The organism is Comamonas terrae (assembly GCF_001544075.1).
Lineage (GTDB): Bacteria > Pseudomonadota > Gammaproteobacteria > Burkholderiales > Burkholderiaceae_C > Comamonas > Comamonas terrae.
In genome coordinates, this window is the sequence record NZ_BCNT01000001.1 from 227,773 (window position 1) to 343,115 (window position 115,343).

Genomic DNA, 115,343 nt, shown 5'->3' on the forward strand with positions numbered 1-115,343 from the left:
AGCAACCGCGACGTGGCATGGCAGCGCCTGCGCTCGCGCCTGTATGACTTCGAGATGCGCAAGCGCATGGAAGAGCAGCAGAAGCTGGAGGACACCAAGACCGACGTGGGCTGGGGCCACCAGATCCGCTCCTATGTGCTGGACAGCAGCCGCATCAAGGACCTGCGCACCAACGTGGAAGTCTCTGCCACCCAGAAGGTGCTGGACGGCGATCTGGACGTGTTCATCGAAGCCTCGCTCAAGCAAGGCCTCTGATCCCTTCGAAAGGAATCGATATGCTGCAACTGCGTGACGGGCAAGCCCCTGCCACCGCCATCCATCGCGCCGACTACCAGGCCCCCTCCTGGTGGATCGACACGGTGGACCTGACCTTTGACCTGGACCCCGCCAAGACCCGCGTGCTCAACAAGATGCGCGTGCGCCGCAACCCCGACGTGGCGGCCCAGCCGCTGCGCCTGGACGGCGACGAGCTGAACCTGGCGCGCGTGCTGGTCAACGGCGCGGGCACCTCGTTCAAGATGGACGGCGACCAGCTGGTGCTGGAGAACCTGCCCGAAGGCGGCGAGCCCGTGGAGCTGGAGATCTTCACCACCTGCGCGCCCATCAAGAACACCAAGCTCATGGGCCTGTACGTGAGCGAGGACACGTTCTTCACGCAGTGCGAGGCCGAGGGCTTTCGCCGCATCACCTACTTCCTGGACCGCCCCGACGTCATGGCCATGTACACCGTGACCCTGCGCGCCAGCAAGGCCCAGTACCCGGTGCTGCTGTCCAACGGCAACCTGGTGGAGTCCGGCGAGCTGGAGGACGGCCGCCACTTCGCCAGGTGGGTGGACCCGCACAAGAAGCCCAGCTACCTGTTCGCCCTGGTGGCGGGCAAGCTGGTCGCACGCGAGCAGCAGATCAGGAGCCGCGCCGGCAACGAGCACCTGCTGCAGGTCTTCGTACGCCCTGGCGATCTGGAAAAGACCGAACACGCGATGCATTCGCTCATGCACGCGATTGCATGGGACGAGGCCCGATTCGGCCTGTCGCTGGACCTGGACCGTTTCATGATCGTCGCCACCAGCGACTTCAACATGGGCGCCATGGAAAACAAGGGCCTGAACATCTTCAACACGAAATATGTTCTGGCCAGCCAGGCCACGGCCACCGACGTGGACTACGCCAACATCGAGTCCGTCGTCGGCCACGAGTACTTCCACAACTGGACCGGCAACCGCGTCACCTGCCGCGACTGGTTCCAGCTGTCGCTCAAGGAGGGGCTGACCGTCTTCCGCGACCAGGAATTCTCGATGGACATGGCCGGCACGCCTTCGGCGCGCGCCGTCAAGCGCATCGACGACGTGCGCGTGCTGCGCACCGTGCAGTTCCCCGAGGATGCCGGCCCCATGGCCCATCCCGTGCGCCCGGACAGCTATATCGAGATCAACAACTTCTACACGGTCACGATCTACGAAAAAGGCGCCGAAGTCGTGCGCATGCAGCACAACCTGGTGGGCCGCGAAGGCTTTGCCAGGGGCATGAAGCTGTATTTCGAGCGCCACGACGGCCAGGCCGTGACCTGCGACGATTTCTCCCAGGCCATTGCCGACGCCAATCCCGGCTCCCCCCTGGCCGGCAACCTGCAGCAGTTCCGCCGCTGGTACAGCCAGGCCGGCACGCCGCACCTGAAGGCCGCGGGCCAGTACGATGCCGACGCCCGCACCTATACGCTGACGCTGACACAAAGCTGCGCCCCCACGGCGGGCCAGAGCGAGAAGCTGCCCTTCGTCATTCCCGTGCAGATGGGCCTGCTCACGGCCGGCGGCCGGGAAATCGCGCTGCAGCTGGAGGGCGAGGATGCCGGTCAGGCCGCCCACAGCCGCATGCTGGTAGTGACCGAGCCCGAGCAGCGCTTCGTCTTCACCAACGTGCCCGAAGCCCCCGTGCCCTCGCTGCTGCGCGCCTTCAGCGCCCCCGTGGTGCTGGAGCACGACTTCAGCGATGCCGACCTGCTCACGCTGCTGGCCAACGACACCGACCCGTTCAACCAATGGGAAGCCAGCCAGCGCCTCGGACTGCGCATTGCGCTGAATGCTCTCAATTCCGCAGCTGCCAGCGCAGACACATCAAGCACCGAAGGCCAATTCGGCACCGATCTGCTGCCGCCTGCCTTCGTGCAGGCCATGCGCAGCGTGCTGGGCGACGACAGGCTGGATCCGGCATTCAAGGACCTGGTGCTCACGCTGCCGTCCGAAAGCTATATCGCCGAACAGCTGGCCGAAGTCGATCCGCAGCGCGTGCATGCGGTGCGCGAAGCCATGCAGCTGCAGCTGGCCAGCGCGCTGCAGCCCGAATGGGAGGCCGCCTGGGAAGCCCACCGCGACACCGGCGCCTACCAGCCCGACCATGTGAGCGCCGGCCGCCGCGCGCTGGCCGGCCGCGCCCTGTCCATGCTGTGCCTGAATGCCGCCCGCACCGGCGACACGGTCTGGCCCGGCAAGGCCTACCAGCGCTGCAAGGACGCGGGCAACATGACGGACCGCATGGCCGCCCTCGCCGCGCTGATCCATAGCGCCAGCCCGCTGGCCGAGCAGGCGCTCAAGCGCTTCCACTCCATGTTCCAGCACGACGCGCTGGTGCTGGACAAATGGTTCGCCCTGCAAGGCGGTGCCTGCGACCGCGGCGGCAATGTGCTGCCGGCCGTCAAGGCGCTGATGAAGCATCCGGACTTCCAGCTCAAGAACCCCAACCGCGCGCGCAGCCTGATCTTCAGCTACTGCAGCAACCCGGGCGCCTTCCACCGCGCCGATGCGGCCGGCTACGTGTTCTGGAGCGACCGCGTGATCGAGATCGACGGCTTCAACCCGCAGGTCGCGGCCCGCCTGGCCCGCGTGCTGGACCGCTGGAAGAAGCTGGCCGAACCCTACCGCACCGCCGCCCGCGAAGCCATTGCGCGCGTGGCCGCCAAGCCCGATCTGTCCAACGACGTGCGCGAAGTCGTGACGCGCGCGCTGGCCGACTGACCGCATGCCGCTGCCGGATCTGCTGCGCCGCTATGCCGGCCTGGGCCTGAAGGCTCTGGCCGGTGCGGGCATCGGCGCCTCCAGCCTCGCGCTGGCCGCGCCGTCCGCCGGCCCGGCCAAGGCCTTCGAGGCGCGCTTTGCACCGCTCTACACCACCGTCTTCACCGAGGGCGGCACGTTCAGCGGAAGCGCCATGAGCGCCGACCTCCAGGCGCTGGAGCCACTGCTGCGCCAGCCAGGCACCGCCGCGCGCGACATCTTCCGGCTCTACTACACCGAAGCCAGCGTCTACGCGCGCCGCGGCATGCCTGAGGAGGCGGCCGCAGCCGCACGCAGGGCCCTGGCCGCCCTGCCCGAGCCCGGCTCCGCGGAACTGGCCTATCCGCACTTTTTCCTGCGCCACTCCAGCATCCGCTGGCTGGCAGACAGCGGCCAGCACGATGCCGCGCTGAAGCTGGTGCACAGCATCCAGGCCCGCTATCCGCTGCAGCGCATCGCCAGCCTGCCCCCTGAAATGCGCTGGGACTCCAGTGGTGCCGAGCCGCGGGCCCGCGACTTTCCTTCGCAGCTGCAGATCCTCGGCGTATATGAGGACGAAGCTTATGTGCTGCACGAACAAGGCCGATACCGCGAAGCCAAGCAGGCCAATATGCGCCTGCTGGCCGTCGCACGCGAGCGCCTCAAGGCGCTGGGCATGCCGCAGCAACTGCGCGGCGTGCTGACCAATATCGCGCAGAACTGCTATGAACTGGGCGAACTGGACGAAGCCCGTGCGTATCTGCAGGAGCGCCTGCAGATCGCCCTGGCGGCGCAGGACGATGCCACCGTCTACGATTGCTATTTCCAGCTCATGGTGCTGGCCCATGAACAGGGCCAGCCGCAGCAGGCCCGCCAGTGGCTGTCCCGGTACGGGCAGCATGCGCAGATGCGCCGCGATGGCGAGCAGCTGGCGCGGGCCAGGGAGCTGCAAGCCGAGCTCGAAAGCCGGCAGCCCCGGCGCCAGCCCTCCGTGGAAGACCGCCGGACTGCCCCATGATTTTTTCGATCCCGAGCGGATCAGCCGCGAATTTTTAAGGAGTTGAACCATGAAGAAAAACATCAGCCTGACCCGCTATCTGGTCGAGCAGCAACGCGTGGACGGCCTGATCCCCGGCCAGCTGCGCCTGCTGCTGGAAGTGGTGGCCCGCGCCTGCAAGCGCATCAGCTTTGCCGTGAACAAGGGCGAACTGGGCGAAGTCATGGGCACGGCCGGCAGCGAGAACGTGCAGGGCGAAGTGCAGAAGAAGCTGGACATCATCGCCAACGAAACCCTGATCGAAGCCAATGAATGGGGCGGCCACCTGGCGGCCATGGCCTCGGAGGAAATGGAAGGCATCTACGTGGTGCCCAACCGCTACCCCCAGGGCGAATACCTGCTGATGTTCGACCCCCTGGACGGCTCGTCCAACATCGACATCAACATGTCCATCGGCACCATCTTCAGCGTGCTCAAGAAACCCGAAGGCCATCCCGGCGTGACCGAGGAGGACTTCATGCAGCCCGGCACCCAGCAGGTGGCGGCAGGCTACTGCATCTACGGCCCCCAGACCACGCTGGTGCTGACCGTGGGCGACGGCGTGTCCATGTTCACGCTGGACCGCGAGCAAGGTTCCTTCATCCTGATCGAGGAAAACGTCAAGATTCCCGAGGACACCAAGGAATTCGCGATCAACATGTCCAACATGCGCCACTGGGACGAGCCGGTGAAGCGCTACGTTCAGGAGTGCCTGGCCGGCGAAGAAGGCCCGCGCGGCAAGAACTTCAACATGCGCTGGGTCGCAGCCATGGTGGCCGATGTACACCGCATTCTGTGCCGCGGCGGCATCTTCATGTACCCCTGGGACAAGCGCGAGCCCCAGAAGGCCGGCAAGCTGCGCCTGATGTACGAAGCCAATCCCATGAGCTGGCTGGTCGAACAGGCCGGCGGCGCCGCCACCAACGGCAGGCAGCGCATCCTGGAAATCCAGCCCACACAGCTGCACGAGCGCGTCAGCGTGATTCTCGGCTCCAAGAACGAAGTGGAGCGAGTGACCCGTTATCACTCCGAGGCCTGATTTTCACGCTATAATCTTGTTCTATCGCCGGTGTAGCTCAGTCGGTAGAGCAGCTCATTCGTAATGAGAAGGTCGCGTGTTCGATTCATGTCTCCGGCACCAAGGTAAGTAAAAAACCCCGCTATCTAAAAGTAGCGGGGTTTTTCTTTTGGCAGTCACAGATCCACGGGCAATAGAGGACTGGACCTGCGGCAAGGCACAGGCCGAAGAGATTCACCAGCAGACCTTGTTGTTGATAGGCGCTGCAGTCAGCGCAGCAGGCCTTGGGGTAGCCGGCGAATTGGTCCGGTGCTGCAGCTTCGTCGGCTGGCTTGGCGGCTTCTGGCGGAGATAGCCTGGCGGCCGGAGGTGCCGCCATGGCCGGTGGCACTGCGGTGGTTACAGCCGTTGGAGCTGCTGCCGGTAGCGCTGCTTCTGCTGGCATCGCAAAAAGTTTGGAATCGGCAAATCACTGAGCCCAACCCACGCCTCCCACACTGCCCCGTAGGGAGGTAAAGCCTGCATGGCGGCATCAGCCCTCCTGTTCTTGTCCCGCCCCCTCTGAAAAGCTCCCGGAACCAGGCATCGCGTGCCATGGATTCAACGGGGCTGTGCTCTCAGGCTCTCAACCCGAAAGCCGGCAATAAAAAAGGCAACGTATCTGCATACGTTGCCTTTTGCCAAGCAGGCCGGCGCCTATCAGGCTTCACGGGCCGCGCGCTTGCGGTCATGCTCCTTCAGGAAGCGCTTGCGCACACGCAGGCTGGTGGGCGTGATTTCCAGCAGCTCGTCGTCCTCGATGAACTCGACGCCGTATTCCAGCGACAGCTCGATCGGGGGCGTGATCTTGATCGCATCTTCCTTGCCCGAAACGCGGAAGTTGGTCAGCTGCTTGGTACGGGTGGCATTCACCACCAGGTCGTTGTCGCGGCTGTGGATGCCGATGATCATGCCTTCGTACACCGGGTCGCCGGCCTTCACGAACATGCGGCCGCGGTCATCCAGCTTGCCCAGGGCGTAGGTGAAGATTTCGCCGTCGTCCATGGAGATCAGCACGCCGTTCTTGCGGCCGCCGATTTCGCCCTTGTGGGGTTCGTAGCTGTCGAAGATGTTGGAGATCAGGCCGGAACCGCGGGTCAGGTTCAGGAACTCGTTGGTGAAACCGATCAGGCCACGGGCCGGGATGCGGTATTCCAGGCGCACGCGGCCGCGGCCGTCGGGTTCCATGTTTACCAGTTCACCCTTGCGCTCGCCCAGTGCCTGCATCACGCCACCCTGGTGGCCTTCCTCGATGTCGGCCGTCACCAGCTCGATAGGCTCGCAGCGCACGCCGTCGATTTCGCGGAACACCACGCGCGGCTTGGACACGGCCAGCTCGTAGCCTTCGCGGCGCATTTCTTCCAGCAGGATGGTCAGGTGCAGTTCGCCGCGGCCGGACACTTCGAAAATGCCGTCCTCGTCGGTTTCCTTGACGCGCAGGGCCACGTTGGAACGCAGTTCCTTCTGCAGGCGGTCCCAGATCTGGCGGCTGGTCACGAACTTGCCTTCACGGCCTGCCAGCGGCGAGGTGTTCACGCAGAAGTTCATGGTCAGCGTGGGCTCGTCGATCTTGAGCATGGGCAGCGGCGCGGGATTCGCAGGATCGGTGATGGTCTCGCCGATGCCCACGTTCTCGATGCCGTTGACCAGCACGATCTCGGAGGGGCCGGCCTCGTTCACCTGCACGCGGTCCAGGCCCTGGAACATATGGATCTGGTTGATGCGGCCGCTGTAGCTCTTGCCGTCGGGACCCGCCATGACCAGCACGTTCTGGCCGGCCTTGAGCGTGCCCTGGGTGATGCGGCCCACGCCGATACGGCCCACAAAGGTGGAGTAGTCCAGCGCCGAGATCTGCATCTGCAGAGGTGCGGAGGCATCGCCCTTCACGGAAGGCACGTGGTCCAGGATGGTGTCGAACAGGGCCGACATGTCCTCGCCCCACTTGGCGCCGGGTTCGCCCTCTTCCTTGGACGACCAGCCGTTGATGCCCGAAGCGTAGACCACGGGGAAGTCCAGCTGCTCGTCGGTGGCACCCAGCTTGTCGAACAGGTCGAACGCGGCATTGATCACCTTGTCGGGATTCGCACCGGGCTTGTCCACTTTGTTGACCACCACGATGGGCTTGAGGCCCAGGGCCAGCGCCTTCTTGGTCACGAAGCGCGTCTGGGGCATGGGGCCTTCCTGCGCGTCGATCAGCAGCACCACGCCGTCCACCATGGACAGGGCGCGCTCCACTTCGCCGCCGAAGTCCGCGTGGCCGGGTGTGTCCAGGATGTTGATGTGCGTGCCCTTCCAGCTCACGGCGCAGTTCTTGGCCAGGATGGTGATGCCGCGCTCGCGCTCGATGGCATGGTTGTCCATCACCGTGTCCACGACTTTCTCGTGTTCGGCGAAGGTACCCGACTGGCGCAGCAGCTGGTCCACCATGGTGGTCTTGCCGTGGTCAACGTGCGCAATGATCGCAATGTTGCGGATTTGTTTGCTCATAATGTTTTCCCAATGCCGCGGCTCATGCGCGCGGCGTGCCTTCCAAAATCTGTTGAATTTCGAGCGGGCTGAGCAGGCGCTCGGGGATCAGCTCCCCGCGCACCACACGACCAACCCCCAATAGGGCATGCGGACGCTCACCATATACGGCGACCGCCGACGCGTCAGCCCAAGACCCTCTGCGACGCAGGCCCGATAGAAAACGCCCTGCATCCTGTTCGCCCAGAGTGACGACGGCATGACGGTGCAGCAATGCATCCACGGGCTGCACCTGGGCTAGGCGCTCCTCTTCGCTCATCGCCTCCAGCGCTTCCAATGTGACGCAGCGCGCCACATCGATGCCGCCGGTTTCCACGCGCCGCAGAAAACGCAGGTGGGCACCGAAGCCCAGGGCCTCTCCCACGTCCTCGCCCAGCGTACGGATATAGGTGCCCTTGCTGCAGGTCACTCTCATCCTGATAGCAGGTTGCGCTTGCTCATCCTGCGTCAGCGCCAGATCCAGTGCATGGATCGTGACATCGCGCGCGGGACGCTCCACCTCCAGGCCGGCGCGCGCATATTCGTAAAGCGCCTTGCCATCCTTCTTGAGCGCGCTGTGCATGGGCGGCACCTGCCGGATGTCGCCGGTGAACTGCGCCTGCACGGCGGCCAGCCGCTCGGGCGTGATGGCGGCCACGTCCACGGCACGCTCGCGCACGACCTCGCCCTCGGCATCGGCCGTGGTCGTGGTCTGGCCCAGGCGGGCAATGGCTTCGTAGGTTTTTTCGGCTTCCAGCTGGAGCTGGCTGAATTTGGTGGCAGCGCCGAAGCACAGCGGCAGCACGCCGCTGGCCAGCGGATCAAGCGTACCGGTGTGCCCGGCCTTTTCCGCGCGCAGCAGCCACTTGACCTTCTGCAAGATATCGTTGCTGGACCATCCCAGCGGCTTGTCGAGCAGCAACACCCCATGCACAGGGCGCCGCTGCACCCTTGTGCGTGTGGCGTTCATGTGCTCAGCTTTCTTCGGGGCCGCGCGACGCCACTGCCTTGGCGATCAAGGCGTTCATGTCGGCCGCGCGCTCGGTGGTGCGGTCGTAGACAAAGTGCAGCGTGGGCACGGTATGGATGTGCAGGCGCTTGAACAGGCCGTTGCGCAGGAAGCCTGCGGCCTGGTTGAGCGCTTCCTGCGTCGCTTCGGGGTCGCCCACGAGCACGCTGAAGAACACCTTGGCGTGGGCATAGTCCGGAGTCACCTCCACGCCTTGCAGCGTGACCATGCCCACGCGCGGGTCCTTGAGCTCGCGCGCGATCAGTTCCGCCAGATCGCGCTGGATCTGGTCGGAAACCTTGAAGCTGCGGTTGGGCGCAGCGGACTTCTTTCGAGTAGCCATGGATTACAGCGTACGCGCGATTTCCTTGATCTCGAACACTTCGAGCATATCGCCTTCGCGGATGTCGTTGTAGTTCTTGAGCTTGATACCGCACTCGAAGCCTTCCTTGACCTCGCGGACGTCGTCCTTCATGCGGCGCAGCGACTCGATCTCGCCCGTGTAGATGACCACGTTGTCGCGCAGCAGGCGGAAATGCGCGTTGCGGGTGACATGGCCCTGCGTGACGTAGGAGCCGGCCACCGTGCCGATCTTGGAGGCCACGAACACGGTGCGGATCTCGGCCATGCCGATGATCTCCTCGCGCTTCTCGGGCGCCAGCATGCCGGACATGGCCGCCTTCACCTCATCCACGGCGTCGTAGATGATGTTGTAGTAGCGGATGTCCACGTCGTTGCCTTCGGCCGTCTTGCGGGCCTGCGCGTCTGCACGCACGTTGAAGCCGATGATGATGGCCTTGGAAGCCAGCGCCAGGTTGACGTCCGATTCCGAGATGCCGCCCACGCCGGAGTACACCAGCTGGACCTTGATCTCGTCGGTGGACAGCTTGAGCAGCGAGGCGGCCAGCGCTTCCTGCGAACCCTGCATGTCGGCCTTGATGATGATGGGCAGCGTCTGCACATCGCCAGCGGACATCTCGGCAAACATGTTCTCCAGCTTGGCAGCCTGCTGCTTGGCCAGCTTGGTGTTGCGGAACTTGCCGGCGCGGTAGGTCGCGATTTCGCGGGCACGGCGTTCGTCGCTCAGCACCATGAAGTCGTCACCGGCCTGAGGCACTTCGGACAGGCCCTGGATTTCCACGGGGATCGACGGACCGGCTTCCTTGGTCTGCTTGCCGTCTTCGTCCAGCATGGCGCGCACGCGGCCATAGGTCTGGCCGGCCAGCACCACGTCGCCCACCTTCAGCGTACCGGACTGCACCAGCACCGTGGCCACGGTACCGCGGCCCTTGTCCAGCTGGGCTTCGATCACGATACCCTTGGCGGCGGCATCCACCGGCGCCTTGAGTTCCAGCACTTCGGCCTGCAGCAGCACCTGCTCGAGCAGTTCGTCGATGCCCTGGCCGGTCTTGGAGGACACGGCCACGAACGGCGAGTCGCCGCCGTATTCCTCGGGCACCACCTCTTCCACGACCAGCTCCTGCTTGACACGCTCGGGGTTGGCTTCAGGCTTGTCGGCCTTGGTGATGGCCACCACGATGGGAACGCCGGCCGCCTTGGCGTGCTTGATGGCTTCCTTGGTCTGGGGCATCACGCCGTCGTCGGCAGCGGCCACCAGGATCACGATGTCGGTGGACTGGGCACCGCGGGCACGCATGGCCGTGAAAGCCTCGTGGCCGGGGGTGTCCAGGAAGGTGATGATGCCGCGCGGCGTTTCCACGTGGTAGGCACCGATGTGCTGCGTGATGCCGCCGGCTTCGCCCGACGCCACCTTGGTGCGGCGGATGTAGTCCAGCAGCGAGGTCTTGCCGTGGTCCACGTGGCCCATCACGGTCACCACGGGAGCGCGCGGCAGTTGCTCGGCTTCGGCGCTGGAGACTTCCTCGGCCGTGAAGGCCTCGGGATCGTCCAGTGCCGCGACCTTGGCGGTGTGCCCCATTTCCTCGACCACGATCATGGCCGTGTCCTGGTCCAGCGGCTGGTTGATGGTGACCATCTGGCCCATCTTCATCAGCACCTTGATGACCTCGGATGCCTTGATGGACATCTTGTGGGCCAGTTCGGCCACGGTAATGGTCTCGGGCACATGCACTTCGATGGCACGGAATTCGGCCGGTGCGTGCTGCTGGTTCTGCTGGTCGTCGCCACGGCCGCGTCGGCCGCTCTTGGGGCCGCCGCGCCAGTTGGTGCGGCCACCCAGACCACCGGAGCTGTCGCCACGGGTCTTGATTTCCTTCTTCTTGCCTTCGCCAGCCCAGCTGGACGACAGCTTGGCCGACTTGACTTCCTTGCCGGCGGCGGCACCGGCGCCGCCGCCAGTGCGGGCACCCGCGCCCGCAGTGGCGCCACCGGCCGTACCGGCAGCCTTGGGGGCATTCTTCTTGGCATCGGCGGCCGCAGGCGCCGCGGCAGCCTTCTTGGGCTCCTCGGGCTTCTTGGCGACCAGCACCTTCTTGGGCGCGGCCATCATGGCGCGGATGGCTTCAGCCTCCGCCAGGGCCTTGCGGCGGCGCTCGTCCAGATCCTTGGCGCGCGAAGCTTCCTCCTCGGCGCGAGCCTTGGATTCGGCTTCCGCCTTGGCGCGGGCCTCGGCCTGTGCAGCCTGGCGGGCAGCCGTTTCGGCAGCATGCTCGCGCTGGGCTTCTTCCTTGACGCGATTGGCTTCTGCAGCCTTGGCAGCCTCGGCGGCTGCATAGGCTGCAGCCCGTTCCTCGGCTTCGCGCTCGCGGCGCTCGCGCTCTTCGCGCTCTTGACGTTCCTTGGCCAATTCTTCTTCCTGATGGCGCAACTGCTCGACCTGCTGGCGAGCCTGTTCTTCACGACGGGCCAGCTCCTGGGCCGCCGCGCGTTCCTGCACTGCCTTGGCCATGCTTTCGGCATTGGCCTGGGCTTCTGCGGGCGTGTCTTCCCGCTTCACGAAAGTGCGCTTCTTGCGCACTTCCACCTGGATGGTGCGTGCACGGCCCGAGGCGTCGGCCTGCTTGATCTCGCTCGTGGACTTCTTGGTCAGCGTGATCTTCTTGCCGCCGCCATGGCTGGCCTGCAGATGGCTGAGCAGGCGCTGCTTGTCGCTGTCCGTCAGCGTGTCGCCGGCACCACCCTTGTCCACCCCGGCCGCCTTGAGCTGCTGCAGCAAGGTATCAGGGGTCGTGTTGCGCTCTTTCGCAAACTCTGCAACCGTATTACTCGACATATATGCTCTGAACCTCCCTGACCTTACTCTTGCCCATCGGCAAACCAGTGCTCGCGTGCCTTCATGATCAGCGCCTTGGCCTCATCGGCGGTCTGTCCGGTGATATCGGTCAGCTCGTCGATGGCCAGGTCGGCCAGATCGTCACGGGTATGCACACCTGCCTGCGCCAGCTTGTCCACCAGTTCAGGCGTGATGCCTTCCAGTGCCAGCAGATCCTGGGATGCCTTGCTCACATTTTCCTCGCGTGCGATTTCCTGTGTCAGCAATGCATCCTTGGCCCGGCTACGCAGTTCGTTCACCGTCTCTTCGTCGAATGCTTCGATCTCGAGCATTTCCTGCAGCGGCACATAGGCCACTTCTTCCAGGGTCTCGAAACCTTCATCGATCAGGATGTTGGCGATTTCCTCGTCCACATCCAGATTCTTCATGAACAGCTCACGGGCCACTGCGGACTCGTCAGCCTGTTTCTGTGCCGACTCGGCGGCATCCATGATGTTGATCTTCCAGCCGGTCAGCTCGGACGCCAGGCGCACGTTCTGGCCGCCGCGGCCAATGGCGATGGCAAGGTTCTCTTCATCCACCACCACGTCCATGGCGTGCTTTTCCTCGTCCACCACGATGGACGAGACATTGGCCGGAGCCAGCGCACCGATGACGAACTGGGCCGGATCCTCGGACCACAGCACGATGTCCACGCGCTCGCCGGCCAGCTCGTTGGTCACGGCATTCACACGCGTGCCGCGCACGCCCACGCAGGTGCCGATCGGGTCCACGCGCTTGTCGTGGGAGAGCACGGCGATCTTGGCGCGCGAACCGGCATCGCGGGCGCAGCTCTTGATCTCCAGCAGGCCCTGCTCGATCTCGGGCACTTCGTTGCGAAACAGCTCCACCATGAATTCGGGCGCCGAGCGCGACAGGATGATGGGGGCGCCGCGCAGCGTGGCGTCCACCTCCATGATCATGGCGCGCACGCGGTCGCCGTTGCGCAGATTTTCCTTGGGGATCATCTCGCTGCGGCGCAGGCGGCCTTCCACACGGCCGGACTCGACGATGATGTCGCCCTTGTCCATGCGCTTGACCGTGCCGGTGAAGATTTTTTCGCCACGGGCCAGGAATTCGTTGAGCAGCATCTCGCGCTCGGCATCGCGGATCTTCTGCAGGATGACCTGCTTGGCAGCCATGGCGCCGATGCGGCCGATGGGCAACGACTCGACTTGCTCCTCGATGAACTCGCCCACCTGGATGCCGGGCACGCGCTCTTCGGCGTCCATCAGCATTTCTTCGGCATCCGGGTTCTGCAGGCCGGCATCGTCGGGCACCACCACCCAGCGACGGAAGGTGTCGTATTCACCGCTGTCGCGATCAATGGCCACGCGGATGTCTACCTCACCCTGGTACAGCTTCTTCGTGGCCTGGGCCAGTGCGGATTCCACGGCACCGAACACCACATCGCGTTCCACGTTCTTTTCACGCGAAATGGCTTCTACCAACATCAACAGTTCGCGATTCATGCGACGACTCTCCTATTTCAATCACACAAAGAGGTCTCTGGTTCCAGCCTCTTTGCCCCTACGATCCGACACAAAGGCCCTGCCTCAAACCGGCTTGGCCGCGCGCCCTTTGAAATTCACAATCGGAGCCAGACGTGCTTCCTTGAGCTCGTCCAGCGTAAAACCCAGTGCCTGCAATGGCGCCGGCTCGCGCTTCTTGCTCACGCGCTGGCCCGGCTTGACCGGCGGCTCGTCGCTCCAGACGATCTGCCAGCCGCCCTCTTCGGTGCGCTCCAGCGTGCCGCGGAATTTCTTGCGATTGGCGCTGATCTTGTCGCCGCCGGCAGCGCCGATGGGCTCCTTGAGCGTCAGGTCCACCACCTCGCCTTCGAAGCGTATGAAATCCTGTTCATGGCGCAGCAGGCGGTCGATGCCCGGGGACGAGACTTCCAGGCGGGCATAGTCCACGCCATCGACCTCCAGCGCGAACTGCAACTGGCGCGTCACCTTCTCGCAGTCCTCCACGGTCACGAACTGTTCGGGAGCCATCCCCTCGGGCTGCACGGGCGCGCCTTCCACCGGCGCCTGCCAAGGCAAATCAATTGTGATGCGCAGTAGACCGCCCGCAGAGCGCTCTATCTCTACCAGGTCATAGCCCAGACCTGTTACGGTTTGTTCAACGATTTGCTGTAGTGCCACGTGTAATCAGTTCAGTCCCGAAATGCCCGGCCATCGATTCCAGTGCCCAGGCCTGCGCCTCATGCGCAAGGCCTGCCTGGCGATCACCAAACAATTGCCCAAAAAAAACGGGCGGTGTGTACCCGCCCGTTTGGTCGTGAAGTCGCAATTGTATCCTCAAACGGCCGTTTTCGCAAAAATGCTTTGCACAAAACGGGGCTCAGCGCAAGACTTCATCCAGGTCCTGCGCCGCCTGCACGCGCGCCAGCAATTGCTGGGCCTCGGCCGCGTCGGCAGGACGCGCCGCCGGGTCGTCGGGCAGCGCCTGCAGCATGCGCGCCAGCACCTGCGCCTGGGGCAGGACGGGGCCGAGAAAGCGCGCCTTGCTGCCCTGCGCCACCAGCACGGAGGGAAAAGTCTCGATATCCAGATCGCCGGCCACGTCCTCGCGGTCTTCCACATCCAGCCAGACAAAGCGCATCTGCGGGAACTGGGATGCCAGCGCCTCGAAAGGCTGCTGGTATTGCTTGCAGGTGCCGCACCATGCGGCGCAAAGGCACACCACCAGCCATTCGCCCGATTGCGGCGCCTGCTGCTTCATCTGTTGCTCCGGCATGGCGTCGCCGCCCTTTTCCTGCATGGAATCTCCTGTAGAACCTGTACAGCCAGGAAAGCCGCCGCCTGCGGCGAAAAAGCGCCTCGCTCCTGCCGGGCCGGGCCGGCCGTTTCCTGTTCACGCCGTGCGACGGCTTCGCATGGCAAGCCAGGATGGTAGCCGCTAATCAATACATGGCGCGCCCATCCGGCATTGGCGTTGCACCCATTGCGGGGCGCAATGCTTGAACCCTGGCTCTTATGCCCCATTCTTTCTCTATAGTGAAAGGCGCGGCCGCAAAACCGGACACCGCCCATGCGGTGGCCGGCTGCGGTGCGTCGAGATTTCTTGGGCTCAAAGATTGGTGACTCCATGGATTACAAGGACTACTATCGGATACTTGGCGTGGACAAGAAAGCCTCCGCCGAGGACATCAAGAAGGCCTACCGCAAGCTGGCCCGCAAATACCATCCCGACATCAGCAAGGAGGCCGACGCGGCCGCGCGCATGGCCGAGGTCAACGAGGCCAACGCCGTGCTGTCCGACCCCGAAAAGCGCGCCGCCTACGATGCGCTGGGCGAAGCACCCCGGCATGCGGGCGCAGGTGCCGGCAACGGCGCGGGCTTTCAGCCGCCGCCGGGCTGGGACCAGCAGGGCTTTCATTTCCACAGCGAAGGCACGGGTCCTAGCGGGGATGCGGACTTCAGCGACTTCTTCTCGCAGATGTTCGGCCAGGCCGCGCGCGCGCGGCGCAGCCAGGGCGGCCATGCCGCACCGGATATGCGCGGCCAGGACCAGCATGCAAGCATCGAGCTGGACCTGGCGGACAGCTACAGCGGTGCCTTGCGCTCGCTGCACCTGCGCACCACGGTGCTCGACGAGCAGGGTCTGCCCACCTACAAGGACAAGGAATTGCAGGTCAGCATTCCCAAGGGCGTGCGCGAAGGCCAGATGATCCGCCTGGCCGGCCAGGGCAACCCCGGTCTGGGCAAGGGCGGGCCGGGCGATCTGCTGCTGGAGGTGCACTTCCGCAGCGATCCGCGCTGGTGGAGCGAAGGCAAGGACGTCTACCAGCGCGTACCGCTGGCACCCTGGGAGGCGGAGCTGGGCGGGCCCATTCCGTTCAAGACGCTGGCGGGCGAGCTGGAAGTCACCGTGCCCGCGGGCTACCGCTCGGGGCGCAAGCTGCGCATCAAGGGCAAGGGCCTGCCCTCGGTCACGCCGGGCGATATGTATCTGGTTCTGGACGTGGTGTTTCCGCCCGCCACGAACGCCGCGCAGAAACAGGCATACGCCGACTTCGCCAAGGCCTTCCCCGGCTTTGATGCCCGCAGTCTGAGCTGAAAGGCAAACCGATGAGCTCCACCAACCACTACCCCTTCTATGAACCCGCAGAACTGCTGGACCTCGCGGCCCTGAGCCTGCAGGATCTGGCCCGCCATTGCCGCACCAGCCCGCAATGGGTGATCGAGCATGTGCAGACCGGCGTCATCCGCTACGACAACGAGGATGCAGACAGCCCCGCGCAGATCACCGCCGAGCAGTGGCGCTTCAGCAGCCAGACGCTGGTACGGGCACGCCGCATTGCCCAGTTGGAGCACAGCTTCGACGCCGACCCGCAACTGGCCGCGCTGACCACGGACCTGATCGAGGAAGTGCACCAGCTGCGCCGGCAGCTCAAGGCCCTGAAGCGCTGAGGCGAAACACCGCCCGAGCCGCTTCGCTCCTTCCCGAGCCGCTCGCCCGGACCTCCATGCGCTGCGCGCCATGGGAGGGAACATGCGGGCGGCCGGCACAGGCTCCTGCCAGCCGCCACGGCCTGGCGAGCGCCGGCTTCATGGGCCGCAGGCGGTAGCGCCATGAACCAGCGATTCCGGCCGGCCCAACAAAAAGCCCCGGGAGCCTGGCTCCAGGGGCTTTTGCGTCGATGGCTACCCGGCGAGGCCGGGCGCACCGCCGATCAACCGTGGCGCTTGCCAGGGTTCTTCTTGGTGTGGGTGTGCGCGCCGCGGGCACGGCTCACGCGCTGGCCACGGCCGGGCGTGGGCAGGGTCACGCCATTGGGTGCCTGGGGACGGGGAGTGGCTTTGCGGTCAGCTTCGGTAACGATCTTGTTGCCCATGTCGAATTCTCTACTTGGAAGTTGCGGAAGGTTGGAAACCTTCGATTAGGCCATATCCAGAGCAAGCGCGCCGGAAAAACACTGACTTTCCCATGTGGATTCCTGTGCATCGCATGCAAAACTCCTGAAAATATAGCTGCTTGCGCATTTATTTCCTGGATTTCAGATCTATTTCACCCTGTATTTATTGATTGACAAGCGAAAGCAGCTATCAATTTAAAGATTCCGGCGCCAGTCCTTCTTGCGGCAAGCCCGCTGCCTGCACCAGCTTGCGCGTGTAGGCCTCGCGCGGCGCACCCAGCACCTGCTGCACGCTGCCCGCTTCCACCACCGCGCCCTCCTTCATCACCATCACGTCGTGGGCCATGGCGCGGATCACGTCCACATCGTGGGTGATGAGCAGATAGGCCAGTCCTCTTTGCCTTTGCAGCTGCTGCAGCAGGCGCAGCACCTGCTGCTGGATGGTGACGTCGAGCGCGCTGGTCGGCTCGTCCAGCACCAGCAGCTCGGGCTCCACGATCAGGGCCCGCGCAATGGCCAGGCGCTGGCGCTGGCCGCCCGAGAATTCATGCGGATAGCGCGACAGCAGCCCCGGGAACTGGCTGTCCGTCAGGCCCACGGCGCGCAGCATGGCCACGACCTTGGCACGGCGCGCCGAAGCGCTCAGCTGCGGCGCATGCACCTGCAGGCCCTCGGCCACGATGTCTTCCACCGTCAGCCGCGGCGACAGCGAGGAAAACGGATCCTGGAACACCACCTGCACCTTGCGGCGCAGGCTGCGGTTGTGCGGCACGTTGCGCGATGCGGGCTGCTGCCAGGCCTGGCCCGCGACGCGCAACTCGCCCTCGTGCGCCAGCAACCCGAGCACGGCCTGGGCCAGCGTGGACTTGCCCGAGCCCGACTCCCCCACCACGCCCAGCGTGCGCCCGGGCTGCAGCTGCACGTCAGCGCCCTGCACGGCCACGAAGCGCCCCTGGCGAAACCAGCCCTTCACGCCGGCCAGCGGCACCGGATAGCTCACGCGCAAGCCCCGGCCTTCCAGCACGGGCGCCGCCCCGGGGTCCGCCGGCGTCTCGACCACATCGCGCTGCGGCGTGCTGGCCAGCAGCTTGCGCGTATAGGGGTGGACAGGCGCAGCCATCACCTCGGCCACCGGCCCCTGCTCCACCAGCACGCCCTGCTCCATCACGGCCACGCGGTCGGCAAAGCAGCGCACCAGGTTCAGGTCGTGCGTGATCATGAGCACGGCCATGCCTGTCTGGCGCTGCAGATCGCCGAGCAGATCCAGGATCTGGCCGCGCAGCGTCACATCCAGCGCCGTGGTCGGCTCGTCGGCCAGCAGCAGCCGGGGGCTGCTGGCCAGCGCCATGGCGATCATGGCGCGCTGCCGCTGGCCGCCGCTCAGCTGGTGGGCATAGGCCTGGGCGCGCCGCGCGGGCTCGGGAATGCCGGTGGTGGCCAGCAGCTCCACGGCCTGGCGCAGCGCCTGGGCCCGGCTCAGGCCCTGCTTGAGCTGCAGCACCTCGGCGATCTGCGCCCCCATGGTCATCAGGGGGTTGAGCGCCGTCATCGGCTCCTGGAAAATCATGGCCATGTCGCCGCCGCGCACGCGCTGCATCTGGCGCTCGCTCATGGCCAGCAGGTTCTGGCCGTTGAAATAGGCCCAGCCGGAGAGCTTGGCATCGCCGGCCAGCCGCAGCAGCGAAAGCGCTGTGACGGTCTTGCCCGAGCCGGATTCGCCCACCAGCGCCAGCTTCTGGCCCGCGGCGAGATCGAAGCTGACGTTGTGCACCACCTTCTTGCCGGCGAATTCCACCCCCAGGCTGCGCACCGACAGCAGCGGCATCTGCGCGGCGCCGGCCGTCTTGTTCGGAATCTGGTTCATGCCGGCTCCCTGGCTGCACCGGCGCCCTGCGGCGCGGCAGCCGGCGTGCCGGCGGCCTTGCGCGGGTCCAGCGCGTCGCGCAGCGCATCGCCCATGAAGGTCAGCAGCAGCAGCGTGACGACCAGCACCGCGAAGGTGGTCAGCGAGATCCACCAGGCATCGATATTGTTCTTGCCCTGGGACAGCAGCTCGCCCAGGCTGGGCGTGCCGGGCGGAACGCCCAGGCCCAGGAAGTCCAGCGAGGTCAGCGCCAGAATGGCCGCGCTCATGCGGAATGGCAAAAAGGTGACCACGGGCGTCATGCTGTTGGGCAGGATGTGGCGCCTGATGATCTGCCAGTTGCTCACGCCCAGGGCGCGCGCGGATTTCACATAGTCGAGCTGGCGGTTGCGCAGGAATTCGGCGCGCACATAGTCGGACAGGCCCATCCAGCCGAACAGCGACAGCAGCACCAGCAGCAGCGAGACGCTGGGGGCGAACACGGCGCTGAAGATGATGAGCAGGTACAGCTCGGGCATGGAGCCCCAGATCTCGATGAAGCGCTGGAAGGCCAGGTCGGTGCGGCCGCCGAAGAAGCCCTGGATCGCTCCCGTGACCACGCCCAGCGCCACGCCGATGGCCGTCAGCGCCAGCGCGAACAGCACGCTGACGCGAAAGCCGTAGATCAGCTGGGCCAGCAGATCGCGCCCGCGGTCGTCCGTGCCCAGCCAGTTGGCGCGCGACGGCGCCGAGGGGTTGGGCTCCTGGGCAAAGTAGTTCAGCGTACCGGGGCCATAGGGGTTGAGCGTGAACACGGCCCAGTTGTCGCCGGCGGTCAGGCGGTCGCGGATATACGGGTCCAGGTAGTCGGCCGGCGTCTCGAAATCGCCGCCGAAGGTTTTTTCCGGATAGTCGTTCCACAGCGGCCAGTAGGTCCGGCCTTCGTAGTGCACGACCAGCGGCCGGTCGTTGCTGATCAGCTCGGCGCCCAGGCTCAGCACCACCATCACGCAAAACAGCAACAGGCTCCAGTAGCCCAGGCGGTTGCGCCGAAAGCGCAGCCAGGCGCGCCTGCCCGGCGACAGCGAGGCCGGCGCGGCCGGCGATGCGGACACGAGGGCGGCATTCCCGCTCGAGCCGTCGCGGCCATGGGCCTTCCCGGCCGCGGGCGGCCGGCGGCCGGAGGACAGGCGGCCATGGGCCGAATCGGGAGGGTCAATCAAACTTGACACGCGGATCCACCCAGACATAGCAAAGATCGCTGACCAGCTTGGTCACCAGACCGATCAGCGTGAACAGGAACAAGGTGCCCAGCACCACGGGATAGTCGCGCCGGATCACGCTCTCGTAGCTGAGCAGGCCCAGGCCGTCGAGCGAGAACAGGGTCTCGATCAACAGGGATCCCGTGAAGAAGGCGCCGATGAAGGCCGCGGGGAAGCCCGTCACGATGGGAATCAGCGCATTGCGCAGCACATGGCCGTAGAGCACCTGGCGCTCCGACAGGCCCTTGGCCCGGGCCGTCAGCACGTACTGCTTGCGGATTTCCTCGAGAAAGGCATTCTTGGTCAGCATGGCCGTGACGGCAAAGCTGCCCGCCACCATGGCGATCACCGGCAAGGTGATGTGCCACAGGTAGTCGGCGATGCGCGCCCCCCAGCCCAGCTCCTCCCAGTTGGCCGAAGTCAGGCCGCGCAGCGGAAACCACTGCAACTGCCCGCCGAAGATCACCAGCAGCGCCACGCCGAGCACAAAGCCCGGAATCGCATAGCCCACCAGGATCAGCAGCGTGGTGACCAGGTCGAAGCGCGAGCCCGCGCGCACGGCCTTGGCAATGCCCAGCGGCACGGCCACCAGGTAGCTGATGAAGAAGGTCCACAGCCCCAGGCTGGCCGAGACGGGCAGCTTTTCCTTGATCAGCTGCCACACCTCCTTGTTCTGGAAGAAGCTGCGCCCCAGGTCGAACCGCGCGAACTGGCCCAGCATCTGGAAAAAGCGCACATGGGCCGGCTTGTCGAAACCGTACAGCGCCTTGATCTGCTCGATGCGCTGCGGGTCCACCCCCTGGGCGCCGCGATAGGCCATGCCGCCGCCCTCGGCCCCGCGGCCGATGCCGGCCTTGGCCTCGGCCAGATATTGCTCGACCGGGCCGCCCGGCACGAACTGCACGACCACGAAAGTCATGAGCAGCACGCCCAGCAGGGTCGGCACCATCAACAACAAGCGCTTGAGTATGTAAGCCCACATAACATCGCATTATGTCCAGAGAGCTGCAGGCCACGGCGCAAGCCTGTGACGCTTTGCAACCCTATTGACAAGCTCGGCGGCAGGACGCCCGCCCTGGCCGCCGAGACCATCACCAGGCGCCACCATGCCGCTCAGGGAGCCGGCGCCGTGCGCGGGGGCATGCGCGCCCACCAGGTATTGATCACCCAGGTCTCGCCCGGCGCATAGGCCGGCACCACGGCCGGGCGCACCAGGCGCCAGGAGTCGTACACCATGCGGTGCGTGCCCGCGCTCCATTGCGGAATCAGATAATGGCCGGCGGCAATGATGCGGTCCAGCGCATGGCAGGCCGGCAGCAGCTCTTGCTCGGACTTGGCCTCGGTCATCTTCTTGATGATGGCATCGACCGCGGGATTCTTCACACCCGGGAAATTGCCCGCGCCCTCGGTGTCGGCCGAACGACTGCCGAACAGGTCGGCGAACTCCTGGCCGGGGTTGTTCGTGCCCTGGTAGGCGATGGAGATAATGTCGTAGTCGAACTTGTCCACGCGCTGCTGGTACAGCGCGAAGTCCACGGGACGAAAGCGCAGCCGTATGCCCAGCTTCTCGAGGTTGCGCATCCAGGGCGCCACCTGCCGGATGCCGCTTTCGCTGCTGTCCAGGTATTCCAGCTCCATGGCTTCGCCCCGGGCATTGCGCAGCACCCCGTCCTGCACGGCCCAGCCCGCGTCGCGCAGCAGCTGCTGCGCCTTGCGCAGGTTGTCGCGCAGGGTCTGGCCGCTGTCGGTGCGCGGCGGCTCGGTCATCAGGCCGAAGGCCGCTGCCGGAATATCCTTTTTCCAGGGCTCCATCAGCGCCAGCTCGCGGTCGTCGGGCATGCCATGGGTCTCGCAGGCCGTGTTGCCGAACAAGCCCTGCACGCGCTGGTAGGAGCCATAGAACATCTGGCGGTTCATCCACTCGAAGTCCAGGGCCAGGCCCAGGGCCTGGCGCACGCGCACGTCCTGCAGCAGGGGCCGGCGCGTATTGAGCACATAGCTCTGGAAGCCCGAGGGCAGGCGGTTGGCGAATTCGCCCTTGACCAGCTGTCCCGAGTCGAAACGCTTGCCATACAGGCGCCGCGCCCAGTCGCCGGCGCTGAAAAACCGCATCAGGTCGAACTCGCCGGCCTTGAGCGCCTCCAGGCGGGCCGTGTTGTCGCGGTAGATCTTGACCGTGACATGGTCGAAATTGGCGGTACCCACGCGTACCGGCAGCTTTGCGCCCCAGTAGCCCGGGTCGCGCACATAGGTGATGTCCTTGCCGAAGCGCACCGGACCGATCCGGTACGGGCCGCTGCCGATGGGCACATCCGTCACCACCTGGTCGAAAGGCTTGGGCTTGCCGTTTTCCTGCCCCCAGTCGCGGCTGAAGACGGGCAGTGCGCCCACCACCAGCGGCAGCTCGCGGTTGGGCTGCTTGAAGCGAAAGCGCACCGTGCGCTCGTCAAGGACATCGACGCCGTCCACATCAACGAGCAGCGTCTTGTAGCCGGGCAGCGCATGGGGGCCGGTCAGCGTCTCGTAGCTGTGCCTGACGTCGGCGGCCGTCACCGGCTTGCCGTTGTGAAAGCGCGCCTGGGGCCGCAGCCGGAAGCTGGCCGACAGCCCGTCGGGCGCCACCGTCACATCCTCGGCCAGCAGGCCGTAGCCCGTGGCCGTTTCGTCCAGCGAAGGCGTCAGCAAGGTATCGAACATCAGCTCGGCCAGATAGGCCGGGGCCGATCCCTTGATCGTGAACGGGTTGTATTTGTCGAAGGTCGAGATGCGCAGATTGCTCACCAGCCGCAGTTCGCCGCCCTTGGGCGCCTGCGGATTCACATAGGAGAAATGGGCGAATCCCGGCGGATACAGCGGCTTGCCCCAGAGGGCATAGGCATGGTCCGCCCAGGCCGGCGTGCCGGCCCAGGCGCCGGCAAGCAGCAGTGCGAGCACCGCACGCGGCCGGCGCAGTCTCGATCCGGGCCGGACTTCCGCCTCCGCCGCACGGCAGGCATGTCCGCTTGTCTGTGTAAGTCCTGTCAACCAATGGCGCATGCGACAATTCTGCCCCAGACGAGACACCGCCAATCTGGCGGACTCTGACGCCCGCCGGGCCCCGCATGGGCTGCCCGGCCCGGGCGGAGCCAAATTCCACCTTTCTTTCTTGGAGAACAACAATGGGTTTTCTCGCCGGTAAAAAACTGCTGATCACGGGCGTTCTGTCCAACCGCTCCATTGCCTACGGCGTGGCCAAGGCCTGCCACCAGCAAGGCGCCGAGCTGGCTTTCAGCTATGTGGGCGAGCGCTTCAAGGACCGCATCACCGAATTTGCGGCCGAATTCGATTCCAAGCTGGTGTTCGACTGCGACGTGGGCGACGACGCCCAGATCGAGAAGCTGTTTGCCGACATCGGCGCCACCTGGGGCAAGTTCGACGGCTTTCTGCACTCCATCGGCTTTGCGCCGCGCGAGGCCATTGCCGGCAACTTCCTGGACGGCCTGACGCGCGAGAATTTCAGGATCGCCCACGACATCAGCGCCTACAGCTTCCCGGCCATGGCCAAGGCAGCCCTGCCCTATCTGAACGACAAGTCCTCGCTGCTGACGCTGTCCTACCTGGGCGCGCTGCGCTCCATCCCCAACTACAACACCATGGGCCTGGCCAAGGCTTCGCTGGAAGCCTCCGTGCGCTACCTGGCCGAAGCCGTCGGCCGCACCGAGGACGGCCGCGCCATCCGCGCCAACGGCATTTCCGCCGGCCCGATCAAGACCCTGGCCGCCTCGGGCATCAAGGACTTCGGCAAGCTGCTGGGCCGCGTGGCCGACGCAGCCCCGCTGCGCCGCAACGTGACCATCGAGGACGTGGGCAACGTGGCCGCCTTCCTGTTCTCGGACCTGGCCTCGGGCGTGACCGCCGAGATCACCTATGTGGACGGCGGCTTCAGCCAGACAGCCGGCCTGTCCGCTGACCAGGTGTGAACTTGTAGCCTCCTGAGCCGCTGCGCGGCTCCCCCGAGGGGGACGGCAGCCTCGCGGCGGGGCGGCCCTTGCTTGCTGCCCCTCGCTGGGGCCGCGCCGGTTTTGGCCTCTCGCCGCATCCCAAGCCCTGCAACTGCGGGGCTTTTGCTTTTCGGGAAAGACCTGCATCGACAAACCCCAAGGCCCTGCCTAGCATGCGACGCATCACTCACCCCGGAGGGAAGGCATGCATTACCGCCACCTGCTGCGCACCATGCTTGCCGCAACGCTGCTCGCCTGCGGTCTGGTTCTGCCCCCCGGCCTTCAAGCGCGGGATGCCGCACCGGTATCGCCCGCGCTGATGCTGGCCCATGTCTGGCGCCAGGGTCTGCCGCTGCAGGACTACTGGGTCAGCGAGAAATACGACGGCGTGCGCGGCTACTGGGATGGGCAGCGGCTCATCAGCCGCGGCGGCAACCCGATTGCCGCACCCGCCTGGTTCACCGCCGGCTGGCCCGCCACCCCCATGGACGGCGAGCTCTGGGCCGGGCGCGGCCAGTTCGCCCATGCCCAGGCCACGACGGCACAGGCAGCACCCGACGATGCGGCCTGGCGCCGCTTGCGGTTCATGGTGTTCGACCTGCCCGCCGCCCCGGGCAGCTTCGACCAGCGTCTGCCCATGCTGCAGGCCACGGTCAAGACCATCGACCGCCCCTGGGTGCAGGCCGTGGCGCAGCGCAAGCTGGCCGGCGAAGCCGAGCTGCAGGCCTGGCTCGGCCAGGTGGTGCGCGGTGGCGGCGAAGGCCTGATGCTGCACAAGGGCAGCGCCATCTACCGCAGCGGGCGCAGCGACGACCTGCTCAAGCTCAAGCCCTTCGACGATGCCGAGGCCCGGGTGGTCGGCTACAGGAATGGCAAGGGCCAATGGGAAGGCATGACCGGTGCCCTGGTGGTGCAGACACCCGAGGGCCGGCAGTTTGCGCTCGGCGCGGGCCTCACGGCCGCCCTGCGCAGAAACCCGCCGCCGCTGGGCAGCTGGGTCACCTACCGCTACCAGGGCCTGCACGAGAAAAGCGGGCTGCCCCGCTTTGCACGCTTTCTGCGGGTCAGGCAGGAGCTGGACTACCTGCCGGCTGCCGTCCAATGATCACCTTTTGATAGCTGCTTGCGCTTTGCTGGAAAGCGTTCGGGCCGCTTTGGAGCCCAAAGCCACCACGATCAAGGCAGTTGTGCGCCCAGCGCACGCGCGGCTTCCAGCACGTTCCTTATGTAGCGCTCGTCATAGCGATGCGCCGGCATGGTCAGCGTCAGAGCGGCCGCCAGCGCGCTGTCCTTGCGGAACACCGGCGCCGAGATGCCGGCGATCTCGCTGTGCCGGTCGCCCACCAGCGCCTCGTAGCCATTGGCACGCACGCGGGCATAGTGCGCCCTGTCCTTCTTCACCCAGTCGCCCAGCTCGGGATCGAAGGCCACCAGCACCCGCCCGCCCGCCCCCTTGCCCAGCGGCAGCAGGTCGCCCACGCGCGCGTGGTCGCGCACCGGGTGCGGCGAGTCCACGCGGTACAGGCACAGCCTGTCCCTGCCCTGGCGCACATGGTAGGCCGCGCTCTCGCCCGTGGCCTGCACCAGGGCGCGCAGCGCGGGCATGACCAGCTTGTCCAGCGAAAAGCTCTGCGCATAGACCGCATGCAGCCGCGCCACGGCCGGGCCCACGGCATAGCGGCCGTCGTCCTGGCGCACCACCCAGCCGCCATGCTCCAGCGAGGCCAGCAGCCGCAGCACCGTGCTTTTGTAGAGCCGGGTGCGCTCGGCCAGCTCGGCCAGGCCCAGCGCCACATCGCCATCGCGGAAGGCGGCAAGCACGCTCAGGGCCCGGTCCACGGCAGCCACGCCGCCAGGCGCTGCATTTTCGTCGGCCACCGACTCGGTCGCGGATTTGCGCGGCATAGGAACTCCTCGCCTGCTTCTTGACAAGGCAGCAAGTCGCAAGCAGTATTTCAATAGAAAGAATTTAGTTCTATCTATTAGAACACTTTATTCAAGCCAATCCAAGCCCAGGCGCCGCCCTATGTCATACAAACCCCGTTTCGACGTTCTCATCAGCGAAGTCGGCCCGCGCGACGGCCTGCAGTCCGTGGCTTCCACCATGGCCACCGGGCACAAGCTCGCCTGGATCGATGCGCTGGCCGCCTCCGGCCTGCAGGAGATCGAGGTGGGCTCCTTTGTATCGCCCAGGCTGCTGCCGCAGATGGCCGATGCCGACCGGGTCGTCGCCCATGCCATCCAGCACCCCGGCCTCACCGTCATGGCGCTGGTGCCCAATCTCAAGGGCGCCGAAGCTGCCATGCGTGCCGGCGCGCACAAGATCACGCTGCCCGTGTCGGCCAGCCCTGCGCACTCCATGGCCAATGTGCGCAAGACACCCCAGCAGATGGTCGACGAGGTGCGCGCCATCGCCCGGCTGCGCGACGAGATCGCGCCTCGGGTGCATATCGAGGCCGGCATCTCCACGGCCTTCGGCTGCACCCTGCAGGGCCTGGTGCCCGAGGACGAGGTGATTGCCCTGGCCGTGGCCTGCGTGGCCGCGGGGGCCGACGAGTCGGGCCTGTCGGACACCACGGGCATGGCCAACCCGGCCCAGGTCAAGCGCCTGTTCATGCGCTTGCGCGCCGAGCTGGGCGAGCGGGCCGGCGCCGCCCATATGCACAACACGCGCGGCCTGGGCCTGGCCAATTGCCTTGCCGCCTACGAGGCCGGGGTGCGCACCTTCGATGCCTCGCAGGCGGGGCTGGGCGGCTGCCCCTATGCGCCGGGCGCCTCCGGCAACGTGGTGACCGAGGACCTGGTCTTCATGTTCGAGGCCATGGGCATACGCACCGGCGTGGATCTGGAGCGCCTCATCGCCGCGCGCCAGGCGCTGGCCGCCGGCCTGCCCGGCGAGGAGCTTTACGGCATGCTGCCGCCGGCCGGCCTGCCCCAGGGCTTCGAGCCCCGCAAATACGCCGCGTAGGCAGCCAGCCTGGCCCGGGCCGCCGTCTTCCCAGGGCAGCTCCGCCAGACCGCAGCCACGCATACAAAAAATTACCTTTTTCCTTTTCTTTTCATGAGCGATTCCACCCTCTCCGGCCTTCCCTCCGCCAGCCCGGCCAGCCTGCCGTATTCGGGCATCCGCGTGGTCGAGTTCACCCACATGGTCATGGGCCCGAGCTGCGGCCTGATGCTGGCCGACCTGGGCGCCGAAGTCATCAAGGTCGAGCCCGTGGGCCACGGCCGCAATGGCGACGCCACGCGCAAGCTGCTGGGCTCGGGTGCGGGTTTTTTCCCGCTGTTCAACCGCAACAAGAAAAGCCTCACGCTGGACCTGCAGACGCCCGAAGGCAAGCAAGCCGCGCTGCGCCTGATCGCCTCGGCCGACGTGGTGACCGAGAACTTCAAGCCCGGCACCATGCAAAAGCTGGGCCTGGACTATGAAAGCCTCAGGGAGCGCTTTCCGCGCCTCATCTATGTCAGCCACAAGGGATTCCTGCCCGGCCCCTACGAGCACCGCACCGCGCTGGATGAAGTGGTGCAGATGATGGGCGGCCTGGCCTACATGACGGGGCGCCCCGGCGACCCCTTGCGCGCCGGCACCAGCGTCAACGACATCATGGGCGGCATGTTTGGCGCCATGGGCGCCATGGCAGCCCTGGCCCAGCGCGAGAAAACCGGCAGAGGCCAGGAGGTGCAGAGCGCGCTGTTCGAGAACAACGTCTTCCTGATCGCCCAGCACATGATGCAGTACGCCGTCACCGGCAAGCCCGCGGCGCCCATGCCGGCGCGCATTTCGGCCTGGGCGATCTACGACGTGTTCGAGGTCCAGGGCGGCGAGCAGATCTTCCTGGCCGTGGTCAGCGACGGCGCCTGGCGCGTCTTCTGCGATGCCTTCGGCCTGGGCGAGTGGCGCGACGATCCGCGCCTGGCCACCAACAACGACCGCGTGCAGGCCCGCAGCTGGCTCATGCCGCTGCTGCGCGAAAAAATGGCCGGCTACAGCGCCTCCCATATCGCCAAGGTCTTCGAGGAACAAGGCCTGCCGTTCGCGCCCATCGCGCGTCCCCACGACCTGCTCGAGGACGAGCACCTGAACGCCACGGGTGCGCTGGCCCCCATCGAGCTGCCCGACGGCCGCGCCAGCAAGACCGTGCTGCTGCCGCTCACGCTGGACGGCAGGCACCTTGAAGTGCGCCTGTCGCCGCCCAAGCTGGGCGAGCACAGCCTGGAGATCCTGACCGCGCTGGGCTACACGCCCGCGCAGGCCCAGGCGTTGGCCCAGGGCCAGCCACTTTGAACCGGCAGGCTGCCCTGCCCCACCGGTGCAGGCAGCCATACCGACCGCAGCACTGACCACCGCCGGCGCTGCCGAACCCGCCCCGCCACAAGGCGCCTGCGCGCGCCCCGGGGATTGCTTTGCCCGGCCTTTGCCGGGATTCCAGGAGACAAGACCATGATGAACACGCATTCCATCCAGCCCCTTCAAGCACCCGCAGCCAGCCGCCCGGGCCGCAGAGCCTTTGCCGCCGGCGCGCTGCTGGCCCTGGCGCTTGCCGCCGGCCATGCCGTGGCCCAGCCCGGCGAGTGGCCGGCCAAGGCCATACGCATGGTCGTGCCCTACACGCCGGGTGGCGGCACGGATGTCGTCACCCGCCTGATCAGCGAGCGCGTGGCCAACCTCAACCGCTGGGTGATCGTGGTGGACAACAAGCCGGGCGCGGGCGGCAACATCGGCCTGGATGCCGTGGCCAAGTCCGCGGCCGACGGCTATACCTTCGGCATGGGCCAGACGGCCAATCTGGCCATCAATCCGGCACTGCTGCCCAGCATGCCGTTCAATCCCAGGACCGACCTGGTCCCCGTGGCGCTGGTGGCCTCGCAGCCCATGGTGCTGGTCGTGCCCGCAGATTCGCCGTGGAAGTCGCTGCAGGATCTGATCCAGGCCGCCAAGGCCCAGCCCGGCGGCATCCGCCAGGCTCTGGCTTCCACAGGCACCGTAGGCCACCTGGCCGGAGAAATGCTGTCCTTCAAGGCCGGAATCCAGGTGCTCAACGTGCCCTACAAAGGCGCTTCGCCGGCCGTCACGGACCTGCTGGGCAGGCAGACGCACTACATGTTCGGTACGCCCCAGGCCGTGTATCCGCTGATCAAGGGCCAGCGCCTGCGCGCGCTGGCGGTGACTTCGGCCCAGCGCCTGCCCATACTGCCCCAGGTGCCCACGGTGGCCGAATCCGGCTTTCCGGGCTTCGAGGCCGTGGACTGGAAGCTGATCGTCGCGCCAAGGAACACGGCCGCGGGCATTGCACAGAAGATGAATGCCGCCGTGAACCAGGCGCTGCAGGATCCCGGCGTGCTCAAGCAGCTTCAGTCCGAGGGCAGCACGCCCATGGGCGGCAGCCTGCAGCAAGCCCAGGCCTATCTGCAAAAGGAACAGGCCGGCTGGGCCGCGCTGATCCGCGACGCGAAGATCACGCTGGAATGAAGCTATCGTATTGGAAGCAGTCGGCGCTTGCCTTCGCCTGCTTTCAAGCCGACCACATTGAGAAACCAGGCCAGGCAAGCGCCCGCCGCTATCTTTTTATTTAGCAGGCTGGCGCGATGCCAGCAGTTGCCACAGCAGCGCAGCCAGGCCCGCACCCGTGGCATTGGCCAGCGCATCCAGCCATTCGGCGCCGCGCGTGGCGGTGAACATGGCCTGCAGGATCTCGATCAATCCGCCATAGGCCGCACACAACAGCACCACGCTTGCGGCATGTGCCGCAGACCATGCCCGGCCCCGGCTGCGCGCGCGCAGCGACCCGGTCCACCACAGCAGCGTGGCCAGAACGCCATGCAGGCCCGCATGCACCAGCTTGTCCATGTAGCCAAGGCCTTGCAAAAACGGGAACAGCCGCAGCACAAGACCGCCGCTGGCGCCCGTTTCATTGAGGCAACCCCACAGCACGAACAGCGCCCATGCCAGGCTGCAGGCGGCCCCGACTCGCCAGAGACGCGATTGGGCAGCGGCCGGGACGATGGAATTCATGGCTTGATTGCGTCAAAAAAAGCCCGGCATGCCGGGCTTTGTTCCAGTTGCATCCATGTCGGCGGTGCAACTGCTGCCTCAGAGCGTGCGGCCGAACGGGCCGCTGTCGCCGACCTGCACCGGCTTCTTGCCCTTCCTGGGCGGCTTGGCGGCCGTACCGGCCACGCGCACGTCCATGTCGGCGGGCGTTGCGGCCTGGCCCTTTGCCTTGGACACGGCCTTGCTCGCCTGTTTGGCCGGGGCCTTGGAGGCGGCTTTCGCAGCCGCCTTGGCACCGGCCTTCACGGCGGGCTTGGCCGCCGTCTGGGCCACAGCCCTGGCGGTTCCAGTCTTGCGGGCTGCAGGAGCCTTCTTAGCAGGCACGGACTTGGCAGGCTCGGATTCGACCACGCAGTCGGCGTAGTAGCGGATCTCGCCATGCTCGTCCTCCAGCTCCACCAGGCCGTGGATGTCGGTCTCGAAGCCCGGACACTCCTTGGCGAATTCGCGCGCGAACACCAGGTAGTCCACGATCTTCTTGTTGAAGACCTCGCCGGGAATCAGCAGCGGGATGCCGGGTGGATAAGGCGTGACCAGGCCCACGGTGGTGCGGCCCACCAGGTGGTCGATCTCCACGCGCTCGGTCTTGCGCTGAGCGATGTGGGCGTAGGCGTCCGATGGCTTCATCGCGGGCTGCAGGTCCGACAGATACATCTCCGTCGTCAGGCGCGCGATGTCGTACTTGGCATACAGCTCATGCACGTGCTGGCACAGGTCCTTCAGGCCCATGCGCTCGTAGCGGCGGTGCTGCTGCACGAACTCGGGCAGGATGCGCGCCAGCGGCTGGTTGCGGTCGTAGTCGTCCTTGAACTGCTGCAGCGCCGTCAGCATGGTGTTCCAGCGGCCCTTGGTGATGCCGATGGTGAACATGATGAAGAACGAGTACAGGCCCGTCTTCTCGACCACCACGCCGTGCTCGGCCAGATACTTGGTGACGATGGAGGCGGGAATGCCGGTGTCTGCAAAGTCGCCGTCCAGGTCCAGGCCGGGCGTGACGATGGTGGACTTGATCGGATCCAGCATGTTGAAGCCATCGGCCAGATTGCCGAAGCCGTGCCAGTTGTCGAACTGCTTGCCATTCTTGGCCCTGCCCTTGCGCTGGGGGGCCGCGTCATGGCCGCGGATGATCCAGTCCTGGGCCGTGCCCACGCCCTCTTCGGCCAGGGCTTCGGGTCCCCAGACCTCGAACCACCAGTCGTCGTCGCCGAACTCGTCTTCCACCTTGCGCATGGCGCGGCGAAAGTCCAGGGCCTCGAGGATGGACTCCTCCACCAGGGCCGTACCGCCGGGCGGCTCCATCATGGCCGCGGCCACGTCGCAGCTGGCGATGATGCTGTACTGGGGACTGGTCGAGGTGTGCATCAGGTACGCCTCGTTGAACAGGTGGTGGTCCAGCTTCTCGGTCTGGCTGTCCTGCACCAGCACATGCGAGGCCTGGCTGATGCCCGCCAGCAGCTTGTGGATGGACTGGGTCGCATACACCACCGAATGCTTGGGGCGCGCGCGCTTCTTGCCCATGGCGTGATAGCTGCCATAGAAAGGATGGAAGGCCGCATGCGGCAGCCAGGCCTCGTCGAAGTGCAGGTTGGCCACATAGCCGTCCACCATCTGCTTGATGGTCTCGGTGTTGTAGAGCACGCCGTCGTAGGTGGACTGCGTCAGCGTCAGCACGCGCGGCTTGACGGACCTGGCGTCCACGCCCTTGAGCAGCGGGTTCGCGGCGATCTTGGCCTGGATGGATTCGACGCTGAACTCGCTTTGCGGGATCGGGCCGATGATGCCGAAGTGGTTGCGCGTGGGCTTGAGGAACACCGGAATCGCACCCGTCATGATGATGGAGTGCAGGATGGATTTGTGGCAGTTGCGGTCCACCACCACCACGTCGCCGGGAGCCACCGTGTGGTGCCAGACGATCTTGTTCGAGGTCGAGGTGCCGTTGGTCACGAAGTAGCAGTGGTCGGCATTGAAAATGCGCGCGGCATTGCGCTCGGACTCGCCGATGGCGCCATTGTGGTCCAGCAGCTGGCCCAGTTCCTCCACGGCATTGCAGACGTCGGCGCGCAGCATGTTCTCGCCATAGAACTGGTGGTACATCTGGCCCACGGGGCTCTTGAGGAACGCCACGCCGCCCGAGTGTCCCGGGCAGTGCCAGGAATACGAGCCGTCTTCGGCATAGTCCAGCAGCGCCTTGAAGAACGGCGGCTGCACGCTCTCCAGATAGCTCTTGGCTTCGCGGATGATGTGCTTGGCCACGAACTCCGGCGTGTCCTCGAACATGTGGATGAAGCCATGCAGCTCGCGCAGGATGTCGTTGGGCAGGTGCCGGCTGGTCTTGGTCTCGCCGTAGATGTAGATCGGTACCTCTTCGTTCTTTCGGCGCACCTCGCCGATGAAGTTTCGCAGACTGTGGATGATGGGGTCCTTGTCGCCGCCCAGCGTGAATTCCTCGTCGTCGATCGACAGGATGAAGGCACTGGCCCGGCTTTGCTGCTGCGCGAACTGCGACAGGTCGCCATAACTGGTCACGCCCAGGACCTCGAACCCTTCCTGCTCGATGGCCTGCGCCAAGGCACGGATGCCCAGTCCCGAGGTGTTCTCGGAACGATAGTCCTCGTCTATGATGACGATGGGAAAGCGAAATTTCATGGACAGCCTCCGTACCAATCGGGCCTAAAAAACGAAACAGCCGCGAAGTGTAAGGAATATCCTTATTGCGGCTTTGAAACAGGTCGTTTTTTAACCCAGAATGTGGTGCTCTGAACACACGCCGAAAAAGGAGACTTGGCATGGAATACTCCACCATCTGGTGGTTGATCGCCGGGGTGCTCGTCATTGCAGAATTGCTGACCGGCACCTTCTACCTGCTCATGATGGCCCTGGGTGCCGTTGCCGGCGCCGCAAGCGCGCATCTCGGCATGAGCAATCACACCCAGATCATCGTGGCCGCCGTGCTGGCCGCGGGAGCTGTGCTGGTCTGCTATCTGGTCCGCAAGCGCCGCCCTGCCCGCCTGCCCGCCACCGGCAACCGCGATGTGAACATGGACGTGGGCGAGACCGTCATGGTCGAGCACTGGAATCCTGACGGCACGGCCCAGGTCCGTTACCGCGGCGCCACCTGGACCGTCATCGGCCGCCCTGGCGGGCTGCCCGCTTCCGGCATGCACCGCGTCGCCGAAGTCATCGGCAACCGGCTGCTGGTCGACAAGATATGACGCCGCCGCGCGCTGCCGCGGGCTTGCGCCCGCGCAGGCAGCCGCATCCGATCCACCTTCACCACTTGTTATGAGCCAACGCCCTGCGGGGCAGGAGAGACCATGGAAATTGCCATTGCCATCATCGTTATCGCCATCATCTTTGTGGCCCGCTCGGTCAAGGTCGTCCCGCAGCAGCATGCATGGATCAAGGAGCGCCTGGGCAAATATGCCGGCACGCTGACTCCCGGCCTCAACTTCCTGGTGCCGTTCGTGGACCGCATCGCCTACAAGCACAGCCTCAAGGAAATCCCGCTGGATGTACCCAGCCAGGTCTGCATCACCCGCGACAACACCCAGCTGACCGTGGACGGCATTCTGTATTTCCAGGTGACCGACCCCATGCGCGCCAGCTACGGCTCGTCCAACTACATCATGGCGGTGACGCAACTGGCCCAGACCTCGCTGCGCAGCGTGATCGGCAAGCTCGAACTCGACAAGACCTTCGAGGAGCGCGACATGATCAACGCCCAGGTGGTCTCGGCAATCGACGAAGCCGCGCTCAACTGGGGCGTGAAAGTGCTGCGCTATGAAATCAAGGACCTGACGCCTCCCTCGGAAATCCTGCGCGCCATGCAGGCCCAGATCACGGCCGAGCGCGAAAAGCGTGCGCTGATCGCCGCCTCCGAAGGCCGCCGCCAGGAGCAGATCAATATCGCCACGGGCGAGCGCGAGGCCTTCATCGCCCGTTCCGAAGGCGAAAAGCAGGCGGCCATCAACAAGGCGCAGGGCGAAGCGGCCTCCATCACTGCCGTGGCCGATGCCACGGCCCAGGCGCTCGAGCGCATTGCGGCTGCCATCCGCCAGCCCGGCGGCGAACAGGCCGTGCAGCTCAAGGTGGCGGAAAGCGCCGTGGATGCCTACAGCAAGGTCGCGGCCGATGCCACGACCACGCTGGTCGTGCCCAGCAACATGACCGAGGTGACCAGCCTCATCACCTCGGCCATGAAGATGGTCCAGGTGGGCAAGGGCAACGCTTGAACACGCCATCCCGCCCGGCCGCGGCAAATTAGCTGCGGCTTTTTCATTTAGCCCATGAAATTTCTGGTTAGAATAGCAGCTTCAGCGCACGGAGAGGTGGATGAGCGGTTTAAGTCGCACGCCTGGAAAGCGTGTGTGGGTTAATAGCCCACCGCGGGTTCGAATCCCGCCCTCTCCGCCAGAAATTCGAAAAGGCCTTGGAATCCAAGGCCTTTTTCGTTTTGGCATTTCAGCATTGGAAATGCTTCCTGGATTTGCAGAATGCAAGCCATGGCTTTTCATGACGCCTACTTTCCGGATGGATAGGTCTCGGGAGCCTCCCGTTCGGTGCGCCAGTGCGTGCCCGGCTCCAACGGCTGCACCGCACAGGTGTGGTCGATGTGGATCAATGCATCGAACTGGTCGGGCAGCCGGGCGTGGAAGTAGTGACTGTGGCGTTCGGTCTCGGGCCGCTAGATCACGCCGATGGCCCGCTCCAGCCGGGGCTCGCGCAAGCCCTGTAGATGTGGCCCCGTACGCAGTGGCAAGACAAAACACTCCATGCCGGTGGCATGCATGAGATGCTCGTAGCTATCCTGGCGCGCAGGCTGCACCGCCATGCGCCGTGTCGGCGCATCCCAGTCCGAAGCAGCCGTCACGCTGCCTCCGTGGGTGCTCCAGCCGACCAGGAACGCGTCGCTGCCATGCCGCTCGCGCATCAGCTGGCCGAGGTTGAGTTCGCCGCGCCGCTCCCCCATCTCCGTGGCCCGTGCGTCGCCCAGATGGGAGTTGTGCGCCCACACCACGATCTTCGGCTGCTCGCCATGCCTGCCAAGATGCCTCTCCAGCGCCTGCAGGGTTTGTGCCATGTGCGCGTCGCGCAGGTTCCAGGACGACACATCGCTCATGTACATCGAACGATAGTAGGCCTCGGCATTGCCAACCAGCCGGGCGTTCTGCTCGGCATCGAATGCATCCTCGGCATCGACCTCGCCGGCGCGGGCTGTCTCGTCTATGCGCCGACGCAGATCGAGTAGATTGGCCACGACCTGCTCCGCGCAGCCTGCCATGCCGCGCACCCCGGTCAGCAAGCCGTAGAGCTGGCTGTCCTCGCCGAACTGGTCGAAGCAGGCATAGCGCTCGCGCGCCAGAGCTGCCAGTTCCGGATGCTCGGCTTCCAGATACCTGAGCACCTCCTCCATGGAACTGTGCAGGCTGTACAGGTCCAGGCCATAGAAGCCCGCACGCAGGGAAGATGGCAGGCTTCGGTTGTGTTCGTGCAGCCAGCCGACGAAGTCCACCACATCGGCATTGCGCCACATCCAGGTGGGAAAGCGCCTGAAGCTCCGCAATGCCGCCTCGACCGAGGCATCCTGCCCCCGCCCGCGCACGAAGCAGTTGATGCGGTGCGCATCGGGCCAGTCCCCTTCGACCGCCACGGCGTGGAAGCCCTTGCGCGCGATCAACGCCTGCGTGATGCGGGCGCGGCCCGCATAGAACTCGTGCGTGCCATGCGAGGCTTCGCCCAGCAGCACGAAATGCGCGTCGCCGATCAGATCAAGCACCGCCTGGCAATCGCCCTCATGATCCAGCGGCAGCGCTGCCGAGCGCACCGCGTCCACCAACGCCTGTTCATTCCTGTCGCTGTCCATCATCGAAATCTCCTGGTACGTGTCCAGCCAATACGGAACGCGCTTCGGCCAGGCACTGGCGGACTTCATCGTCGGTGGTCTGCTCGAAATGGCCGTACCACTGGCCTACGGCGCGAAACGGCTCGGGCGTGTTGGCGCAGATGACCGTATCGGCGTCGGCACGCAAGGCCGCGCATGCCCGCCGCGTGGCCACCGGCACCGCAACCACGATGCGTGCGGCCCGCTTCAGGCGCAACGCCTTGACCGCTGCCAGCATGGTGGAGCCGGTGGCCAGGCCGTCGTCGACCACGATCACGGTGCGGCCGCAAACAACCAGCGGCGGCTGCCGGTCGCGGTAAAGCCGCTCGCGCCGTTCGAGTTCCTGCTGCTCGGCGCGTGCCACCACCTCGACCGCCGCATCCGGAATGCGCAGTTGGCGCACAAGGTCTGCGTTGAGTACCCGGATGCCGCCGCTGGCCAGCGCCCCCATGGCGTACTCCGCGTGGCCCGGCACGCCGAGCTTGCGCGCCACGATCACGTCCAGCGGGGCATGCAAGGCACGGGCAACCTCGAGGGCCACCGGCACGCCACCGCGCGGCAGCGCCAGAACCAGCAGGTCCTGCCGATCGGCAAAGGCCATCAAAGCCTGGGCGAGCTCCTGCCCGGCATGTCTTCGGTCGCGAAACACCATGCTCGGCTCCTTCCTGCTGCATGCAGCAGTCCGTCCACGTCCGATGCCGTCGAACGAGTGGCCAGGTATGGCGGCTGCGGCAATTGGCATTCCCGCAAACCATGCTCCCGAATCACTGCTCAGGCAAGCCTGTCTTGGCTACTTTGACCACTGTCTCCAGGTCTATGCCTTGCTTGCTGCAAGCCCTGCCGCAAGGGCTGCAGTGGCACGGATGGTGCCACCAAGCTGGAACGCAGAGGGCCGCGTGGAGGCCGCCGGGGCGGGATCCTCAGCCCCGGAGGGACTACCGGCAAAAATGGCGGCCCTATGCAGCCGCTCAGAAAGAGCAGGCTCAGGATTCGGCCGTCAAGGCCACCTTCCAGGCGTCATAGCCATAGACCCAGTCCGCATTGCCTCCGGCACGCAGCCAGTTGTTGCCCCGCGAGCCGACCTGGATCTGGCTGGTGCGCTGCTTGCGCATGGCCTCGTAGTTCTGCAAGGCTTGCGGCACGCCGTCGGCACCTGGCGCGGCATCGAGATTGCGGGCCAGCACCACCGCATCCTCGATCGCCATGCCGGCCCCCTGGGCCATGAAGGGCATCATGGGGTGGCTGGCATCGCCCAGCAGCGATACCCGGCCCTGAGACCAGCGCGGCAGCGGATCGCGCTCGTACAAAGCCGTCTTGAGCACACTGTCGCATGCATCGAGCAAGGCCCGTGCATGGGGGTGGAAGCCCGCATAGAAGCCGCGCAGTTCGGCCACGCTGCCTTCGGTGGTCCAGGACTCCTCGTGCCAGGACTCCTGCGCCGTGGTTGCAAAGATGAAGGTATCGCGGCCCTGGTTGAGCGGAAAGGTCACGATCTGGCTGTCCGCAGTCGGCCCCCACCACTTGGTGAAGGCACCGATATCGGGAACATCGCGCACGCGCTCGGTGGGCACCACGGTGCGAAATGCCACCACGCCGGTAAAGCGCGGGCTTTCCGCGCCGAACAAGGCCGTGCGCACCACCGAGTGGATCCCGTCCGCCCCGATCAGCGCGTCCAGCCCGTCGGCCCGCGTGCCGTCGGCAAATTCAACGGAAACACCGGTGTCGGCTTGGGCAATCCGGGTTACACGCCTGGCGAACTTGACCTGCCTGGAGGGAAAGGCATCGGCCAGCGCCGCCAGCAGATCGGCGCGGTGGATGGTGAGCTGGGGTGCACCATATTGGCGCTCGGCCTCATCGCCCATGGTCAGGCGCGAGGTTTCCTCCCCGCTGTCCCAGGTGCGGCTGATGCGGTGCGTGGGGCGGGCAGCCGAAGCCCGTACCGCGGCCGGGATGCCCCCGCCCAGTCCATCCAGGGCGCGTACGGCATTGGGCGTCAGGTTGATGTCCGCACCCACGCGCAGGTATTGCCGGCTCTGCTCGAACACCGTCACCTCGTGCCCGCTGCGGTGCAGCGCATTGGCTGCTGCCAGGCCGCCGATGCCGCCTCCCACAATGCCTATTTTCAATCGTGTCTTGGCCATGCTCGCTCCTTGATATGGGTATGGATTGCTCTGGCCGGCTGCGCAGGCAGTCCGGCCCGGTGCCCGCCAGTGTCGGCAAAGCTGATCTCCACGTGAAGCGCAAAGCATCCATAAAATGGCACAAATCGTCCCGGATCCCCCATGAAGCAAAGCAGCGACCATTTGAGCGACGTGCTGGCCATCTGCCGGGCCGAACGAGCGGTGACGGCCAGCTTTTCATTGCGTGCACCCTGGGCGCTGGCGTCCGAAGGCGTGCCGGGGGCGATGGTCCGGATTGCCCAGGGGCAGCCCTACTGGCTGCAGGTGCAGGGCCAGGCGCCGCTGCAGGTCATGCCCGGCGATCTGGTGGTGCTGCCGCTGGGCAGCCCGCACGTGATCGCATCCGACCTGGCGCTGGCTCCGGTTCCGTTCGCCCGCATGATCGAACGCTTTGCGCAAGGTCCCAAGGATGAGAATCCGCTGACCTTCGAGCACGGCGGCAGCGGGCCTGCGACCCGCATCGATTCGGTACTGCTGTGGATATCGGCCCACGGCCGGCACACCATACTGAATCTGCTGCCGCCGCTGCTGCACATACCCGCCGCGCAGGCCGCCCCGCCGGCCATGCTGGGCAGCATGCTGCAGGCGCTGATAGAAGACTCGCTGGCGCGACGTGCGGGCTGGCGTCTCGCGGCAGCCCGCATGGGCGAACTGGTCCTGGTCCATGTGCTCAGCAACCATTTCGCCACGCAGCAGCACGGGCAGGGCTGGGTGCGCGGCCTGGCCGATGTGCAGATTGCCAGGGCCATGGCTGCCATTCATGGCCGCCCCCGCCATGAATGGAGCCTGCAGGCCCTGGCGCGGGAAGCCGCCATGTCGCGCTCGCGGTTTGCCGAGAAATTCAAGATGCTGGTGGGCGAATCGCCCATGGCCTACCTGCTGCAGCAGCGCATGGCGCATGCCGCACAGCAGCTCGAATCGGGCCTGCCGCTGGCGCAGGTCGCCGAGGATTGCGGCTACGAATCGGAGCGCGTGTTTGCCCGCGCCTTCAAGCGCTGGTGCGGCCTGCCGCCACGCGCCTACCAGCGCAGCACCCGGGCGCTCAGAGAGGAATTCGCCGCGCTGAGATGAAGCCCCCCGCCGCCGGGCCGCCCATTAGGCAAGACTACGTAGGTATTGGCCGCCTGCCGCCCTGCGCGCCTGGCGATTAACTTGCTCGGCTCGCAGGCGTGGCAGAAACGCCATGCCACTGCCCGGCCCTGCTTCAGGCAAAGCTTCGGGCAGCGATTTCCCTCGCTTCCACAGAATCCACAAGGAGACTTCATGCACCGCCGCCAGATTCTTGCCTCTCTTGCCGCGCTGGGTGCGTTCGCCGGCATGGCAAGCGCTTATGCCGAAACGGGCTTTCCGCAAAAACCCATCACCTTCGTCGTCCCCTACCTGGCCGGCGGCACGACCGATCTGGTGGCCCGTGTCGTGGGCGAGCACATGGCCCGCACGCTGGGCCAGCCCGTGGTGATCGAGAACCGGCCCGGCGCCGGCGGCAACATCGGCATGGATGCCGTGGCCAAGGCCAGGCCCGACGGCTACACCATAGGCTTCGGAGCCATCTCCACCAATGCACTCAACCCGCATATCTACCAATCGATGGCCTTCGATCCGCGCAAGGACTTCACTGCCATTTCCATGCTGGGCTACTCGACCATCGTGCTGGAGGTCGGCAGGAATTTCCCCGCCGGCAACGTGCAGGAGTTCATCGCCTACATCAAGGCCCATCCGGGCCAGCAGTACGGTACGGCCGGTGCCGGCACCAGCATGCATCTGGCCGGCGTGATGTTTGCCCAGATGGCAGGGCTGGACATGACGCATGTGCCCTACAAGGGCAGCGTACCGGGAATCACCGACATGCTGGGCGGCCATCTGCCCGCCATGTTCGACAATCTGCCGGCCTCGCTGCCGCATATCCAGGCAGGCAAGCTCAAGGCCCTGGCAGTGGCCGGCAGCGAACGCAGCCCCTCGCTGCCCAATGTGCCGACCATCGCGGAAAGCGGCCTCAAGGGCTATGCGGTCGATCCTTGGTTCGGCGTCTACGGACCGGCCAAGGTGGACCCTGCCATCGTCGCCAGGCTCAATGCGGCCATCAACCGGGCACTGAGCGATCCGGCCGTCAAGGACAAGCTGGTGCAGGCCGGCTTCACGCCCAAGGGCTCCACGGCGCAGGATTTCGAGGCGTTGACGCAGTCCGAATACAGGCGGCTGGGCGATGCGGCACGCAAGGCCCAGATGCAGGTCAACTGAGGGGCCCGTCCCGCCTGCGGCACGTATTCACAGCAGTTCGTCGGGCAGGAACTCGATCAGAGGCTTGCCGGTGCGTGGACTGGGCTGCACCAGGGCGCGCACGCCATAGACCTCGGCAATGGTGTCAGGCGTCAGCACTTGCGCCGGCGTGCCCCGGGCCACCAGGGCACCCTCCTTGAGCAGGTACAGCCGGTCGCAGTAATGCGCGGCCAGCGGCAGCTCATGCAATGCGGCCAGCGTGGTCAGGCCCAGGCCGCGGATCAGGTTCAGCAGCTCGAACTGGTGGCGCACGTCCAGATGGTTCGTGGGCTCGTCCAGCACCAGCAGCGGTGCTTGCTGGGCCAGGGCACGGGCCATGAGCACACGCTGTTTTTCCCCGCCCGACAGCGTGGAGAACAGGCGTTCGGCCAGCGCCTGGGCGTTCATGCGCCGCAGCGCCTGGTCCACGAGATGCAGGTCCTGCTCGCTGTCGCGCGCAAACGGCGACTGGTGCGGTGTGCGGCCCATGAGCACCACGTCGCGCACGCGCATTTCGAATTCGCTGCCGTTTTCCTGCGCCAGCACCGCCATGGCCCGGGCATTGTCGCGCGCACCGGACTGCCACACGTCGCGGCCTTCCACGCTCACCTGGCCGCTGGCGGGGCGCAGTACCCGGTAGATCATGCGCAGCAATGTGGATTTGCCGCTGCCGTTGGGTCCCAGCAGCCCCACGAACTCCCCCGGGGCCACATACAGGCTGACATCGCGCACGATATGCGCGGCGGCCGCCTGCCAGCACAGCCGCTGCGTGCGCAGTTCCACGGTCATGCGGGCCGCCTTTCACCGCCGCCCTGGCGGCACAGCATCCAGACGAAGAAAGGGCCGCCCAGCAGCGAGGTGATGACGCCCACGGGAACCTCCGCCGGCGCAAAGGCGATGCGCGACAGCACATCCACCCAGACCAGGAAGATCGCTCCGACCAGCGCCGCCACGGGCAGCACGCGGCGGTGCTCGGAGCCCACCAGCATGCGCGCCGCATGCGGCACCATCAGGCCGACAAAGCCTATGGGACCGCACACCGCCACCAAGGTGCCGGTCACCAGCGAAACCAGCAGGAACAGCCGGCGCCGCGTGCGTGTGGTGTCCACGCCCAGCGTGGCCGCGCTTTCCTCGCCGGCCAGCAATGCATTGAGCGCGCGCGCCTGGCCCAGCAGCAAGGCAATGCCGGCCAGCAGCAGAGCGGCAGGCAGGCCCAGTACATCCCAGCGGGCGCCGGCCAGGCTGCCCAGCGTCCAGTTCAGCACGGAGCCGGCCAGTTCGCGCTGGCCGGCAGTGAGCACGATGAGGCTGGTCAGCCCGCCCAGGCAGTAGGCGATGGCCACGCCGCCCAGGATCAGCCGCGAAGCCAGAATCCGCCCGCTTGCGTGGGCCAGCAGGTAGACGGCCACACAGGCTGCCAGTGCGCCGCCGAAGGCACCCAGCGGCAGGGCCAGCTCGCCCGCAAAGGCCAGGGCACCAAAGGCCAGCACCGTGACGGCGCCGACCGAAGCGCCCGAGGAAACGCCCAGCAGGTACGGATCGGCCAGCGGATTGCGCACCATGGCCTGCATGGCCACGCCGACCAGCGCCAGCCCCGCCCCGGCCAGTGCAGCCAGCAGCACGCGCGGCAGGCGTATGCGCCAGACGATCTGGTACTGCGCCGGGCTCCAGTCCCCTGCAGCGAGATCGAGCCCCAGCCGCCAGCCCAGCTCATGCAGCGCGATCTGCCATGCCTTGCAAGGTTCCACATGCGCAGGCCCCAGCGTGATGGACAGCGCCAACGACAGCAGCAGCAAGGCCAGCAGTGCCGCCAGCCAGCCGGCAAGCCGGCGGCGCTGCTGCCGGAATGCGGACATCGCGCCGGAGGTCATGGCATTCGCCCCCCCGCGCAGCCGGATCCCCGGGCCGGGCATCCAACACGGCTGCCGCTGCCGTCCGCAGGGACCATGGTCCTTGGCATGGCAAGGGGTATGGCAGAAAGATGAAGCAATTCAAGAGGCCCATGGAGTCGGCCGCCTGCCTGCGGCTGGCGGACTCATGCTGCGGCACCGGGCACCGCCAGGGTCCCGCCGCCAAGCCTGTTGCCGCCACGCTGCGCCCCGCAGACGGTCGTTGCAATGCCGCAGGGCATGCTCTTATGCACATGCCACGCGGCGCCCAACAGGCCGGTATCCGGGCTGGCAGATGGCTGGGAGCCGCCGCTTCGCCTTCCCGATGCCATCGCGCGCCCGCCGGGCCACGTGGGACATCAGTGGCCGGCCCTTGCGTTGCAAGGCGCCCTGAAGCGGCTTTCTCTGCTTACCGTTGCGGGGGCAGCCAGGGCTTTGCACCCTGTTCCCGTTGAACCCGGGCATCGCCCGGGCACCTGTTGCATGCATGCCGAAGCAGCGGCCCGTCCTGGACAAAGCCGCCGGCGTTCTGCAATGCGCCGCACAGTATAGGGCAGCAAGCCAGGCCGCCCGGCGGCTGCCGTCCCGACTTGCTGACATAGAATCCGGCCCTTCTCTCCTGAGCTTGCGGCTGCGACATGAGCGACTACCTCAAGGCCTTGGCACTGACCTCGGCCATTTCCCTGCTGGCGCAGCCCGTTCAAGCCGCCGCGCAGGGGGCCATTGAGCTGGTCGATGCCCGCCAGAAAGCCATCGCCCTGGCAGGGCCGGCACGCCGCATCGTTTCCCTGCAGCCGTCCTTTACCGAAGCCATCTGCGCGCTGGGCGGCTGCGATGCGCTGGTGGGCGTGGACCGGTATTCGACCTGGCCGCAGCAGGCCGCCGCCATCCCCAAGGTGGGCAGCTTGAGAGACCCCGATATCGAGCGCATCGTGGCGCTGCGCCCCGACGTGGTGCTGGCACGCCCCAACCACAAGGTGGACGAACGGCTGGAAAGCCTGGGCATCCCGGTGCTGACGCTCAATGCCCAGACCTATGACGACATGGCGCAGGAACTGGAGACCCTGGCCATGCTGCTGGGCCGGCCGGGCCGGGGCACCAGGCTGTGGCAGCAGACCCGCGACCGGCTCGATGCGCTGCGACGCCAGGTGCCGCGCCAGTGGCAGGGCCGAAAGGTCTATTTCGAACTGCACAGCGGCATGGCCGCAGCGGGCGAGGCATCGTTCATCGGGCAGACCCTGCAAGGCCTGGGCCTGGTCAATATTGCGGGGCGGGATCTGCCCATGTATCCCAGGCTCAGCCCCGAGTACGTGGTGCGCGCCAATCCGGACGTGATCATCACCATGGCCGACATGCCGGTGCCGCCTCCCGCACGCCAGGGCTGGAGCCTCCTGCCGGCCCTGAAAGGCAATCGCTACTGCCGTATTCCCAATGCCGATTTCGAGGTGATGGTACGGCCCGGCCCGCGCATCGACGAGGCGGCCCGGCAGATACTGCTATGCCTGCAGCAATTGCCGCCGCCCGGAACAGAATCATCAAAAAGATAGCTGCCTTCGCTTGTTACACCTGGGCTGCAGCCATATTTGGCCTGAAATTCACCAGGGCAGCCTCAGCCGCACGGCACAGCTCCAGGCATCCGCCAGGCGCCCGGCGCCGCCAAAGGGCCGGCCGCCATGGGCAGCAGGCTCGCAATCGACCAGCACATGGGCCAGCGGGGGGACACGCTCCCGCACCAGGGCCAGGACATCGGGGCTGCGGAAATCGCTGAGCACCCAGAGTTGGGGCTGCATTTCGGGCCACCGGGCCAGCATCTGCCATGCTGCCTGGAAGGCCTGGGCCAGGGGCGTGCCGCCCCCCCCGGGCAGCGGGTCGATCCATTCCGCATTCCAGCGCGGCGCCCGGCGCGGCGGCAGCTGCCATTGCACCTGGCCTGCGCCGAAGCACAGCAGCGCCACGGGCATGCGCTGCAGATAGGCCCGGCACAGCCATTGCAGCAGCAATCCCTTGGCGCGGGCGAAGGCGCCGCTGTCCAGCATCGAGGCCGAGCAGTCGAGCGCGAACACCTGCAGCCCCTGGGGCTGGCCCAGGCCCTGGCGCCAGCGCAGGTGCCCGGCCGCCAGCGGCTGGCCGCGGCGCGCGCGCAGCGTGGCGGGCCAGTCGAGCACGGCGCCCGGCCGGCGCTGCGCCACGGGCTGCGCAGGGCTGGCCAGCGCAGCCCCGGCCATGGGCACTGCGGTGCGCCCCCGGCCAGGGCGCGTCAGCGCCCCCGGCCGGGGGCGCGGGCTTTTTTTGCGGCCAGGGCCTCCAGGGCGGCCTGCGCCAGCGCGTCGGCCTGCAGCGCCGCGACCGGCGCGCTGGCCAGGGGCTGCGGCCGGCCCCAGTCGGCGGGCGGCTGCTGCAGGCCCTGCGCCGCGGCCCCGGCCGGGCCGGGGCTGGGCGTCGGGTTCGTCTGGCCCGCGTTCCCCGCCGGGGTGGGCGATGGAGGCGGCACCGGTGTTGATGCCGGTGCTGGTGCCGGTATTGGCGCCGGCGACGGGGCCGGGCGCTGCGCGGTGTCGGCGGGCGCCTGGCTGGCACGGTGCAGCAGCACCAGGGGCGCCACCGCAGCCACATGGCGCGCGCCGATGCCCTCGCTGCCTTCCCAGGCGGCCAGGGCGCGCGCCGCGCGCAGCATCACGAGGTCGGCGCGCAGGCCGTCCACCCGGGCATCTATGCACTGCTGCGCGACCTCGCCGTGCACGGCATCGCTCCACGGCAGCTGGCCGGCATCGGCGCAGCGCAGCCGCGCCTGCCGCAGGCGTTCTGCCAGGCGCGCCTGCTCGGCCGCGTGGGCCTGCGCAAAGCCCGCGGGGTCGAGGTCGAAGCGCAGCCGCGCCTTGACGATGGCGCTGCGCAGCTGCGGGTCCTGCGCATTGGCCAGTTGCACGCACAGGCCCAGCCGGTCGAGCAGCTGCGGGCGCAGCATGCCCTCCTCGGGGTTCATGGTGCCGATCAGCACGAAGCGCGCCGCGTGGCTGTGCGAGATGCCGTCGCGCTCCACGCGGTTCACGCCCGAGGCGGCCACGTCCAGCAGCACATCGACGATGGCATCGGGCAGCAGGTTGATCTCGTCGACGTAGAGCACGCCACCGTGCGCCCGGGCCAGCAGGCCGGGCGCAAAGGCCACCTCGCTGCCGGCCAGGGCCTTGGCCAGGTCGAGGCTGCCCACCACATGCTCGATGGACGCGCCCAGCGGCAGCGTGACGAAGGGCGCGGGCGCCAGCACGTCGGCCAGCGCGCGCGCGGCCGTGGACTTGGCCGTGCCGCGCGGGCCCTGGACCAGCACGCCGCCGAGCGCCGGCTCGATGGCCGCCAGCAGCAGCGCCTGCACCAGCTGCGGCTGGCCCTGGATCGCCGATAAAGGGAATGTCGGTGTCATTGCTGCGCTCGTCCTTCCATGAATTCCTCCTGCTCCAGCATGCGCGCCAGCAGCGCCTCGTGCAGCGCGCCGGGCTGCTCCCACATGCCGCGGTCGATGGCCTCGAGCAGCCGGTGCACGATGTCGCCCAGGGCCTGGGGATTGTGCGCGCGCAGGAAGCGGCGCACGGCCTCGTCCTGCACATAGGCCTCGGCCACCAGCGCGTAGTGCGTGTCGGACACCAGCTGCGTGGTGGCGTCGAAGCCGAACAGGTAATCCACCGTGGCCGCCATCTCGAACGCGCCCTTGTAGCCGTGGCGCATGGCGCCGGCGATCCACTTGGGGTTGGTGACGCGGGCGCGCACCACGCGGCCGATCTCCTCGGCCAGCGAACGGATCTTCGCCGACTGCGGGTTGCCATGGTCGCCATGGTAGACCGCGGGCTCGGCCCTCCCGATAAGTGTGCCCAGGTGGCGCACGGCGGCCACCATGCCGCCCTGGTGCTGGTAGTACTCGCTGGAGTCGAGCAGGTCGTGCTCGCGGCTGTCCTGGTTCTGCAGCACCACGTCCAGCGCCTGCAGGCGCTGCTCGAGCGCCTGGCGCGCGGGCACGCCGTCGGCCTGCCGGCCGTAGGCGAACGCGCCCCAGTGCAGGTAGTGGCGCGCAAAGTCGCCGGCATCGCTCCACTGGCCCGAGCGCAGCAGCGTGTGCATGCTGGCGCCATAGCTGCCCGCGGGCGCGCCGAACACGCGCCACAGCGCCTGCTCGCGGGCCCGGGCCGGGTCCATGCCCTGCCCGGCCCACGCGGCGGCATCGCGCAGCACCCGGGCGCGGATGGGGTTGTCGTCGGCGTCCTCGTCCTGCTCGGCCACGGCGCGCACGGCGGCGTCGAACATCTGCACCACGCCCGGAAACGCATCGCGGAAGAAGCCGCTGATGCGCAGCGTCACGTCCACGCGCGGGCGGCGCAGGCCCACGGCGGGGATGACCTCGAAGTCCACCACGCGCTGGCTGCCCGGCGCCCACCGGGGGCGCACGCCGATCAGCGCAAAGGCCTGGGCGATGTCGTCGCCGCCGGTGCGCATGGTGGCCGTGCCCCAGACCGAGATGCCGATGGCCGCCGGGTACTCGCCGTGCTCCTGCAGGTAGCGCGCCAGCAGCCGGTCGCAGGACTGCTGGCCCAGCGCCCACGCGGTCTGCGTGGGGATGGCGCGCGTATCCACGGTGTAGAAGTTGCGCCCCGTGGGCAGGGTGTCGCAGCGCCCGCGCGAGGGCGAGCCGCTGGGCCCCGGCGGCACGAAGCGGCCCTGCAGCGCGCGCGAGAACTGGCGCAGCTCCTCGCGGCCGCAGGCGTCGAGCGCGGGCGCGATCTGCGAATGGATGCGCGCCAGCGCCTGCCGGGTCTGCGGCCAGTCCTGGGCGGTTTCTGGCCGTCCCAGCACGCGCAGCGCGAGCAGCTCCAGCCGCTCGCGCGTGTCGCCGCCGTGGCGCCAGGCGCTGGCGTCGATCTGCGCCAGCACCGGCGGGCGCGGGCCCGTCCAGGGCGCGGCGGCATCCATGTCCAGCGGGTTCCAGTCGCCGCCCCGCAGCAGGTCGGCGGCCAGCGCGTTCAGCAGGCCCTGCTCGCCCGCCGCGGGGTAGCGCGCCAGGGCCAGCAGGGTGCTGTCGCGCAGCGCGCCCTCGGGCGAGCGGCCGAAGATGTGCAGGCCGTCGCGGATCTGGGTTTCCTTGAGCTCGCACAGGTAGGCGTCGATGCGCTCCAGGATCTGCTCGTCCGGCGCGCGCCCGGCATCCACGCCCAGCTCGCGCAGCAGGTCCTGGCCGCGGGCGGTGTCGAGGATCTGGCGGCGCAGCATTGCGGCGCGGCGCTGGTCCACCAGCAGCGCGTCGTAGTACTCGTCCACCAGCCGCTCCAGCTCCTGCAGGGGGCCGTGGTTCTCGGCGCGCGTGAGCGGCGGCATCAGGTGGTCGATGATCACCGCCTGGCTGCGGCGCTTGGCCTGCGCACCCTCGCCGGGGTCGTTGACGATGAAGGGGTAGACATGCGGCAGCGGCCCCAGGATGGCATCGGGCCAGCACTGCTGCGACAGCGCCAGGCTCTTGCCCGGCAGCCATTCGAGGTTGCCGTGCTTGCCCACGTGCACGACGGCGTCGACGGCGAAGGCGTCGCGCAGCCAGAAATAGAACGCCAGGTAGTGGTGCGGCGGCACGAGCTCGGCATCGTGGTATTGGGCATAGTCGTTGCGGCCATCGAGAGAGCGCGCCGGCTGGATGCCGACGAAGACGTTGCCCAGCTGCAGCCCGCCCACCATGAACCAGCCCTCGCGCAGCATGGGGTCCTGCTCGGGCGCGCCCCATCGGGCGGTGACCGCCTCGGCCATGCCCTCGGGTAGTTGCGCGAGGCGCTGGCGGTAGGCCTGCAGCGAATAGCCCTGGCGGGCAGCGCGCAGCGGCCATTGAGCGGGGTCGTTGGCAATGCCTTGCTGCAGCCGCTCCATCAGCGCCTGGCCATCGGCGGGGCGCTCGCCCGCATCGCCCAGGTTCCAGCCGTCGCGCTCCAGCTGCGCCAGCAGTGCGATCACCGAGGCGGGCGTGTCCAGCCCCACGCCGCTGCCCAGGCGCGCCTCGCTGCCCGGGTAGTTGGCCAGCACCAGCGCGGCGCGCTTGGCCGCCGCGGGCTTGCTGCGCAGCAGGCACCAGCGCCGGGCCAGCTCGGCAATCCATTGCACGCGGTCGGGCTCGGCCTGGTAGGCGACCACGTCGGTCTGCGTCAGCTCGCAGCGGTGGGCCAGGCCCTTGAAGCTCATGGCGCGCGTCATGATGCGGCCGTCCATCTCGGGCAGAACCACCTGCATGGCGATGTCGCGCGGGCGCAGGCCCTGGGTATCGGCCAGCCAGTCGTCGCGGTTGGTGCCGCTGGCGATCACCTGCAGCACCGGGATGTCGCCGGCCAGCGCATCGGCCTCCGCGCCGCCGCGCGCATGCTCGCCCAGCGCGGCGAAGGCCGTGGTGTTGAGGATGAGCTGCACGCCCTGCGCCGCGCACAGCGCGCGCAGCGTCTGCAGGCACAACGCGTCCTTCAGCGACTCGAGCGCCAGCGGCAGCGGGTTCAGGCCCTCGGCCAGCAGCGCCTCGGCCAGGGCATCGAAGGCCTCGGTATTGGCCGCCAGCAGGTGCGAGCGGTAGAACACCAGCATGACCACCGGCGCGCCCGGCTGCCAGCGCGCCTTCAGGTCGTCCAGGCCCGGGATGCGGCCCGAGGCCGGATCCATCCAGGCCAGCGGCACATGCACGGCCACGGGCGGCAGCACGCGCACCGGCGCGCCTTCCACGCTGCGGCCCAGCCCCCAGGCCGCGCCCATGCGCAGGAACTCGCGCGCATTGGCCAGGCCGCCGGCGCGCAGGTACTGCCACAGCGCGCGGCTGTGCGCCGGCGCCAGCGTGCCCTTGGCCAGCAGCTCGGCATCCTCCTGGCTGTCGCCCGAGAACATGGCCAGCTGCTGGCCGCGCCGCTGCGCGAGCTTGCGCAGCTGCTCGATGCCATAGGGCCAGGCCGATTCGGCGCCCAGGTGGTCGACGATGACCAGCCGGGCATGCTGCAGCACCTCGTCGATGTACAGGTCCAGCGAGGCGCTCTGGCGCAGGTGCAGCAGGTTGGCCAGGCGCAGCGTGGGGGCGTCGGGCTCGGCCTGCTGCCAGAGCCGGTAGGCATCGGCCAGCAGCGACAGCGTGGTGTCGGCCGAGCTGAGCACCACCATCTCGGCGGGCGTCTGGTCGAGCCGGGTGATGATGCTGTCGTCTTCGACAAAGCCGCCGGGGCGGGTGCTGAGCAGGTGCATGATTCAGAAAATAGAGCAGCTTGCGCTTGGTGGATAAGGGCTGGAGGCTGATTTCATCTCAAGCCTCTGCCGCCGCCAGCGCCGTGCGCAGCCGCTCCGCATCCAGGCCCTGGCCGATGAACACCAGGCGCGTGGCCGGGGCTTCGCCGGCCGTCCAGGCGCGGTCGAAGTAGGCGTCGAAGCGCCGCCCCACGCCCTGCACCAGCAGCCGCATCTTCTTGCCCGGCAGCGCGGCGAAGCCCTTGACGCGCAGCACCGCGTGCTGCTGCACGATGGCCTGCAGCGCCTGCAGCAGGCGCTCGCGGTCCACCGCGCCCAGGTCGATGTGCAGCGCGTCGAAGGCGTCGTGGTCATGGTCCTCGTCGTGGTCGTGGTGGGAGTGCCGCTCGTCGATATGGGCCTCGGCCGCGCGCTGCTGGCCCAGCAGCACGGACAGCGGCACGCGGCCCTGCTCGGCCTCGACCATCTTGACCTCGGCCGGCACCTCGCCCGCGACCAGCGCGCGCACCAGGGCCAGTTCGGCGGGCGAAACCAGGTCGGCCTTGGACAGCACGACCAGGTCGGCGGCCGAGAGCTGGTCCTCGAACAGCTCATGCAGGCTGGCCTCGTGGTCGAGGTTGGGATCGGCCTGGCGCTGCTCGTCGACGGCATGCGGATCGTGAGCGAACTGGCCAGCGGCGGTGGCCGGCGTATCGACCACGGTGACCACCGAGTCCACGGTGAAGACGCTGGCGATCTCGGGCCACTGGAATGCCTGCACCAGCGGCTTGGGCAGGGCCAGGCCGCTGGTCTCGATCAGCAGCACGTCGATGTCGGCGCGGCGCTCGGCCAGCGCCTGCATCACCGGAAAGAACTCCTCCTGCACGGTGCAGCACATGCAGCCATTGGCCAGTTCGTAGATGCGGCCTTCGGGCGCGTCGGCGCCGCCCTCCTCCCGGCAGCCGATGGCGCAGGTCCGGAGGATCTCGCCGTCTATGCCCAGCTCACCGAACTCGTTGACGATGACGGCCACGCGCAGCCCCTTGGCTTCTTGCAGGATGTGGCGCATCAGCGTGGTCTTGCCGCTGCCCAGAAAGCCGGTAACGATGGTGGCGGGGATCTTGGTGGTTTGCATGGATCAATCTCCGGAAGGGTAAGCAGGAATTCGAAAAGGGGCCAGGATTTGCGGCCCGTGGACGCGCAGCTGCGCGTCCACGCGGCCATGCAGCACATGCTCGGCGAGCACGCGCCCGATGTCGGCCTCGGCCAGCGGCCCGTACCAGACACCGTCGGGATAGACGATCATCAGCGGGCCATGGTTGCAAGGGTACTGGCACTGGGTCTGCAGCGGCATGACCTGCTTCTTGAGGCCAGGCGTGTCATGCACCGCCTGCGCCAGCCGCGGCCACAGTTGCACCGAGCCCCTGGCCGCGCAGCGCGGCCCCACGCACCACAGCACATGGTGCCGGTGCTCGGGCACGCCGGACCAGCCGGCGGGATCGCGCTCCCAGGCCTCTTCGCCCACCACGGCAGGCACGTCGGGCGCCTCAAGCGATTGCAGCACCGCATGGGCCAGCAGGTCGGCCAGCCGTGGCGCCTGCAGCAGCGGTTCGGCAAAAACCAGGCGCGGACCGTGCATGTGCGCTGCGCGCCCGGCACGCCAGCGCATGACGAGCTTGTGCAGCCAGCGCCGCAGCGAAGGCTCGTCAGGCACCATCACGGGCACGATGACCACGGTCTGCGCGGTGGCACAGGCGTCCAGCGCCTGGGGCAGCGCCGGCTCGCGGCGGTCCGTGAAAGCGGGTTGCACGCGCAGCGGCGCCATGCCCTGGTCGGCCATGGCGGCCTGCACGCGCGCGGCCAGTTGCGCCAGCTCGGCGCTGCCCGCGGCGCAGGCGGCCCCCCGGCTCAGCAAAATGACGGCCAGCGACATTTCCGGGGTCAGGGCGGCGGTCAATGCACCACCTCCTTGCTGAATTGCACCGGCGCGACCGTGATGTGCCGCTCGGGATGCAGGGCCGCAGCCAGCCTCTGCGCGGTCTCCACATTGCGCGGGCCCGGCGTGGCCTCGGCATAGCTCATGACGAAAAACCGGCGCTGCCGGATGGCGCTCACCGCCTCGAGCTCCTTTTTCTGCAGCAGAAAGTCGATCTTGCCCCGGGCATTGGGCGTGCCGTAGTCCACGATGACGATCCACTCGGGATCGCGCTGCACCACATCCTCCCAGTTGCCCTGGGGCCAGTTGCTTGGCAGGTCGGCAAAGATGTTGACCGCCCCGGCCTCGTCCAGCATGGCCTGGGGCATGCCGAAGCGGCCTGCGGTCGTGGGGATTCTCTCGCCGCTGTCGTACACGAATACCCGCGGGCGTTGCTCCACGCCGTGCATCTGCTGCCGCAGCTGCGCGATGGACGCGCGCAGTCCGTCGATGCGTGGACGGACCTGCCGCTCCACACCGAAGATGCCGGCGACGTTCTCCATGTCCTTCAACGCATCATCCAGCGCCACGCGTTCGCGCTGCTGCACGCGGATGCAGGACTCGGACAGCACATAGGAGTCGATGCCATGGTCGGCCAGCCGCTGCGGGGTGACGCCGCCCGGGCGAAAGCCATAGCTCCAGCCCCCGAAGACAAAGTCCGCCTGCTGGCTGAGCAGCGCCTCCATCTCCAGGCCCTGGGCCAACAGATCGGGCACGCGCTCCAGCCAGGCAGCAAGCTGCGGGCTGGCGGCCTTTTGCGACGGAATGCCCGCGTAGCCGGCCAGCCGGTCGCCCAGGCCCAGGAACAGGAACATCTCGGCGATGTTCACGTCATAGGTCACGGCGCGCTGCGGCACGCGGTCATACCGGGTGGGCTGACCGCAGACGTCGACGACCACGGCAGGTTCATGCCGCAGGACAGGCACTGCGGCAGATTGCGACGGTGCCGGCGCCTGCCGCTCGGAGCAGGCCGCCGCCAGCAGGGCCAGCGGCACAATGCAGGCGGTGAGCAGGTTCGCGCGCATTGCCATCAGAAGTGCATCCGGGCCGTCAGTTCCACGCTGCGGCGCGCACCCAGAAACCACTGCGTGTTGTACGCGGAGGTGGCGTAGACACGCTGGGTCAGATTGCGGCCGATCAGGCTCAGCGTGGTCCTGGGGTTCACGTTCCAGCTCAGCACCGCATCCACCACCGTGTAGCCGGGCATGCGCTCGGAATTGGCTTCATCGGCAAAGCGGCCGCCCACATGGCGCAGCCCCAGCGATCCGCGCCAGTCGTCGATGCGGTAGTGCCCCCACAGGTTGGCCGTCACACGCGGCACATTGGCCGGGCGGTTGCCCGCGCGGTTGACGGTGCCGCGCATCAGCTCGTCGTACCTGGCATGGGTATAGGCGGCATTGGCCTCCAGGCGGAAAGCCTTGTTCACGCTGAAGGCGCCTGCCAGCTCCAGCCCACGCGACGATTGCCTGCCGCCCTGGATGGACTGGGCCGGGTTGCCGGGATCGCTGGTGACGATGTCGTTCTTGACGATGTGGAACAGCGCGGCCGTCCATTCGCCGCGCCCTTCGGGCAATTGCTGCTTGAAGCCGACCTCCTGCTGGCGCCCCTTGCTCAAGGTGTAGCCGGTGGACGACCTGGACAGGGACAGCAGGCTGGTGACCGGATCATGGCCGGTGCTGACCTGGGCATAGACGCTGGAGCGCTCCGTCAGTTGTCGCGTAAGGCCCAGGCGCCATGAGGTAGCGTTCAGCGCCTTGTCGAGCGCGGCGCCGCTGACCAGATCCAGCCGCGAGAATTCATACCAGTCGCGGCGGATGCCGCCCATCAGCAGCCACTGGGCGCCGATCTTCCACGCATCCTCGATGAACAGCGCGTTCTGCCTGAGCTGCGAGCTGGTGCGGGGCAGATAGGGATCGGTGCTGTCCCAGTAGCCATTGACCGGATTGAAGGCCGACACGGTGGAGCCGCCGGTATAGGGCGAATTGCTGTAGCTGCTGAAATTGGCCTGCGAGGCATCCCAGCCCATGGCGACCTGGTGGTTGGCGGGCTTGAACTCCAGCGCCATGCGATTGCCGTTTTGCTGGACTGCGTGGCCGATCTCCAGATAGTCGTAGCGATCCACCGTGCCTGCGCCGGGGTTGTAGCCATAGCCCTCGATGTTCTTCCAGTGGCGATCGGCGCTGAAGTGGTAGAGCGCGTTGCGTACGGTGATCAGGTCGTTCACCCGCCACTCGGCCCCGGCCTTGAAGCGGCGATCCTGGAAGTGGAGGTCGCTGTCGCTCACGTTGTAGTTCATGTTGCGCAGTTCGCGCACCACGCGTCCATCCACCGTCGGCGTGCCGAAGTAGCGCGACGGAGCCTGGTTGCTGATGTCCGCCGTCAGATCGACGGTCACATCGCTGCGCGGTGTCCAGCGCAACGCACTCATCAGCTTGCCGCTTTGGGAGTTGTCGAGCGGGCGCTCGCCATCGGAGCGCTCGCCATAGGCGTCCAGGCGGTAGCTTAGCGTATCGCCGATGGCGCCGGAGCTGCCCAGGCCTGCACGTACCGTGCCACGGCTGCCGGCGCCCAGCAGCAGCTCGGCCGAGTGCTCGCGCTCGGGCTGCTTGCGCACGGCATTGACGGTGGCGCCCATGGTGCCGCTGCCATACATCAGCGATGCCGGGCCGCGCAGGACGTCAAGGCGTTCGTACCCCCAGCTGCTGTCGGGATAAGCGATGGTGCCGGCCGCCACGCCCAGCATGATGCCGTCCTCGGCCACGCCCACCGAATTCGGGCCCGCAAAACCGCGGCTGGAGAACGACAGGCCGCCATTGCCCGGCTCGCTGGATGCCGACAGGCCCACGGTACGCGTCGCGGCTTCCACCACGCCATGGTCCGCACGCTCGGCCATCTGCACGGCCGATACACCGCTGACGCTGGCGGGCAGTTCCAGGACCCGCACATCCACATGCGCTGCCGATAGGGCCCGGCGGTCCGTTTCCAGCGGGGCGTCGGCCTGCCGGGTTTCCTGCACCGTCACTTCGGGCAGGGTCTGTTGCGCCAGCGCGGCGGCCGGCCACAGCAGGGCCAGTTGCAGCGCAGTGCCGCGGGCACGCAGGACAGACGGAGGATGGAAAGGGGAAGAGGCAAACGCCGGAAAGCGTGTTGATGTGTTGCGCATTTCGACAAAAGGCTGAAACCGCCTGATGGGAAAGCTGCGCAGGCAACGGCCTTGCCGCGGGCGGCAAAGTCTGTTGCATTCCGGCTGCCATCCGCACCCCGCAGACAGTTGTAGCAAGCACCGACGCATGCGCCGGCACAGGAAGTCATCGGCGGGCCGGTCTCCGGGCTCGCAGGCGATCCATCGCTGAATCCACATCCCGCCTTCCCGGGGGCTCAGGCATTCGCGAAGCGAAAGAAGAGCCGGTCCAGTGGCTGCAAGCGCCTGCGGCGTCTTGCTGGGGGTGCTTTCCTGCATACCGTTGCGGGGGCAGCCAAGGCATGCGGTCATGGGCGACCGGACCTTGTTCCCGTTTCACTCGCTCCAAGAAGCGAGCACCTGCCGAAACGAAGCGCCCTTGCGGGCGCGGGCAGATTCTAGCAGCCGGCCGGACTGCAGCGATCCACACGCCACCGGCAGCCAGGGCGTCCAGCGGCGGGCCACCGTGGCAGTTGGCGCTCTTTCGCCTGCATATGAGAAAAGGGCTTGCATGATGGCTCCTGCAAGCCCTTTGTCCTGGCATTGACGGAGTGCTTTGCCTGGGCCGCAAAGCATGGTCGGGCAGAGCGCTTCAGAAAACTTCCCAGTTCTCCTCTTCCTTTCCGGCTGCCTGTGCAACGCTTCGCACAGGCTCGGAAACGCTGGCGGGGCGGCGCAGCACAGCCTGTGCTGCAGGGGCGGGGTTTGGCGGCGTGCGCATGGGCTTTGCAGGCACCTTCGCCCTGTCGCGAGAAGGCGCAATGGCTGCGGTTCGCGGTTGCTCGTCTGCAGACAGCTTGAATACCGCCACGGCCTGTACCAGCGATTGCGCCTGGCCATTGAGGCTGCTGGCAGCGGCAGCCATCTCCTCCACCAGCGCGGCGTTCTGCTGCGTGGTCTGGTCCATCTGGGTGACGGCCTCGCCGATCTGGGCCATGCCGGTGCTCTGCTCATGGCTGGCGGCACTGATTTCACCCATGATGTCGGTCACGCGGCGGATGGCCGTGACGACTTCCGCCATGGTGTCCCCCGCCTTGCCGACCAGTTGCGAACCCCGCTCCACGCGTTCCACGCTGGTATTGATGAGCTGCTTGATTTCCTTGGCTGCCTCGGCGCTGCGCTGGGCGAGGGCGCGCACCTCGCCGGCCACCACGGCAAAGCCACGGCCCTGCTCGCCGGCACGGGCCGCTTCGACGGCGGCATTCAGGGCCAGGATATTGGTCTGGAAGGCAATGCCGTCGATCACACCGATGATGTCGGCAATCCGGTGGCTGCTGTCATCGATGCTCTTCATGGTCTCGACCACTTCAGCCACGACCTCGCCGCCTTGCGCCGCCACGGACGAGGCATTCACGGCCATCTGGTTGGCCTGGCGTGCATTGTCGGCGTTCTGCTTGACCGTGGAGCCCAGCTGCTCCATGGAGGCAGCAGTTTCCTCCAGCGCGCTGGCCTGCTCTTCGGTACGGCCGGACAGGTCGTTGTTGCCCTCGGCAATCTGGGTGCTGGCCGATGCCACGCCCTGGGCATTGCCGCGCACGGCGGTCACCGTCTTCACCAGGCTCTGCTGCATGCGCTGCAAAGCGGCCAGCAAAAGACCCATCTCGTCCTTGGATTGCACTTCGATCCGACCGCTCAAGTCGCCATTGGCCACGCGGTCCGCGACCGCCACGGCCTGGGCCAGGGGACGCGAGATAGAACGAATGATGCCAAGCGCCAGAAAGACGGCCAAGGCAAGGGCCACGGCACCGGTGATCAGGACATTTCGCCACAGGCCGTGGGCCGCAGCTTCCGCTTCCTGGCTGGCCAGTTCCGAGGCCTTGGTCTGGAGATCCAGCAATTCACGGATCGTGCCCTGGTATTCGAGCTGGGCCGGGCGCAGCCGGTTTTCCAGCAGTGCCTGTGCTTCCTCCCGCCGGTCCTGTTCCAGCAGGGCGAGGAACTCGTCGCCCGACCTGATGAACACAGTGCGCCGCTGCTTCAGTTGCTGCAGCAAGGCCTTGCCTTGCTCGGAACGAATGAGCTGGTCCACGGCGTCGATCTCCGCCACGACTTCGCTGCGGGTTTTCTGGATGACTGCACGTGCGGATTTCTGGATTTTTTCGGTAGTGAACAGCGCGAGATTGCGAAACTGGATGGCCTGCTCATTTGCCCCGTCCGTGATGTTGTTCAGCATCCGGATGATGGGAATACGCCTCTGGGTGATTTCGCCAAGTGCCGAGCGCTGAGCAGACGAGCCATGAAGCGCGACACCGCCCAGCACTACCAGAAGCAGCATCATGACCATGAATGAGATGGCCAGCCTTGTGGAAATTTTCAGTTGATTCATCTCTGTCCCTCGTGGATGGTTGACTGTTTGTGCTGCAACAAGAACTGTGAAGTTTTTTATTGTTATTTTGCAAAGTGTAACTTCATTGTTACTAACAAAGATCTCACTTCGCTTTTGTTGCCAGGACGTCAGTTCCAGAGGCGGCCATTGCGCACTTCAATGGGGTTCGTGAAGCTCCCACACCGGCTCGTACATTTGCTGATCGCCGCCAGATACAAGCGATTGCACCGAAAAACCACTCGCATGCGGATTAAGTGAATGCAATCCCTGGATTGCAAACAATTGTCATCGCCCAATACCATCTTCGTGAAACGGGCTTTATCTGCAAATAGTGCAGTCGTAATGCCGGGAATGCGTTGCATTTCCGAATTCGGAAGCAACGCATGGCCTGCAGGCAGGCATTTCAAATGGAGCACGACTCATGCGCATACCATGAAAAAGTGGCCTCCGGGGGCCACTTTGCTTTGCGTTCACTTTGCTCATTTGATTTCAAATTGCGCGCGATCCTTGTCCTTGATCCAGGCGGGCGGCTTGCCGCGCCCCGTCCAGGTCTGCCCGGTTGCAGGATCACGGTACTTTGGAGCCACAGCCGTTGTCGAACGTTTCTTGCCGGAGGGGAAAACGTCTTCCGGGGTCAGGCCAAAGGTTGCAACCAGCGCCTGGATCTTCTGTACCGCATTGGCCACCTCTTCCTTGCGGGCGGCAGCAATCTGCTGCTCCAAAGCTTCGCGCTGCGCCAGCAGTTCCTGATATGAGGCTGTACGTGTGTTCATTTACGCTCCTTGGCTAGTGAGAAGATAGGAATCCGAACCCATATTCAATATCTATTTTCTTTGTAAAAAGCATACAAGCATATTGTTTCATGGAGTAATTCTTGGTATCAGAAGAATTTTCCGCAGCCAATATAGCTTCTTCTGAACATGGAATCCCCGGAAAGAGAGATAGGCAAGGGTTCACCCAAACTCCAATAGGCGTCCCTTGCCATGTAATGCCCTCCTCTTCCTGCTGGTTCCCGGCGCTGCCCACGCTGTCCCATGGCGTAGCCACAGAAGCGATAGGTATTTCATGGGGTGCAGTCGAAACTGAGGTTTCTCTCGCTCACTCAGGGCAAACCACAGCAGATCCCTTACTGCCGAACTGTTTCAACCACAATATGTAACAAGGCGATAAGAGATGCCGAGCAGGCATTTGCAGGCCGGCTTCTTCCTCCACGGCCAATATCCGGGGTCCTGCTGATGCAGACAGCAGGGCTTTCTGATTCCCACACCGGCTCGCGACTGCGACGGTATTGTGGCTCCATCAGAAACCGGAATGAAAACCGGCCGTCTGCATTGCCACTCTCCCATGGGCAATATGCGGCTACGGCAATCCGCTGAGTCAGGGTCGGGTTTCTTTGGAGCCAGCCGCCGCGCAAGTGTATGGATACGGCAATGCCTTAGTGGTCGTACCGTGCCATGGATATGGCCAGCTGGGGAGCTTGCCAGTCATAAGCTGGATCGAGCACATTGCGGCTCCGGTCCATTCCTGCCCAGCTCAATCCCATCAGGTCAGCCAGTACCCAACCGCTCCAGTCGGCGCGAAAAGGACGCCGTGCCAGTTCGTGGTCAAAAGGCTTTCCCTGGCGCCAGAGCAGCGTGGGAATCCGGTAGCCGGCCATCGTGCCGGGGCTGTGGCCCGCGTGATCGATATCGTGGCCGACTTCCTGGCCATGATCGGACAGGAACATCCAGGCTGCATGCCCATGCTGCGGCGCATGCAGCCGCGCCAGGCGCAAGGTCTGGGCCACCACCGAATCGTGGTATCGGATGGCCCGGTCATAGGTACGGCGCATGGAGCGCAGCCAGGCCGGGCGCTGTTCGCTCAGCATTTCCGCATCCACGGCATCTGGAGCATCGGGAAAAGGCCGCATCGCTTCCGGAATCCGCAGATGGTAGTGCGGGTGCGCTCCCAGAAGATGAACCACGATCAGCTTGTGGGACGCCTTGTCCTGCAATGCCGCATCGAGATCGTCCAGAAGCTCCCCGTCCAGGCTCGATGAAGACCGTCCCGGTTCACGGTTGTTCATCGCCACGAAGTCGGCCAATCGGGCATGCTGCTGGTCGATGGCAATGTCGTCATGGTTGCTCAGCCACCAGACCCGGTAGCCTGCAGCGCGCGCCAAGGCCAGCAGGTGATGGGTGTCGCGTACCGGATCGTCCTGGTCGCGTGCACCGAAACTGAAAATCCCGCTCAGGGAGGCCACCGTGCTGGGCTCCACAGACCATGCATGGCGCAAGACCAGCAGGTGATCGCGCTCCGATTGCCGCAAGGCCTGCAGCTCGGGCGTGGTATCACGCGGATAGCCGTACAGGCTCATGTTGTCGCGGTTCACACTGTCGGTCAGAACCAGTACCACCGTGGAAGGCGCTGCCAGGGTGATGCGCGCTGCAGCCGAATGTGCGTTGGCAAGCAGCGCGCCGCGTTGCTCCCGCTGGTCGGACCAGGAATGCTGCAATGCTTGTACCGACTGTACCCAGGCCGGCCAGAACAGCAGCGGATGGTGGCGCCGCCAGGGCTTGCTGGCCAAGCCCACCAGGCACACCAGTGCGAGCAGCACCATGGCCCAGCGCCCCGCCCTTCCCACCGCTGCCCCGTGACGGTTGCATGCCGCGGCCAGCCATGTGGCAGCAACCCATGCCAGAAGCAACGCCAGGCCGGCCACGAGCAGACCGCTCTTCTGTGAAGACACATATTCGGCAATTTCGCGGGGAGTCGTATTGGCCACCGCAGCCAGGACCAGCGAGCTGTCAGGCAAGGCGCGATAGCCGGCCTGGAGAAAGGCCCGCACTGCACCGTCCACCAGAAAAAGCCCCATGGTGCCACTCACGACAAGCAATCGGCATATGCGCCAGCAACGGCTCTTCAGCGGGAAACGCAGGCAAAGCAAGGCAGGCAGCGCCAAGACCGCAAGCTGTGCTACGCGGTGTCCTTCATGTCCTGCAGCAATGCCGGCCAGCAGCAAGATCGACAGCAGCGCCGCCGCAACGGCCGGCGATGGCTGCAAGGCAGAAAACCGAATGTGCATGGGAAGGGAAAGCGGAAGAAAGCGAATCCGGTCAGCCCGCCCTGAAGGGGGAGATCCGCAATTCGCAAGGGTTACCAGAATTGTTCTTGAGGCCGCAAGCACGGCAGGCCCTGAGCGGGCCGGATCTGGTTATTGTGTTTTTTCAGTCTGCCTGACAGCGGGTCGCAGTCTAGCGTCCCTGGCCATCCCCGGGCAATGGAAATAGCCCTAGCCGCGACGTGCGGCCTCGATCGTCGCGATGTCGATCTTCGTCATCTGCATCATGGCTTCGAAGGCCCTCTTGGCGGCGGCAGGATCGGGATCGGCGATCGCCTCGGACAGGATGCGCGGCGTGATCTGCCAGGACAGCCCCCATTTGTCCTTGCACCAGCCACACGCGCTCTCCTGCCCGCCGTTGTCCACGATGGCATTCCACAGCCTGTCCGTCTCGTCCTGATCCTCGGTTGCGACCTGGAACGAGAACGCCTCGCTGTGCTTGAACGCCGGGCCGCCGTTCAAGCCAAGACAGGGAATGCCCATGACGGTGAATTCGACCGTCAGCACATCCCCCTGCTTGCCGGCGGGATAGTCGCCCGGCGCACGGTGGATAGCCTTCACGGCACTGCCAGGGAACGTCTTCGCATAGAACTGCGCGGCCTCCAGGGCCGTGCCGTCGTACCAGAGACAAATCGTATTCTTGCTGGTCACTTTCGTTCTCCCTTCATGGCAAGTGGATGCTCAGCGCAATGCCGTGCGCTGCGCGATCCATTGTCATGTTTTCCCCCGCGAAGGCCTTGAGAAAAGATACTGACGCATCCGGGTCAATAGGCCGGTGGCCTCCCAAGATCCCCTCCACCGAAAGCCTGGCAGCGAGGGATCAATCCGGCTGGCGCCGCTTGCGGAATGCAAGCCAGGCCGCCACGACGGTGAAACCTGCAACCAGCGAAACCACGATCCAGAAGCCGTGCGGATGCTCGGCCAGCGGGATGCCTCCGACATTCATGCCGAACAGGCCCGCAAGAATATTGATGGGTAGCGCCAGCACGGTCACGACGGTCAGCACGAACAGGCTGTTGCTGTTGTCCTCGTTCACCGCCGCCGCCACTTCTTCCTGCAGCAGCTTGATGCGGTCCTGCAAGGTCTGCATATCGCGCAGCATGAGCGAGAACTCCTCGCTGGCGGCCGCCAGTCCCCTGCGGTCGTCCTCGCCCATCCAGTGCGGAGGCTGCTGCAGCAGGCGGAAAAGTGCCGCCGGCTCCGGGGCCAGCAGACGCTGCAGCCGCACCAGCAGCCGCCGCAAGCTTCCCAGGCGGGCCCGTGGATGGTGGTAGCGCTGCGCCAGGACGGCGTCCTCGATATCGTCCACACGCACCGTGGTCTCGCGCACCACCTTGACCAGAACATCCGCCTGCGTTCGCATCAGATGCTCCAGCAGCTCTGCGGTGCTTGCCGGGCTGTCGCCCTCGCGCACGGCGGCGCGCAGCGCATCCACCGTGCGCAGCGGCTGCGTGCGCGCGGTGATGACCAGGTGCTCGTCAAGGCAGATCCACAACGTCGCAATGTCGGCAGAATCGAAGTTGAATTCGAAATTCACATCGTTGAGCACGGCCACCAGCGAATCGTCGGCCCGTTCGATCCGCGTGGAAGTGAGTCCTTCCCGCAAGGCCGCATAGAAGACAGGAGGCAGCGCCGCGTGGCGCTGCAGCCAGCGCAGGGACTGGGTGTTGGCCAAGTTGAAATGCAGCCATAGAAAATCCCGGCGCCCGCCGGCGTGCATCGGGCCACTGTCCGATCCGGCAGATGCGCTCTTGCCGGATGATGCAAGCCACGCGGCAGCAGACTGGGCCGTCATGGCCTGCGCGGGCTGCTGGGTTTCGCAGAAGAAGCGCCAACCGCAGATCAGCCCTGCGTCATCAGCAGCCAGTGGCGCAGAGGCAACCGCATCACTCATGGCCCAGCCCCGCCCCCGCAAGCACGAGACGCCTCAATGAAAGTGGATGACACGCAAACTGCCCCGCACAGAACAAAGGAGCCATTGTTTGCGGCCAGCGTGTCAAAAAGATGACAGGCATACCCCCCATACCATGGGTCTGCTTGCGCCGAAGGTGCCTTCAATAGGTCTGCGGAACAATCATGTCCTGCGGCACAGGATGGCGGATGTAATCGGCATTGCGCACGCGCTCCGGCAGCCTCACCTCGGGGCGCGCCACCTCCTCGTAGGGAAACTGCGACAGCAGATGGCTGATGCAATTGAGCCTGGCCTGCTTCTTGTTGTCGGCGGGAACCACCCACCAAGGAGCTTCCGGAATATGCGTCTGGTCGAGCATGGCTTCCTTGGCGCGCGTGTAGTCTTCCCAGCGGCGGCGCGATTCCAGGTCCATGGGGCTGAGTTTCCACTGCTTGAGCGGATCATGGATGCGCCCCAGGAAACGCAGGTGCTGCTCCTCGTTGGTGATGGAAAACCAGTACTTGATCAGCTTGATGCCCGAACGCACCAGCATGCGCTCGAACTCCGGTACCGAACGAAAGAACTCCTCATAGTCTTCGTCCGAACAAAAGCCCATGACCCGCTCCACGCCGGCGCGGTTGTACCAGCTGCGGTCGAACAGCACCATTTCCCCTGCCGCCGGCAGGTGTGCGGCATAGCGCTGGAAGTACCACTGCGTGCGCTCCCTGTCGTTCGGAGCCGGCAACGCCACCACGCGGCACACGCGCGGATTCAGCCGCTGGGTGATCCGCTTGATGACCCCGCCCTTGCCTGCCGCATCACGGCCTTCGAAGATGATGACCGCCTTTTGCTTGGCGCAAGCCACCCAGTCCTGCAGCTTGACCAGTTCGCCCTGGAGCCGGAACAGCTCCTTGAAATAGGACACGCGCTGCGCATGGCTTTCGCGGCTGGCCTTCACGTCGCCATCGACTCCGGCCAGTTCATAGGTGCGATCTTCGATTTCCAGTTCCAGCTCTTCGTCCAGGCTGTCCAGCAGATCGTTCTCGATGCGACGAACCAGCTCCTCGCGGTCTTCGAAACTCATGGCATCACTTTCTTCACAATTGCCGGCAGCCTAGCCGGCACTGGTGAATATTTGATGACGCACCGTTGCCTGTCAAAGCAGCATGAAGGCGGCAATGGCGACGGCCGTGGGCCCCAGCGCGCCCAGCAGCAATCCTGCAGCGCCAACGGTTTCATCGGCAAATCCGCGCTTGAGCAGGGCCACGCCCGCGGGATTGGGGGCATTGGCAATCACGGTCAGCCCGCCACCGGCCACGGCGCCAGCCACCAGCATGTACTTGGACTGCTCGGGAATATCCGCAATCAGGGAGCCGAGATAGGTCAGGGCTGCATTGTCCGTGATGGCCGTCAAGCCGACTGCGCCAATGAACAGGGCCAGCGGCTGCAGCCCCGAGACAATGGGCTGCAGCCACCATTGCTGCATGCCGCCCAGCACCACCAGGCCGGCCAGGAAGAAGCCCACCAGCAGCGCTTCCTTGATGATGAGCGGGCTCTGGTGCCTGTCATAGGCCTGCGTGAAGCCCAGGAACAGCAGGAACAGCCCCAGGAAAGCCACCGGGTGGTGCGCCAGCAGCACCACGGCCGCCAGCAGGACCAGATGCACCAGGACCACCGGCAGCGGCACGCGCTCGGTGGAGGACAGGTCTTCATTGCCGGGCAATGCGGGGCGCAGGTGGTTGCGCAGCAGCACGGTGGCAACCGTTGCGTTCACCAGCACGGCAACAGCGGCTTTCCAGCCGAAGTTGGCAAACATGAAGGCACTGTCCCATTGCCAGGTCGACGCCACCATGAGCACGGGGGGAGCGGCATAAGAGGTCAGCGTGCCGCCGATGGAAACGTTCACGAACAGCACGCCCAGTGCAAAGTATTTCAGCCCCTCCGGAACATGGGGCCTGAAGATCTGCGGAGCGAGCATGAGCGCTGCAATCGTCATGGCCGCCGGCTCGGTGACCAGCGAGCCCAGCAAAGGCACAGCCGCCAGACCCAGCCATGCCGTGGCAAGCGAAGTCTGCACCGGCAACAGGCGGGCAATGGCATTGACCAGGGACATGACGGTCGCCAGCACCGGCTTCGACGCGGCGATCACCATCACCACGAACACGAACAGGGGTTCCGTGTAGTTGCGGCTTTCCGCATATTGCAGGGCCTGGCTGCCGCCGGAAGACAGCGCCATGAGCACGATCAGCACCATGGCCCAGAAGCCGAAGACGATCTCCACCTCGCCCAATAGATGAAACAGGCCCGCGTGGCGCGGGAAACGGTGGGAAAGCCGCTCGAACTGCTTGGCGGCAAAGGTATGCGCCAGGGCAACCGCAAAAATGCCTGCGGCAATCGCTTCGATGGTAATGTCGATCATGAGGGGGACGTCATCAAGCAGCGAGGCGGCCCGACCTTCGCTGCTTTCCTGGAACGCCACCATGACGCGCCACCCAGCCGGCATTGTAAGCGCGACGAAAAAACCTTTGGCCGCCCAAGCGCTATCAAAAACTTCGGCGACCGGCGCACCAGGCATGCGTCGGCACGGACTTGGGCCCCCGCGAAAAACGGATCGTGGAAACAGAAAGCCTGCCGCTGGCAAGCCGGCGGCAGGCTTTCACGGGGAGGCCTCACAGCGCCTTAGCTGCGCAGATCTTCGCAGCGTTCCAGCCGCCGCCCAAGGCCTTGAACAAGGCGGCCAACGCCATCTGGCGCTGGGTTGCCACCTCGATCACGGCCATCTGGCTGGCAAAGTTGCTGCGCTCGGCGTCCAGATACCGCAGATGGCTGTCCACCCCACCGCGATAGCGTACCGCGGCCAGGCGCAGGCTTTCTGCGCTTGTGGCGGCCAGCTTGCGCCGGGAGACCTCTTCGCGCCGCAGCGTGTCGATGGCAGCCAATGCGTCGGCCACCTCCCGGAACGCCGTCTGGATGCTCTTCTCATAGGCAGCCACGGCCATGTCCTTGCGCACCCTGGCCAGGTCCAGAGAGGCCTGGTTGCGGCCACCATCGAACAGCGGCAGCTGAAGCTGCGGCAAAAAAGACCAGCTGCGCTGGCCGCCGCCGAACAGGTCCGACAGTTGAGTGCTGGAACTGCCGAAAGAGCCTGTCAGCGTGATGCGCGGAAAGAATGCCGCGCGCGCCGCGCCGATGCTGGCATGGCGGGCCCGCAGCTGTCGTTCGGCCGCCCGGATGTCCGGCCTATGGATCAGCAATTCGGCGGGCGTGCCGGCACCAATGTCCTGTACCAGTGGCAGGGCATCGAGGGCACGCTCCCTGTCCGCAGGACGCTGACCCAGCAGCAGCTCCAGCGCATTGCCCGCCTGCCGGTACTCCCGCTCGGCACGCTCCAGCTCGGCGCGGGCCTGCTCGGCCAGCCCCTCCGCCTCGTTCTGGTCCAGCGCGGTGTCCACCCCCATCTGGCGGCGCTGCTTCACCAGCTGCAGCGCCGCTTCGCGCGAAGCCAGCGTGCGCAGTGCCAGCTCCACACGTTGGCGTGCACCGTCATGTGCCAGCGAGGCCTGGATGACTTCCGCCACCAGGCTGATCTGCACGCTGCGGGCTACCTCCTCGGTTGCCAGGTATTCCTGCAGGGCAGCCTCCGACAGGTTGCGCACCCGGCCGAAGAGGTCCAGCTCGAAGGACGCCAGCCCCACGCCCGCCTGGTAGCTGCTCTGAACCATGGGCTGGCCCGTGGCGCTCAGGTCGCCAGGCAGGCGCTGGCGGCTGCCCGAGGCCTGCAGATCCAGGCCTGGCAGGCGGTCGGCTCTTTGCACGCCGTACTGGGCTCGCGCAGCTTCGACATCGAGCACTGCCTGGCGCAGGTCGCGGTTGTGCGCCAGCGCCTGGGCGATGCGCGCCCGCACGACCTCATCGGTCACAAAGGACTGCCATTGCAGCGTGGCGGCAGAGGGTCTGTCCGGCACGGCCTCGGCATCGGCAGGCCATTCACCCGGAACAGGCGCCATGGGACGCTCGTAGACCGGCGCCAGCGAGGCGCAGCCGGCCAGCACCAAGCCTGCGGCCAGAGCAGCCAGGCGGCAGGAAAGAGAGGAAACAAGGCCTTGCGTCACGCGGACTCTCCTTGGCGAGCTGCTGCAGCGCCCGCCTCAACGGTTTCATGGCGGCGCCACAGCGACAGCACCCAGACAAAAAAGATGGGAACAAAGATCACCCCCAGCAAGGTGGCGCTGAGCATGCCGCCGATCACGCCGATGCCGATGGCCGCCTGGCTGGAGGCGCCCGCGCCGGTGGCCAGCGCCAGCGGCACCACGCCCAGGATGAAGGCCAGCGAGGTCATCACGATGGGACGGAATCGCAGGCGGGCCGCCTGCAGTGCCGCGTCCGCCAGCGAATGGCCGCGCTCGTGCAGGTCCTTGGCGAACTCCACGATCAGGATGGCGTTCTTTGCCGCCAGGCCGATGATGGTGATCAGGCCGACCTTGAAGTACACGTCGTTGGCCAGGCCCACGGCCGATGTGGCCAGCACCGAGCCCAGCGCGCCGATGGGCACGATCAGCATCACGGCCGCGGGAATGCTCCAGCTTTCGTACAGCGCCACCAGCAGCAGGAAGACCACGACGATGGCCAGGGCGAACAGCTTGGGAGCCTGCGCGCCGGCGGCCTTTTCCTGGTAGGAAAGTGCGGTCCATTCGTAGCCTATGCCCTGCGGCAACTCTCCCATGATGCGCTCCAGCTCGGCCATGGCCTCGCCGGTGGTATGGCCGGGCCTGGCGTCGCCCGCGATGCGGAAGGCCGGGTAGCCGTTGTAGCGCGAGATCTGCACCGGCCCCATTTCCCAGGCCACAGAGGCAAATGACGACAGCGGAACCTGCTCGCCCCGCTCGTTGGGTACGTACAGGCTCAGGATGTCCTCGGGCCGCATGCGCGCCGCCGTGTCGGCCTGCACCACCACGCGCTGCAGGCGCCCGGCATTCGGAAACTCGTTGATCACGGCCGAGCCATAGGCCGTGGACAGCGCCGTGCTGATGGTCGCGAAGTTCACGCCCTGGGCCTGGGCCTTGCGCCGGTCGATGTCCAGGCGCAGCTGCGGCGCATCCTCGAGGTTCTCCATCATCGCGTAGGCGATCACCGGCGAGGCATTGGCCTTCTTCAGCAATTCGTCGCGCGCGGCGACCAGGGCCTCGCGGCCGAGGTTGGCACGGTCCTGCAGCCGCAGCGCAAAGCCGCCCGAATTGCCCAGGCCGTCGATGGGCGGTGGATCCACCGCCATGGCCGTGCCGTCGGCCAGGCTGGCAAAGCGCTGGTTGAAGGCCTGGACCTCGTCCCACGAGGCCTGTCCGGCGCCGCGTACCGACCAGTCCTTGAGCGTGACGAAGGCCAGGGCCGCGTTCTGTCCCATGCCCGAGAAGCTGTAGCCCATCAGGAACTCGGCCTGCGCCGTGGCGGGGCGGCTCTGGACGTAGGCCTCCATGTCGCGCACCATGGCTTCGGTACGGGCCTCGGTCGCACCCGGCGGAAGCTGCACGCTCACGATGTAATAGCCCATGTCCTCGTAGGGCACGAAGGACTCCGGCATGCGCGTGTAGGCAAAGCCCAGGCCGCCCACAATGGCCGCATAGATGACCATGTAGCGGCCCGTGCGTTTGACCAGCCGCTGGTTCAGGCCCGAGAAGCGCTCGGTCAATTGCGCAAACCGGCGATTGAACCAGCCGAAGAAGCCTTTCTTCTCGTCATGATGACCCTGGGCGATGGGCTTGAGCAGCGTGGCGCACAGTGCCGGCGTGAAGGTCAGAGCCAGCAGGCCCGAAAACAGGATGGACACCGCCAGCGACAGCGAGAACTGGCGGTAGATCACGCCCACCGAGCCGCTCATGAAGGCCAGCGGCAGGAACACCGCCACCAGCACCAGGGTGATGCCGACAATGGCCCCCGACACCTGCTGCATGGCTTTCACGGTGGCAGCCAGCGGCGACAGCCCCTCCTCTGCCATGATGCGCTCGACGTTCTCCACCACCACGATGGCATCGTCCACCAGGATGCCGATGGCCAGCACCATGCCGAACATGGTCATCATGTTGACCGAAAAGCCCAGCGCATACATCACCCCCAGCGTACCGGCCAGGCACACCGGCACCACGATGGTGGGAATCAGCGTGTAGCGCAGGTTCTGCAGGAACAGCCACATCACCAGGAACACCAGCACCACGGCCTCCACCAGGGTCTGGATCACCTTGCCGATGGCCACCTCCACGAAGCGCGATGTGTCGTAGGGCACGGCGTACTGGATATCGCTGGGGAAGTTCTGCGACAGCTCGGCCAGCCTGGCCTTGACGGCCTTGGCCGTCTGCATGGCGTTGGCCCCCGGTGCCAATTGCACGGCTGCCGCCACGCCCTTGCGTCCGTCCTCGCGCGACGAGAAGCTGTAGTCCAGCTGGCCCACCTCCAGCCGCGCCACATCGGCCAGATGCACCACCGAGCCGTTGGCATGGGCGCGCAGCACGATCCGGCCGAACTCCTCGGGCGAACTCAGCGTGCCCTTGACCGCGATGGTGGCGCTCAGCTCCTGCTCGGCAGAACCGGGCTGGCTGCCGAAGCTGCCAGCCGGGACCTGGGCGTTCTGCGCGGCGATGGCCGCATTCACGTCGGCGATCGACAGCCCGTAGCCCAGCAGCTTGCGCGGATCGACCCAGACCCGCATGGCCACGTCGGCACCGAAGAACTGCACCTTGCCCACGCCAGGCACGCGGCGGATCTCGTTGTTGATGTTGCGCACGGCGAAGTCGGACAGCCGGACCTCGTTCTTGCCGGTGTCATCGCCCTTGTAGGTGAGCGAGTAGATCAGCAGGAAATTGGCGCTGGCCTGTTCGACCTGCAGGCCCATCTGCATCACCGCGGCGGGCAGCCGCGCCTCGGCCTTCTTGATGCGGTTCTGCACCTCGACCTGGGCCAGTGCGGGATCGGTGCCCGGCGCGAAGGTGGCGGTGATCTCGGCCAGGCCGGTGGAGCCGCTGGAGGAGTCGAAGTACAGCAGGCCCTTGGTGCCGTTGAGCTCCTCCTCGATCACGCTGGTCACCGACTCCATCACCGTGGTGGCCGATGCTCCCGGATAGGTGGCCGAGATGGAGATCTGCGGCGGCGCCACGTTGGGGAACTGCGAGACCGGCAGCACCGGTATCGCCAGCAGCCCTGCAAGCAGGATGAAGATTGCAACCACCCAGGCGAAATTGGGGCGGTTGATGAAAAATCTGGACATGTTGATTCCTTGCAAGCCGCAGCTCAGGCTCCGGCCTGCGGCGTCGCTGCTGCATCAGCATCGGCAGCGGGACTGGCCGGCGAGCACGCACCGGCATGGGCTGCATCTGCGGAGACCACATTGGCTTTCACCTTGGCTCCGGGCTGTACGGCCGCCATGCGGCCGGTCACCACGCGCTCGCCGGGCTTCAGGCCCTCGGTGATATGCCATTGCGCGCCGTGCATGGTTCCGGTCTGCACGGCACGCGCCTGCACCGTATCCTGCGCATCGACCACCAGCACCTGGGCCTTGCCGTCCGCGCCGCGCTGCACGGCGCGCTGCGGCACGAGGATCGCTGCCGGGTCCACGCCCTGCCCCACCGTCACGCGCACGTACATGCCGGGCAGCAGCATGCCGTCGCGGTTGTCGAACTGGCCGCGCAAGGCCATCTGCCCCGTGTTGCGGTCCACCGTCACGTCGGAAAACATCAGCCGCCCCTGGCGCCGCTGGCCGCTGCCCTCCACCGTCAGCGCAATCTCCGCACCCTTGTCCTGGTGCTGCGACAGTCGCCCCTCTGCCAAGGCTGCCCGCAAGCGCTGCACCTCGGCCACCGACTGCTGGAAATCGGCGTAGACGGGGCTCAGTTGCTGGATGAGTGCCATGGGCGTGGCTTCGCCCTGGCCGACCAGCGCACCTTCGGTCACCAGTGCGCGTCCAATGCGCCCCGAAATCGGGGCCCTGACCGTGGCGTAGTCCAGACTCAGCCTGGCTGCATCCACTTCGGCCTGGGCCGACTGGCGCGCTGCCCGGGCACTGCGCAAGGCGGCCTGGGCCGCTTCGAAGTCCTGCCGGCTCACGGCCTCGACTTCCACCAGCGGCTGGTAACGGCGCACCAGCGCCTGCGACTCACCCAGGGCCGCTTCAGCCCTGGCCAGCTCCCCTTGTGCACGTGAAAGCGCCACGCGCAGCGGAGCCGGGTCGATGCGAAACAGCACGTCGCCCGCCTTGACGTCCGAGCCTTCCTCGAAATGCCGGCTCAGCACAATGCCCGCCACCCGTGCGCGCACCTCGGCCACACGTACCGGCTCGATACGTCCCGGCAGCTCGCTGCGCAGCTCCAGCCGCTGCGCCTGCACCGCCATCACGTCCACTGCCACGGGCTTCTCGTCCTGTCCGCCCCCGGATGCCTGGTGCTGACCGCAGCCAGCCATCAGCACCACCATGGCTGCCGCAGCGATGGGCCGCCACAGTCTCTCTTGATGCATTGCCATTGTTGCCACCCTTTTCGGTTCAAGAAATTCCACAAAGGATGCAATGATATACAAAAATACCAATTGAATCTAAATTGATTCAATTTTCCGAAACTGAATTTTTAACAGGACACAAATCTAGGCAATGCACTCAGGAACTCGTTCCTGTCTAGATTTGAATCTTCTCTGTTCCAATAACTACATCTCACGCAAGGACGACTTCCATGGCTGCAGCAAGCGCCCCACAAGACAACAGCATCCTGTCCGCACTGGCCCTCGCCATGGTCAACCATCCCCGCGCCTCGCTGCAGGAGCTGGCCAAGGCCATCGGCATCAGCAAGGCCACGCTCTACCGCTTCTGCCGCACCCGGGAGCAACTGGTCGACCGCCTCATAGATCACGGGCTGAAAGCCATGGACAGTGCGCTGGCCCAGGCCAGACTCGAGGAAGGCACTCCGCGTGAGGCCCTGCAGCGCCTGACCGCGCTCCAGCTCGAGCACAGGGAACTTGCCGCGTTTCTGACCTATTACTGGAACAATGCCGAGGCATCCGAAGACTCGTACACGGATTGGGAGCAGCGGCTGGACGCTTTTTTCCTGCGTGGGCAGCAGCAAGGGGTCTTTCGCATCGATTTCAGTGCGGCCGCATTGACCGAGATCTGGCTTTCCACGTTCCTGGGCCTGGCCGATGCCGAGCGGCGCGGCCGCGTGGCCCGGGCGGGACTGGCCTCGCTGGTGGAGCGCGCCTTCCTGCAAGGCGCTCAGGCCCAGCCGCAGGCCGGCACCTAGACCATGGGTACTGGCCGCAGGAAGCTGGGCAGGCGCGCCCTCAGATCGAACGGCCCAAGCGCCGGGTCAGAAAATCCAGGAACACCCGTGTCTTGACCGGCAGATGCGCGCGCTGCGGGTAGTAGGCGTAAAAGCCCGGAAAAATGGCGCAATAGGGAGCAAGCACCTCCACCAGCTCGCCGCTTTGCAGCAGCGGCGCCATCGACTCGCTCCAGCCGATGGTCAGGCCCACGCCGTCCAGCGCGGCGCGCAGGCCGGCCTCCCAGTGGTTGACCACCAGCGGTCCGTGCACGGACCGCTCGGTCAGTTGGCCATCCACCATGAACTCCCATTTGTAGACCGCGCCGCTGCTGCGCATGCGGTAGTTGATGCAGCGGTGCGCGGCCAGCTCATCGGGGTGCTGCGGCCGCCCGTGCGCCTGCAGGTAGGCGGGCGTGGCCGCGCAGCACATGCGGAATTCGTGCGTCAGCCGCACCGCGATCATGTCGCCCTCCAGCGAATCGCCTATGCGTATGCCCAGGTCGAAGCCCTCGCGCACGATGTCGACGAAGCCGTCGTCGTAGACCAGCTCCAGCGCGATGTGCGGGTGCCGGGCGAAGAACTCGGCCAGCAGCGGCTCCACCAGCACGCGGCCCGCGGGGTGGGCCAGGGTCAGGCGCAGCGTGCCGCCTTCCACGCCGGCGCTGGTCTGCAGGTCCTCGGTGGCGCTCTGCAGGCTGGCCAGCGCCGGGGCCACGCGCTCCAGGTAGGCGCGGCCCGCCTCGGTCAGGTTCACGCTGCGCGTGGTGCGCTCGAACAGGCGCACCTGCAGCCGCGCTTCCAGCTTCTTGATGGTCTGCGACAGCGCGGCCGGCGTCACGCCCAGCGCATGCGCGGCATAGGTCAGGCTGCGGTGCAGGGCCACCTGCTCGAAGGCGGCCAGCGAGGCCAGGATCTCGGGCTTCATGCCTTCGATTGTTAAGCAAAATTTGATAACTTAGATAGATAGGCTATATTTTTCTTTCAAACGGACTGCGGCACACTGCTCGCCACCCCCGCGCGCGATGTGTGCCGGGGCCCCGCAACCCGCGAGAAGAAAGAGAACGCCCCATGCCCGTGAAATTCACCCTCAACGGCAAGCCGACCTCGGTCGATGTCGACCCCTCCACCCCCATCCTCTGGACGCTGCGCGACACGCTGGGCCTGCAGGGCACCAAGTTCGGCTGCGGCATGGCCATGTGCGGCGCCTGCACCGTGCACCTGAACGGGCAGGCCATCCGCTCGTGCATCACGCCCATCTCGGCCGCCGAGGGGCAGAAGCTCAGCACCATCGAGGCCCAGGCTTCCGACAAGGTGGGCAAGGCCGTCGAGGACGCCTGGGTGCGCCACGACGTGGCCCAGTGCGGCTACTGCCAGAGCGGCCAGATCATGAGCGCCACCGCGCTGCTCAAGGGCAACAAGGCGCCGAGCGACGCCGACATCGACGCCGCCATGGCCGGCAACATCTGCCGCTGCGGCACCTACGCGCGTATCCGCGCCGCCATCCACGACGCCGCCAAGACCCTGGCCTGACCCGAGGAGCACCCACCATGCACATCACCACCGACATGCTCCACGACATGCCGCAAGGCCTGCGCACGCTGATGGACGATTCCGGCACGGCCGGCGGAACCTCACGCCGCAGTTTCCTCAAGATCGCCACCGCCTCAGGCTTTGCGCTCGGCGCCTTTCCCGCCGCCGTGCTGGCCCAGGCCGGCGGCGAGGCCGCGAGTGGCGCGAATGCGGGCCTCAGGCCCACGCAGCAGCCGGCCGCGTTCGTCCACATCGACCGCGACGGCATCGTCACCGTCACCATCAACCGCCTCGATTTCGGCCAGGGCGTGCAGACCGGCTTGCCCATGGTGCTGGCCGAGGAGCTGGACGCCGACTGGTCCAAGGTGCGCAGCATGCACGGCAATGCCGACCCGGCCTACGTGGATCCGGTGATGGGCTTTCACCTCACCGGCGGCTCCACCGCGATCAAGCACTCGTACACGCAGTACCGCGAGCTGGGCGCCCGCACCCGCGCCATGCTGCTGGCGGCCGCGGCCCAGCGCTGGAACGTGCCGGCCGACACGCTAAGCACGCAGGCCGGCCAGGTGATCGGCCCGCGCGGCAGGAAGCTCGGCTACGGCGAGCTGGCCGACGCCGCGATGAAGCTGCCCGTGCCGCAGGCCGTGGCGCTCAAGGACCCCAAGGACTTCCGCATCATCGGCCGGGCCACCGGCCGCATCGACGCGCGCGCCAAGTCCAGCGGCATGCAGGCTTACGGCATCGACACCCGGCTGCCGGGCATGCTCACCGCCGTGGTCGCGCACCCGCCCGTCTTCGGCGCCAAGCCGGCCTCGGTCGATGACAGCGCCGCCAAGGCCATCCGGGGCGTGCGCGCCGTGCTGCGCGTGCCCAGCGTGCATGGCGGCGAGACCGTGGCCGTGCTGGCCGACGGCTACTGGCCCGCCAAGCAGGGGCGCGATGCGCTCAAGATCGAATGGGACAGCGCAGGCGTCGGCAAGGTCGATTCGGCGCAGCAGCTCGCCCAGTACCGCGAGCTGGCGCAGAAGCCCGGCGCACTCAAGTACGACGCCGACGTTTCCAAACTTGGCAGCGCACCGCACAAGATCAGCGCGGAATACCTCTTCCCCTACCTGGCGCACACACCCATGGAGCCGCTCAACTGCACCGTGCGCCTCTCGGGCCAGGGCGCGGCCACCCGGGCCGAACTGTGGCTGGGTACGCAGGCGCCGGGCTGGGAGGCCGCGACGGCTGCGCGCATCCTCGGCGTGGAGCCGAAGAACGTGCAGGTGAACGTGCAGATGGCGGGCGGCGGCTTCGGGCGCCGCGCCACGCCCACCAGCGACTACGTGGCCGAGGCCTGCCAGATCGCCAGGGCCGCGCGCGCGGCCGGCCTGGATGCGCCGGTGCGCATGGTCTGGAGCCGCGAGGACGATGTGAAGGGCGGCTACTACCGCCCCATGCACCTGCACCGCGCCGAGATCGGCTTCGACGACCAGGGCCGGGTGCTGGCCTGGGACCATGTCCTCGTCGGCCAGTCCATCGCCCACGGCACGGCCTTCGAGGGCTTCATGGTCAAGAACGGCGTGGACGGCACGGCCGTCGAGGGCATGAAGGAGCCCTACGACCTGCCCATGCGCCTGTCGGTGCACCACCCGGTGCTCAATGCACCGGTGCTCTGGTGGCGCAGCGTGGGCTCGACCCACACGGCCTTCGTGATGGAGACGCTGATCGACGAGATCGCCCGCACCACGAACCAGGACCCGGTCGAGTACCGCCTCAAGCAGTTCGGCGACAAGCATGCGCGCCATGCCGCCGCGCTGAAGCTGGCCGTGGACAAATCCGGCTACGGCAAGCGCCAGCTGGCGCAAGGCCGCGCCTGGGGCGTGGCGGTGCACGAGTCCTTCGAGTCGGTCGTGGCCTACGTGGTCGAGGCCTCGGTGCAGGACGGCGTGCCCAAACTGCATGCCGTCACCGCCGGCGTGCACTGCAACCTCGCGGTCAACCCCAAGAGCGTGGAGGCCCAGGTGCAGGGCGGCGCGCTGATGGGCCTGGGCATGTGCCTGCCGGGCGCGGCCATCACCTTCAAGGACGGCGTGGTCGAACAGGGCAACTTCAACGACTACACCGTGGCCCGCCTGACCGACATGCCCACGTTGGCCGTGCACATCGTTCCCAGCGCCGATGCGCCCACGGGCATGGGTGAGCCGGGGGTACCGCCGCTGGCGCCAGCCTTTGCCAATGCCGTGGCGCGACTCACGGGCAAGCCGCTGCGCGAGCTGCCGTTCAAGCTGGCTTAAGGCACCTTGAAACATAGCCCATGCGCATGGGCTATGTCCTGCTCAATCCAGCTGCCGATAAATGGCCTCGGCCAGCGCATGAAGCTGGTCGCGGGGCAAGGCCGCACTCACGGCATAGCCCTGCCGCCCGTCCACCCAGTAAAAGCCGTGCGTCGCGCCCTCCTCGGTCCACTGGAAGCTTGCCGGCGCTTTCACACTACCCGTCCGGGCCAGCACCGACACATACAGCGTCACACGCTGGCCGGCCGCATCCTCGTACATGAACTGTGCCCGCGACTGCCCCGCCTCTCCGGGCAGCAGGCGCCCGCCGACCAGGTGGTAGCCCAGTGCGTCAAGCGCGGGCACCTTGAGCGGCACGCCCAGGCGCATGGACAGCCACTGCACCAGATGGACCTGCTGCTGCGCGGCAACCTCTACCGGATGGCGCTGCTCGGGTACATAGACCGCATGCGCAGCCACCGCCTCGCGCGCGAAAGCCGGCACGGCGCGCGCCCGAGTCGCCATATCGGCATGCTCTCTTCCGCCCAGGCCGTAGCCCATGCCCAAACCCACACCCAGCATCAGGCCGGCGGCCAGCGCATGCGGCCACTGCCATTGCAGCGGCCTGCGCAGCGCGCGGCGCAGCTGGGGGGGAACGGGCTCATCCAGCAGCTGGGCATGCAGGGCCTGAAGGCCGGCGCGCTGGGCCTGAATGGCGGCCATGCGTGCCGCCTCGTCGGGGTTCTCCGCCAGCCACTGCGCCACTTCCGAAGCGCTTGCCGGTGCAAGTTCTCCGTCCACCCAGGCATGGAGCATGGTTTCATCAGGGCGGCCCGCGGTCATTGATAGATTCCCCGTCATTTGACAGCTTTCAACACAGTCCGGGAAGGTGCGGCCCCTTCCATCAGGCGCCTAAGCTGTTCACGTGCACGCGCGAGGCGCGACATCACGGTTCCTATCGGAATGCCCAGCATCTGCGCCGTTTCGGCATAGCTCAGCTGCTCCATCCCCACCAGCAGCAGCACTTCGCGCGCCTGCGGCGCCAACAGCGCCAGCGCACGCTCCAGGTCCAGGCGCAGCGCCATCTGCGATGTGGGATCGTGCCCGCCGTCCCAGGCATCGTCCCAGTCCACCGTGCGCTGGCGCGCCGCCTGCTGCCACTGGTTGGCGTACAGGTTGTGCATCAGCGTGAGCAGCCAGCTGCGCAGCGCTGCCTGGACTTCGGTGGCAGAACCGGCCTCGGGCGGGCACCATAGTGCCCACTTCTGGCAGGCGCGCTCCAGAGTGTCCTGCACCAGATCGTCGGCACGGGCGGCATCCCCCACCAGCGCCCGTGCATAGCGGCGCAGGCGGGGAATATGGGCAATGGCGGCTTCTACCTGCACGCAGGCTCAGGGCTTGGCGACATGCCATGCGTTGTTGAGAAAGCCGTCGCCCGTCCTGTCGCCCGGCTTGGCGTCCTTGCTCCAGTAGTAGAGCGGGCGCCCCTTGTAGGCCCATTGCCGGCCCCCGTCGTCGCGCGTCACCACGCTCCAGTCGCCAATGGCCGAGGCGCTGGCAGGCGCCATCAGCGGCGGCCAGTTGGTGGCGCAGCCGCCGTTGCAGACGCTCTTGCCTGCACCGGCTGCCGCATCGCGGTCGAATACATAGAGCGTCATCTGGCTGGGGCCGACCAGCACGCCGTTCAAAGTCGTGGCCGGGGAGCTGGGCTGGCCGACATAGGCGCTCGAGCAGGCTGCCAGCAGGGCCGAAGCAAGAACGGAAAGAGAAGCAAGGCGGGTCATGGAATGTCTCCTTGGTGTTGACCTGCAGTAAACAGCCGGGCGAGGCGATTTATTCCATCGGATTTTCCTGCCGCCTCCTGCGGAGGGCGGATTGTCCTGCATGGCAACAGGGACGGCTTCAGCCTATTAATATAGTCCCCCATACTATTTTTCATCCCATCTGCCATGTCCCACACCGCTCGCCAGAAAGACAAATTGATTGCCCGCGTGCGCCGCATCAAGGGGCAACTGGAAGGCATCGAACGTGCACTGGAAACCGATGCAGCCTGCATCGAGGTGCTGCGCCAGATTGCATCGGTGCGCGGCGCGGTCGGCGGGCTGACCGTGGAAGTGATGGAAGACCATTTGCGCGAGCATGTGCTGGAAGCCACCGACGACGCCGGGCGCCGCCACGGCGGCGAAGAGATGATCGAGGTCATCCGCTCCTACATGAAATGAAGGCATCGGCATCAGGAACCCGGCCATGAGCATGCATGCAACCTCCTCCGCGGTGGCCTCCGGCCACGACCACGTCTTTCTCGGCAGCGACCACGGGCGCAACGAGCGCAAGGTCTGGATGGTGATCGCCCTGACCACCGCCATGATGCTGGCCGAGATCACGGCTGGCACGGTCTATGGCTCCATGGCCCTCGTGGCCGACGGCTGGCACATGTCCACCCATGCGGGGGCCATGCTGATTGCCGCCCTGGCCTATCGCTTTGCCAGCCGCCACTCCGGCAACCCCCGCTTCACCTTCGGCACCGGCAAGCTCGGCGATCTGGCCGGATTTGCCAGTGCCATCGTCCTGGCGCTGATCGCGCTGCTGATCGGCTGGGAAAGCCTGGTGCGGCTCACCCAGCCCATTTCTATCGATTTCGACCAGGCCATCGCCGTGGCTGCAGCGGGCCTGCTCGTCAACCTGGCCTGTGCCTGGCTGCTCAAGGACGACCACGCGCACCACGGGCATCACCACCACGCCCATCACCATCATGACCATGATCACCATGGCGGCCACCATGGCAAGGGCCGGGACAACAATCTGCGCGCGGCCTATCTGCATGTGCTGGCCGATGCGCTGACTTCGGTCCTGGCCATCGCTGCCCTGCTGCTGGGTCGCAGCTATGGATGGGCCTGGGCCGATCCTGCCATGGGCGTGGTCGGCGCCCTGGTCATTGCGCGGTGGTCATGGGGCCTGGTCCAGGATGCGGGCAGCGTGCTGCTGGACGCCGGCCGCGAAGGGCAGCAGGTACAGCAGGAAATCCGGGAGGCCCTGGCCGCATCCGAAAGTCAGCTCACCGATCTGCATGTATGGCAGGTAGGGCCGGGACATTTCGCGGCCATCGTGGCGCTGACCGCCCCCAACCCGAAAGAGCCCGCCCACTACAAGGCGCAGCTGGCCCATATCCACGAGCTTTCGCATCTCACCGTCGAAGTGCAGCCCCTGCGCCAACCATGAGCATCGGCAATACCCTCAAGACCTGGGCAAGGCGTGTCAAACGCGACGGCATCACGCTCTGGTTCGCCGGCAGGCATCCCCGCACGCCCTGGTATGCCAAGGCACTGGGCCTGTTCGTGGTGGCCTATGCGCTGAGCCCCATCGATCTGATTCCGGACTTCATTCCCGTGCTCGGCTATGTGGACGATGTCCTGCTGCTGCCGGCCCTGATCTGGTTGACCGTCAGGCTGCTGCCACCCGATGTGCTGACGGCATGCCGCCAGCAGGCCGACGCCTGGATGCAGGCCGAGGGCGCCAAGCCCCAAAGCCGGGCCGGCGCCGTGCTCATCGTCATTCTGTGGCTGCTGATGGGCCTGGCACTGTGGGCCTGGCTCAAGCCACAGTGACAAAGCGTCATCCGAAAACAAAAAGGCTCCCGCAGGAGCCTTTTTTTGCGCGCATGAAGCCGCTTACTGGTTCACGGGCACCTGCTGGGTGTACTCCATCAGCGTGCCGCCACCTTCGACGGAGCCGCTGGTCTGGCCGTTCTGGATGCGGCCCACGCAGGCCTGGCGGTCCAGGTCGGTCTTGAAGACATTGCAGCGTGCCAGGGCGTTTTGCTCATACTGGCTGGCGCTCTTGCCATCGCCCAGGCGGCCGCGGCGGGCTTCTTCCTTGACGGCGGCAGCTTCGCGTTCCGCGGGGCTGGCATAGTTGCGCTTCTTGTGCTGGTGGTGCTTTTGCGCCTTGGGTGCGGGCTTGGCCGCAGCCGCCTCGGGTGCCGATGCCGGAGCCGCAGTGTCGGCAGCCTGTGCCCCGGCCCAGCCAGCCACTGTCAGCGCCAGCGCACCAATCGCCAATTGAAAAGTACGAATTCCAAAGCCGGTCATCTGTAACTCCATTCTCATTGGGTGAACAACGCAATCAAGCATGCGGGTTTTCCTGGGCCGCTTTTATCGGCACACCCCATCAGCCCATGCAGGCCTCGGCCTACAGCTGCGTTCACGCACAGCATGCCGGCATTGCCGGTGCAATGCCTTGAGATAGCTCAGGTTCCGGCGCCCGCCTCCCGGGCGAACCATTGCGACACGCCCTTCGCCAGCCGGGCAAACACCTGCTCCAGGCTGGGGGCGCCCTGGCCGAACAGCGCATGGATGACGGCAGCGTTCTCGAACAGTCCATGCAGATAGGTGCCCAGCACGGCGCCATCGCCGCTTTGCCAGAGCATGCCGGTCAGCAGTTCCCGGGCCTGGGCCGACGCCCCGGCCTGCATGTCGGCTCGCAACTGGGTCCGGCCGTGGTGGATCTCGTAGCCCTGCACCCGCACGCCCGACAGCGCCTGCCAGGGCGCGCGCAGGGCCGGCAGTTCGTGCCCGGCCGGCTGCACGGTCTTGGCGGGCTCGAACAGCGTGGCCAGCGGCAGCAGGCCCAGGCCCGCGGCATTGCCGTCCACGCCGTGCAGGTCGACCAGCGCCTCGCCCAGCATCTGCAGGCCGCCGCAGATACCCAGCACGCGCCGGCCGGCCCCGGCATGCTGCACCACGGCGGCATCCAGCCCCTGGGCGCGCATCCAGGCGAGATCCGCCGCCGTGGCCTTGGAGCCCGGCAGGATCACCCAGTCCGCACCGGCCAGCTGGGCCGGGCTGCGCGCCCAGACCACGCGCACGCCCGGCACCTGCAGCAGCGGTTGGAATTCGTCGAGGTTGCTGATGCGCGGGTAGGCCACGATGGCGATCGTGGTGTGCACGGCCTGCCCGCCGCCCGCGCTGCCGCGGTCGTCGAACACGCCGTCCTCTTCCGGCAGGCCGTGCTGGAACTGCATGGGGATGGTCGCCACGGTGGGCACGCCCGTCAGCTCTTGCAGCATCTGCGGCGCCGGCGCGAGCAGGCTCGCGTCGCCGCGGAACTTGTTGAGCACAAAGCCCTGGATGAGTTGCCGCTCGCCTTCCGGCAGCAGCGCCCAGGTGCCGTACAGGTGGGCAAACGCGCCGCCGCGGTCGATGTCGGCCACCAGCAGGCAGTGCGCGCCGCCGTGCTTGGCCACGCGCATGTTGACCACGTCGCTGGCATGCAGGTTGATCTCGGCCGGCGAGCCCGCGCCCTCGATCACCACCACGTCGTTCTCGGCGCGCAGCTCGTCCAGCGCCTGCGCGATCTGCGGCCAGACCTGGAGGCTGCGGCCGCGCCAGGGCATGCGGCTGAGGGCTTCGTCCACCCGGCCGAACAGCACGACCTGGCTGTGCGTGTCGGCCTCGGGCTTGAGCAGCAGCGGGTTCATGCGCACGTCGGGCACGGCGCCCGCGGCCAGCGCCTGCAGGTACTGCGCGGTGCCGATCTCGCCCCATTGGCCATCGGGCGTGGCGACGACACGCGCGTTGTTGCTCATGTTCTGCGCCTTGAAGGGCGCGACCTTGTAGCCCTGCGCCCGGTACCAGGCGCACAGCGCCGTGGCCACCCAGCTCTTGCCCGCGCCGCTGCTGGTGCCCAGCACCATCACGCACAGCGCCGGGCGCCGGCCCGGCAGGGGCCGGGGGGGCCGGGGCAGTTGGATCCTGTCGTTCATATCGCTTGGTTCTCGATGGCTTTCCAGGCCTGCTCCAGCGCGGCCTGCGATGCGGGAGGCAGCACGCCCATGCGCACGTGGCCGGGCAGCCCGAAACTCGTGCAGTCGCGCAGCTTGATGCCCTGCGCGCGCAGGTGGGCCAGGCGCTGCTGCAGGTGCGCTTCGGTCAAGGGCAGCCGCGCCACGAAGTAATTGGCCTGGTGGCCGGCAACGACCTGGCAGCCCAGCCGCTCGCACAGCGCGAGCTGCCGGCGCTTCCAGTCGCGCAAGGTCTGCAGGCTGCCCGCCAGCCATTGCTGCGCCTGCTTGGTCGTCCAGGCCTCGAGCAGGGCCACGCCATGCGCGCCCACCACCCAGGACGGCGCCAGCGCGCGCAGCGCGCCCAGTTCGTCGTCCGTGGCATGCAGCGGCGCAATCGCATACGCGGCGCGCACGCCCGTCATGCCCAGGGCCTTGTTGGGCGTCCATATTTGCCACAGGTGATCCAGGCCGCGCTGCGGCGGCCCGCCGTCCAGCCACAGCGGTCGGTAGGCGCAGTCCAGCACCTGCCAGCCATCGCCGGTCGGCTCGGGGAATGACTCCAGTTGCCCCAGCGGGCTCGACGGTTCGCAGAGCCAATGCAGTTCGCCCTGCGCCGACGGCTTCAGACTCCAGACGCGCGCCGCCTGCGCGTAGTCGCCATAGTGGTGCCGCGGCAGCGCGACGGCCTGGGCGCCGCTGCGCGCCGCATGCTGCGTGAGGCGGTGGATCAGCTCGCTGCTGCTGCCACCGACCAGGATGCGCCGCCCTTCCACCGCGTGGAAGGCCGCGAGCCGTGCGCGCAGGTGGGTGTAGAGCGGATCGGGATACTGCGCCGCATGCGCGGCCTGCAGCGCGGCCAGGGCCACGGGGCAGGGTCCGCAGGCGTTGCGGTTGGTGGAAAAGTCGTGCGCGGGCACGCCCAGCGCATCGGTGCCGCCGTGCATGCCCTCAGCCATGGAGCATCACTCGCCATAGCGCCATCACAACGATGGCTGCCAGCGCACACCCCGCCTGCGCCGCAATCACCCTGGATGCCAGATGCACGGCCCGCCGCAGGTCGGCGGAACCGGGCGCCGCGCCCTGCGGGTTCAGCTGGTAGACCCCGGGCTTGGACAAATGCACGCCCAGCGCCAGCGCCATTGCCCCCATGGGCCAGCCGCCGTTGGGCGACGGGGTGGCGCACGCATCGCGCCGCAGCACCTGCCAGGGCACGCCGCCGGCCACCAGGGCCAGCCACGCGGCCGTGAGGCGTGCCGGAATCCAGTTGAGCACATCGTCGGCCCGCGCCGCCCATTTGCCGGCCCACTGCCAGTGGCGGCGGTCGCTGCCCTGCCCTCGCCAGCCCGGGTAGCCCCACATGGCATCGGCCGTGTTGGCCAGCCGGTACACGGCCGCGCCCGGCAGGCCGGCGACGGCAAACCAGAACAGCGGCGCGACGACCGAGTCGCTGAGATTCTCGGCCAGGGTCTCGATGGCGCTTTCGCGTACCGTGCCCGCATCGAGCTGCGCGGTATCGCGGCTGACCAGCCACGACAGCCGCTCGCGGCCCGCGGGCAATGACTGCTGCAGCGCGGCCTCGACGGCCAGCACCTCATCCCGCAGCATGCGCCAGGACAGCAGCGGCTTGAGCAGCACGCCCATGCACACGCCGGCCAACCACCAGGGCTGGTAGGGCAATAAGAAGAGGATCAGCCAGTAGACGGCAAAAACCATAGCTGCCAGCGCGCACCACGCAATCATTCCGAATACAAATCGCACCCAATCCCTTGGATGACAAGCGCGAGGCGCTATTCTTTTCCCTATCGCCCCCAGCGCCTTGCCCATGTAGACCACGGGGTGCAGCCATGCGGGCGGCTCGCCCCAGAGCCGGTCGAGCAGCAAGGCCACCAGCACGGCGATCAGCGCGCACAGCACGTTCTGCGACCACAGGATGGCCGCCTCCGGCGCGGCCATGAGCGCCCGGTACAGCCAGCCCAGCGGGCTGAACGACCAGGCCAGCAGTTCCGTCCAGGTGATCGTCGTCATGCCGCGGGCGGCTCCTCGGTCCAGACATCGTCCATCAGCATGTCCTGCAGTGGTGCGCGGCAGGCCCATTTCTCCTGCTGCAGCATGGGCTCCGCATAGTAGGCTTCGACGGGCCCCAGGCACAGCACGCCCAGCGGGTGCGCGCCGGCGGGCATGCGCAGCAGCGCGGCCAGCGCCTGCGGTTCGAAGATAGACACCCAGCCCATGCCCAGCCCCTCGGCGCGCACGGCCAGCCACAGGTTCTCGATGGCGCAAGCGGTGCTGGCGATGTCCATCTCGGGCAGCGTGCGGCGGCCGAAGATATGCGCCTCGCGCCCCGGCGGCATGGCCACCACCAGCACCTCGGCCGCATCGAGCACGCCCTGCACCTTGAGCTTCATGAAATCCTGCTCGCGCTCGCCCAGCGCCTGGGCGGTGCGCACGCGCTCCTCCTCGACCAGCGCATGGATGCCCTCGCGCAGCGCGCGGCTCTTGACGCGGATAAAGCGCCACGGCTGCATGAAGCCCACGCTGGGCGCATGGTGCGCGGCGCGCAGCAGGCGCAGCAGCACCTCCTCGGCTACGGTGCCGCCGGCAAAGTGGCGCATGTCGCGCCGCTCGTAGATGGCGCGGTAGACGGCGGCGCGCTCGGCCTCGGTGAAGGGCGTGGCGGCGATCATGCCGGCATGCCTGGCGGGGGTGGTGTTGTCGGCCATGGTTCGATTGTGAGCCTTTATGGCGCCTGCCGCTCAGCCGGCATCCGCGATCCAGTCGCGCTGCACCGCACCGCCCTCCAGCGCCAGCAGCGCCTGCTTGCGCGGCAGGCCGCCGCCAAAGCCGGTGAGGCTGCCGTCGCTGCCGATCACGCGGTGGCAGGGCACGACGATGGAGACCTTGTTCTGCCCGTTGGCCGCCGCCACGGCGCGCGTGGCCGTGGGCCGGCCGATGGCGCGCGCCTGCTCGGCATAGCTGCGCGTGTGGCCATAGGGAATCTGCAGCAGCGCCTGCCAGGCCGCGAGCTGGAACGGCGTGCCCACCAGGTCCAGCGGCACGCCGAAGCGCTGCCGCCGCCCCGCAAAATACTCGGCCAGCTCCACGGCCAGCTGGTCATGAGTGGCGTTCCTGCCTTCCTGCGCCGGGCCGCCGCGCGCGGCCTCGACCTGTGCCAATTCCCGACCTATACGCTGCTGGGTGTCGAACTCGAGCAGGCACAGGCCCCGGTCCGACGCCACGGCCAGCATCTCGCCCAGCGGCGTGGGCAGGTGGCAGCAGAGCAATGCCACAGCCTCAGTCCTCGATGCCGCGCTGGGCCGGAATGCCGGCCTGGAAGGCATGCTTGACCAGCTTCATCTCGGTCACCGTGTCGGCGACATCGATGATCTCCTGCGGGCAGCGCCGGCCGGTCAGGCAGACATGCACCCCCCTGGGCCGCGCGGCCAGCGTGTCCAGCACCTCCTGCAGCGGCAGCCAGCCGTAGATCAGCGGATAGGTGATTTCGTCGAGCACGACCAGGAAATACTCGCCGCCCAGGATCGCGGCCCTGGCCTTTTCCCAGCCGTCTCGCGCCAGCTGGCCCGACTGCTCCAGGTCCTTGCTCTTCCAGCTGAAGCCGTCGCCCAGGCCCTCGATGGGCAGGCCCACCTGGTCGGCCAGGCGATGCTCGCCAAAGCGCGCCGTGGGCACCTTCATGAACTGGAACACCTTGACGGCCTTGCCCCGGCCGGTGGCGCGGAAGGCCAGGCCGAAGGCCGCCGTGCTCTTGCCCTTGCCGTCGCCGGTGTTGACGATGACCAGGCCGCGGCGCTCGCCCTCGGGCTTCTCGTAGGGCTTCTCGGTGGGAGGGGTTTCGATCTGCATGGTTTCCTTTCCAGTCAATTGCGCATCGTGCGCGGCAGGGCCAGCCACTGGCCGTCGAGCTGCCGCACCTGGATGCGGTGCTCGAACACGGCCTCCAGCGCGGCATGGGTGGCGGGGTCGGCGCAGGCGCCGTGGTGCACGGCCCGGCCGGCCTGCAGGATGAGCATGTCGTCGGCCTGCAGCGCCACCGACAGCTCGTGCAGCACGCTGACCACGGTGGTGCCCCGGGCCACCAGCGCGCGCACGATGAGCATCCAGTCGGCCTGGTGCGGCGGATCGAGGTTGGCCAGCGGCTCGTCCATCAGCAGCACCTTCGCCTGCACGGCCAGCGCGCGGGCCAGCAGCACGCGCTGGCGCTCGCCGCCCGACAGCTCGGCCAGCGGCCGGTGGCGCCAGTCCCAGGCCTGGGTGGCCTGCAGGCACCGGCGCACCACGGCATGGTCCTCGTCGCTGGGCGAGGCCAGCCAGGCCTGGTGCGGCAGCCGGCCCAGCATGGCCACGTCGTAGCTGGTCAGCTCGTCGGTGGCGGTCTCGTTCTGGCCCAGCCAGGCCAGCGCTCGTGCGCGCTCGCGGCGCGGCCAGCGCTGCAGGGGCTGGCCTTGCAGCTGCACCCCGCCCTGCAGCGCATGCGCGGGCCACAGCCCGCACAGCACCTTGAGCAGCGAGGACTTGCCCGCGCCGTTGGGGCCGACGATGCTGGTCCAGCGACCCGTGGCAAAGCGCGCCGTCACGCCGTGCAGGATGGGCTTGCGGTGCACCCGGGCGCTGACCTGTTCGGCCGCGATGGCGGTCTGGGGCATGGCGCTCATCCCAGGCCTCCGCCCGCGGTGCGGCGGTGCATGCGCCACAGCAGGTAGGTGCCGCCCAGCGCCGCGGTGAGCACGCCCACGGGCAGCTCCTGCGGCGCGATCAGCCAGCGCGCCAGGATGTCGGCCGCCAGCAGCAGCACGCCGCCCATGGCGCTGGCCAGGAGAATGCTGCGGCCATGGCCCACGCGCACCAGGCTGCGCACCAGGTGCGGCGCAGCCAGGCCCACGAAGGCAATCAATCCCGTCTGCGCCACCGAGGTGCCCGTGGCCAGCGCCAGCACCAGCACCAGGCCATAGCGCATGGGCGCCAGCGGCAGGCCCAGGCTGTGCGCCGTGGCCTCGCCCAGCGTCAGCCCGTCGAGCACGCGCGAGAAGGCCCAGGCTCCCAGCGAACACAGCAGCCACACGGCCAGCATCAGCGCGCAGCCGCTCCAGCCCACGAAGGCCGAGGTGCCGAGCACGAAGCTCTGCATGGCCTGCAGGATGTCGGGGTGGCGCAGCTCGATCAGGTCGCGCACGGCGCCCAGCACCACGCCGACGATCACGCCCGCCAGCAGCAGGCGCAGCGTGCTCTGCACATTGCGCGCCAGCGCCACCGTCAGCAGCACGGCGCCGGCGGCGCCCGCGAAGGCCATGCCGGTCATGCCCAGGCGGTGCCAGATGTCCAGGCCGGTGAGCGCCGTGCCCATGGCCACCAGGCCGATGGCGCTGCCCAGCGCCGCGCCGGCCGCGCTGCCCAGCAGATAGGGCTCGGCCAACGGGTTGCGGAACAGCCCCTGCGCCACCGCGCCCGCCAGCCCCAGCAGCGCGCCGGCCAGCCAGGCGCCGGCCGAGCGCGGCAGGCGGATGTCGGTCACGATCTGCCAGGCCACCGGGTCGTCGCGCATGCGCAGCACGCTCTCCCAGCCGGTGCTGCCCACGCTGGCGCCCACGGCCAGCATCAGTGCGGTCATTGCGGCCAGCACCAGTGCCAGCCAGCGGCTGCGGGCCAGACCCGGGCCCATGTCGCTCGGGGCATTCACTTGGCGGAGCCCAGTGTGGCCGCCAGGCAGCGCGCCATCAATCGCGCCGCCTCGGCCATGCGCGGGCCGGGGCGCACGATGATGTCGGCCTCGTCCTGCGCAAACACGCAGACGCGCTGGTGCTTCACCGCCGCCAGCCGTTCCCATCCCGGATAAGACGAGGCCACCTGCATGCTGCGGCTGCCCATCATGATCACGTCGGGGTTGGCGCGCAGCAGGAATTCCGGGCTCAGGCGCGGAAACGGCCCCAGCTCGGGCGGCACCACGTTGCGCACGCCCAGGCGGGCCAGCGTCTCGCCGATGAAGGACTGCGGTCCGGCGGCATACGGCCCGCGGTTGACCTCGAAATAGACGCGGGCGTTTTTCGCCGACGCGGGCACGGACTGTGCAGCCGCATCCACGCCGGCATTGATCTCTCGCCAGACCTTTTCCGCCTCGGCCTCGGGCACGCCCAGCAGGCGCGCCAGCCGCGCCAGCGCCTTGTGCACGCCCTGCTGCGAATTGACCTCGACCACAACGACCTGGAGGCCCAGCGCCTCCAGGCGGTCTGCCACGCGGGCCGCTCGCGACAGCAGCACCACGTCGGGCTTCATGGCCACCACGGCCTCGATGTTGGGATCTATGCCGCCGCCCAGCACCGGCAGCTTGCGCACCGATGCGGGCCAGTTCGAATAGCGATCAACCCCCACGAGACGGTCGCACATCTGCAGCGCGCAGACGCTTTCGGTCAGCGAAGGCAGCAGGCTCACGATGCGCTGCGGGTTGCGGGGCAGCTCGATGGTCCGGCCCCGGTCGTCGGTAACGGCCTGGGGCGCCACCAGCGGCACGGCCGCAGCCGAAGCCGCCAGGCCACACAGCGCCAGTGCCGCAGCACCGCGCATCCACCAGCGGCTGTATACGGATTTCTTCATTTCAGTTGCAAAGGCAGGCCTGCAGCCATCAAAGTCACGCGGTCGCAGGCCGCTGCCACCTGCTGGTTCAACGTGCCCAGCGCATCGACAAAGGCACGCACGTCGGCGCCCAGCGGAATCACGCCCAGGCCGATCTCGTTGCTGACCAGTATCACCGGGCCCGGCGCCTGCGAAAGCGCTTTCAGAAAAAGAGCATCCTGCGCTTTCCAGGACTGCGCTGGAGGCTTTTTTTGCCCATGCTCTTCCATGGCCGGCATCAGCCAGTTGGTCAGCCACAGCGTCAGGCAGTCGACGACCAGCAGGCGGTGCGGCGCGCTGTGCACGGCCAGCACGGCCGCCAGGTCGCGCGGCTCCTCGATGGTGGCCATGCCCGGCACGCGCTCGGCCCGGTCGCGCTGGTGGCGGGCAATGCGCGCATGCATTTCCGCATCCCAGGCCTGGCCGGTGGCCACCAGGGCGGCTTCGCGGCCGGCAGCGCCGGCCAGCCAGTCGCGGGCCAGCAGCTCGGCACGGCGCGACTTGCCGCTTTTCTGGCCGCCCACGATGAGTTCGGTCCGCGGCATGGAGATTGATGATGAGGACGGCTGATTCATGTTGGCTACGGATTCTCAGGCCGCTGCGCCCAGCAGGCGCGCAACGGCGCGCGGGCAGGACGCAAACCAGGCATGGAAATAGCTGGCTTGCACGCTGCCGTGCCGGTACAGGGCCTCGCCGCGGTCGGCCTGCACGGCGGCACCGGGCCGGCTGCTGCGCCCTGTCTGCTGCATTGCGGTTTCCAGGCGGCTGTAGTGGAAAGTATGCCCGCGCAGAACCCCGCCGGGCAGCTCCAGCTGCTGCATGCCCAGGCCCGCAAGGCGGCTTTGCATATGCACCTGCCCTGGCAGCAGGCCCCACAGGCGCTGGGTATGGCCCGCCGTGTCCGTCACGGATTCGCACAGGGCCAGCATGCCGCCGCACTCGGCCCACACCGGCCTGCCTGCACCGATATGCTGGGCCAGATCCGCGCGCAAGCCGGTGTTGGCCTGCAATGCAGGAGCATGCAGCTCCGGGTAGCCGCCCGGCAGCCACAGCGCATCGCAGGACGGAAGCCTGTCGCCTGCCAGCGGCGAGAAAAATGCCAGGCGCGCGCCCATGGCGCGCAGGCAGTCCAGGTTGGCCGGGTAGATAAAGGCAAAGGCCGCATCGCGCGCCACCGCAATGGTGCGGCCCGTCAGCCGGGGCGCGATGGCCGGAGGCTGCTCCGCAGCCTGCGACGGCAAGGCAAGGTCGACCGCCCAGTCCTGCCAGCTGGCCTGCCCCGAGTCGGCCTTCCATGGCCGCTGGCCCAGCGGCGTGCGGGCCAGGGCATCGGCTGCGGCGTCCAGGCGCTGCAGGGCGTCGCCCAGCTCGTGCGCGGCCACCAGCCCCAGATGGCGCTCCGGCAGCAAGGCCGCCTTTTTCTGCGGGCCTTCCAGGGTGATGCCCTCCAGGGCACCCTGCCAGGCCTGGGGGTCGCGCAGCCCTTGCCGCAGCAGATCGGCATGGTGGCTGCTGGCCACGCGGTTGGCCACCAGCCCGGCCCAGCGCAGGCCGGGCTGGTAGTGCTGCAGGCCGTAGGCCACGGCGCCGAAGGTGCCCGCCATGGCCGAGGCGTCGACCACGGCCAGCACCGGCAGGCCCAGCAGGCGGGCCAGATCGGCCGCGCTGGGGCTGCCGTCGAACAGACCCATCACGCCCTCCACCAGGATCAGGTCGGCCTCCTGCGCCGCCGCCTGCAGCCGCGCATGGATATCGGCCTCGCCTGTCATCCACAGATCGACCGAATGCACGGGCGCGCCGCTGGCCAGCTCGTGCCAGTAGGGGTCGAGAAAGTCCGGCCCGCACTTGAACACGCGCACCTTGCGGCCCTGGCGGCTGTGCAGCCGCGCCAGGGCCGCCGTCAGCGTGGTCTTGCCCTGGCCCGAGGCCGTGGAGGCGATCAGCAGCGCCGGGCATTGCCGCACGGCAGGCGTTGTTTGCATCATGGGCGCAGCACTCATCCGGTCTCTACCGCTTAGTTGGCCGGCATCCACTTCACGCCGACATAGCCGCTACGCCCTTCCGTGGCATAGGTACGCGCCAGCTCGTAGTGCTTGTCGGTGAGGTTGTTGATGCGCGCCACCAGGCTCCAGTCGCGGGTCAGCTGCTTTTGCGCGGTCAGATGCCACAGGGTGTAGCCGCCCAGCACGTTCCTGTTGGCCGCATCGTCAAAGCGGCTGGCCGCAGCCTGCATCTGCGCGCCCAGCGTCCAGCCCATCACCATGGTGTCGGCGGACAGGCTGGCATAGCGCTTGGCGCGGCGCGCCAGTTGCTTGCCAGTGTCAAGATCGCGCGGATTCTGGAAATCGACCGAGGCCTGCAGGTTCACCTGGCCCATCCTGGTGGTGCCGGCCAGCGTGATGCCCTCGTAGCGCGCCCTGCCCACGTTGGCATAGCAGCCGCCGAAGGGGCTGCCGTCGTTGCCTACGCAGATGCCGGTACCGCCCGCCCAGTTGATGAGGTTGGTCACATTGTTGCGGTAGACCGTGGCCGAGAAGCTGTCGCTGCCCTTGCCCCACTTCAGGCCCAGCTCCACGTTGCGGCCTTTTTCGGGCTGCAGCGCGGAGTCGCCATACATGCTGAAGCGCTGGTACAGCGTGGGTGCGCGGAAGGCCGTGCCGGCGGACGCCGTGGCACGCCAGTGGGGCAGGAACTCGTAGCCGTAGGCCGCGCTGCCCGTGGTGTGGCCGCCGAACTCGCTGTCGCGGTCATGGCGGGCGTTGAGCTGCAGCGTGTGCTTGCCGACATGCAGGCCATAGCCCAGCGACAGCGCGTTCTGGAAACGCGTGCGGTCGATATCGCCATTGACCAGCTTGTCCTCGCGGCGCTCCAATGCGGCCGTCAGCGTCTGGGCACCCAGCTTCCAGGTGTTCTGGAACAGGTAGTTGTGCAGGCGCGTGTCGGTCTTGTAAGGAGAGGGCCGGGTCTCGTAGTAGTCGCGCGATTGCGTGTATTGCAGCCGGGTGCTGTAGATATCGCTCCACTGGGCCTGCCAGTTCAGGCCCAGGGCCTGCATCTTGCTGATGCTGCGGTCGTCGGCCTTGCTGACGTCATAGCCGGAGTTCATGTAGCTCTCCAGCGCCGTGGCCTCGATCCGCTGGCCCTGCGCGATCTGGTAGCCGATGCGGGCGTTGAAGGCGTTGTTGCGGTAGCCGTCCGCATCCGGGTTGGCCGTGGCGATGGTGCGTGCGTTGAAGCCGTTGCTGCCGGCGTGCGATGCCCCCAGGCTGTAGTCCCAGCCGTTGTGGCCACCGCTGATACCGGTCTGTGCCGTGACCGTGCCGCGGCTGCCCCAGCCCATGCCGATATAGGGCCTGGGCTTGCCCTCGCCTTTCCTGGTGAAGATCTGCACCACGCCGCCGATGGCATCCGAGCCGTAAACCGCCGCCGCGGGGCCGCGCAGCACCTCGATGCGGTCGATGGCTTCGAGCGGAATGGCCTGCCACGAAGCGCCGCCCGTGGACTGGGAGTCGACGCGCACGCCGTCGACATAGACGGCCGTGAAGCGGTTGTCCGCGCCGCGCAGATAGAGGCTGGTGGAGGCGCCGGGGCCGCCGTTGCGCACCATCTGCACGCCCGGCAGGCGCGAGAGCACATCGGCCACGCCGGCCGCGCCGCTGGTTTCCATGGTCTCGCGGTCCACGATGGACATATCGGCCACCAGATCGGACAGGGGCTGCTCGATGCGGTTGGCCGTCACCACCGTCTCGGCCATGGAAGCCGTATCGGCCAGCGCCACCCCCTGGGCACCCTGGGCCAAGACCGCGGGTGCAGCCAGGCAGGCCGCCGCAGCGGCCAGCAGGGAGGGACGGAAGGAAAAAGCAGCAGGGGCGCGCGCAGCCAGGGCCGCCTGTGCAGCGGACGCGCACTCGGGCAAGGATTGCAGACTCATTGAAAGCAACAAATGGGAATACCCGTGCCAGCTTCCCCGCTGGCAAATAGGGAAAACAGATGCATGGCCGGGGTGGCTGGATGCATCCACGGTGTTGGCCGGTATCCGGGCTGGGCGAATCGTCCTTTTGCAGGCCTTCCCAGCGCCATGCGCCAGTGGCCGAGATGGAAAAGGGGACGGGCCGGCCGGTAGAGCCGGCTTTGCCATCCATTCGCTGACCGTTGCGGGGGCAGCGCAGGCACGGCGGGCCGCGTACCGCGGCCATCACCTCCCTGCTTCCCGTTGAACTGGAGCCGCAGAAAAGCAGCCCCGAGCACCAACAGCCGCGCATTGTAGCGAGGCGGGAGCGCCCTGCCCGTCAACGGTGTGACGAATATTTACGTTAAAAATGCCCTTTATCCAGATGGAACTTGCGCAGCGCGCTACGATTTTGGGAGAGCACGCACGAATAACCAAGTGCCGTGCTCTTGCACCTCGCACAGGTGCGCCACTCCTGCATCAATTGATCGGATACTTACCGACAGCAAGACCTACAATGGCAGAGTCTATGACCCACCAGTCCTCCCTCGATCTCATTGCGGAGCGCGTAGAGCGTTTGCTGGTTCGCCACGATGAACTGCAGCGCACCAACGCGCTGCTCACCGAACAAGTGGCCGCCCTGGCTCAGGAGCGCGATTCCCTGCGCTCGCGGCTGCAAGCGGCCCGCGCGCGCGTGGATGCGCTGATCGAACGCCTGCCCGCCAACCAGGGGGAGTGACGCCGTCACCTTCCCCACTCCCAATCGCCACAGACACCGCCACCAACGCCCATGAAGCAGATTGAAGTGCAGATCCTGCAGCAAAGCTATGTGCTGACCTGCCCCGATGGCCAAGAAGAGCGCGTGCTGGAAGCCGTGCGCCGCGTGGATGAAGCCATGACCCGCATCCGCGACAGCGGCAAGGTGCGCTCGCGCGAGCGCGTCGCCGTCCTGGCCGCGCTCAACATGGCCTTCGATGTGCTGGACCGCGACATCCAGCATGCCCAGATGGCGGCTGCCCACGCGGAGATGCAGGCCATGGCCCAGGAAGAGCAGCCTGCACCGCAGGTGCCCGAGATCTCGCCCGAAGCCCTGGCCGAGCAACAGCGCCAGCAGGCGCTGGCCGAGCAGCTGGTGCTGCGCCTGGACCAGGCACTGGAAAGCGACGCCAAGCTGCTGTAGGCCTCGCGCGATGCAGTGACAAGCAGCCAGGGCGCCCAGGCAGACGCCCTGCCCGAACCGGCAGATTATCCGTTCATGTTTTGCGAAAAACTGAAAGCACTGCGGAAAAATGGGTGCAAAGCCGAGAAGCGGCCGGCACAGGCTTTAAAATAGGCATCGTCTGCAAGCCTGCCGGACTTTATATTTCCTTGAACCAATGCTCATTGAGCTCGGGCTTGGTACATTGCCTGGTGAGCGTGATCGTCTCGCGTCAGATGAACCCAACGTCAGGCTGCCCTTGCCCCCCTGAACCCCCGGTTCAGGATGACGGTCCGGTGGAATACTTGCAGACACCCATTCCAACCCGGTGTGCGAACGCACATCGGGTTTTTTCATGCATCTGCGCCACGGAGCGCTGTTGCGCTACTGACGCGACCCGGCCATTCCGGCGCCGTCGGCATTCGCGTCCATGGACAACTCCAGGGACTGGCTGTAGGCCACTGCCCCCACCCCCTGCTCATGCTGCGCCTTCAGGCGCTGCAGCAGTTGCTCGGGCGGCAGCGCCGGCGCGCACAGATAGCCCTGGAAATAGCTGCCCCGCATGTTGTAGATGGCCGCGCACTGCTCGCCGGTTTCCACCCCTTCGGCCACGACTTCCACGCCCAGCGCCTGGCCGATGCTGATGACGGCCGCGACGATGGCGCGATCCTCCTCGTCCTCGGGCAGGCCGCGCACAAAGCTCTGGTCGACCTTGATCTTGGAGATAGGCAGCTTCTTGAGATAGGCCATGCTGGAGTAGCCCGTACCGAAGTCGTCGATCACCAGGCCCACGCCCAGTTCGGCGATCTGCCGCACGCGCAGCGCCATCTCCTGGGCATCGGTCAGCAGAATGCTCTCCGTCAGCTCCAGCTCCAGCCACTGGGCCGGCAGCGCGTTGCGTTGAAGGACCTGCAGCAGGCGCTCGACGAAGTCGGGCTGCCTGAATTCCAGCGCCGAGACATTGACCGAGACCTTGAGCGGCGTGCCCTGGAAGTACCAGCGCGCCGCCTCCTGCACCGATTGCTCGAGCACCCAGGCTCCCAGCGTCACGATATAGCCCGACTCCTCGGCCAGCGGAATGAAGACGGCCGGCGACACCACGCCGAATTCCGGGTCGGTCCAGCGCATCAGGGCTTCGGCCGCCACGATGCGGTCGGTCTCGATATGCACCTGCGGCTGGTAGTAGATCGCCATGTGACCCTTGTCCAGCGCCTGGCGCATGGCATGTTCGAGCTTCATGCGCGACAGCAGGCCTGCGCTCATCTGCGGCTGGTAGAAACTGAAATTGCCGCGCCCGCGCTCCTTGACCCGGTACATGGCGATATCGGCCTGGCGGATCAGCTCGTCCAGCGTCAGCCCGTCGGTGGGGAACTGCGCCACGCCGATGCTGCACTGCACGGAAAAGCCCAGGCCGTCCAGCATGAACGGCTGCTGCATCTCGCGCAGAATGCGCTCGGCCACGGCCGCGGCCCGCTCCGCGTCGCAGCCCTGCAGGCAGATCACGAACTCGTCGCCGCCCAGGCGGCACAGCATGTCCTCGGCCCGCATGAGGGCACTCAGGCGCTGGGCCACCAGCCTGAGCACGCGGTCGCCGAACTCGTGGCCCAGCGAATCGTTGATGATCTTGAAGCGGTCCAGGTCCACGAACAGGATGCTGAGCACCGAGCCCGTCATGCGGGCTTCGGCAATGGCAGCCTCGACGCGCATGGACAGGGCCAGCCGGTTGGGCAGGTCGGTCAGCGGGTCGCTATAGGCCAGTTGCTCGATGCGCTGCTGGTCCATGTACTGCTGCGTCATGTCGCGCATGAAGCCTATGCTCTGCACGATTTCGTCGCTCGCATCGCGCAGCGCCACCCATGACAGCCAGACGGCGCAGCGCCGGCCGTCGGCCAGCTTCAGCCACAGATTGCCTTCCCAGAAACCGCCCTGCTCCCATCTGGCACGAGCCCATTCGCCCAGCGCCTCCACGGGCCCGGTGTCCGATTCGAACAATGCCGCCACGGTCTGGCCCTGTGCCTCCACGCCCTGCAGCAGGCGCACGCAGGCGGGATTGGTGCGCACGATCCGGTGGACGGCATCGGCAATGAAGATGCCGTCCAGGCTGGACTCGAACACGCGCGCCGCCAGCCGCAGGTCGGCCGCGGATTGCGCCGCATCGGTGATGTCCCTGAATGAATAGATGCGCCCGGTCGGCACGCCGCGGCACAGCTGGGGCACCGAGCGGCGCTCCACCACGGTGCCGTTGACCAGCTCCAGCACGTCGGAGGTTTCGATCATGGCCTGCTCGGGCGCCGTGATCAGGTTGCGGAACTCCGTCTCGCCATTGACGACCTGGGCCGTCATATGGGCCAGGATGGCCGCATCGTCGCCCTGGGTCAGAAAGGAGATCGGCAGCTGCCACAGGTCGGCAAAGCGGTGGTTGAAGGCCCGTATGCTGCCCTCCAGCGTGCAGACCAGCATGCCGTCCGCAGCGGATTCCAGCGTGGCGCGCAGTTCGGACAGCAGGCTTTCCAGCTCGGCTTCGTGCTGGGCCTGCTCGCGCCGGTCCAGCATGCTCAGCACCAGCACGCCATCGGCTTGCGCCGTCAGCGGCGAGACCTTCATCTCCACGGGAATCAGCTGGCCGTCGGCCCGGCGTATCTGCGTAAGAAACGGCGCGCCGGCCTGCCAGTTGAGCGGATCGCTCCAGAATGCCTGCTGCAACGGCGTGCCTGCCAGCACCTGCACGGGCTGCCCTCGGACCTGGACGGCATCGAAGCCCGTCAGCGACTGGCTGGCCGCATTCGCGTACACCACGGTGAGCTGTCGCGCATCCAGCAGCCACAAGGCTTCCTGCAGGGCATCGAGCATGGCATAGGCCATCGAAGGCTGGATGACGTTCAGTCGCTGCATCGTCATAGGGTCTTCGCCGGGCCCACGCCCGAGCCTTTTTCGAAGTAATAGCAGATCCGCTGGCGCGGCAGCAGCGCATCCAGCACCTTGCGCGGCAGGCGCGAAGGATTGAGCCCGCGCCGTATGCCCAGCTGCGGCGACGCCTGCAGCTCCAGCAGCAGCAGCGGCCCGTCGACGGCTCCCGGATCATGGACCATGATGGAAGGCTTGAGCGGATAGGCGGAGTTGACCGACGTGACCAGGCCGAACCGGCCGTCGTTGAGTTCTATGAGCGATCCCGGCGGATAGACGCCCATCATGCGCACAAAAGCCGTCAGCACCTCGGGCAGGAATTTCTCCCGGTACTGGCTGTAGAGCAGGGCCAGGATTTCATGGGGCGTCAGCGCCGCGCTGGTATCCAGCGGATTGCACAGGCGGTCGTAGCCGTTGACCAGGCACAGGATCTGGCCGCTGCGCTCCAGGTCGGCCGCCACCAGGCGCAGCGGGAATCCCGTGCCGTCTGCCCATTCATGGTGCTGGGCAATGATATGGGAGACATCGGCAGGCAGTGCCATACGCTCCGTGATCGCCACCGATTCGCCCACGTGCATCTCGTAGCGCACGCGCTCGGCACTTCCCTCCGCGCGCTGGTGCACGTTCATTCCATGGATGCCCCAGGCCGGCGGGTGCACCTGCTTGCCCACATCATGCAGCAGGGCCGCCAGACCCAGGTTCCTGAGCGGTTGGCCGGCCATGCCCAGGGTCCGCCCCAGCAGCAGCGACAGCACGCTCACATTGACCGAATGCGATCCGGCCGCATCGGGAATCTGCTCGGACAGCAGGTGCAGCACCACGTCCTTGGCCTGATCGATTTCGGCCAGGCAGCTGTCGACCAGCTCCTCGCTCACCACCCGTGCCTGCGCGGGCGACGGCTGCGCAGTGCGCTCCAGCAATTCGTAGTCGCTGCATACCTGCACAAAGCGCTGCTCGCAGGAGCGGATCCGGTAACGCCACGCATCCACCGAGCGCTTGGCTTCGGCTGCAGGCGCAGGCGCGCTGGCCTCAGCAGGCTCGGGCGCAGCAACCTCGGGCTGGGCCGGCCCGGCCGGCAGGCTGGCGACATCGCTCTTGCTGGGCACGTAGCGTACCGATTGCAGGCCCAGACCTTTGAGCGCCTGGATCTGCTTCTGGGACGTGATCTTGAAGTTATTGACCAGAAAGGGATGGACCAGCCAGCCTACGTCCAACTGGACATACATGCCGACCCGGACCTGCCCGATATCAATAACTACCGAATGATTCACACACACCCATACAGAAGAAGACGTTGCATTATGCTGAGTTCTGCAACCTGCTTGCGCAATATCGCGCGCACTTTCGCCCGCAAGCCACGCACAGAACCTGTGACTGCAACAGCGTCACATCCTGTCTATCGGCACCAAAGGCTGGGTCTGTAGACCAAATCCATCCACAAAGCCCAAATTGCGACGCCCACGAGCATGAGGCCGGCCAGGCGGGTGCCCCATTGGGTACGGACGGCGTTGAGGCGCTTTTGGCCCAGGCGCCACGCCAGCGGACCGCCCACCAGCCAAAGCCCGCCGCCGACGGCAAACGCCGCCATGGACAGCGCGCCCTGCCAAGCGCCGCCGCTGAGCGCCGCCACCAGCACGGCCGAATACAGCAGGCCGCAGGGCATGAGCGCCCAGAGATAGCCGGCGGCCAGGCTGCCGCTGGGCGCGGACACCCAGGGCTGCACGCGGCGCCAAGCGGCGCGGCCGGCATTCTCCAGCCAGGCCGGCTGGCGCGCCTGCACCATCATGGCCAGGCCCCAGCCCATCATCGCCACGTGGAGCAGGGTCCAGAAAGGCTGCAGCGCCGTAGTCTGGCTGGTCAGCCAGGACAGGCTCTCCATGGCAATGGCGGCTGCGGCGCCCAGCGTCGCATAGCCGGCCACGCGGCCTGCATGGAACAGGCCTGCGCGCAGCCAGCGCCGGCTGCGCCGGCCGTGGACGCGCACCGGCGCCTCGTGCGCGGCTTGGCCGCGGGTCACCACGCTGCAAGGCGCAGCGCACATGACAAGACAATGGGGCCCACCCACGAGCCCCATGATCAAAGCGGTCCAGACCAGCGATAGCAGCATGCGCTAGATGATCCTCGAAAATCGCGCCCTGTTCCGGTCGGCCTGCAAATATCGGTCGAACAGCATGGCTACTGCGCGCACGAAGAACCAGCCCAGCGCGGTGACCTGGAAGCCCTCCTCGCCGAGTTCCACCAGGCCGTTGCCCTCCATCTCCTTGAGGGCCTGCATCTCCGCAGCGAAGTACTCGCGGAAATTGAGCAGCCAGGCCTGCTCCATGGGCTCGAACAGCACGGCGCCCTGGCACATGATGGACATGATGACCGCACGGCGCACCAGATCGTCGCGCGACAGCGCCAGGCCCCGCACCACCGGCAGCTGGCCGCTGTCGAGGGCGTCGTAATACTCCTCCAGCGTCTTGGCATTCTGGCTGTAGGTGGCGCCCACTTTGCCGATGGCCGATACGCCCAGTGCGATCAGGTCGCAGTCGGGCTGGGTGCTGTAGCCCTGGAAATTGCGGTGCAGCCGGCCCTGGCGCTTGGCCACGGCCAGCGGATCCTCGGGCAGCGCGAAATGATCCATGCCCACATAGCAATAGCCCGCGCCCATGAAGGCCTCGATGGCGCCCGACAGCATGCGGATCTTGTCCGCGCCCTGCGGCAGCTCGGCGGAGACGATGCGCCGCTGCGGCTTGAAGCGCTCGGGCAGATGGGCATAGGCATACAGCGCGATGCGGTCGGGGCGCAGCGCGTTGACCTGCTCCAGCGTGCGCGCAAAGGACTCGGAGGTCTGCCTGGGCAGGCCGTAGATCAGGTCCACATTGATGGAGGCGAAGCCCAGACGGCGCGCCTCCTGCACCAGAGCGAACACCTGCTCGGCAGGCTGCACGCGGTGTACGGCCTGCTGCACTTCGGGATCGAAGTCCTGCACGCCGAAGCTCAGCCGGTTGAAGCCCAGTGCCTTGAGCGCGGCCAGGCGTTCGTTGCTCACGGTGCGCGGATCGACCTCGATCGAATACTCTCCGCCGGCCTCCAGGCGGAAGTGCCCGCGCAGCAGCTCCATCAAGCGGCTCAGCTCGTCGTCGGAGAAAAAGGTCGGCGTGCCTCCGCCCAGGTGCAGCTGGCTCACGGGCTGGCCCCTGCCGCAGTGCCGGGTGTGCAGGTCGACTTCGCGCGCCAGGTAGTCCAGGTATTCGGCGGCCTTCTCGTGGTGCTTGGTGATGATCTTGTTGCAGGCGCAGTAGTAGCAAAGCGAATCGCAGAACGGGACATGCACATACAGCGACAGCGGCAGGGCCCGCGTGGCGCCGAACGGCGCTTGTGCCTTGCGCTGCTGCAGCGCAAGAATGTAGTCCTCGGCACCGAAGGCCTCGACAAAGCGGTCGGCCGTGGGAAACGAGGTGTAGCGCGGCCCGGGTATGTCAAAGCGGCTCAGTAACTCAGGCGTGACAGCGGTCATATTTTCTTGGCAGGATGCGTTTCATGCCCGCAAGCGCTGTACAGTCGGAAAAGGCACTGACAGCAGCGGCATGGCAAGCGCATGATTGGGGTCGGAATATCGGCAATGTGCGCCAAAGCAAGAAAGCCGTCCTTGACGCACATCAAGAGATGCCGAGGCAAGTGCTGCCACAATTTGATTCATCTCATTACCATTGACGAGGTCACTTGCCGGCACGGGCCACCGCCCCTGCCGCCGACGTTTGCCCATGAACCTTCAGACCATCAAAGCATCCTGCTCCAACTGCAACCTGCGCGAACTGTGCATGCCCATGGGCCTGGATGACGAGCAGATGCAGCGCATTGACGCCATCGTGGCCAAGCGTCGCAAGGTCAAGCGCGGCAGCCTGCTGTTTCGCAATGGTGAGACCTTCACGTCGCTGTACGCCATCCGCACCGGCTTCTTCAAGACCTGCGTGGCCACCGAGGACGGGCGCGACCAGGTGACGGGCTTCCAGATGGCCGGCGAGATCATCGGCCTGGATGGCATCGTCAACGACCACCACACCTGCGATGCCGTCGCGCTCGAGGATGCCGAGGTCTGCATCATGCCCTTCGACAAGCTGGAGGAGCTGTCCCGCGAAGTCACGGCCCTGCAGAACCACGTGCACAAGGTGATGAGCCGCGAGATCGTGCGCGAGCACGGGGTGATGCTGCTGCTGGGCAGCATGCGCGCGGAGGAGCGCCTGGCGGCCTTCGTGCTCAACCTCGTGCAGCGCCTGTCGGCGCGCGGCTTTTCCAAGTCGGAGCTGGTGCTGCGCATGACGCGTGAGGAAATCGGCAGCTACCTGGGCCTCAAGCTCGAGACCGTGAGCCGCACCTTCTCCAAGTTCGCCGAGGAAGGCATTGTGGAAGTCAAGCAGCGCCACCTGCGCATTCTGGATACCGAGGCCCTGAAGCGCATCGTCAACAGCCAGCAGTGCCAGAGCTGAGCGGCCCTGTTTGTCCAACAAAAGCCCGCCGGCTTGCGCTGCGGGCTTTTTTCCTGGCCTTATGGCAACCGCTCAGTCCGGCTGCCAGTCGTGCTCGGCCAGACGGATGGGGGCCGGCCGCGCGATCGCGGCGCCGTTGAGCTCGGCCAGGCTGCGGCCCAGCAGGCTGGTCAGCAGGCTGGAGAACATGGCGACGCCCCAGAACACGAAGAAGGACACCGTGTAGACGGCATTGCGCGACCAGGCGACCGGCTCGCCCGCCAGATGCAGCTCCAGCGGATCGACAAAGGCAAAGACCAGCATTTCCATCACGGCGGCTGCGAGGAACGCAGGCCAGGCAATCCACATCCAGCGCTGAGCGACCATGGGCTGTTCTCCTGAAAGCTGTCATGCGATGGCTGCATTCTGGCCAGCAACCCGGGCGCCAGGCAAGACCGCCGCGGGCATTACCCGAGGCGGGAAACCCTGAAAGCCATCAAAAACAGGAGCTGCTGGCACATGCCTCATCTCCTGTTCAAGAGCAAACTCCTTTGAAGCCCAATGCTTTCAGGCGCAAGCTGCTCTTCTTTTTGCCATTTTCATGAGGAAGCCCCCGCCTCAGCGGTCCGTGGGGTGGTCTCCGGCGGGCGTGAGCGCATGGTTGCGACCGGTCAGCGCGGGGGCCTGGCTTTTCTCGGCCTCGCTCAGGCGCTTGTTGATCTCCACGCCATGGCGGTAGTAGTCCGGGTCGATCACGGGATCGGGCGCGCGCAAGGCGATATAGGCCGTCACAAAGCCCGCCACTACCACCACGGCAGGGCCGCCGATGACCAGCCAGACATGGGGAAAGCGCCACCAGGGCTTGCCATCCTCGGGATGGGCGCCAGGGGCAGCCCCCGCGGCGGATCGGGAAATGTTGGACATGAAGACCTCTTTCGATAGGGAGGAAGGCATTGCGGCAACGCCTTCCGGGAACAACAGCAATCAAGGGCAGGCGGCGCCATCAGCGCGGCACCAGGAACACGGCCTTTTCAGCCACGCGGCCGGCGCCCGCGTTGACGGCATCCACGTTGAAGTACACCGTGTGCGATCCAGGCTCCGCGGAACCATACGGAATCTGCAGCCGTGCGGCAATGCCGCGCGTCTCGGCCGGGCCGACGCTAACTTCGGTCTCGGACGTGACTTCCAGCCCGTCCAGCCCCGTGGCGCTGATGCGGTAGCGCTGCTCGGTCTCGGTGGCGTTCATGATCTGCAGGCGGTAGACATTTTCCAGCTTGCCGCCGGCCACGATGCGCGAGAGCGATGCGCGGTCGCGGATCACGTCCAGCTTGAGGGGCTGGCGCAGCGCCAGGCTGGCGATCATGGTTGCGCTCAGCGCCAGCAGCACCGCCGAATAGACGAGTACCCGCGGACGGAAGATGCGGCGCAGCGTCTGCACATGCTTCCAGCCGCGCGCAATCGCATTCTGCGTGGTCAGGCGGATCAGGCCGCGCGGATATTCCATCTTGTCCATGACGGAGTTGCAGGCATCGATGCACAGGCCGCAGCCTATGCATTCGTACTGCAGCCCGTTGCGGATATCGATGCCCACGGGGCAGACCTGCACGCACAGCTTGCAGTCGATGCAGTCGCCCAGGCCTTCGGCCTGGTGATCCGCCCCCTTCCTGCGCGGGCCGCGGGCTTCGCCGCGCGCGGCGTCGTAGCTCACGATCATGGTGTCCTTGTCGAACATGGCGCTCTGGAAGCGTGCATACGGGCACATGTACTTGCAGACCTGCTCGCGCATGTAGCCGGCATTGCCGTAGGTCGCGAAGCCATAGAACAGCACCCAGAATATCTGCCAGCCGCCCTGCAGCGCCATCAGCTGCATGCCCAGTTCGCGGATGGGCACGAAGTAGCCGACAAAGGTGAAGCCGGTCCATGCCGAGACCGCAATCCACAGCAGCTGCTTGAGCGACTTCTTCCAGAGTTTCTCGAAGGTCCACCCGCTCTTGTCGATGCGCATGCGGGCGCTGCGGTCGCCCTCCACCTTGCGCTCGATCCACATGAAGATTTCGGTGTACACGGTCTGCGGGCAGGAAAAGCCGCACCATAGCCGACCGGCCACGGCCGTGAACAGGAACAGCGCCAGCGCGCAGATGATGAGCAGGCCTGCGAGGTAGATGAAGTCCTGCGGATACAGTACCAGCCCGAACAGATAGAAGCGCCGCGCCTCCAGGTCGAACAGCACCATCTGGCGCTCGCCCCAGTCGAGCCAGGGCAGGCCGTAGAAGACCAGCTGGGTGGCGAACACCATGATCCAGCGCCAGCGCGAGAAAAACCCGGCGACGGAGCGCGAATAGACCTTCTGCTCGGACACGAACATCGGCACTTCGTGGAGCCCGCCCTCGGTTTCGACGGGGGTGATCGGAATCACCTTGCGGGGTTTGCCGTGATCGGGTTGCATGGCAGTTCCTTAATATTTTTGTAATTTCTGAAAATGCAAACGCAAAAAAGGCGGCGCCGCCGGCACCGCCTTTCAGACGAGCTTACTGCGGGGCAGCACCGCTCTTGTTCGACAGGCTCCACACATAGGAGGCCAGCACGGCGATCTGCGCTTCGGTCAGCTTTTCCTTCTGGGCCGGCATCTCGTTTTGCTTGCCGTTGTTGACGATGTTCATGATCGCGGCTTCGCCGTAGCCATGCAGCCAGATGTCGTCGGTCAGGTTGGGCGCGCCCATGGCCTGGTTGCCCTTGCCGTCCATGCCGTGGCAGGCGGCACAGGCCACGAACTTGGACTTGCCCAGCGAGGCGCGCACGGAGTCGTGCGGGCTGCCCGACAGGCTCAGCACATAGTGGGCCACGTTGCGCACATCGTCTGCCGTCCCCACCGCCGCGGCCATGGGCGGCATGACGCCGATGCGTCCGTTGGTGATGGTTTCCCTGATCTTCTCGGGCGTGCCGCCATGCAGCCAGTCGCCGTCGGTCAGATTGGGAAAGCTCTTGCCGCCGCGCGCATCGGAGCCATGGCATTGCGCGCAGTTGTTCATGAACAGGCGCTCGCCGATGGCCATGGCCTGCGTGTCCCTGGCCATCTCCTGGGCAGGCATGGACGTGAACCTGGCATACAGCGGCTCCAGGTCCGCCTGGGCCTTGGCCACTTCCTTTTCATAGGCGCCGGTCTGGCTCCAGGCGAGCTTGCCGGTGTAGCTGCCCAGGCCGGGATAGATCGCCAGGTAGGCCAGGCTGAAGACGACGGTGATCACGAACAGCCCCATCCACCATTTGGGCATGGGGTTGTTGAGCTCGCGCAGGTCTTCGTCCCAGACATGGCCCGTGGTGTTGTCCGCCGCCGAAACGACTTTCTTGCGCGCCACCACGATGAGCAGCAGCAGACAGCCAAGAATGCCGAGCAGCGTGAGCGCGACGACATACATCGACCAGAAATTGTTGATGAAATCACTCATGGGATGTTCTCGTTATGTGAGCGGACTCAGTCCTGCAGGAAAGGCAGCTGGGCCGCCTCTTCGAAACGGGCCTGGTTGCGGCGGGCAAATGCCCACCACCAGATGCCGAGGAAGCACGCCAGCGATGCCAGCGTGACCACGATGCGCACGGTGGTGATATCCATTTCCGGTTCCCCCTGGCTTACTTGACGGCACGGCCCAGGACCTGCAGATAGGCGATCACGGCCTCCATCTCGGTCTTGCCCTTGACCTGCTCGGCAGCGCCGGCGATCTCCTCATCGGAGTACGGCACGCCGACCTTGCGCAGCGCCGTCATGCGCTGGGCCACGGCGGTGTCGTCGACCTTGCTGGCCTCCAGCCAGGGATAGGCCGGCATGTTGGACTCGGGCACCACGTCGCGCGGGTTGTGCAGGTGGACGCGGTGCCATTCGTCGCTGTACTTGCCGCCCACGCGGTGCAGGTCGGGGCCGGTGCGCTTGGAACCCCACTGGAAGGGATGGTCGTAGACGAATTCGCCGGCCACCGAGTAGTGGCCGTAGCGCATGGTCTCGGCGCGAAACGGGCGGATCATCTGCGAGTGGCAGTTGTAGCAGCCTTCGCGCAGATAGACGTCGCGGCCCATGAGCTGCAGCGGCGTATAGGGCTTGAGGCCAGCCACGGCTTCGGTCGTGGATTTCTGGAAGAACAGCGGCACGATTTCCGCCAGGCCGCCGATGGCCACGACGAGCAGGATCAGCGTGATCAGCAGGAAGTTGCTGGTCTCCACCTTCTCGTGGGAAAAGCTCTTGGGAGCCGTATTGTTGTGTTCAGACATTGCTTGCGCTCCTCGATGCTCAGGCGTGGGCCACGGCGGCAGGCACGGCCACCTTGACGGAACGGCCGGACATGGCGGTCTTCCAGGTATTCCAGGCCATCACCAGCATGCCGCCCAGGTAGAGCAGGCCGCCGGTCACACGGATCACATAGAAGGGATAGGTCGCCTTCACGCTTTCCACGAAGGTGTAGGTCAGCGTGCCGTCGGGATTGACGGCGCGCCACATCAGGCCCTGCATCACGCCGGCGATCCACATCGCGGCGATGTACAGCACGATGCCGATGGTGGCCATCCAGAAGTGCAGTTCGATGGCGGGCACCGAGTGCATCTTGGTCTTGCCGAACAGGCGCGGGATCAGGTAGTAGAGCGAACCCATGGTGATCAGGCCCACCCAGCCCAGCGCGCCGGAGTGCACGTGGCCCACGGTCCAGTCGGTGTAGTGCGACAGCGCATTGACGGTCTTGATGGCCATCATCGGGCCTTCGAACGTGGACATGCCGTAGAACGACAGGGACACGATCAGGAAGCGCAGGATGGGGTCGTCGCGCAGCTTGTGCCAGGCGCCCGACAACGTCATGATGCCGTTGATCATGCCGCCCCAGCTGGGCGCCAGCAGGATCAGCGAGAACACCATGCCCACGGACTGCGTCCAGTCGGGCAGTGCCGTGTAGTGCAGGTGGTGCGGGCCGGCCCACATGTAGGTGAAGATCAACGCCCAGAAGTGGACGATGGACAGGCGGTACGAGTAGACGGGACGGCCGGCCTGCTTGGGGATGAAGTAGTACATCATGCCCAGGAAGCCCGCGGTCAGGAAGAAGCCCACGGCGTTATGGCCGTACCACCACTGCACCATGGCATCCTGCACGCCGGCATAGGCCGAATAGCTCTTCATCCAGCCCGCGGGAATGGCCGCGCTGTTGACGATGTGCAGCAGCGCCACCGCCAGGATGAAGCCGCCATAGAACCAGTTGGCCACATAGATGTGCCGGACCTTGCGGATGCCGACGGTGCCGAAGAACACGATGGCATAGGCCACCCAGACTGCCGCGATCAGCAGGTCAATGGGCCATTCGAGTTCGGCGTATTCCTTGCCCTGCGTATAGCCCAGCGGCAGGCTGATGGCGGCGGCCAGGATGACCAGCTGCCAGCCCCAGAACGTGAAGCTGGCCAGCTTGGGCATGAACAGCTTGGTCTGGCAGGTACGCTGCACCACGTAGTAGCTGGTGCCCATCAGCGCGCAGCCGCCGAAGGCGAAGATCACTGCATTGGTGTGCAGCGGACGCAGACGGCCATAGCTCAGCCAGGGAATGCCGAAGTTGAGTTCCGGCCAGGCGAGCTGGGACGCGATGAACACGCCCACGGCCATGCCAACCACCCCCCATACCACGGCCATGATAGAGAACTGTCTCACGACGGTGTCGTCGTAATAGACAGCATTGTTATTCGTAGCTTCCATCGGGCACCTCTAAGATTGCTTGCAAAGTGTTCATTGGTTTGTTCTCAGGCTGTTTGATCCACCTCAATCGTCACGGAGAATGCGCTCCCCCTCCTGTTCCACGCTCTCGAACTGCCCGCGATACACGGCCCACCAGAGCGCGGCCACGATGGCCAGCACCAGCACCACGGACAGCGGAATCAATACGTACAGCACTTCCATCAGTGGCCTCCTTGGGGACCTGCGGCCGCCATGCCCAAAGCCGGCGAGGCGCCTCCCGCGCCTGCCGTGGCGGCGGTGGGCATGGCGGCATGCGCCACGGGCAGGCGCCGGGCCAGCCTCGCGGCATTGAGCACCACCAGCAGCGAGCTGGCCGCCATGCCCAGGCCGGCCAGCCAGGCCGGCATCCAGCCCATGAGGGCCAGGGGAATCGAGACCGCGTTGTAGGCTGCGGCCCAGCCCAGGTTCTGGCGCACGACGGACAGCGTGCGGCGCGCGAGCAGCACGCTTTGCAGCACCAGCTCCAGACTGTCGCCCAGGACGACAAAGTCAGCGCGCGATTGTGCCAGCGGCACTGCTTTGCCAAACGCAAAAGAGACATGCGCTCCAGCTAAAACCGGGCCGTCGTTGAGGCCGTCGCCGACCATGGCCACATGGTGGCCGGCAGCCTGCGCGGCCTGCATCTGCGTCAGCTTGTCCTGGGGGGTGCAGCCGCCCTGCGCCCGCACGATGCCCAGCGCCTGGGCCACGGCATGCACTGCGGCCGGACGGTCGCCCGACAGCAACTGCACGGCCACGCCGCCGGCCTGCAGCGCGCGGATCACGTGTGCCGCCTCGGGGCGCAGGTCCTCGCTCAGGTGAAATTGCGCCAGCGCCCGCCAGCCCTGCTCCGTGGCTTCGGCCAGCATCACGCTCTGGCCGGGCTCCTGCGGGGCCAGCTCGGCCACTTCGCAATGCCGGGCCGAACCCAGGCGCAGGTGCAGACGCGAGGGCTGCATGCCCTGCCCGCTCCCGCCTGCCGCCTCGACCCAAGCATCCAGGCCTGCGCCGGCCTGCTCCTGCACGGCATCCAGCTGACAGCCGCACACCGGGCCGGCCGGCAATCCGGCTGTCAGCGCCGCGGCGGCCAGCGCCCTGGAGACAGGGTGCATGGACTGGCGGGCCAGCAGTGCGGCCAGGGCCAGCACCTCGTCATGCTCCTGGCCGGGTGCCGCCGTCATGGCGCGCAGCACCAGGCCGTCGCGCGTGAGCGTGCCGGTCTTGTCGAACACCAGGGTGTCTACGGCGGCCAGCGCCTCCAGACCCTGCAGATTGCGCACCAGCACGCCATGGCGCGCCAGCGTGCCGGCGGCCGTGAGCATGGCCACGGGCGTGGCCAGCGACAGCGCGCAGGGACAGGTGACGATGAGCACGGCCACGGCCACCATCACGGCCTTGCCGGGATCCGCGGGCCACCACCAGACGGCGGCAGCCAGTGCGGCCAGCAGCACGACCACCAGGAACGGGCGCGCCACCTTGTCGGCCAATTGGGCCAGCCGCGGCTTTTGCAGCGAGGCGCTTTCCATCAGCTCGACGATCTGCGCAAAGCGCGTGCCCTCGCCCACGCTGTCCACGCGCATGTCGACCATGGCGTCCAGGTTGTAGCTGCCCGCCGTGACGCTGTCGCCCACGCCGCGCGGCACGGCCGTGGACTCGCCCGTCAGCAGGGCCTCGTCGGCATGGGTGCGGCCGCGCACGATGGTACCGTCCGCCGGAAAGGCCTCACCGGCCAGCACGCGCACCACATCGCCCGCGCGCAGGCGGCGCGTGGCCACGCGCTCGAAGTCATCGCCGTCGCCGCCCTGCCCGTTGCCGCCGCCCCTGCTGCGCAACACCGAATCGGGCAGGCGGTTCATCACGGCCTCCAGCGCGCCGGCCGTGCGATCGCGCAGGCGCAGCTCCAGCCAGCGGCCCGTGAGCAGGAAGAAGACGAACATGGTCAGGGAATCGAAAAAGACTTCGCGGCCGAAGGGCCCCGAAGGATCGAAAGTGCCCATGGTGCTGATCACAAAGGTGATCAGCATGCCGATGGCCACGGGCAGGTCCATGCTCACGCGGCGCTGGGCGATGTCCTTGAGCGCGCTGCGCAAGAACGGCCCGCAACAGAACAGCACCACGGGCAGGGAGATCACCCACGAGGCCCAGCGCAGCAGCGTCTCCATCTCCAGCGACAGATCGCCGGGCTGGGCGATGTAGGCAGGCCATGCATACATCATGACCTGCATCATGCAAAAGCCCGCCACCAGCCAGCGCCACAGCGCGCGGCGCGTCTCGGCCTGGCGCAGCTCGCGCACAAAGGCATCGCGCGCCGGCAGCGCGCGGTAGCCGGCACGCGCCACCGCCTCCATCCACTGCGATGGAAGCACCTGGGCGGGGCGCCAGACGACGCGGGCGCGGCGCGTGGCTGCGCTGACTTCGGCCTCCTGCACTCCGGGCACGGCGCGCAGCGCCTCCTCGATGGTCAGCGCACACGCAGCACAATGCATGCCCTCCAAAACGACGTACGAATCCCACACCGGAGATTCGGCATCGTGTTCAGAGGGTTGCGAAGTCTTGCGGCCCGTAGGCCGTCCAAAGGAGTTCCACTCCTGTGGATCATCCAGCAGCAGGCTGACAGCCCGGGCCTGGACGTAGAGGCCAGAATCAACATCAGCCTGCCGTTGCCCGGTGGGCGTGACAGGGTTGTTCTGGTACATATGTCGAGCGTAATGGAGCACGATCATACTGACGTTGACATTAATCAAGCGTTAACAGCCAGAACAATCTATGCTTTCATTGCATAGACCGTAGAAGCCCATCAAGAAAGGAGTTGCATATGTACAACCGCATCCTGATCGCCACTGACGGCACGGAGCTGTCCGACAAAGCAGTGCACAGCGGGCTGGACCTCGCGGCGCTTTGCGGCGCCAGCGTGATTGCGCTCAAAGTGGTGTCGCACTATCCGCGCAGCTACCTGGAAGGCAGCGACCTGCTGGACATCAAGGAAGCCAAGCGCATCGAGGAACAATGGACCCAGCAGGCCCAGACGCTGCTGGACGGCATCAAGGCCTTCGGGCATGAGCGCAAGGTTGCCGTGACCACCGAGGTCGTGCATTCGGACCTGGTGGCGGAGTCCATCGTGGAAGCGGCCAAGAAGCATGACTGCGACCTGATCGTCATGGCTTCGCATGGCCGCAAGGGCCTGCAGCGCCTGTTGCTGGGCAGCGAAACCCAGCATGTGCTGACGCACTCGCACATACCGGTGCTGGTGCTGCGCTGAAGCGCTGCATTGCGGCCGCCGCGCCAGGGCCGCAGCCCCAATGCCCTGCTCCTGGCGCTCTCAAAACAAAAGCAGCTCGCGCAGGAGCTGCTTTTGTTTGGGACATTTTCCATGCCAGCCTTGCCTGCCCGCCTGCGCTAGCTGCTAGCAAATATGTAGTCAAGGCAAAGATCAATTCACTTTGCCATGCATAGCCGTTCGGCCGGTTTGTGCTTTTCGGACCCGACCGGACTTCCCGGCAGCCGGGTCAGGCGAATTCCCGCGCGTACTGGTCGCGCAGCAGCTTTTTCTGCACCTTGCCCATGGTGTTGCGCGGCAGGCTGTCGACCACGTAGCAGCGCTTGGGCACCTTGAAGTGGGCCAGCTGCGCCCTGAGCGTATCGATCACGGCCTGGCCATCGATCTGCGCCCCCGCGCGCGGCACGATGACCGCCACGCCGACCTCGCCGAAATCCGGATGCGGCACGCCGATCACGGCGCTTTCGTCCACGCCGGGCAGTTCGTTGATGAAGCCCTCCACCTCGGCCGGATAGACGTTGTAGCCGCCCGAGATGATCAGGTCCTTGCTGCGCCCCACGATGGAGAAATAGCCGCGCTCGTCCTGCATGCCCACGTCGCCGGTCTTGAACCAGCCGTCCGCCGTGAACTCCTCGGCCGTTTTCTCGGGCATGCGCCAGTAGCCCTTGAACACATTGGGGCCCTGCACCTGGATGTTGCCGATCTCGCCGCGGCCCAGCGGCTGCCCGTCGTCGCCCTGCACGCGCACGCCCACGCCGGGCAGCGGAAAGCCCACGGTGCCGCCACGGCGCTCGTCCTGGTTGTCGAAGCGCGGATCGGCCGCATAGGGGTTGGAGGTGAGCATGATGGTCTCGCTCATGCCGTAGCGCTCCAGGATGGCGTGGCCCGTGCGCCGGCGCCAGGCGCGGAAGGTCTCGATAAGCATGGGCGCCGAGCCCGAGATGAACAGCCGCATGTGCGCCGCCTTCTCGCGGTCCAGCCGTGCATCGGCCAGCATGCGCACATACAGCGTGGGCACGCCCATGAAGACGGTGGCGTCCTTGAAGCGGTCGATCACGGCGGCAGGCTCGAACCTGGAGAACCAGATCATGGGGCTGCCGTTGATCAGCGCGCCGTGGATGGCCACGAACAGGCCATGCACATGGAAGATGGGCAGCGCATGGATGAGCACGTCGCCCTCCTGCCAGCCCCAGTACACCTTGAGCGTGGCCGCATTGGTCAGCAGGTTGCCGTGCGTGAGCATGGCGCCCTTGCTGCGCCCCGTGGTGCCGCTGGTGTAGAGGATGGCGGCCAGATCGTCGGCCCTGCGCGCCACGGGCTCCTGCGCATCGCCATGGTGGGCCGCGCGCTCCAGCAGCGTGCCGGTACGGTCCGTGCCCAGCGTGTATACATGGCCCACGCCCCGGTTGAAGGCGAGCTTGGAGACCCAGCCGAAATTGCCGGGCGCGCAGACCACGACGGCAGGCTCGGCGTCAGAGATGAAATACTCCATCTCCGCCCCCTGGTAGGCCGTGTTGAGCGGCAGGAACACGTATCCGGCGCGCAGCGTGGCCAGGTACAGCATCATGGCCTCGACCGATTTTTCCACCTGCACCGCAATGCGGCTGCCCTCGGGCAGCTGCAGCGACTGCAGCAGATTGGCCATGCGCGCGCTGCCGCGGTCCAGGTCCGCCCAGGTGTAGTACAGGCTTCGGCCATCGGGCCCCACGGCCTCGACGGCGATCTGCTCCATCTGCTTGGGAAACGCGGCGCGCAAGGCGCTGAAAAGATTGGCTTGAGGCATTTCGGTCATCGTGATTCGGTCGGACTCGGTAACTACGGAAGCAAAACAATGCCAGCCCATCATAGGGCCGGACCGGGGTCATTCCTGTCGCCCGCCGGGCAGGCCCCAGGGCGGCATCACCGCGCAAAGGCCAACGCCGCCGTGCGGCATGAAAGGCCCCGGCGGCGGCATCGTCCCGCTGCGCGCCATCTCCCCGGAGGAAAGCCGCGCAGCAGCACGGGCGCTATGAATCAATCTTCACGCCGGCGGCCTTGACCACCTGCGCCCAGCGCTGGATTTCGCTGTGGATCATGGCGGCGAACTGCTGCTGGCTCAGCCTGCCGTAGTCGGCGCCGTTCTTGGCCCAGGCCGCCTTGATGTCGTCGGCGGCACCGATCTTCTGCACCTCGTCGATCATCTGCTGCTGCACGGCCGCCGGCGTGCCCCTGGGCGCCCACAGGCCGTACCAGGTGGTCACGGTGAAATCGGGCAGGCCGCATTCGCTGGCGCAGGGCACGTCGGGAAAGGCGGGGTTGCGCTGAGCGCCCGCCACCATCAGCGCCCGGATCCGGCCGCTCTTGATGTGCTGGGCCGAGGAGCCCAGGCCGTCGAACAGCATATCCACATTGCCAGCAATCAGATCCTGCAGCGCGGGTCCCGCTCCCTTGTAGGGGATGTGGGTGATATCGGTATGGGTCTGCAGCTTGAACAGCTCGCCGGCCAGATGGTGGGAGGAGCCCGGCCCTGCCGAGGCGTAGTTGAACTTGCCCGGATGGGCGCGTACATCGGTGAGCAGCGCCTGCAGAGTCGTATGCGGCACCTTCCTGGGATTGACAACGACCACCTGGGGCACGCTGGCCAGCAGCGCCAGCGGTATGAAGTCGCGCTCCAGGTCGTATTCGAGCCGGGGATAGACCGAAGGCGCGATCACGTGATGGGTGCCGCCCATGAAGAAGTTGTAGCCGTCCGCCGGCGCCTTGGCCGCGATGGCGGCGCCCAGCGTGCCGCCGGCGCCGCCGCGGTTGTCCACCACCAGGGTCTTGCCCGTGGCCTTGGCGAACTGGCTGGAAAACGGCCGGGCAAAGGCGTCGGTGCCGCCGCCGGCCGGGAAAGGCACGACCAGGTTCACGGGCCTGGCAGGCCAGTCGCCGCCCGCCCGCGCCATGCCGGCCCAGCCGGACAGGCCTGCGGCCGCCACCGCCCCCATCGATCTGAGCAGTGCGCGCCGCCGCACCTGCTCCTGTCCCCACTGCCCGCCCTCACCTGCGCACTCCCGCGGAAAAACCTGCATCGCATGCCTCCTGATGTGCAAGACCTGGCGCTTGCATGGATGCGCCGGCCCGCTTGTGGTTGGACAGCGCAGGGCAAAGACAGAGGCAGTTCAGGAACGCATCATCCTTTGCACAGGGATTCGATCTCCGAAGACACCGGAATCTTGCCCTGCGCCAACAGGCTGCGGTGCCTGTCCAGGCGCTTGAGGTCATACAGATAGTTGACCATCAGCCCCATGGACTGCTTGAGCCCCTTGGACGACAGGTCTGCCGCCCAGTTCAGGCGCTCCACGCGCGCACCGTTGCCAAGGTGAAAGCGTGCCACGGCATCCAGCGGACGGCCCTTGGCGGTTTCCCGGCCCAGGTAGCGGGCTGCGCAGAACAGGGCGGCCTGCCGCACGGGAGACTTGTCCTTGAGCGACGCGGGGTCCTCCAGCGCGGCCAGCAGGTGCGCGGCATCCAGGCCGCCGGCGGCCTTCTCCAGCGCGGCCTTTTGCTTGTCGTCGAGCTCCTGCAGCACGGCATCGCCCTGCTTGGCCAGCCAGCCGCGCAGGCCCGGAATCGGCGACAACGTGGCGAAATGCTTGAGCCTGGGGAACTCCTGGGTGAGCGTTTCCACCACATGCTTGATCAGCGAATCGCCGAAGCTCACGCCCTTGAGGCCGGTCTGCGTGTTGCTGATCGAATAGAAGATGGCCGTGTTGGCCTTGGCGATGTCCACCGCGGCGGCCGACTCGTCGAGCAGCGGCGCAATGCTGCCCGCAAGCTTGTCCAGCAGCGCCACCTCCACGAAGATCAGCGGCACGTCGGGCATGCGCGGATGGAAGAACCCGTAGCAGCGGCGGTCGCTGTCGAGCCGGTTCTTGAGGTCGGCCCAGCTGCGGATGTCGTGCACGGCCTCGTACTGGATCAGCTTTTCGAGCAGCGAGGCCGGCGAATCCCAGCTCAGGCGGCGCAGCTCCAGCAGCGCCACGTCGAACCAGCTGGAAAACAGATGTTCGAGCTCCGCATCCAGCGCCACATAGCGCTGTTCGGCCCTGGGCAGGGACAGCAGCTGGGCGCGCATGTCGACCAGAAAGCGCATGCCGCCCTGGGGCTGGGCAAAGCGCTGTAGCAGCCGCGTGCGCGAGGACAGCAGCGCGCGGCGCAGGCGCATCTCGGCCTCGCTGCGCTCGGCATCGCTGCCGGCCTGGTCGTACTGCTGGCGCGCCGCCTGCAGCGCCTGGGCGTCGGGCCCGAACTGCTCGACGATCAGCGTCCAGAAATCCTTGCGCTCCGGCAGCGGGGCCTTGGCATACCACTCCATCAGCGCCTGGGCATGGCGGCCGCCCTCCACATCGCTGAGCGCGGCATCGGCCACCTGCTGCAAATCCTCCAGCAGGCGGCGCAACTCGCGTGGCGACAGGGCTTCCTGCCCGCGCCGCAAGGTGGCCTCCAGGCGCTGCGCCAGCGGGCGCTGCTCGGACTCCCCCTTGCCGGCTTTCCCGCCTTCCACGCCGCGCACCCACAACTTGGTCTGCTCAATCCAGTCTGCTGCCCAACTCATCTGCTGCCTTTGTTGTTTCAAATGCTCTCAATGCCGAAGCATATAACGCCTGCATGCATTGGCCTGCAGAACATTATGGCCATGCATTCGGCGCCTCGGAGTCATCCAACATCCATCGCTGCAGCGCCGCAACAGCGAAACGGCTGCCCCTCCATCAGGGTCTTTTCATCCCGGGACGGCCCGGCAATGAAAAACGCAGGCACGGGGCCTGCGTCGATGGAAGGAAAAGGAGCTCCTCAGCCCGTCGTGCGCTGCACCTCATAGGGCGCGCGCCTGCCGCACCACAGCCACATCGCGATGCCGCCCACGATCATGGGCACGCACAGCCACTGGCCCATGCTCATGCCCAGCGACAGCAGGCCCAGGAAGTCGTCGGGCTCGCGGAAATACTCGGCCGTGAAGCGGAAGACACCGTAGCCCACCAGGAAGACCGCCGCCACCTGCCCCGGCCTGCGCTCCTTGCGGGCATAGAGCCACAGGATGATGAACAGCAGCAGGCCTTCGAGCAGGAACTGGTAGATCTGCGAAGGATGGCGCGGCAGCATGGAGCCGCTTTGCGGAAACACCATGCCCCAGGGCAGATCGGGGCTGGCAAAGCGGCCCCAGAGCTCTCCGTTGATGAAGTTGCCGATGCGGCCCGCCGCCAGGCCCGTGGGCACGCAGGGCGCGACGAAATCGGCCACCTCCAGCCAGGGGCGCCGGCGCGAATGGGCAAACCACAGCATGGCCGCGATCACGCCCAGCAGGCCGCCGTGAAAGCTCATGCCGCCCTGCCAGACCGCAAAGATCTCCAGCGGATGCGTGAGGTAGTAGCCGGGCTTGTAGAACAGGCAGTAGCCGAGCCGCCCGCCCACGACCACGCCGACCACGCCGAGGAACAGGATGTCTTCCACGTCCTTGCGGGCCCAGGCCCTGTCGCCCGTCATGTATTTGAAGGGCGGATGGCGCAGGCGGCGCGTGCCCAGGAACAGGAACAGCGCAAACGCGGCCAGATAGGTCAGGCCATACCAGTGCACGGCCAGAGGGCCGATCTGCACTGCCACAGGATCAATGTGCGGATACATCAGCATGGCAGGCATTGTGCCGCAGTGCAGCACCCACCCGGCGAAACAGGCTCTGCCGGCAGTTAGCGCGCCGCTCCGGTGGCAGAAACTGTGCGATCGATGTCATTGCTGCCACAGGCCATTGCCTGCACACTGCGCCCATGCCTTCACGCCCCACCCGCTCCAACAGCCGCCCCGCGGCCCAGCCGGCCCCGCCCCTGCCCCGGGCGCGGCCCGGGCACCGCATCCTCTGCACCGCCTACGAGGGCGCCATGAGCCTGGACATCACCGGCCCCATGCAGGTGTTTGCCACGGCCAACGATGTGCGCGCCCGCCAGGGGCTGGCGCCGTTCTATGAACTGGCGCTGCTGGCCCGCCATGCATGGAGCGAATGCGCGCCGGACGGCAACTGCACGGTGCTGGTGCCCGGCGGCGACGGCGTGGAGCTGGCACAGCACGATGCGGGCCTGCGCCGGTGGTTGCGACAGGCGGAGCCCGTGGTGCAGCGCCTGGGCTCGGTCTGCTCGGGCGCCCTGGTCCTGGCCCGCGCCGGCCTGCTGCACCAGCGCACGGCGACCACGCACTGGTGCCGCATGGACGAGCTGAGGGGGATCCACCCGAGCATCGCCGTGGATCCGGACTGCCTGCACACCTACGAGGCCTCGCATCCGCAGGGACGCCACATCTTCACCTCGGCCGGCGTCACGGCAGGCATAGACCTCGCGCTGGCGCTGGTGGAGGACGACCTGGGCAGCGCCATGGCGCTGGCCGTGGCCCGGCATCTGGTGATGTTCGTGCGGCGCCCCGGCGGGCAGGCCCAGTTCTCGCCGCTGCTCACGCCCGAGCCCGCGCATGCGCCGCGCCTGGCCAGGCTGCTGGAGTGGATACCCGGGCAACTGGGCGGCGACCTCAGCGTGGAACGCCTGGCCGAGCAGTCCTGCCTGCCGCCGCGCACGCTGGC

Annotated in this window: 97 protein-coding genes, 2 tRNA genes, 1 pseudogene and 3 riboswitches (2 of these 103 only partly in view); of the genes and pseudogenes, 29 read left to right on the forward strand and 71 right to left on the reverse strand. The window is 66.7% G+C overall.

Translation table 11 applies throughout. The features are described from left to right. The 5 genes from prfB to Cte04_RS01030 all read left to right on the forward strand — a co-directional run. Nucleotides 1–255 (forward strand): peptide chain release factor 2 gene (prfB, locus tag Cte04_RS01010; RefSeq protein WP_157081777.1); it begins 850 nt to the left of the window's first position. Within the gene, nt 1–255 belong to an annotated coding region that runs on past the window's edge; the region does not span the whole gene. 20 nt (nt 256–275) lie between these two features. Next, entirely contained in the window at nt 276–3,008 is a 2,733-nt protein-coding gene (pepN, locus tag Cte04_RS01015) for an aminopeptidase N (RefSeq protein ID WP_066470303.1), read from the forward strand. A 4-nt stretch (nt 3,009–3,012) separates the two neighbouring features. Next, nucleotides 3,013–4,044 carry a tetratricopeptide repeat protein gene (locus tag Cte04_RS01020; RefSeq protein WP_066470306.1) on the forward strand — a complete coding sequence of 344 codons (1,032 nt, stop codon included), beginning with the start codon at nt 3,013–3,015 and terminating at the stop codon, nt 4,042–4,044. Between the two features lie 49 nt (nt 4,045–4,093). Continuing rightward, nucleotides 4,094–5,101 (forward strand): class 1 fructose-bisphosphatase, encoded by a 1,008-nt coding sequence (locus Cte04_RS01025; RefSeq protein ID WP_066470308.1) that lies wholly within the window; start codon nt 4,094–4,096, stop codon nt 5,099–5,101. A 26-nt stretch (nt 5,102–5,127) separates the two neighbouring features. Continuing rightward, nucleotides 5,128–5,203: transfer RNA gene (locus Cte04_RS01030), tRNA-Thr, on the forward strand. Nucleotides 5,204–5,779: 576 nt separating this feature from the next. Here the strand turns inward: Cte04_RS01030 and typA are convergent. The 7 genes from typA to Cte04_RS01065 all read right to left on the reverse strand — a co-directional run bounded on the left by typA (nt 5,780) and on the right by Cte04_RS01065 (nt 14,610). Next, nucleotides 5,780–7,606, reverse strand: coding sequence for a translational GTPase TypA (gene typA / locus Cte04_RS01035; protein WP_066470310.1), 1,827 nt, complete (start codon nt 7,604–7,606; stop codon nt 5,780–5,782). Nucleotides 7,607–7,628: 22 nt separating this feature from the next. Beyond that, nucleotides 7,629–8,594 carry a tRNA pseudouridine(55) synthase TruB gene (gene truB / locus Cte04_RS01040; RefSeq protein WP_066470312.1) on the reverse strand — a complete coding sequence of 322 codons (966 nt, stop codon included), beginning with the start codon at nt 8,592–8,594 and terminating at the stop codon, nt 7,629–7,631. A gap of 4 nt (nt 8,595–8,598) precedes the next feature. Next, nucleotides 8,599–8,976, reverse strand: a complete 378-nt coding sequence (rbfA, locus tag Cte04_RS01045; protein ID WP_066470315.1) for a 30S ribosome-binding factor RbfA — start codon at nt 8,974–8,976, stop codon at nt 8,599–8,601. A gap of 3 nt (nt 8,977–8,979) precedes the next feature. After that, nucleotides 8,980–11,826, reverse strand: coding sequence for a translation initiation factor IF-2 (infB, locus tag Cte04_RS01050; protein ID WP_066470322.1), 2,847 nt, complete (start codon nt 11,824–11,826; stop codon nt 8,980–8,982). A 23-nt stretch (nt 11,827–11,849) separates the two neighbouring features. Next, entirely contained in the window at nt 11,850–13,337 is a 1,488-nt protein-coding gene (gene nusA / locus Cte04_RS01055; protein WP_066470324.1) for a transcription termination factor NusA, read from the reverse strand. A gap of 84 nt (nt 13,338–13,421) precedes the next feature. Further along, a complete protein-coding gene (rimP, locus tag Cte04_RS01060) occupies nt 13,422–14,015 on the reverse strand; it encodes a ribosome maturation factor RimP (RefSeq protein ID WP_066470327.1) in 594 nt (197 codons plus the stop codon). A gap of 199 nt (nt 14,016–14,214) precedes the next feature. Further along, nucleotides 14,215–14,610 carry a thioredoxin family protein gene (locus Cte04_RS01065; RefSeq protein WP_066471746.1) on the reverse strand — a complete coding sequence of 132 codons (396 nt, stop codon included), beginning with the start codon at nt 14,608–14,610 and terminating at the stop codon, nt 14,215–14,217. Nucleotides 14,611–14,961: 351 nt separating this feature from the next. On the opposite strand from Cte04_RS01065, the gene Cte04_RS01070 reads away from it, so the two are divergent. Both Cte04_RS01070 and Cte04_RS01075 read left to right on the forward strand, forming a co-directional pair. After that, complete coding sequence (locus Cte04_RS01070; RefSeq protein WP_066470329.1) at nt 14,962–15,933, forward strand: DnaJ C-terminal domain-containing protein; 972 nt, start codon at nt 14,962–14,964, stop codon at nt 15,931–15,933. An 11-nt stretch (nt 15,934–15,944) separates the two neighbouring features. Then, entirely contained in the window at nt 15,945–16,286 is a 342-nt protein-coding gene (locus tag Cte04_RS01075) for a chaperone modulator CbpM (protein WP_066470331.1), read from the forward strand. Between the two features lie 263 nt (nt 16,287–16,549). Here the strand turns inward: Cte04_RS01075 and Cte04_RS21720 are convergent, their stop codons facing one another. From Cte04_RS21720 to Cte04_RS01095, 5 genes are all read right to left on the reverse strand, one after another. After that, a complete protein-coding gene (locus Cte04_RS21720; RefSeq protein ID WP_169798035.1) occupies nt 16,550–16,711 on the reverse strand; it encodes a hypothetical protein in 162 nt (53 codons plus the stop codon). A 211-nt stretch (nt 16,712–16,922) separates the two neighbouring features. Next, nucleotides 16,923–18,596, reverse strand: a complete 1,674-nt coding sequence (locus Cte04_RS01080; protein WP_066470335.1) for an ABC transporter ATP-binding protein — start codon at nt 18,594–18,596, stop codon at nt 16,923–16,925. Further along, nucleotides 18,593–19,690, reverse strand: a complete 1,098-nt coding sequence (locus tag Cte04_RS01085; RefSeq protein ID WP_066471748.1) for an ABC transporter permease — start codon at nt 19,688–19,690, stop codon at nt 18,593–18,595. Before Cte04_RS01085 ends, Cte04_RS01080 begins: the two co-directional genes overlap by 4 nt. Before the next feature lie 100 nt (nt 19,691–19,790). Next, nucleotides 19,791–20,819: a microcin C ABC transporter permease YejB gene (locus tag Cte04_RS01090; protein WP_066470338.1), complete on the reverse strand. Its 1,029-nt coding sequence runs from the start codon at nt 20,817–20,819 to the stop codon at nt 19,791–19,793. Between the two features lie 131 nt (nt 20,820–20,950). Beyond that, complete coding sequence (locus Cte04_RS01095; protein ID WP_245633246.1) at nt 20,951–22,771, reverse strand: extracellular solute-binding protein; 1,821 nt, start codon at nt 22,769–22,771, stop codon at nt 20,951–20,953. 224 nt (nt 22,772–22,995) lie between these two features. Here Cte04_RS01095 and fabI point away from each other — a divergent pair, with 224 nt between their 5' ends. Both fabI and Cte04_RS01105 read left to right on the forward strand, forming a co-directional pair. Further along, nucleotides 22,996–23,796, forward strand: coding sequence for an enoyl-ACP reductase FabI (fabI, locus tag Cte04_RS01100; RefSeq protein ID WP_066470342.1), 801 nt, complete (start codon nt 22,996–22,998; stop codon nt 23,794–23,796). Nucleotides 23,797–24,022: 226 nt separating this feature from the next. Continuing rightward, the gene (locus Cte04_RS01105; RefSeq protein WP_083526431.1) at nt 24,023–24,922 is read left to right on the forward strand and encodes a DNA ligase; all 900 of its coding nucleotides are present in this window, start codon (nt 24,023–24,025) and stop codon (nt 24,920–24,922) included. Between the two features lie 71 nt (nt 24,923–24,993). Here Cte04_RS01105 and Cte04_RS01110 read toward each other — a convergent pair whose 3' ends face one another. Continuing rightward, nucleotides 24,994–25,722, reverse strand: coding sequence for an IclR family transcriptional regulator (locus Cte04_RS01110; RefSeq protein ID WP_066470344.1), 729 nt, complete (start codon nt 25,720–25,722; stop codon nt 24,994–24,996). A 121-nt stretch (nt 25,723–25,843) separates the two neighbouring features. Here Cte04_RS01110 and Cte04_RS01115 point away from each other — a divergent pair, with 121 nt between their 5' ends. From Cte04_RS01115 to Cte04_RS01125, 3 genes are all read left to right on the forward strand, one after another. Continuing rightward, nucleotides 25,844–26,785 carry a hydroxymethylglutaryl-CoA lyase gene (locus tag Cte04_RS01115; protein ID WP_066470347.1) on the forward strand — a complete coding sequence of 314 codons (942 nt, stop codon included), beginning with the start codon at nt 25,844–25,846 and terminating at the stop codon, nt 26,783–26,785. Between the two features lie 93 nt (nt 26,786–26,878). Beyond that, complete coding sequence (locus Cte04_RS01120) at nt 26,879–28,102, forward strand: CaiB/BaiF CoA transferase family protein (RefSeq protein ID WP_066470349.1); 1,224 nt, start codon at nt 26,879–26,881, stop codon at nt 28,100–28,102. 156 nt (nt 28,103–28,258) lie between these two features. Then, nucleotides 28,259–29,287: a Bug family tripartite tricarboxylate transporter substrate binding protein gene (locus Cte04_RS01125; protein ID WP_083526432.1), complete on the forward strand. Its 1,029-nt coding sequence runs from the start codon at nt 28,259–28,261 to the stop codon at nt 29,285–29,287. A 96-nt stretch (nt 29,288–29,383) separates the two neighbouring features. On the opposite strand, the gene Cte04_RS01130 is transcribed toward Cte04_RS01125, so the two are convergent. Continuing rightward, entirely contained in the window at nt 29,384–29,830 is a 447-nt protein-coding gene (locus tag Cte04_RS01130) for a VanZ family protein (RefSeq protein ID WP_066470350.1), read from the reverse strand. A 78-nt stretch (nt 29,831–29,908) separates the two neighbouring features. Next, the gene (locus Cte04_RS01135; RefSeq protein WP_066470351.1) at nt 29,909–32,515 is read right to left on the reverse strand and encodes an arginine/lysine/ornithine decarboxylase; all 2,607 of its coding nucleotides are present in this window, start codon (nt 32,513–32,515) and stop codon (nt 29,909–29,911) included. Between the two features lie 140 nt (nt 32,516–32,655). On the opposite strand from Cte04_RS01135, the gene Cte04_RS01140 reads away from it, so the two are divergent. From Cte04_RS01140 to Cte04_RS01150, 3 genes are all read left to right on the forward strand, one after another. Beyond that, entirely contained in the window at nt 32,656–33,081 is a 426-nt protein-coding gene (locus Cte04_RS01140; RefSeq protein ID WP_066470353.1) for an NfeD family protein, read from the forward strand. A gap of 102 nt (nt 33,082–33,183) precedes the next feature. Then, nucleotides 33,184–34,101: an SPFH domain-containing protein gene (locus Cte04_RS01145; protein ID WP_066470361.1), complete on the forward strand. Its 918-nt coding sequence runs from the start codon at nt 33,184–33,186 to the stop codon at nt 34,099–34,101. A 90-nt stretch (nt 34,102–34,191) separates the two neighbouring features. Next, nucleotides 34,192–34,282 (forward strand) — tRNA-Ser (locus tag Cte04_RS01150). A 106-nt stretch (nt 34,283–34,388) separates the two neighbouring features. Here Cte04_RS01150 and Cte04_RS01155 read toward each other — a convergent pair. The 3 genes and pseudogenes from Cte04_RS01155 to Cte04_RS01165 form a co-directional block, all read right to left on the reverse strand. Beyond that, nucleotides 34,389–35,801: pseudogene (locus Cte04_RS01155) on the reverse strand (erythromycin esterase family protein). Next, a complete protein-coding gene (locus Cte04_RS01160; RefSeq protein WP_066470364.1) occupies nt 35,713–36,402 on the reverse strand; it encodes a phosphoribosyltransferase in 690 nt (229 codons plus the stop codon). Before Cte04_RS01160 ends, Cte04_RS01155 begins: the two are co-directional and overlap by 89 nt. A 331-nt stretch (nt 36,403–36,733) precedes the next feature. Beyond that, on the reverse strand, nt 36,734–37,891 hold the full coding sequence (locus Cte04_RS01165) for an FAD-dependent monooxygenase (RefSeq protein ID WP_066470367.1): 1,158 nt from the start codon (nt 37,889–37,891) through the stop codon (nt 36,734–36,736). A 141-nt stretch (nt 37,892–38,032) separates the two neighbouring features. Between Cte04_RS01165 and Cte04_RS01170 the strand changes: the two genes are divergently transcribed. Both Cte04_RS01170 and Cte04_RS01175 read left to right on the forward strand, forming a co-directional pair. Beyond that, complete coding sequence (locus Cte04_RS01170) at nt 38,033–39,001, forward strand: AraC family transcriptional regulator (protein WP_066470369.1); 969 nt, start codon at nt 38,033–38,035, stop codon at nt 38,999–39,001. A gap of 192 nt (nt 39,002–39,193) precedes the next feature. Next, a complete protein-coding gene (locus tag Cte04_RS01175) occupies nt 39,194–40,168 on the forward strand; it encodes a Bug family tripartite tricarboxylate transporter substrate binding protein (protein WP_066470371.1) in 975 nt (324 codons plus the stop codon). Nucleotides 40,169–40,195: 27 nt separating this feature from the next. Here Cte04_RS01175 and Cte04_RS01180 read toward each other — a convergent pair whose 3' ends face one another. Beyond that, nucleotides 40,196–40,975 carry an ABC transporter ATP-binding protein gene (locus tag Cte04_RS01180; protein WP_157081778.1) on the reverse strand — a complete coding sequence of 260 codons (780 nt, stop codon included), beginning with the start codon at nt 40,973–40,975 and terminating at the stop codon, nt 40,196–40,198. Further along, nucleotides 40,972–42,042, reverse strand: coding sequence for a FecCD family ABC transporter permease (locus Cte04_RS01185; RefSeq protein ID WP_066471762.1), 1,071 nt, complete (start codon nt 42,040–42,042; stop codon nt 40,972–40,974). The genes Cte04_RS01180 and Cte04_RS01185 overlap by 4 nt, the downstream gene beginning before the upstream one ends. 290 nt (nt 42,043–42,332) lie before the next feature. Continuing rightward, nucleotides 42,333–42,570: riboswitch (cobalamin riboswitch) on the reverse strand. A 143-nt stretch (nt 42,571–42,713) separates the two neighbouring features. Here Cte04_RS01185 and Cte04_RS01190 point away from each other — a divergent pair. Then, nucleotides 42,714–43,622, forward strand: a complete 909-nt coding sequence (locus Cte04_RS01190; RefSeq protein ID WP_066470373.1) for an ABC transporter substrate-binding protein — start codon at nt 42,714–42,716, stop codon at nt 43,620–43,622. 48 nt (nt 43,623–43,670) lie between these two features. Here Cte04_RS01190 and Cte04_RS01195 read toward each other — a convergent pair whose 3' ends face one another. The 17 genes from Cte04_RS01195 to Cte04_RS01275 form a co-directional block, all read right to left on the reverse strand. Further along, nucleotides 43,671–44,300, reverse strand: a complete 630-nt coding sequence (locus Cte04_RS01195; protein WP_066470378.1) for a vWA domain-containing protein — start codon at nt 44,298–44,300, stop codon at nt 43,671–43,673. 32 nt (nt 44,301–44,332) lie between these two features. Further along, nucleotides 44,333–45,493: a magnesium chelatase ATPase subunit I gene (locus Cte04_RS01200; protein ID WP_066470380.1), complete on the reverse strand. Its 1,161-nt coding sequence runs from the start codon at nt 45,491–45,493 to the stop codon at nt 44,333–44,335. Next, complete coding sequence (gene cobN / locus Cte04_RS01205) at nt 45,490–49,311, reverse strand: cobaltochelatase subunit CobN (RefSeq protein ID WP_066470383.1); 3,822 nt, start codon at nt 49,309–49,311, stop codon at nt 45,490–45,492. Before cobN ends, Cte04_RS01200 begins: the two co-directional genes overlap by 4 nt. Before the next feature lie 58 nt (nt 49,312–49,369). Further along, nucleotides 49,370–50,425, reverse strand: coding sequence for a cobalamin biosynthesis protein CobW (gene cobW / locus Cte04_RS01210; RefSeq protein WP_066470386.1), 1,056 nt, complete (start codon nt 50,423–50,425; stop codon nt 49,370–49,372). A gap of 3 nt (nt 50,426–50,428) precedes the next feature. Further along, nucleotides 50,429–51,247 carry a (2Fe-2S) ferredoxin domain-containing protein gene (locus Cte04_RS01215; RefSeq protein ID WP_245633248.1) on the reverse strand — a complete coding sequence of 273 codons (819 nt, stop codon included), beginning with the start codon at nt 51,245–51,247 and terminating at the stop codon, nt 50,429–50,431. After that, entirely contained in the window at nt 51,244–52,296 is a 1,053-nt protein-coding gene (locus Cte04_RS01220; RefSeq protein WP_066470403.1) for an ABC transporter substrate-binding protein, read from the reverse strand. Before Cte04_RS01220 ends, Cte04_RS01215 begins: the two co-directional genes overlap by 4 nt. Further along, nucleotides 52,296–54,428, reverse strand: coding sequence for a TonB-dependent receptor (locus Cte04_RS01225; protein ID WP_066470409.1), 2,133 nt, complete (start codon nt 54,426–54,428; stop codon nt 52,296–52,298). Before Cte04_RS01225 ends, Cte04_RS01220 begins: the two co-directional genes overlap by 1 nt. A 137-nt stretch (nt 54,429–54,565) precedes the next feature. Beyond that, nucleotides 54,566–54,820: riboswitch (cobalamin riboswitch) on the reverse strand. A 218-nt stretch (nt 54,821–55,038) separates the two neighbouring features. Next, complete coding sequence (locus tag Cte04_RS01230) at nt 55,039–56,772, reverse strand: methyl-accepting chemotaxis protein (protein WP_066470415.1); 1,734 nt, start codon at nt 56,770–56,772, stop codon at nt 55,039–55,041. Nucleotides 56,773–57,251: 479 nt separating this feature from the next. Continuing rightward, nucleotides 57,252–57,545 carry an H-NS histone family protein gene (locus Cte04_RS01235; protein WP_066470417.1) on the reverse strand — a complete coding sequence of 98 codons (294 nt, stop codon included), beginning with the start codon at nt 57,543–57,545 and terminating at the stop codon, nt 57,252–57,254. Between the two features lie 662 nt (nt 57,546–58,207). Then, entirely contained in the window at nt 58,208–59,836 is a 1,629-nt protein-coding gene (locus Cte04_RS01240; RefSeq protein WP_083526433.1) for a sulfatase-like hydrolase/transferase, read from the reverse strand. 207 nt (nt 59,837–60,043) lie between these two features. Then, nucleotides 60,044–60,523: a VOC family protein gene (locus Cte04_RS01245; protein WP_066470435.1), complete on the reverse strand. Its 480-nt coding sequence runs from the start codon at nt 60,521–60,523 to the stop codon at nt 60,044–60,046. A 169-nt stretch (nt 60,524–60,692) separates the two neighbouring features. After that, on the reverse strand, nt 60,693–61,766 hold the full coding sequence (locus Cte04_RS01250; RefSeq protein WP_066470437.1) for a transporter: 1,074 nt from the start codon (nt 61,764–61,766) through the stop codon (nt 60,693–60,695). Nucleotides 61,767–61,926: 160 nt separating this feature from the next. Next, nucleotides 61,927–62,847, reverse strand: a complete 921-nt coding sequence (gene ppk2 / locus Cte04_RS01255; RefSeq protein WP_066470441.1) for a polyphosphate kinase 2 — start codon at nt 62,845–62,847, stop codon at nt 61,927–61,929. 72 nt (nt 62,848–62,919) lie between these two features. Then, on the reverse strand, nt 62,920–64,182 hold the full coding sequence (locus tag Cte04_RS01260; protein ID WP_066471765.1) for a putative Na+/H+ antiporter: 1,263 nt from the start codon (nt 64,180–64,182) through the stop codon (nt 62,920–62,922). A gap of 250 nt (nt 64,183–64,432) precedes the next feature. Then, a complete protein-coding gene (locus Cte04_RS01265) occupies nt 64,433–65,875 on the reverse strand; it encodes an efflux transporter outer membrane subunit (protein WP_281178752.1) in 1,443 nt (480 codons plus the stop codon). Beyond that, nucleotides 65,872–69,018 carry a multidrug efflux RND transporter permease subunit gene (locus Cte04_RS01270; protein ID WP_066470445.1) on the reverse strand — a complete coding sequence of 1,049 codons (3,147 nt, stop codon included), beginning with the start codon at nt 69,016–69,018 and terminating at the stop codon, nt 65,872–65,874. Before Cte04_RS01270 ends, Cte04_RS01265 begins: the two co-directional genes overlap by 4 nt. A 23-nt stretch (nt 69,019–69,041) precedes the next feature. Beyond that, nucleotides 69,042–70,268, reverse strand: a complete 1,227-nt coding sequence (locus Cte04_RS01275; protein WP_066470449.1) for an efflux RND transporter periplasmic adaptor subunit — start codon at nt 70,266–70,268, stop codon at nt 69,042–69,044. A 203-nt stretch (nt 70,269–70,471) separates the two neighbouring features. On the opposite strand from Cte04_RS01275, the gene Cte04_RS01280 reads away from it, so the two are divergent. After that, complete coding sequence (locus Cte04_RS01280; protein ID WP_066470451.1) at nt 70,472–71,035, forward strand: TetR/AcrR family transcriptional regulator; 564 nt, start codon at nt 70,472–70,474, stop codon at nt 71,033–71,035. Between the two features lie 40 nt (nt 71,036–71,075). Here the strand turns inward: Cte04_RS01280 and Cte04_RS01285 are convergent, their stop codons facing one another. Beyond that, nucleotides 71,076–71,981 carry a LysR family transcriptional regulator gene (locus tag Cte04_RS01285; RefSeq protein ID WP_066470454.1) on the reverse strand — a complete coding sequence of 302 codons (906 nt, stop codon included), beginning with the start codon at nt 71,979–71,981 and terminating at the stop codon, nt 71,076–71,078. A gap of 143 nt (nt 71,982–72,124) precedes the next feature. Between Cte04_RS01285 and Cte04_RS01290 the strand changes: the two genes are divergently transcribed. Together Cte04_RS01290 and Cte04_RS01295 are read left to right on the forward strand one after the other, a co-directional pair. Then, entirely contained in the window at nt 72,125–72,586 is a 462-nt protein-coding gene (locus Cte04_RS01290) for a (2Fe-2S)-binding protein (protein WP_066470457.1), read from the forward strand. Nucleotides 72,587–72,603: 17 nt separating this feature from the next. Next, entirely contained in the window at nt 72,604–74,865 is a 2,262-nt protein-coding gene (locus Cte04_RS01295; protein WP_066470459.1) for a xanthine dehydrogenase family protein molybdopterin-binding subunit, read from the forward strand. A 42-nt stretch (nt 74,866–74,907) separates the two neighbouring features. Here Cte04_RS01295 and Cte04_RS01300 read toward each other — a convergent pair whose 3' ends face one another. From Cte04_RS01300 to Cte04_RS01310, 3 genes are read right to left on the reverse strand one after another with little or no spacing between them, the layout of a single operon-like run. Further along, entirely contained in the window at nt 74,908–75,687 is a 780-nt protein-coding gene (locus Cte04_RS01300) for an anti-sigma factor family protein (protein WP_066470462.1), read from the reverse strand. Nucleotides 75,688–75,701: 14 nt separating this feature from the next. After that, entirely contained in the window at nt 75,702–76,229 is a 528-nt protein-coding gene (locus tag Cte04_RS01305) for an RNA polymerase sigma factor (RefSeq protein ID WP_066470463.1), read from the reverse strand. A 6-nt stretch (nt 76,230–76,235) separates the two neighbouring features. Next, a complete protein-coding gene (locus Cte04_RS01310; RefSeq protein WP_066470464.1) occupies nt 76,236–76,628 on the reverse strand; it encodes a COG4315 family predicted lipoprotein in 393 nt (130 codons plus the stop codon). A gap of 165 nt (nt 76,629–76,793) precedes the next feature. Here Cte04_RS01310 and Cte04_RS01315 point away from each other — a divergent pair, with 165 nt between their 5' ends. The 3 genes from Cte04_RS01315 to Cte04_RS01325 are packed head-to-tail and all read left to right on the forward strand — an operon-like array spanning nt 76,794 to nt 78,449. After that, nucleotides 76,794–77,066: a metal/formaldehyde-sensitive transcriptional repressor gene (locus Cte04_RS01315; protein ID WP_066470466.1), complete on the forward strand. Its 273-nt coding sequence runs from the start codon at nt 76,794–76,796 to the stop codon at nt 77,064–77,066. 25 nt (nt 77,067–77,091) lie between these two features. Further along, on the forward strand, nt 77,092–78,063 hold the full coding sequence (gene dmeF / locus Cte04_RS01320; protein WP_174522869.1) for a CDF family Co(II)/Ni(II) efflux transporter DmeF: 972 nt from the start codon (nt 77,092–77,094) through the stop codon (nt 78,061–78,063). Further along, a complete protein-coding gene (locus Cte04_RS01325; protein ID WP_066470470.1) occupies nt 78,060–78,449 on the forward strand; it encodes a YkvA family protein in 390 nt (129 codons plus the stop codon). The genes dmeF and Cte04_RS01325 overlap by 4 nt, the downstream gene beginning before the upstream one ends. 63 nt (nt 78,450–78,512) lie before the next feature. Here the strand turns inward: Cte04_RS01325 and Cte04_RS01330 are convergent, their stop codons facing one another. From Cte04_RS01330 to Cte04_RS01390, 13 genes are all read right to left on the reverse strand, one after another. Then, the gene (locus Cte04_RS01330; RefSeq protein ID WP_083526434.1) at nt 78,513–78,932 is read right to left on the reverse strand and encodes a hypothetical protein; all 420 of its coding nucleotides are present in this window, start codon (nt 78,930–78,932) and stop codon (nt 78,513–78,515) included. A 158-nt stretch (nt 78,933–79,090) separates the two neighbouring features. Then, nucleotides 79,091–80,536, reverse strand: a complete 1,446-nt coding sequence (locus tag Cte04_RS01335) for a cobyric acid synthase (protein WP_174522880.1) — start codon at nt 80,534–80,536, stop codon at nt 79,091–79,093. A gap of 65 nt (nt 80,537–80,601) precedes the next feature. After that, nucleotides 80,602–81,582, reverse strand: coding sequence for an aminotransferase class I/II-fold pyridoxal phosphate-dependent enzyme (locus Cte04_RS01340; protein ID WP_066470475.1), 981 nt, complete (start codon nt 81,580–81,582; stop codon nt 80,602–80,604). After that, a complete protein-coding gene (gene cbiB, locus Cte04_RS01345; RefSeq protein WP_066470478.1) occupies nt 81,575–82,651 on the reverse strand; it encodes an adenosylcobinamide-phosphate synthase CbiB in 1,077 nt (358 codons plus the stop codon). Before cbiB ends, Cte04_RS01340 begins: the two co-directional genes overlap by 8 nt. Then, a complete protein-coding gene (gene bluB, locus Cte04_RS01350) occupies nt 82,648–83,346 on the reverse strand; it encodes a 5,6-dimethylbenzimidazole synthase (RefSeq protein WP_066470482.1) in 699 nt (232 codons plus the stop codon). Before bluB ends, cbiB begins: the two co-directional genes overlap by 4 nt. Before the next feature lie 33 nt (nt 83,347–83,379). Beyond that, entirely contained in the window at nt 83,380–83,913 is a 534-nt protein-coding gene (locus Cte04_RS01355; RefSeq protein WP_066470484.1) for a methylated-DNA--[protein]-cysteine S-methyltransferase, read from the reverse strand. Nucleotides 83,914–83,917: 4 nt separating this feature from the next. Continuing rightward, nucleotides 83,918–84,487, reverse strand: a complete 570-nt coding sequence (gene cobO, locus Cte04_RS01360) for a cob(I)yrinic acid a,c-diamide adenosyltransferase (RefSeq protein WP_066470485.1) — start codon at nt 84,485–84,487, stop codon at nt 83,918–83,920. A 14-nt stretch (nt 84,488–84,501) separates the two neighbouring features. After that, nucleotides 84,502–85,287: an ABC transporter ATP-binding protein gene (locus tag Cte04_RS01365; protein ID WP_066471778.1), complete on the reverse strand. Its 786-nt coding sequence runs from the start codon at nt 85,285–85,287 to the stop codon at nt 84,502–84,504. A gap of 5 nt (nt 85,288–85,292) precedes the next feature. Continuing rightward, on the reverse strand, nt 85,293–86,300 hold the full coding sequence (locus Cte04_RS01370) for a FecCD family ABC transporter permease (protein ID WP_083526435.1): 1,008 nt from the start codon (nt 86,298–86,300) through the stop codon (nt 85,293–85,295). A gap of 14 nt (nt 86,301–86,314) precedes the next feature. Then, a complete protein-coding gene (locus Cte04_RS01375) occupies nt 86,315–87,199 on the reverse strand; it encodes an ABC transporter substrate-binding protein (RefSeq protein WP_157081807.1) in 885 nt (294 codons plus the stop codon). A 26-nt stretch (nt 87,200–87,225) separates the two neighbouring features. Then, nucleotides 87,226–87,792 carry a bifunctional adenosylcobinamide kinase/adenosylcobinamide-phosphate guanylyltransferase gene (locus Cte04_RS01380; protein ID WP_174522881.1) on the reverse strand — a complete coding sequence of 189 codons (567 nt, stop codon included), beginning with the start codon at nt 87,790–87,792 and terminating at the stop codon, nt 87,226–87,228. Nucleotides 87,793–87,837: 45 nt separating this feature from the next. Continuing rightward, nucleotides 87,838–89,232 carry a cobyrinic acid a,c-diamide synthase CobB gene (locus Cte04_RS01385; protein WP_066471781.1) on the reverse strand — a complete coding sequence of 465 codons (1,395 nt, stop codon included), beginning with the start codon at nt 89,230–89,232 and terminating at the stop codon, nt 87,838–87,840. 29 nt (nt 89,233–89,261) lie between these two features. Then, nucleotides 89,262–91,178 carry a TonB-dependent receptor domain-containing protein gene (locus Cte04_RS01390; protein ID WP_066470491.1) on the reverse strand — a complete coding sequence of 639 codons (1,917 nt, stop codon included), beginning with the start codon at nt 91,176–91,178 and terminating at the stop codon, nt 89,262–89,264. A gap of 79 nt (nt 91,179–91,257) precedes the next feature. Then, nucleotides 91,258–91,514, reverse strand: a riboswitch (cobalamin riboswitch). A gap of 211 nt (nt 91,515–91,725) precedes the next feature. On the opposite strand from Cte04_RS01390, the gene Cte04_RS01395 reads away from it, so the two are divergent. After that, complete coding sequence (locus Cte04_RS01395) at nt 91,726–91,935, forward strand: hypothetical protein (protein ID WP_066470501.1); 210 nt, start codon at nt 91,726–91,728, stop codon at nt 91,933–91,935. A 51-nt stretch (nt 91,936–91,986) separates the two neighbouring features. Continuing rightward, complete coding sequence (locus Cte04_RS01400) at nt 91,987–92,376, forward strand: cell division protein ZapA (protein ID WP_066470504.1); 390 nt, start codon at nt 91,987–91,989, stop codon at nt 92,374–92,376. Between the two features lie 402 nt (nt 92,377–92,778). Here Cte04_RS01400 and Cte04_RS01405 read toward each other — a convergent pair whose 3' ends face one another. The 4 genes from Cte04_RS01405 to hemN form a co-directional block, all read right to left on the reverse strand. Then, complete coding sequence (locus tag Cte04_RS01405) at nt 92,779–95,292, reverse strand: sensor domain-containing protein (RefSeq protein ID WP_066470507.1); 2,514 nt, start codon at nt 95,290–95,292, stop codon at nt 92,779–92,781. Then, nucleotides 95,289–96,575: a cyclic di-GMP phosphodiesterase gene (locus tag Cte04_RS01410; RefSeq protein WP_306302924.1), complete on the reverse strand. Its 1,287-nt coding sequence runs from the start codon at nt 96,573–96,575 to the stop codon at nt 95,289–95,291. The genes Cte04_RS01405 and Cte04_RS01410 overlap by 4 nt, the downstream gene beginning before the upstream one ends. Nucleotides 96,576–96,694: 119 nt before the next feature. Next, on the reverse strand, nt 96,695–97,405 hold the full coding sequence (locus tag Cte04_RS01415; protein ID WP_066470514.1) for a sulfite exporter TauE/SafE family protein: 711 nt from the start codon (nt 97,403–97,405) through the stop codon (nt 96,695–96,697). 3 nt (nt 97,406–97,408) lie between these two features. Continuing rightward, complete coding sequence (gene hemN / locus Cte04_RS01420; protein WP_066470519.1) at nt 97,409–98,800, reverse strand: oxygen-independent coproporphyrinogen III oxidase; 1,392 nt, start codon at nt 98,798–98,800, stop codon at nt 97,409–97,411. A gap of 247 nt (nt 98,801–99,047) precedes the next feature. Here hemN and fnr point away from each other — a divergent pair, with 247 nt between their 5' ends. Further along, a complete protein-coding gene (fnr, locus tag Cte04_RS01425; RefSeq protein ID WP_066470522.1) occupies nt 99,048–99,770 on the forward strand; it encodes a fumarate/nitrate reduction transcriptional regulator Fnr in 723 nt (240 codons plus the stop codon). Nucleotides 99,771–99,842: 72 nt separating this feature from the next. Here the strand turns inward: fnr and Cte04_RS01430 are convergent, their stop codons facing one another. The 9 genes from Cte04_RS01430 to Cte04_RS01470 all read right to left on the reverse strand — a co-directional run bounded on the left by Cte04_RS01430 (nt 99,843) and on the right by Cte04_RS01470 (nt 108,179). After that, entirely contained in the window at nt 99,843–100,136 is a 294-nt protein-coding gene (locus tag Cte04_RS01430) for a hypothetical protein (protein WP_066470525.1), read from the reverse strand. A gap of 231 nt (nt 100,137–100,367) precedes the next feature. Next, nucleotides 100,368–100,673, reverse strand: coding sequence for a FixH family protein (locus Cte04_RS01435; protein WP_066470528.1), 306 nt, complete (start codon nt 100,671–100,673; stop codon nt 100,368–100,370). Between the two features lie 79 nt (nt 100,674–100,752). Continuing rightward, entirely contained in the window at nt 100,753–102,195 is a 1,443-nt protein-coding gene (gene ccoG, locus Cte04_RS01440) for a cytochrome c oxidase accessory protein CcoG (protein WP_066470533.1), read from the reverse strand. An 82-nt stretch (nt 102,196–102,277) separates the two neighbouring features. Further along, complete coding sequence (ccoP, locus tag Cte04_RS01445; protein ID WP_066470542.1) at nt 102,278–103,195, reverse strand: cytochrome-c oxidase, cbb3-type subunit III; 918 nt, start codon at nt 103,193–103,195, stop codon at nt 102,278–102,280. A gap of 26 nt (nt 103,196–103,221) precedes the next feature. Continuing rightward, nucleotides 103,222–103,359 (reverse strand): cbb3-type cytochrome oxidase subunit 3, encoded by a 138-nt coding sequence (locus Cte04_RS01450; RefSeq protein WP_066470545.1) that lies wholly within the window; start codon nt 103,357–103,359, stop codon nt 103,222–103,224. A gap of 17 nt (nt 103,360–103,376) precedes the next feature. Further along, nucleotides 103,377–104,009 (reverse strand): cytochrome-c oxidase, cbb3-type subunit II, encoded by a 633-nt coding sequence (gene ccoO / locus Cte04_RS01455; protein ID WP_066470557.1) that lies wholly within the window; start codon nt 104,007–104,009, stop codon nt 103,377–103,379. A gap of 19 nt (nt 104,010–104,028) precedes the next feature. Then, nucleotides 104,029–105,465, reverse strand: coding sequence for a cytochrome-c oxidase, cbb3-type subunit I (gene ccoN, locus Cte04_RS01460; protein WP_066470560.1), 1,437 nt, complete (start codon nt 105,463–105,465; stop codon nt 104,029–104,031). Nucleotides 105,466–105,528: 63 nt separating this feature from the next. Then, nucleotides 105,529–105,666 (reverse strand): cbb3-type cytochrome oxidase assembly protein CcoS, encoded by a 138-nt coding sequence (gene ccoS / locus Cte04_RS01465; RefSeq protein WP_066470565.1) that lies wholly within the window; start codon nt 105,664–105,666, stop codon nt 105,529–105,531. After that, nucleotides 105,666–108,179, reverse strand: a complete 2,514-nt coding sequence (locus Cte04_RS01470; RefSeq protein WP_083526437.1) for a heavy metal translocating P-type ATPase — start codon at nt 108,177–108,179, stop codon at nt 105,666–105,668. Before Cte04_RS01470 ends, ccoS begins: the two co-directional genes overlap by 1 nt. A gap of 119 nt (nt 108,180–108,298) precedes the next feature. On the opposite strand from Cte04_RS01470, the gene Cte04_RS01475 reads away from it, so the two are divergent. After that, a complete protein-coding gene (locus Cte04_RS01475; protein ID WP_066470568.1) occupies nt 108,299–108,742 on the forward strand; it encodes a universal stress protein in 444 nt (147 codons plus the stop codon). Between the two features lie 247 nt (nt 108,743–108,989). On the opposite strand, the gene Cte04_RS01480 is transcribed toward Cte04_RS01475, so the two are convergent. The 4 genes from Cte04_RS01480 to lgt all read right to left on the reverse strand — a co-directional run bounded on the left by Cte04_RS01480 (nt 108,990) and on the right by lgt (nt 114,418). Then, a complete protein-coding gene (locus Cte04_RS01480) occupies nt 108,990–110,543 on the reverse strand; it encodes a malonate--CoA ligase (RefSeq protein ID WP_066471796.1) in 1,554 nt (517 codons plus the stop codon). Between the two features lie 223 nt (nt 110,544–110,766). Next, entirely contained in the window at nt 110,767–111,729 is a 963-nt protein-coding gene (locus Cte04_RS01485) for a Bug family tripartite tricarboxylate transporter substrate binding protein (protein WP_245633276.1), read from the reverse strand. 185 nt (nt 111,730–111,914) lie between these two features. After that, a complete protein-coding gene (locus tag Cte04_RS01490; protein WP_066470575.1) occupies nt 111,915–113,339 on the reverse strand; it encodes a malonyl-CoA decarboxylase in 1,425 nt (474 codons plus the stop codon). Between the two features lie 236 nt (nt 113,340–113,575). Beyond that, nucleotides 113,576–114,418 (reverse strand): prolipoprotein diacylglyceryl transferase, encoded by an 843-nt coding sequence (gene lgt / locus Cte04_RS01495; RefSeq protein WP_066470578.1) that lies wholly within the window; start codon nt 114,416–114,418, stop codon nt 113,576–113,578. Between the two features lie 125 nt (nt 114,419–114,543). On the opposite strand from lgt, the gene Cte04_RS01500 reads away from it, so the two are divergent. Next, nucleotides 114,544–115,343 carry the 5' portion of a GlxA family transcriptional regulator gene (locus Cte04_RS01500; RefSeq protein ID WP_245633249.1) on the forward strand. Its footprint extends 217 nt past the window's final position, so the window shows 800 of its 1,017 coding nt (coding positions 1–800); its start codon is at nt 114,544–114,546; the stop codon falls past the right edge of the window.

Coding starts and splice junctions, on each gene's coding strand:
- pepN (WP_066470303.1), top strand. CDS start 276: ATGCTGCAACTGCGTGACGGGCAAGCCCCTGCCACCGCCATCCATCGC.
- Cte04_RS01020 (WP_066470306.1), top strand. CDS start 3,013: ATGCCGCTGCCGGATCTGCTGCGCCGCTATGCCGGCCTGGGCCTGAAG.
- Cte04_RS01025 (WP_066470308.1), top strand. CDS start 4,094: ATGAAGAAAAACATCAGCCTGACCCGCTATCTGGTCGAGCAGCAACGC.
- typA (WP_066470310.1), bottom strand. CDS start 7,606: ATGAGCAAACAAATCCGCAACATTGCGATCATTGCGCACGTTGACCAC.
- truB (WP_066470312.1), bottom strand. CDS start 8,594: ATGAACGCCACACGCACAAGGGTGCAGCGGCGCCCTGTGCATGGGGTG.
- rbfA (WP_066470315.1), bottom strand. CDS start 8,976: ATGGCTACTCGAAAGAAGTCCGCTGCGCCCAACCGCAGCTTCAAGGTT.
- infB (WP_066470322.1), bottom strand. CDS start 11,826: ATGTCGAGTAATACGGTTGCAGAGTTTGCGAAAGAGCGCAACACGACC.
- nusA (WP_066470324.1), bottom strand. CDS start 13,337: ATGAATCGCGAACTGTTGATGTTGGTAGAAGCCATTTCGCGTGAAAAG.
- Cte04_RS01065 (WP_066471746.1), bottom strand. CDS start 14,610: ATGCCGGAGCAACAGATGAAGCAGCAGGCGCCGCAATCGGGCGAATGG.
- Cte04_RS01070 (WP_066470329.1), top strand. CDS start 14,962: ATGGATTACAAGGACTACTATCGGATACTTGGCGTGGACAAGAAAGCC.
- Cte04_RS01075 (WP_066470331.1), top strand. CDS start 15,945: ATGAGCTCCACCAACCACTACCCCTTCTATGAACCCGCAGAACTGCTG.
- Cte04_RS21720 (WP_169798035.1), bottom strand. CDS start 16,711: ATGGGCAACAAGATCGTTACCGAAGCTGACCGCAAAGCCACTCCCCGT.
- Cte04_RS01080 (WP_066470335.1), bottom strand. CDS start 18,596: ATGAACCAGATTCCGAACAAGACGGCCGGCGCCGCGCAGATGCCGCTG.
- Cte04_RS01090 (WP_066470338.1), bottom strand. CDS start 20,819: ATGTGGGCTTACATACTCAAGCGCTTGTTGTTGATGGTGCCGACCCTG.
- fabI (WP_066470342.1), top strand. CDS start 22,996: ATGGGTTTTCTCGCCGGTAAAAAACTGCTGATCACGGGCGTTCTGTCC.
- Cte04_RS01105 (WP_083526431.1), top strand. CDS start 24,023: ATGCATTACCGCCACCTGCTGCGCACCATGCTTGCCGCAACGCTGCTC.
- Cte04_RS01110 (WP_066470344.1), bottom strand. CDS start 25,722: ATGCCGCGCAAATCCGCGACCGAGTCGGTGGCCGACGAAAATGCAGCG.
- Cte04_RS01115 (WP_066470347.1), top strand. CDS start 25,844: ATGTCATACAAACCCCGTTTCGACGTTCTCATCAGCGAAGTCGGCCCG.
- Cte04_RS01120 (WP_066470349.1), top strand. CDS start 26,879: ATGAGCGATTCCACCCTCTCCGGCCTTCCCTCCGCCAGCCCGGCCAGC.
- Cte04_RS01125 (WP_083526432.1), top strand. CDS start 28,259: ATGATGAACACGCATTCCATCCAGCCCCTTCAAGCACCCGCAGCCAGC.
- Cte04_RS01130 (WP_066470350.1), bottom strand. CDS start 29,830: ATGAATTCCATCGTCCCGGCCGCTGCCCAATCGCGTCTCTGGCGAGTC.
- Cte04_RS01135 (WP_066470351.1), bottom strand. CDS start 32,515: ATGAAATTTCGCTTTCCCATCGTCATCATAGACGAGGACTATCGTTCC.
- Cte04_RS01140 (WP_066470353.1), top strand. CDS start 32,656: ATGGAATACTCCACCATCTGGTGGTTGATCGCCGGGGTGCTCGTCATT.
- Cte04_RS01145 (WP_066470361.1), top strand. CDS start 33,184: ATGGAAATTGCCATTGCCATCATCGTTATCGCCATCATCTTTGTGGCC.
- Cte04_RS01160 (WP_066470364.1), bottom strand. CDS start 36,402: ATGGTGTTTCGCGACCGAAGACATGCCGGGCAGGAGCTCGCCCAGGCT.
- Cte04_RS01165 (WP_066470367.1), bottom strand. CDS start 37,891: ATGGCCAAGACACGATTGAAAATAGGCATTGTGGGAGGCGGCATCGGC.
- Cte04_RS01170 (WP_066470369.1), top strand. CDS start 38,033: ATGAAGCAAAGCAGCGACCATTTGAGCGACGTGCTGGCCATCTGCCGG.
- Cte04_RS01175 (WP_066470371.1), top strand. CDS start 39,194: ATGCACCGCCGCCAGATTCTTGCCTCTCTTGCCGCGCTGGGTGCGTTC.
- Cte04_RS01180 (WP_157081778.1), bottom strand. CDS start 40,975: ATGACCGTGGAACTGCGCACGCAGCGGCTGTGCTGGCAGGCGGCCGCC.
- Cte04_RS01185 (WP_066471762.1), bottom strand. CDS start 42,042: ATGTCCGCATTCCGGCAGCAGCGCCGCCGGCTTGCCGGCTGGCTGGCG.
- Cte04_RS01190 (WP_066470373.1), top strand. CDS start 42,714: ATGAGCGACTACCTCAAGGCCTTGGCACTGACCTCGGCCATTTCCCTG.
- Cte04_RS01195 (WP_066470378.1), bottom strand. CDS start 44,300: ATGGCCGGGGCTGCGCTGGCCAGCCCTGCGCAGCCCGTGGCGCAGCGC.
- Cte04_RS01200 (WP_066470380.1), bottom strand. CDS start 45,493: ATGACACCGACATTCCCTTTATCGGCGATCCAGGGCCAGCCGCAGCTG.
- cobN (WP_066470383.1), bottom strand. CDS start 49,311: ATGCACCTGCTCAGCACCCGCCCCGGCGGCTTTGTCGAAGACGACAGC.
- cobW (WP_066470386.1), bottom strand. CDS start 50,425: ATGCAAACCACCAAGATCCCCGCCACCATCGTTACCGGCTTTCTGGGC.
- Cte04_RS01220 (WP_066470403.1), bottom strand. CDS start 52,296: ATGGCAATGCGCGCGAACCTGCTCACCGCCTGCATTGTGCCGCTGGCC.
- Cte04_RS01225 (WP_066470409.1), bottom strand. CDS start 54,428: ATGCGCAACACATCAACACGCTTTCCGGCGTTTGCCTCTTCCCCTTTC.
- Cte04_RS01230 (WP_066470415.1), bottom strand. CDS start 56,772: ATGAATCAACTGAAAATTTCCACAAGGCTGGCCATCTCATTCATGGTC.
- Cte04_RS01235 (WP_066470417.1), bottom strand. CDS start 57,545: ATGAACACACGTACAGCCTCATATCAGGAACTGCTGGCGCAGCGCGAA.
- Cte04_RS01240 (WP_083526433.1), bottom strand. CDS start 59,836: ATGCACATTCGGTTTTCTGCCTTGCAGCCATCGCCGGCCGTTGCGGCG.
- Cte04_RS01250 (WP_066470437.1), bottom strand. CDS start 61,766: ATGAGTGATGCGGTTGCCTCTGCGCCACTGGCTGCTGATGACGCAGGG.
- ppk2 (WP_066470441.1), bottom strand. CDS start 62,847: ATGAGTTTCGAAGACCGCGAGGAGCTGGTTCGTCGCATCGAGAACGAT.
- Cte04_RS01260 (WP_066471765.1), bottom strand. CDS start 64,182: ATGATCGACATTACCATCGAAGCGATTGCCGCAGGCATTTTTGCGGTT.
- Cte04_RS01270 (WP_066470445.1), bottom strand. CDS start 69,018: ATGTCCAGATTTTTCATCAACCGCCCCAATTTCGCCTGGGTGGTTGCA.
- Cte04_RS01275 (WP_066470449.1), bottom strand. CDS start 70,268: ATGGCAATGCATCAAGAGAGACTGTGGCGGCCCATCGCTGCGGCAGCC.
- Cte04_RS01280 (WP_066470451.1), top strand. CDS start 70,472: ATGGCTGCAGCAAGCGCCCCACAAGACAACAGCATCCTGTCCGCACTG.
- Cte04_RS01285 (WP_066470454.1), bottom strand. CDS start 71,981: ATGAAGCCCGAGATCCTGGCCTCGCTGGCCGCCTTCGAGCAGGTGGCC.
- Cte04_RS01290 (WP_066470457.1), top strand. CDS start 72,125: ATGCCCGTGAAATTCACCCTCAACGGCAAGCCGACCTCGGTCGATGTC.
- Cte04_RS01295 (WP_066470459.1), top strand. CDS start 72,604: ATGCACATCACCACCGACATGCTCCACGACATGCCGCAAGGCCTGCGC.
- Cte04_RS01300 (WP_066470462.1), bottom strand. CDS start 75,687: ATGACCGCGGGCCGCCCTGATGAAACCATGCTCCATGCCTGGGTGGAC.
- Cte04_RS01310 (WP_066470464.1), bottom strand. CDS start 76,628: ATGACCCGCCTTGCTTCTCTTTCCGTTCTTGCTTCGGCCCTGCTGGCA.
- Cte04_RS01315 (WP_066470466.1), top strand. CDS start 76,794: ATGTCCCACACCGCTCGCCAGAAAGACAAATTGATTGCCCGCGTGCGC.
- dmeF (WP_174522869.1), top strand. CDS start 77,092: ATGAGCATGCATGCAACCTCCTCCGCGGTGGCCTCCGGCCACGACCAC.
- Cte04_RS01325 (WP_066470470.1), top strand. CDS start 78,060: ATGAGCATCGGCAATACCCTCAAGACCTGGGCAAGGCGTGTCAAACGC.
- Cte04_RS01330 (WP_083526434.1), bottom strand. CDS start 78,932: ATGACCGGCTTTGGAATTCGTACTTTTCAATTGGCGATTGGTGCGCTG.
- Cte04_RS01335 (WP_174522880.1), bottom strand. CDS start 80,536: ATGGTGCTGGGCACCAGCAGCGGCGCGGGCAAGAGCTGGGTGGCCACG.
- Cte04_RS01340 (WP_066470475.1), bottom strand. CDS start 81,582: ATGGCTGAGGGCATGCACGGCGGCACCGATGCGCTGGGCGTGCCCGCG.
- cbiB (WP_066470478.1), bottom strand. CDS start 82,651: ATGACGACGATCACCTGGACGGAACTGCTGGCCTGGTCGTTCAGCCCG.
- bluB (WP_066470482.1), bottom strand. CDS start 83,346: ATGGCCGACAACACCACCCCCGCCAGGCATGCCGGCATGATCGCCGCC.
- cobO (WP_066470485.1), bottom strand. CDS start 84,487: ATGCAGATCGAAACCCCTCCCACCGAGAAGCCCTACGAGAAGCCCGAG.
- Cte04_RS01365 (WP_066471778.1), bottom strand. CDS start 85,287: ATGCCCCAGACCGCCATCGCGGCCGAACAGGTCAGCGCCCGGGTGCAC.
- Cte04_RS01370 (WP_083526435.1), bottom strand. CDS start 86,300: ATGGGCCCGGGTCTGGCCCGCAGCCGCTGGCTGGCACTGGTGCTGGCC.
- Cte04_RS01375 (WP_157081807.1), bottom strand. CDS start 87,199: ATGCGCGGTGCTGCGGCACTGGCGCTGTGTGGCCTGGCGGCTTCGGCT.
- Cte04_RS01380 (WP_174522881.1), bottom strand. CDS start 87,792: ATGCCGCGGACCGAACTCATCGTGGGCGGCCAGAAAAGCGGCAAGTCG.
- Cte04_RS01385 (WP_066471781.1), bottom strand. CDS start 89,232: ATGATGCAAACAACGCCTGCCGTGCGGCAATGCCCGGCGCTGCTGATC.
- Cte04_RS01390 (WP_066470491.1), bottom strand. CDS start 91,178: ATGAGTCTGCAATCCTTGCCCGAGTGCGCGTCCGCTGCACAGGCGGCC.
- Cte04_RS01395 (WP_066470501.1), top strand. CDS start 91,726: ATGACCCACCAGTCCTCCCTCGATCTCATTGCGGAGCGCGTAGAGCGT.
- Cte04_RS01400 (WP_066470504.1), top strand. CDS start 91,987: ATGAAGCAGATTGAAGTGCAGATCCTGCAGCAAAGCTATGTGCTGACC.
- Cte04_RS01405 (WP_066470507.1), bottom strand. CDS start 95,292: ATGACGATGCAGCGACTGAACGTCATCCAGCCTTCGATGGCCTATGCC.
- Cte04_RS01415 (WP_066470514.1), bottom strand. CDS start 97,405: ATGCTGCTATCGCTGGTCTGGACCGCTTTGATCATGGGGCTCGTGGGT.
- hemN (WP_066470519.1), bottom strand. CDS start 98,800: ATGACCGCTGTCACGCCTGAGTTACTGAGCCGCTTTGACATACCCGGG.
- fnr (WP_066470522.1), top strand. CDS start 99,048: ATGAACCTTCAGACCATCAAAGCATCCTGCTCCAACTGCAACCTGCGC.
- Cte04_RS01430 (WP_066470525.1), bottom strand. CDS start 100,136: ATGGTCGCTCAGCGCTGGATGTGGATTGCCTGGCCTGCGTTCCTCGCA.
- Cte04_RS01435 (WP_066470528.1), bottom strand. CDS start 100,673: ATGTCCAACATTTCCCGATCCGCCGCGGGGGCTGCCCCTGGCGCCCAT.
- ccoG (WP_066470533.1), bottom strand. CDS start 102,195: ATGCAACCCGATCACGGCAAACCCCGCAAGGTGATTCCGATCACCCCC.
- ccoP (WP_066470542.1), bottom strand. CDS start 103,195: ATGAGTGATTTCATCAACAATTTCTGGTCGATGTATGTCGTCGCGCTC.
- Cte04_RS01450 (WP_066470545.1), bottom strand. CDS start 103,359: ATGGATATCACCACCGTGCGCATCGTGGTCACGCTGGCATCGCTGGCG.
- ccoO (WP_066470557.1), bottom strand. CDS start 104,009: ATGTCTGAACACAACAATACGGCTCCCAAGAGCTTTTCCCACGAGAAG.
- ccoN (WP_066470560.1), bottom strand. CDS start 105,465: ATGGAAGCTACGAATAACAATGCTGTCTATTACGACGACACCGTCGTG.
- ccoS (WP_066470565.1), bottom strand. CDS start 105,666: ATGGAAGTGCTGTACGTATTGATTCCGCTGTCCGTGGTGCTGGTGCTG.
- Cte04_RS01470 (WP_083526437.1), bottom strand. CDS start 108,179: ATGTACCAGAACAACCCTGTCACGCCCACCGGGCAACGGCAGGCTGAT.
- Cte04_RS01475 (WP_066470568.1), top strand. CDS start 108,299: ATGTACAACCGCATCCTGATCGCCACTGACGGCACGGAGCTGTCCGAC.
- Cte04_RS01480 (WP_066471796.1), bottom strand. CDS start 110,543: ATGCCTCAAGCCAATCTTTTCAGCGCCTTGCGCGCCGCGTTTCCCAAG.
- Cte04_RS01485 (WP_245633276.1), bottom strand. CDS start 111,729: ATGGGGGCGGTGGCGGCCGCAGGCCTGTCCGGCTGGGCCGGCATGGCG.
- Cte04_RS01490 (WP_066470575.1), bottom strand. CDS start 113,339: ATGAGTTGGGCAGCAGACTGGATTGAGCAGACCAAGTTGTGGGTGCGC.
- lgt (WP_066470578.1), bottom strand. CDS start 114,418: ATGCCTGCCATGCTGATGTATCCGCACATTGATCCTGTGGCAGTGCAG.